Genomic DNA, 114,265 nt, shown 5'->3' on the forward strand with positions numbered 1-114,265 from the left:
ACTGGCGATGTTCATGGGCGAAACGCAACAGCTGCCGCCCATGCACAGTGCCATCAAACATCAGGGCAGGCCGCTGTATGAATATATCCGCAAGGGCGAAACCGTGGAACGCGAGCTGCGCCCGGTGTTTATTCGCGAATTGACGCTGGAACGACTGCAGGGAGACGAACTGGAATTCAGCGTGCTGTGCAGCAAGGGGACATATGTCCGCACGCTGGCGGAAGATATCAGTGAAAAACTGGGTTGCGGTGGACACTTGGTCGCCTTGCGGCGTACCGGAATCGGCGAGTTCAGCCTGAAGGATGCCTATACCCTCGCTCAGCTTGAGGGGATGGATGATGTGCAACGCGATGCCAGCCTGTTGCCGCTGGATAGACTGGTACAGAACCTGCCGAGGCTGGAGCTGGATGAAGTTCAGGCGAATCGGCTTGCACAAGGACAAAGATTGGGGTTGAGCGATATGTACCCTGACGGGAAACGGCGTCTGTACGCCGCCGGACGATTCATCGGCCTGGGCGACCTGGAGGGCGGGCGGCTGTCTCCGAGCCGCCTGCTGTCCAGTGTGGCCAAGATGGCTGCAAAGCGCGAATCAGCTTGAGCGGAGACCCCATTCGGGGGTAGAATGCCGCACTTTTTATTGGAGAGAGAAGTCAATGTCTATTACCGCTGCACAAAAATCGCAGATCGTGGCCGATTATCAACGCGCCAAGGGCGATACCGGCTCCCCGGAAGTACAAGTTGCCCTGATGACGGCACGTATCAATTACCTGACCGATCATTTCAAGGAACACAACAAGGATCACCACTCCCGTCGTGGTCTGCTGCGTCTGGTCAGTCGCCGCCGCAAGCTGCTTGATTACCTGAAGAGCAAGAATGAAGACGGTTACAAAGAGCTGATCAAGCGTCTGGATCTGCGTAAGTAACGAGGTTTGCAAGCGGGTCGCGAATGCGGCCCGCTTCGTTTTGGTTGTCGTTTCAGCATGCGGGCCACTCGGTTCGTGTACACAATGGAGAGCGCTATCTTGAGTCACTATAAAAAAACCCTGAGCTACGGCAAACATCAATTGACGCTGGAGACCGGCGAGATCGCGCGCCAGTCCAGCGGCGCAATCATGGTCAGCCTGGATGACACTGTGGTGCTGGTCACTGTGGTGGGACGCAAGGATGCCAAGCCCGACCAGGATTTCTTTCCGCTGACCGTGGATTACCAGGAACGCACTTATGCCGCAGGCAAGATCCCCGGCGGCTTCTTCAAGCGCGAAGGCCGTCCCAGCGAAAAGGAAATCTTGACCTCGCGCCTGATCGACCGTCCGCTGCGCCCGCTGTTCCCGGAAAGTTTCTACAACGAAGTGCAGATCGTGGCGACCGTGATGTCATCAGATCCGCAGATCGATTCCGACATCCCCGCCATGATCGGCGCTTCAGCAGCGCTGGCGATCTCCGGCATCCCGTTCGATGGCCCCATCGGCGCAGCGCGCGTGGGTTATCTCAATGGCCAATATGTGCTTAACCCGACCAAGGATGAGCTGGTCGAGTCGAAGATGGACCTGGTGGTTGCCGGTACAGCGAAGGCGGTGCTGATGGTGGAATCCGAAGCCCAGGAGCTGTCGGAAGATGTGATGCTGGGCGCTGTGGTGTTCGGCCACGAGCAGATGCAGGCCGTGATCAATGCGATCAACGAAATGGCCGATTCCGTCGGTCAGGACGACTGGGACTGGACGCCGGCTCCGAAGAACGAGGCACTGATCGCCAGGATCAATGCGCTGGCAGAGAACGAGCTGAAAGCCGCATATGCTGTGCGCCAGAAACAGGCGCGTACCCAGCAAGTGGATGCGATCCGTGCCAAGGTATCCGAAGCGCTGGCAACTCCGGAATTCGAGAATGTCTCCAGGAACGAGATCGGCGAACTGTTCAGCGCGCTGGAAGCCAAGATCGTGCGCGGTCAGATCCTCAGCGGCGAACCGCGCATCGACGGTCGCGACACTCGCACCGTGCGCCCGATCACTATCCGTACCGGCGTGCTGCCGCGTACCCATGGTTCCGTATTGTTTACCCGCGGCGAGACACAGGCGCTGGTGGTGGCGACGCTGGGTTCCATGCGCGATTCGCAAACCATCGACGCACTGCAGGGCGAGTATTCCGACCGCTTCATGCTGCATTACAACTTCCCGCCGTACTCCACCGGTGAAACCGGTCGAGTGGGCACGCCGAAGCGCCGCGAGATCGGCCACGGCCGTCTGGCCAAACGCGCCTTGGTGGCCGTGTTGCCGAGCGAGGAAGAATGCGGCTACGCGATCCGCGTGGTGTCCGAGATCACCGAATCCAACGGTTCCAGCTCCATGGCGTCCGTGTGCGGCGGTTGCCTGTCGCTGATGGACGCAGGCGTGCCGGTGAAGACCCATGTGGCGGGTATCGCCATGGGCCTGATCAAGGACGGCGGCCGTTTTGCCGTGCTGACCGACATCCTGGGCGACGAAGATCACCTCGGCGACATGGACTTCAAGGTGGCTGGCTCCGACAAGGGCATCACGGCGCTGCAGATGGACATCAAGATCAACGGCATCACCAAGGAGATCATGCAGGTCGCCTTGAGCCAGGCCAAGGAAGGCCGTCTGCATATCCTCGGCATCATGAAGCAGGCGATGCCGTCCGTGCGTCCTGAAGTCTCCGACTTCGCGCCGCGCATGATCAAGATGAAGATCAATCCGGAAAAGATCCGCGACGTGATCGGCAAGGGCGGTGCGGTGATCCGTGCATTGACCGAAGAGACCGGCACGACCATCGACATCGACGATGAAGGCAATATCACCATCGCCTGCGTGAGCGGCGATGCGGGCGAACTGGCGAAGAAGCGCATCGAGGATATCGTGGCCGAAGTGGAAGTTGGCAAGATCTACGAAGGTCCGGTGGTCAAGCTGCTGGATTTCGGTGCGCTGGTCAACATTTTGCCGGGCAAGGATGGTTTGCTGCATATCTCGCAAATCTCGCACGAGCGTATCGCCAATGTGTCAGACCATCTGAAAGAAGGCCAAGTGGTCAAGGTCAAGGTGCTGGAAGTGGACGACAAGGGCCGCATGCGTCTAAGCATGAAGGCGTTGTTGCCACAACCGGAAGCAGCCGCACCTGCTGCCGAATAATTCGGAGACCGATGTCATTCAAGCCCCGCTTCGAGCGGGGCTTTTTATTGAAATTCATTGTACAAAATTGTATCAATGCACCCAATTCGATGATTTTGTTATAGGGTAGAGACCGTGCATACACAACCTCTGCCCGAATTTGCCTGATAACGTGATTCGATATCGATTTCATCTATTGCTATTGATGTTTCTGGCGACATTGTTGCCATTGGCTGCCTGTGCGGCTGGCGATCCCCTTTCAACCGGCCAATACATGGAGCCGGGAGAATTCCCCCAAACGGCAGATACCGGCAACTGTGACCGGGACAAGATCAGCAAGCCATTGAACCTGGCCGACGTGGTCGATCTGGCCTTGTGCAACAATCCCCAGACGCGTTCCTTGTGGGCAAGCGCACGTGCCGAGGCGGCGAATGTGGGTGTCGCCATGTCGGCCTATTTGCCTACGCTTTCGGCTCAAGGCAGCCTGTCGCGCAATTTCTCCAATTCGGCCGGACAGAAGAACAGTTACAACTCGCGTAACGCCAGCCTGACTGCAAGCTATTTGCTGTTTGATTTCGGCGGCCGTTCCGCGACGCTGGAAAATGCCAAACAACTGTTGGTGGCGGCGAGCGCGACGCGCGATGCGACGCTGCAGGCCAACTTCCTGACTGCCGTGCAATCCTACTATGCATTGCTGTCCGCCCGAGCCAATGTGGATGCATTGCAGATTGCCGAGGCTTCGGCCAAGGAAAGCCTGGCTGCAGCCGACGCCCGCTATATGGCTGGAGTCGCCACGCCGGCAGACAAATTGCAGGCGCAGACAGCGTTGTCCCAGGCCAGGCTCAATCTGATCACGGCACAGGGCAATGAACGCTCCGCTCAGGGCACGTTGGCAAATATCATGGGATTCGACGCCAGTCAGCCGTTTTTACTGGCGACCTTGCCGGAATCGACGCCCGATCCTTTCATTGAGCAGGACATCGGGAAACTGATCGAAGAGGCACGCCGGAAACGCCCCGATCTGCAGGCTGCAGAGGCGCAGATCAAAGCTGCCGAAGCGCAACTCACTGCGACCCGTGCAACGGGCTTGCCAACGGTGAGTCTGGGGGCATCGACCGGAACCCAGAATATTTCCGGAGCGCCCAGTACCAATAGCAGCAGTATCGGCGTAACGCTCAATGTGCCCTTGTTCACTGGCACACGCAACACCTATCAGAACCGTGCCGCCGAGTTTCAGTTGGAGGGCAAGGTGGCAGCGCGCGAACTGCTAGCCAACCAGATCGCGCTGGACGTCTGGAAGTCCTATCAGACCTTGTTGACCAATAGCCAGTCGCTGATCGCTGCCAGCGACCTGGTGGCGTCGGCAGAGCAGTCAGAACGAATGACGCTGGGCCGTTATAAGGCGGGGGTTGCGAACATGTCCATACTGGATGTGCTGAATGCGCAAAGTGCCTTGGCTAGCGCCCGGCAACAGCGCGTGGCAGCGCTGTACAACTTCAAATCGAGCAGACTGGCATTGGCGCAAGCGATCGGTCAGCTTGACTTGACCAGGCTGGATGCAGGTAACTGAAGCAGCAGGGATAGCACGATACTTCACATCGGGAATCGGAGTTCTGTGATGCAAATGAAAATATCAAAAAGCATGATGATCGGCATCTTGGCGCTGCTCATTGGCGGAGCCGTCATCTTCTGGTGGGTCATGCCAAAAAAATCCCCTGTAGCAGGGCGTTATGCGACTGCAACGATCGAGCGCGGATCCATCACGCAAAGTGTTGCTGCTAACGGAACCTTGAATCCGGTGGTATTGGTGAGCGTGGGCAGTCAGGTTTCCGGGATCGTAAAAAAATTGCATGCCGATTTCAACGATCAGGTCAAAGCGGGACAGATATTGCTGGAACTCGATCCGACGCTGAATCGTGCGCAACTACAGCAAAGCGAAGCGAACCTTGCCAGTGCCCAGGCTTCGCTGGATCTGGCCCAAGCCAATGAAACCAGGGCGCGCGGGCTGTTTGCACAGGAATATGTGACACGCCAGGACCTGGATGTCGCCGTGCAGGCGTTCAAAGCGGCCAAGGCCCAGTTTGATGTTGCTCAGGCACAGGTGGTGCGCGACCGCAGGAACCTGGACAACACCGTGATCCGCTCGCCGGTATCCGGTGTCGTAGTGTCGCGGCTGGTCGATGTCGGTCAGACCGTGGCGGCTTCGCTGCAATCGCCGACCTTGTTCCAGATCGCCCAGGATCTCTCGCACATGCAGATCGACACGAGTTATGCCGAGGCGGATGTGGGTAACATCCGCGTGGGCCAGCATGCGACATTCCGCGTCGATGCCTTCCCGAACCGCATATTCCGCGGCGAAGTTCGCCAGGTGCGGCTGAATCCGACCACGCAGCAGAACGTGGTTACCTATGATGTGGTGGTGTCGGTGGACAATCTGGATCAGGCACTGATGCCGGGCATGACGGCGTACGTGAACATCGTCGTCGCGCAGCGCAATGATGCGTTGCTGGTTCCCAATGCCGCATTGCGTTTTCGGCCCGGCGATGCGACGTCCCGGCAGGACAGGATGCGCAGCAACGACAAATCTGCAAGCGAGGGAGCAGGCAAGAACAAGGGAGAAGCGATCCCCATGGGCACGGTGTATCTGCTGGATAACAGCCAGCCCAAAGCGGCGCGCATTTCCGTAGGTATCACGGATAATCGTCAGACCGAGGTACTGGGAGGATCGATCAAGGAAGGCGATGCTGTCATCGTCGAAGACCTGCAACCGCCCTCCAAGAGCGAAGGCGGTCGCGGTATGAGATTGTTCTAGGTGCTGGCGATGAACAGCGATCCCGTCATTCGTATCGAGCGGCTATACAAGGAGTACGTGACCGAAGCGGGCACGGTGCCGGTGCTCAAGGATGTTTCTGTCTCGGTGATGCCGGGGGAATTCGTCGCCATCATGGGGCCGTCGGGTTCGGGTAAATCCACGTTCATGAATATCCTCGGCTGCCTCGATGTGGCGACCAGCGGCAACTATTTTCTCAACGGCCGCGATGTGAACGCGCAGAGCCGCGATGAACTGGCGTTGTTGCGCAATCAGGTGATCGGCTTCGTGTTCCAGGGATTCAATCTGTTGCCACGCGCAAGTCTGGAGGATAACGTCGCATTGCCGTTGATCTATCGCGGTACACCGACCGCGACCCGTTTGGCACGTGCCAGCGAAATGCTGGAGAAGGTCGGGCTCGGGCAATACCGGCGCTCACGTCCCAATCAGATATCGGGCGGGCAGCAGCAGCGCGTTGCCATCGCGCGCGCGCTGGTCAACCATCCCAAGCTGCTGCTGGCAGACGAACCGACCGGCAATCTCGATACGCATACCAGTCAGGAGATCATGGCGCTGTTCACCGAACTGAACCAGCGCGATGGCATCACGATCGTCCTCATCACGCACGAATCGGACATCGCCACTTATGCGCAGCGGCTGGTGCGACTCTCCGATGGCCGCATCGTGTATGACGGGGCGATCGAGCATGCCGCCCCGCACCATCTGGAGGCGACCTCGTGATCAGCGCCATGCTCAGTGAAGCCTGGATGGCGATGGGAGCGAACCGGTTGCGCACCTTCCTGACCATGCTCGGCATGGTCATCGGTGTCGGCGCCGTGATCCTGATGCTGGCTGTGGGGCAGGGGGCGCAGCAGCAAGTGCAGGCATCCATCGCATCCATGGGCAGCAATCTGTTCATCATTCTTTCCGGCTCGACCACATCCGGCGGGGCGCGCATGGGTGGAGGCGCAGCACCGACACTGACCGTGGCAGATGCGCAGGCCATCGAGGAATTGTCGTCGGTCAATGCAGCCGCCCCGGCATCGCCGGGGACTGCCCAATTGATATATGGTCCCAATAACTGGAGCACCGTGATCAATGGCACAACTCCAAGTTACCTGAAGGTGCGCGATTGGCAGTTGGCTGAAGGAGCTTCGTTTTCCGATTCCGATGTCCGCTCGGCGACACAGGTTGCGTTGCTGGGCGAAACCGTGGTGCAAAACCTGTTCGGCGACGAAGATCCGGTAGGCAAGACCATACGCATCAAGAACAGTCCTTATGTGGTTCTCGGGGTGCTCGGGGCCAAAGGTCAAAGCCTGGATGGGCGCGATCAGGATGACACCGTGCTGGTTCCGGTATCCACGGCGCAACGCAAGCTGTTCGGGACCCGCATCGGCGGCACCGTACGATACGTCATGGCGCAGGCCGAGTCGGCCGATGCGATGCCGAGAGTCGAGAAATCGATCAACCAATTGCTGCGCCAGCGCCACCGTATCCGTGAAGGCGCAGACGACGACTTTACCGTGCGCAACCTTACCGCCATGGCGAACACCGCTGCCGAGACTGCCAAGGTCATGTCCATGATGCTGGGCGCCATCGCCTCAATCTCGTTGCTGGTTGGCGGCATCGGGATCATGAATATCATGTTGGTATCGGTTACGGAACGCACACGCGAAATCGGTATCCGCATGGCTATCGGAGCCCGCGCCAAGGACATCCTGCTGCAATTCCTGCTGGAAGCCATCATCATCTCCGTGGTCGGTTGCCTGATCGGTGTGCTGCTTGGCGTCGGCGGGGCAATGGCGGTGAGCAAGCTGACCGGCATGGAAGTGCTGGTGACCGTTACTTCCATCGTCACGGCCTTTTGTGTGGCTGCAGCAGTCGGCATATTCTTCGGCTGGTATCCTGCACGCAAAGCCTCCATGCTCAAGCCTATCGATGCTTTGAGATTCCAATAGAAACAGATAACTATATGAACGTTTTTTCCACCGATTGCCGGTTGTGTCCGCGGCTGGCTTCTTTCCTGGATGAGGTTCGTTTGGCGCAGCCGGACTATTTTGCCAAGCCGGTTCCTTCCTTCGGCGATGCAGGGTCGCCCTTGCTGATCGTTGGGCTGGCACCGGGCATGCATGGTGCAAACCGAACCGGACGACCTTTCACCGGCGATTACGCCGGTGACCTGTTGTATTCGACCTTGCATAAATTCGGTTTGGCTACCGCAGCCGAGCCTCTGGATGCCAATAAACAGGCCAATCCCCGGCTGAAACTGAAGAGTTGCCGCATCACCAATGCAGTACGCTGCTTGCCGCCGCAGAACAAGCCCGAACCGGCCGAGGTCAGGCAATGCAACGGCTACCTCGTACAGGAACTGGCAGCCGTGCCGCAAGGAGCAGCGATACTTGCCCTGGGCACCGTCGCACATGAGGCGGTGTTGCGCGCCTGCGCCCTGAAGGTGAAGGGCTACAAATTCGCCCACTCGGCACGCCACGAATTGCCGAATGGCCTGAAGCTGTATGACAGTTACCATTGCAGCCGCTACAATACCCAGACCAGACGCTTGACTGAAGCGATGTTCCATCAGGTCTTTGAATCTATCCTTGAACGCCACAGCCTTCGACCCTAAAGAGTTCGTCGCCTCGCTGCCATTGCAGCCTGGTGTGTATCGTATGCTGGACGAGGCTGGGCAAGTGCTGTACGTGGGCAAGGCCAACCAGCTCAAGAAGCGCGTCGGCTCCTATTTCCAGCAGAGTAACCTGTCGCCGCGCATCCGCCTGATGGTGTCGCACATCGCGCGCATCGAAGTCACCGTGACGCGTTCCGAGGCCGAGGCTTTGCTGCTGGAGAACAATCTCATCAAGTCACTGAAGCCGCGTTACAACATCCTGTTCCGCGACGACAAATCCTATCCCTACATCGTGCTGACCGGCAGTCCGTCGCCGCGCCTGACTTATTACCGCGGAGCTACCGACAAACGCAATCAGTATTTCGGTCCCTATCCAAACGCGCAGGCGGCGAAGGAAAGCATCAATCTGCTGCAAAAGGTGTTCCGGCTGCGCACGTGCGAGGAAGGAGTCTTCAACAACCGAACCAGACCCTGTCTGCTGCATCAGATCCATCGCTGCAGCGCGCCATGTGTCGGACTCATCAGCGCCGAGGATTACGCTACCGATGTGCGCAATGCCGGACTGTTGCTGCAAGGCAAGTTCGATGAGGTGGAGAAACGTCTGCGGGAGGCGATGGAACAGGCGGCAGAAGCCATGCACTACGAACATGCCGCCGCGCTGCGCGACCAGTTGCAGGCACTGCATACGGTGCAGCAGAAACAGTTCGTGGAGAGCGGGCGCGATACCGATGCCGACATTGTGGCGGTAGTCGAGGCTGAAGGCGCGATATGCCTGAACCTCGCTGTGGTGCGCGGTGGGCGGCATCTGGGCGACAAACCGTTCTTTCCCCAGAACGTGCAGGGCCAGGACAGCGCTGAGGTGCTGGAGGCTTTCTTGGCGCAGCATTATCTGGAGAGTAACGTACCTTCGCTGATCATCACCAGCGCAGAGATCTCCGATGAAACACTGGAAGCGTTGTTGAGCGAGCAGGCGGGGCACAAGGTTCAGATCCGGCACGCGGTGACCGGGGAGCGGCGGCAATGGCTGGAGATGGCGCAAGGCAATGCACTGTTGGCATTGCGCCAGCAAGCCGGCTTGCAAGCCGGACAGGCATTGCGCCTGGAGGCGCTGCGTACGGCATTGTCATTGCCCGATCTGAAACGGATCGAATGCTTCGACATCAGTCATACCATGGGTGAAGCGACTGTGGCATCGTGCGTGGTCTACGATGATTTGGCCATCCGCCCGCAGGAATATCGTCGTTACAACATCGGCGGCATCACGCCCGGTGACGACTATGCCGCGATGCGGCAGGCACTGCAGCGGCGCTACCAGAAATTGCAGGCGGGGGAGGGCAAGCGCCCGGACCTGATCCTGATCGACGGTGGAGCCGGACAGTTGGGCATGGCGGTGGAGGTGATGGCAGAGTTCGGATTGTCCGATATCGCGCTGATTGGAGTGGCCAAGGGAGTGGAACGCAAGCCGGGAAAGGAGCAATTGTTGCGACCCGGTGCGGAAAAGCCGTTACAATTGACCCCAGATAGTCCTGCCCTGCATCTGATCCAGCAAGTGCGTGATGAGGCTCATCGTTTTGCCATCAGCGGCCATCGTGCACGACGCGGAAAAGCGCGCACCACTTCATCATTGGAAGACATCGAGGGAGTGGGAGAAAAACGCCGCCGCAACTTGCTGACCCATTTCGGTGGGTTAAAGGGTGTACAACAAGCCAGCATAGAAGAATTAGCGCGAGTAGAGGGGATCAGCCCATTGCTTGCAGAAAAAATTTACCAGCACCTACATTAACGATGCCACTCAATATACCGAATCTGCTGACCTGGTTCAGGATACTGATGATCCCCGTGTTTTTCTCGGTGTTCTATGTTTCGGATGAAACGCTTAGCCTGCACCAGAAACATCTGTTCAGCACAGCCATCTTCTGGCTTGCAGCCATTACGGATTGGCTCGATGGCTATCTGGCACGCGCTTTGGACCAAGGGTCGGCTTTTGGCGCCTTCCTTGATCCAGTGGCGGACAAACTGATGGTGGCAGCTGCACTGATTGTTTTGGTCAAACTGGGATTGGTCAATGACATCATCGCCTTCATCATCATCGGTCGCGAGATCACGATCTCTGCGTTGCGCGAATGGATGGCACAACTCGGCAATAGCAAGAGCGTGGCCGTTTCCATGCTCGGCAAGTTCAAGACCGCGTTCCAGATGCTGGCTATCCTGTTCTTGCTGTATCAGGAGCCCTTGTTCGGTATCTCGACGTTATGGTGGGGGAATTTGCTGATCTACCTCGCTGCGGTGCTGACTTTGTGGTCGATGGTTTATTACCTGACCCTGGCCATGCCACAAATATTGGAAAAATCTCGCAATCAAAATTGATTTTTGCCGCTCGGTCTGTATAATGCCGCGCTCTCGGGGTGTAGCGTAGCCTGGTAGCGCGCCTGCTTTGGGAGCAGGATGTCGGGAGTTCGAATCTCTCCACCCCGACCAGGTTCAAGTAGCAAGAGTTTGTTGGATGCCGAAAGAATTGTGCCCGTAGCTCAACCGGATAGAGCACCAGCCTTCTAAGCTGGGGGTTACAGGTTCGATTCCTGTCGGGCACGCCAATAGACTTGATGGTTCAACGGTGGCTGTAGCTCAGTTGGTAGAGCCCTGGATTGTGATTCCAGTTGTCGTGGGTTCGAGCCCCATCAGCCACCCCATCTTCCCCTCTTTGCATTACCCCTCTCGCCGGGATTACAGGCCAACGATGGTCGCCACCGGGTCTGTTTTACGCACCATATCCAGAATCTGCATGCCTCGAACTGCATCGGGATCATATTTCACGATCAAGGCATGTGAATGTGAATGACGGTCAAATTCGGCGCAATCAACCCCAACGCGTCCCTCGACCATCCTTGTCAATTCGCTCCTTGCTTGTGGTTCCAGTTCTGGATGAATATAAATCAACATATCGGCTTTGTTCATGATTCTCTCCTGCAGACCAAGATTTTGAACACAGTCAATCTGCGAGGCAGACGACCCTTGTTTTGTTACGCCGCCCAGCCGAATGAAGGATCTCTGGAATATAACGGGGCAGGTATGCCTGCCAAACGTGATCCTTGGCTGACTGGCCCCTTCGGGAACAGCTCATAAAGATAACGACGCCCGCCCTCATTGACGAAATCCTGTTCCAGAATACGCATGACCACGCGCGAATTCGCTGAGCGTCCGTTTTCTCTATAAAGATTCCGCAATGTGTAAATCACATGCCAATGATCTTCGGTCAGCTCTTCCAACCCCTCTTCCTGCGCCATGTGTTTTACCGTCATCGGAGACCAGTGTTCCAGGTTGTACATGTTGCCTTCGGGGTCGGAATACTGAAGGCCTTCATCGTTGATGATATGGTTTATATCAAGCATGATGTACTCCTTATATCAGGGGCGTTGCAGATTGGAAGGCGGGCGCGTTACTGGAGCTGCCTTGGCTGTGGCACGGTTCATCCACTCAACAAGCTCAGGCTCGATAAGTGTTTCGTTGGATAAGGCCTGAGAATATAAGAATGTGCTTGCAGCCTCAAAACGGAAGGCGATGGATCCATTGCTAAACGGGCGGGAAGTGCCAGAGGTTTCCATGCTTACCTCCTCATGCAACTTGAGAGGTTTCACCGTCAATCGTTGACGGTGATGACTGATATGGGATACATGATGTCATAGCCTACTTTTATAGTCAACTATTAACCGTGCTTTGTCTCCTGAATGAATTCAACCAGGATATTTGATGCCCTGGAAATAAAAACGCCCGGCCTTGGAGCCGGGCGTTTCGGAATCGGAAAAATCAATTCTTTTCCATTGGGCAAGTAGTCATGCCGAAGATGGCATAAGCCGGACAGAATTTGAAGATTCCGGTCAGCAGCGGAACCACACCGATCCAGCCCCATACACCGATCATTCCAGCAAGTGTGGCGCCGATGAGTGCCAGGCCGACCACGATGCGCAGGATGCGATCAATACCACCAACGTTGAGTTTCATGTTTGCTCCTTGGAATAGGTTAAGGGAGGCTTCAGGATATGCGCAAACAAGAGGATTGTCTGTGACAAAAATCACAAAACAGCAAGTCAGAGTTCGGCGAATCGTTTAAGTGCTGCCTTATCAGTAACTTCAATCTGTTCCCGTGCAAGTTTAACCCAACCCTGCTCGGCAAAACCTTTCAATAGACGACTGACGATCTCGCGCGCACTGCCGAGCTCATCGGCCAAGGCCTGGTGTGTCATAAAGAGAGGGCTCGCTTTTGCGATAAGCAAGGCGGCCAGACGTTGATCGAGTTTCTGGAATGCGACGGCCGAGACCAGCTGCATCAGGTCGGTGAGGCGGTCGGAGAACAGGTGGAACACATAGTTCCGGAATGCTTCGTGATTTCCAACCAGAATATGGAAGGAGGGCGCTGGCAACAGCACCATTTCCAACGGCTGTTCGGCGATGCCGCGGGCCTGATAGCGGGTATGCCCGAGCAGGCAACTGCTGGTGAGTATGCAGCTTTCCCCCGGACTGACACGATAGAGCTGCAATTCACGACCGTTCGGGGCGGCCTTGATCACACGGATGCTGCCGGAGAGCAACATGGGAAATCCCTGGCAAGGCTGGTTCTCGTCGAACACCACTGCACCATTCGGCAGCGGCACCAACAGCGCATTCGCCAGTAACGCATCCAGCTCCGCTGCGGGCATATCGGCCAGTGCGGGGTAGTACTGCAGCAGGCGAGTGCGGAGTTCCGGATTCAGCATTTATTCCGGTCGCATGTGCGGGAACAGGATGACGTCCCTGATGCTGGCGCTGTCGGTCAGCAGCATGACCAATCGGTCGATACCGATGCCTTCGCCGGCCGTCGGAGGCAACCCGTATTCGAGTGCGCGAACGTAGTCGTTGTCCTTGAACATCGCCTCTTCGTCGCCAGCATCTTTCGCTGCAACCTGAGCATCGAAGCGACGCTCCTGGTCTTCTGCATCGTTCAGTTCGGAGAAACCATTGGCGATCTCGCGGCCGACGATGAACAGCTCGAAGCGTTCAGTGATCTCCGGGCGGGCATCGCTGCTGCGCGCCAGCGGCGAGACTTCGACGGGATAGTCGATGATGAAGGTCGGCTCGAACAGGTGTGCCTCGGCCAGCTCTTCGAACAGCGACAGCTGCAAACCGCCGACCGCGTCTTTCGGATTGTATTTGGCCTTGAGGTCTTTCAATTCGTTGACCAGGAAATCGCGGTCGTTCAGCTGCGCATCGGTGAACTGCGGATGATATTTCTGGATCGCTTGTACCATGGTCAGGCGGTGGAACGGCTTGCCCAGGTCCAGTTCCTTGCCCTGATAGGTGATGACGGTGGTGCCGAGTACCTTGCGCGCCACTTCAGCGAACAGCTTCTCGCTGAAGTCCATCAGGTATTTGTAATCGCGATACGCCTCGTAGAATTCGATCATGGTGAATTCCGGATTGTGGCGTGTCGAGACGCCCTCGTTGCGGAAATTGCGGTTCACCTCGAACACCTTCTCGAAACCGCCCACCACCAGACGCTTCAGGTACAGCTCCGGCGCGATGCGCAGGTACATCTGCAGGTCCAGCGCGTTGTGGTGCGTGACGAACGGCTTGGCCGACGCGCCGCCGGGAATGGGGTGCATCATCGGCGTTTCGACTTCCAGGTAGCCGTGGCGCACGAAGAACTCGCGAATCGCCTGGATGATCTGGGTGCGTGCGATGAACACCTTGCGCGATTGCTCGTTGGTGATCAGGTCGAGGTAACGCTGGCGGTATTTCTGTTCCATGTCGGTCAGACCGTGGAATTTTTCCGGCAACGGACGCAGCGCCTTGGTCAGCAGGCGCACCTGCGTCACGCGCACGGAAAGCTCGCCGCTCTTGGTCTTGAACAGTACGCCGACCGCACCGAGGATATCGCCCATGTCGTAATGCTTGAACTCGCTGTGCGCTGCTTCGCCGGTGATGTCGTTGCTGATGAACAGCTGGATGCGGCCGCTCATGTCCTGCACCGTGGCAAAGCTGGCCTTGCCCATCACGCGCTTCAGCATCATGCGGCCGGCCACGGCGACATGGACCTGCGCGGCTTCCAGTTCGTCATGCGATTTCTCGCCGAACTCGGCATGCAGGTCGGCGGCCATGTGCTCGCGCTTGAAATCGTTGGGGAAGGCGACGCCTTTTTCGCGGATCGCCTTCAGCTTGGCGCGGCGCTCCGCGATGATCTGATTCTCGTCCTGGACTGGGGTAATGGGTTCGGTGCTCATGGTGTTCTGAATGGGTTGAGTTAAATTTTAGCGGCGTGAAATATAGCACAGGGACGGGGTTTTCAGGACTTGCTTGTACACCCGTTGCTGCTGGTCATGACCTTTCCCGCACCAGCACCTTCACGCCCGGCGCCCAGGTGTCCGTCGGTTTCTTCTTGAAAGTCACCAGCGTCAACATGGACGGGTCGTACACGCCGACGTTGTGGGTGACCGGCGTGGTTAGCAGATATTGCGCACGGGTGGCCTTGAGGAACTTTGCCACGCGCTCGATGTTGACGATGTCGAGGTGGGCGAAGGGTTCGTCGATGAAGACGAAGCCGCCGGGACGCGACTCTTCCATCATCAGTGCCACCAGCAGGATCAGCGACTTCATCACCTGCTGTCCGCCGGAAGCATCGCCGTCGTTCATACCCATGAAGCCCTTGTCGTCGAAGTTGAAGCGCACCGCCAGGCCGGCCTGTGCCAGCGACAGGTCGTTATTCTCAAGCGCCACCGGCTCGTGTTCCACCTTGATGCCGGCCAAGTCGCCCAGCACTTTGAGGTTCTTCACGTAGCGGCTGACGGTGTGGCGCAGCACGGCGATGTACTGCTCGCGCGCGGTCTCGGTCTGGCTGCGCGCCATCTCGTTGTCGCGGCGGCGCGAGGAGAGGTCGCTCTCCATGCGCCGGTAGTCGTCCTTGATCTTGTCGCGTAGCGCGACCACGGTATCGTCGGTCTCCCAGGATTCCTCCTTGAAGCGAAGTTCGATCTCTTCGATGCGGCGGTCGATGTTGGTGGTGTCGCGGTATTTGTCGGCGAGTTGCTGGTTGGCGTCGCTGTTGCTCCAGCCAGCCGGGAACTGCTTGCGGTTATGGCGCAGTGTCTGCACGCGGCGCTTCTGCTCCTCGCGCGCGGAGCGGTTCTCTTTGCCGGCGATCTCGCGTTCCAGCCCCTGCAAGGCGAACTCGATCTTTTGCAGACTGCCGAAAGCCGTGCTGACGGCCTTGTCGGCCTCCGCGCGTTCCTGTTGCGCTTGCAGCACGGTATTGTCGCGACGACGCAGCACCAGCGCATCGTATTGCTGGCGCGCTTCGGCGAATTCTTCGGCGCGCTCGGCGAGCCGTGCGGCAGCATCCACCCCGGCCAGTTGCGCCTGCTGCGTGCGGATGCGAGAGGTGAGTTCGTTCAATTGTTCGCGCAAGGGCGCCAGCGCTTTTTCGAGCTGGCCGCGCTGCTCGCGCAGTGCTTCCAGACGCGCCTTGCCGAAACGCGCCTGATCCGGCGCAGCATAGCGGCCGCCGCGTCGTTCACGCAAGTAGCCTTGCCGCGTGATCCAGTCTTCGCCGCGCGGCAGCTTGCTGCCTGCGGCCGCGTCTTCCACGCGGCGGGTGCGTTCCAGTGTGCGCAGCAGCCATTCCGGCACCGGCTTGGCGAAGTGCACCACTTCCAGCAGCGAGCCCTTGGGCGCGAGTCCGGCGCTCACGCAGTCCGGCACGATGAAGTGGCGGTAGCGCAGCTTTTCGCCCAGCGCCATTGCCGCTTCGGTGTCTTTCTCCTTGCCCAGCAGCACCAGATGAGCGAACGGCGCGAGCACGGCTTCCACCGCCGACTGCCAGGTCGGGTCGGCGACCTCCACCACGTCGGCGAGCAGGTCGTGCACGATGCCGGCCTGGCTCAGCGCCTGGCGGAAAGCGCCGACATCGTGCGGATCGGCGCGGCGTCCGGCGGCGAGGTTCTCCAGCATCTCGTCGAGCTGGCGTTGCTTCTGTTCCAGTTCGGCGATGCGCAAGCGCAGGCCATCACGTTCCCCCGCAAGTTTTTCGATCTCGCGTGCATCGGCGAGCTTGTCGCCTTGGGTGCTGTGCACTTGCTGTTCCAGCCGTTTTTGTTGTTCGACGATGGCTTCCCAGCGTCCCAGTTCGCGGTTCAGTTCGTTCAGCGCGCGCTGCTGGTTCTGTTCGTTTTCCTGTGCTGCCTGGCTGCGCAGTTGCGCGTTTTCGTGGGCCTGTCGTTGTGCCTGCAATTCGAGCTGCATGCTTGCGCGTTCGGCGTGCTTGGTGCGCCATTCTTTTCGGATGGCAAGCAGGGTGCGGCGCGCGTTGTCGGCTTCGCGCTGCAACAAGTGATGCTCGAGACGCGGACGGATTTCGGCGGTCAGCGAGACGCGCTCCTGATTCAGGCGATGCCATTCCAGATAGCGGTTCACCTTCTGCTCGTGTTTCTCCAGGCTGTTGCCGAGCGCTTCGAGCTGGTTCTGTCCCGCATCCAGTTCGCGCACGGTATGTTCCTGGTGGTGGCGTGCCTCTTCGTACCGTTCCAGCACTTCCTTGTCGCCGAAGACCTGGAACACCAGGTCGAGCAGATCCTTGTGCGACAGCTCGCACAGCTTGTCGGTCTGCCCCTGTTCCAGCGACAGCACGCGGGCGATGGCGGGCGACAGGCCTGCGCTGTGCAAAATGCGCTGGTAGTCGCGCACGCCGAACTCTTCGCCTTTCTGCTCGATCTCCTGCAGACTGACCTCGCCGTCGGCGATCCAGTATTTGCGCGACCAGTCGCCGCCTTTCTTGTCGATGCGGCAGGCCAGCGTGATCTTGTCCTGCTGGTAGGGCAGGCGGAACGGGCGGTAGCTCGCGCCCGGCGGGCACTGGTTGTCCACCACGCCGCGCAGCCAGCAGAAGTCCTCGCCGTTGCGGCGCACGTAGCGCTTGTAGTCGCGTTTCTTCGAGCACTCCAGCGCCAGCAACGTGCGCATGGCATCGAGCAGCGTGGTCTTGCCCGAGCCGTTGGGGCCGGAGATGGTGATGATGGGTGCGTCCAGCGGCAGCTTGAAGTTGCGCCAGTAGTCCCAGTGTACGGTTTCCAGTTCCATCAACCTGAACATCAGGACTCCTCCTCGTTATGCAACTCCCCAAGCGTCACATCGCGCAGGATGCCGCGCTGTTTCAGCAGGTCGGACAGCGCGCCTTGCAGGATGCGCGGCGCCATTTCGGCGTAGTCGAAGGCGAGGTCGAGCAGCGGGCCTTCGTGGATCACCTTGTTCTTGCGCTCGATGAAGCCGAGGCGCGACAGCTGCGGCAGCGCGAACTGCTGCAGGCGCGCCTTGCCGCCGAGCAGCTTGCCATAGTCTTCCAGCAGTACGTTCTCGGCGATGCCGCGCGAAGCCTCGTGCGCCAGCGGTGTGAGCTTCACGGTCTCGAACATCTCGGTTTGCTCTTCTTTCTGCGCGGATTCGCCGGACTGCTGGCGTTCGCGCTTGGGCAGGATGATCAGCGCCCACAGGATCACCAGCAGCGCGACCGCATCCTTGGGCAGGCCGAGGTTGCTGGATTGCCAGGCGTCGTTCTGTTCGAACACCGCGCTCTCGCATTCGCGCGTGAGCGCGACGCCAACGTAAGCGGAGAAAGGATGTGCCAGCAGGCGCAGGCCGTTGGTGGCCAGACGCTGTTCCACTTCGTCGCGGAATCCGGCGTCCACCAGCAGGCGGCGCACTTCCTTGTCCTCGCGTGGCAGGTAGCGCAGCGCCAAGAGGCGGGCGATCAGGCGGGCGGCATGGTCCTGGTTCATGTGTTTTTCTCCTGTTGCGGTTCGATATGGCCGCCGCTCATCGCGGCAATCTCATCGCGTCCGATGTGTTGCAATTCGAAGTTCTCGTCCCAGCACAGTCGCAACGGCAGATGCGCCAGCGGGGCGAGTTCCGGGTCGACGTTCTGTTCGCCGAGGAAGGACAGCAGCGACAGGCGATACGATGCGTCGCTGAATCCGCCGCCGACGATGCCGTCGGCAAGCGTGAGCGGCTCATCCAGCCCGGACAACAGGCGCACCAGCGCGGCCAGCTGATACGGCGGGTCGAGTGCAATGTCGTCCACGTACTCGACTTCGGACGGCGCGGGCATGGCGGAGACGCGACGATTCGGCAGGTCGCGCGCGACGAACTCTTCGGTGTTGTCCACCATCACGTCGGGCAGGATGAAAGTGGTTTCCGGCGTGAGGGTGAGTTGCCCGGCGGCGAGTTCGACCAGTTCATCCACGGTGCGCTGCTTGAGCCAGGCGGCGAGTTCGGAAGAGCTGAGCCCGCCGTGCGACAGGTGCACCTGCTGGCGCGAGATCTCGGCCAGCTCGCGCTGGAACACGGAAGACATGCGCATCAGTTTGGATTGGCGCTGGCCGATCTGTTGCGACAGTTTCCAGGTCGTGTCATCCAGCCCTTCGGTGGCCAGGTCGCGCATGACCTCGTTGGCCTTGTCCATCCATTTCTGCACCGCCTCCAGCCTGGTTTGCGCTTCGCGCAGCCGGAATTCGGAGCCCGAGGTGACTGCCTGGGAGAACTCCTCTTCCAGTTCGGCCAGGCGGGCCAACAGGTGCGCCAGCGCTTCCGGCGACAGCTTGCCCACGGCCGCACCAGCGGCGATCTGCGCAGCGAGGAACTCGCCGTCCTGCTCGGTGTTGAAGTTGAGCAGGCTGGACAGCGCCGACAACACCATGCGTCCGGCGGAGGAAAGGCGATAGAGATGACGCTCGTTGTCCCACAACAGCAACTCGTGTTCGCGCAGACGGCCGAGCACGGTGTTGAGCTTGGACTGGTTGATGAAGGCAAAGTGGCTTTGCAGTTCCCGCGGTGACCACTCCGGCGCCTCCGCGCGCAGGCCGATCTCGCGCAACACCATCAGGCGCACCATCACCTCATCGTCGCCGCCACGGAACAGCGCGATCATTGCGCCGATCAGTGGCTTGGCCGCGAACAGCGGGAAGAATTGCGGTACGTCGGCGGGCTCGACGCCGGCGACGAAGAACTCGGCGAGGCCGTTGTCTTCCTGCTCGGACATGTTGCTCTTAAACGCCTTGCTTCAGGCTGGCTTCGATGAAGGGATCGAGGTCGCCGTCGAGCACCTTCTGCGTATTGGATATCTCGACGTTGGTGCGCAGATCCTTGATGCGCGACTGGTCGAGCACATAGGAACGGATCTGGTGGCCCCAGCCGACATCGGTCTTGGACGCTTCCAGCTTGTCGGCTTCGGACTGGCGCTTGCGCAGCTCCAGTTCGTACAGGCGCGACTTCAGCATGGACATGGCCTCGGCCTTGTTGCGGTGCTGCGAGCGGTCGTTCTGGCACTGCACCACGATGCCGGTGGGCTGATGGGTGATGCGGATCGCCGAGTCGGTCTTGTTGATGTGCTGGCCGCCCGCACCTGAGGCGCGGAAGGTGTCGATACGCAGATCGGCCGGGTTGATGTCCACTTCGATGGAATCATCCACTTCAGGGGAGACGAACAGACTGGCGAAGGAGGTGTGGCGACCGCCCGAGGAATCGAACGGCGATTTGCGTACCAGGCGGTGCACGCCGGTTTCGGTGCGCAGGTGACCGTAGGCGTATTCGCCTTCGACCTTGAGCGAGGCGCTGCGGATGCCGGCGACATCGCCGTCGGTCTGCTCCAGCACCTCGACCTTGAAGCCCTTGCGCTCGCAGTACTTGAGGTATTGGCGCAGCAGCATCGAGGCCCAGTCGCACGCTTCGGTGCCGCCGGCGCCGGCCTGGATGTCGATGAAGCAGTTGTTCGGGTCGGCCGGGTTGGAAAACATGCGGCGGAATTCAAGCGCGGCGACGCGAGTCTCGATGTCCTGCACATCGGCGGCGATGCTGTTCAGGCTGTCGTCGTCATTCTCGGCTTGCGCCATCTCGAACAGTTCTGCTGCATCGTCGAGGTTCTGGCTGATCCGGATGAGGCCAAGCACCACGTCTTCCAGCGACTTGCGTTCGCGGCCCAATTCCTGCGCGCGCTTCGCATCGTTCCAGATGGCTGGGTCTTCGGCGAGCTGATTGACTTCGGCTAGGCGTTCCTGCTTGCTGTCGAAGTCAAAGAAACCTCCGTAACTCATTGCTGCGATTGCGTAAATCTTGCAGGGAATTGGAGAGGGCGTTGAGTTGTTCGGCTTCCATTTTTTATGTCTTATCGCTGCTTTGAAAGACCGCGATTATACACGTCTTGAGCGTATCGAAGGAGCCGAAGGGCTACAGGAGCAGCAGGCCGAACAGCACGCCGCAGGAGATGGCGCCGAAGCCGATGGCAACTTGTTTTGCCAATGTCCGGCCGCCGATAAAAACGACCATGCCGAACTTGAAGGCAATATTGGACAGGAAAGCGATCGTGATCGCAGTGACGGTCTGATGCTCGCTGAGTTGTCCGAGGTTGAACAGGCGCAAGCTGGACAGCGTGATGGCGTCAACATCGGTCAGGCCGGATACCAGCGCCACCGCATACAGACCCTGGCTGCCTGCCAGGTCGGCCATCCATGCCGAACCCAGCAACACGACCACATACAGCAGGCCGAAACCAACAGCAGAATGCAATTCCGCCGGGTTCGTGGTTTCCGGCATATAGAGCTCAGAAACCTTGCTGGATTTGAGCCAGGTATAGATCGAGACGGCGACCCCGGCGATCAGGCCCCCCGCAAACACCGGCGCCAAGCCCGGCAGGGTGCCGTATGCCACGACCGAGCTGACCACCAGCAGGCGCAGCAAGACCACTACGCTGGCGATCACGATCACTGCGGCGGCAAGACTGGTCATTGCCGGGTTGGTCTTGCCGTGTTTGGCATAGATCATGGTGGTGGCGGTGCTCGATACCAGGCCGCCGAGAAAGCCCAGCAAGGGTGCCCCGTAACGGGTTCCCACCATGTGCAATGCAGCATAACCGGCGAGGCTGATGCCGGAGATGAGCACCACCATCAGCCAGGCCTGGTGGGGATTGAACGCGTTGTAGGGGCCGTAGTCCTGATTGGGAAGAATAGGCAGCACGATGAAGGTGAGCACCGAGAATTGCAGCACGGCGACCAGGTCGCGGCGCGTCAGACGTTGCGTGAATCCTCGCAGTTCTGGTTTGAAATAGAGCAGGGTAGTGATGCCGATGGCCAGCATCACGGCGAGTGTGGAAAGACCGAACCAGATGAGCACTCCCAGTCCGTAACTCAGCAGCAAGGCGACCACGGTGGTGGTGCCCGGGTCGTTCTCTTCTGTGGGAGTGTTGATGTAAGCCGCGACGATCATTCCTGCCACGGCAAGCAAACCTGCGATCACCAGCCAGGGTGAACCGAGCTTGGCAGAAAGCATCGCCATCAAGGTGCCGAGCACGGCGACCAGAGCAAAGGTGCGCAGCCCGGCTTTGGCTGAGGGGTTACGTTCGCGCTCCAGACCGATGAGCAGACCAATGGCCAGGCTGGTCAGGAACTGCGGCAGAGCTTCGATGCCGTTGCTTTGTAATAGAACGGATTCCACGGTCTCAACCTCCTGCCCAGTGACGCACGATGAGTTGCAAACTCTCGCTGCCATTGTATTCATTGACACTCAGGCTGTATACCGCATGGATATGCTCGGGAGCTGGCTCTGCCGAAAAGAAGCGGATGGCATCGAAACTACCGGCTGGCGACGACAGTTTGAGTTTGAGGTGTTTCTCGCCGACCACGCGCTGCGTCTGCACGCGGAAATCCCCCTCGAACAAGGGTTCCGGAAAACCCTGTCCCCAGACCTGACGCTGCAGGTCGCGTGCGATATCCATTGAAAACTCGTGCGTATCAAGCGAGCCATCCGTAGAAATGACTTTAACCAACGCATCGGCATCGAGCAGTTCTTGCGCCACTGTCTCAAAGGCTTGCCGGAAATCGTTCAGGTGTTCCTCATGAATGCTCAAGCCTGCTGCCATGGCATGACCGCCGAATTTCTGGATCAGATGCGGCTGGCGTTTTGAGATCAGATCGAGCGCATCGCGCAGATGCAGTCCTGCGATGCTGCGGCCGGAACCTTTCAGTTCTCCCGTTTGTGCACGCGCGAAGGCGATCACCGGACGATGGAATTTGTCCTTGAGGCGCGAGGCGAGGATGCCGATCACGCCTTGATGCCAATCTTCGTTAAAGAGAGTGAGGGAATATCCGTCTGCCGGATCGAAATTGTCGAGTACGGCCAGGGCACTGTCCTGCATATCCGCTTCGATGCTGCGCCGCTCATGATTCAGCGCATCCAGCCTGGTGGCGATCTCGCCGGCTTCGGCGGTATCGTCGGTCAGCAGGCAACGGATGCCCAGGCTCATATCGTCCAGACGTCCGGCGGCATTCAAACGCGGTCCGACGATGAAGCCCAGTTCGTAGGATGAAGACTGTATTGCCGGTCTGCGGGCTATCCGCAGCAAAGCCTGGATGCCGGCGCAGCTGCGTCCGGCGCGGATGCGCTGCAAGCCTTGCTGCACCAGGATGCGGTTGTTGTCGTCCAGCTTCACCACATCCGCTACCGTGCCGAGTGCGACGAGATCGAGCAGATTGCCGAGATTGGGTTCCGTTTTTCCGGCGAAAACACCGCGTTCACGCATCTCCGCGCGCAGCGCCATCAGCACATAGAACATCACCCCCACGCCCGCCAGGTGCTTACTGGGGAAAGTACAACCGGGCTGGTTGGGGTTCACGATGCACAGAGCGTCGGGCAGGGTATCGCCGGGCAGGTGATGATCGGTCACCAGCACTTGTATCCCCAGCCTGTTGGCTTCGGCCACTCCCTCCACGCTGGCGATGCCGTTGTCCACCGTGAGCAGGATATCCGGCTTGCTTTCTGCTGCCAGCCGAACGATCTCCGGCGTCAGGCCGTAACCGTACTCGAAACGGTTGGGAACGATGAACTCCACCTTTGCGCCAAGTGCAGCCAGACCGCGCATGGCCACGGTGCATGCCGTAGCACCGTCGGCATCGTAATCGGCCACGATCAGGATTCTTTTATGGTCGGCAATGGCATCGGCCAGGATGGACGCCATCCTTTCTGCGTTCTTCAACAAGGAGAAGGGCAGCAATTGCTTGAGGTCGGTGTCCAATTGCGCAGTATCGACAATGCCGCGCGCCGCGTAGATACGCGCCAGCAAAGGCGCAATGCCAGATTCAACAAGTTGTGCGGCGGTGCTTGCCGGGTAGGGGCGTTGGCTGATCTTGTTCATGGGAACGGGTCGCTGGAATTGCCCACAGTGTAGCAGAGGGGTCATCGTCTTTTGACGCCAGTTCAGTTAGAATGCCGCCCACTTAAAAAACGACGCAGGCATATTGTGGCATTGATAGTACAGAAATACGGCGGCACTTCTGTCGGAAGTCCGGAGCGCATCAGGAATGTTGCGCAACGCGTGGCAAAATACAAGGCTCAAGGACATCAGGTCGTGGTGGTGGTCTCCGCGATGAGCGGCGAGACCAACCGCCTGATCGCGCTGGCCAAAGAGATCCAGAAACATCCCGATCCGCGCGAACTCGACGTTGTGATCTCCACCGGTGAACAGGTGACCATCGGCCTGCTGGCGATGGCACTTAAAGATGCCGGACTGCAAGCCAAAAGCTATACCGGCGCGCAGGTCAAGATACTCACCGACAGCGCCTTCACCAAAGCGCGCATCGTCAGCATCGACGAACAGAACATCCGCACCGACTTGGCCAACGGCTATGTGGTTGTGGTCGCAGGCTTTCAGGGCATGGATGAAGACGGCAACATCACCACCCTGGGCCGAGGCGGTTCCGATACCACCGGCGTCGCTATCGCAGCCGCACTGCGTGCCGACGAATGCCAGATCTACACCGACGTGGACGGTGTCTACACCACCGACCCACGCATGGTGCCCGAAGCGCGCCGCCTGAAGAGCATCACCTTTGAGGAGATGCTGGAGATGGCGAGTCTGGGATCCAAGGTTCTGCAGATACGCTCGGTCGAATTCGCCGGCAAATATAAAGTCAAACTGCGTGTACTCTCCAGTTTCGAGGAAGAGGGAGAAGGCACGCTGATCACGTTCGAGGAAGGCAATAAAATGGAACAGGCAATCATCTCAGGCATCGCGTTCAATCGCGACGAGGCCAAGATCACCGTGCGCGGCGTGCCGGACAAACCCGGCATCGCATATCAGATACTTGGCCCGGTGAGCGAAGCACATATCGACGTCGACATGATCATCCAGAACGTCGGCGTGGACGGCTCCACCGATTTCTCTTTCACCGTGCATCGCAACGAATTCACCAAGGCGATGGACATCCTGAAGACCAAGGTGCAGCCGCATATCGGCGCGCGCGATGTCATCGGCGACAACAAGACCGCCAAGGTTTCCGTGGTCGGCGTCGGCATGCGTTCGCACGTGGGGATCGCCAGCAAGATGTTCCGTACCCTGGCGGAAGAAGGCATCAACATCCAGATGATCTCCACCTCGGAGATCAAGATTTCCGTCGTCATCGACGAAAAATATCTGGAACTGGCCGTGCGCGTATTGCACAAGGCATTCAATCTGGACCAGGAAGACGCATAAATCGTTTGACCGCCTAGCCTCTAATCAGTATCATTCGCGGCCTTCGGAGAGGTGGCCGAGAGGTCGAAGGCACGCCCCTGCTAAGGGCGCATACGAGCTTAAACTTGTATCGAGGGTTCGAATCCCTCCCTCTCCGCCACGTGTAACAAGCAGCAAAACGCGCCCGTAGCTCAGCTGGATAGAGTACTTGGCTACGAACCAAGGGGTCAGGAGTTCGAATCTCTTCGGGCGCACCAATTCAGGTTAAAAATGGGCACTTGATTCAAGTTGCCCATTTTTATTTTCTGCATCGTCTCTGCCAACGCCTTGTAGCTTCCCCGGATGGTGGCGGTTCTGTCCTCTACTACGATCTCATCCACCAATATTTTCAGATAGCTTTTAGTCAACGGAGATCCGGAGGCCAACAGTTTTCCCCGTAATGCTTTCCCGAAGCCATCCACCTGACTTGCTTTGAGGTATTCCACTTCCGGCAGGATATTGTCTCTGAATGTGCAGGCAACCGCGAAGCGCGCTTCAGCTTCAAATTCCACTGTCCCAGCGGCAAGTTTGTCGAAGCAGGAATCCGGTCGTTAACATCTAAACGGCTTCGGGACTTTCTGCGCGAGCCGATCGTGCTCGGGGCAAGCGTCTCCCCCGAAAACTACGAGGAAGGTACTGGGAAACTCTGTGCATCAAGGGGTGGGTGTTCGATCCCGCCGCAGTTAACCACATTTCCAAAGATTTCTATGCGGCGAACACAGCCAAAGCATTCGCGGAGGATGACATTCGCGTGGCTTTCTCGAGTGAAGGGACTATCGGCAAGCTGGCGCTCGTCGGGGCGGATGTCGAGGGCATCTGCTTCGATTTCACCAGGAGGATTTCGGGTTGACCAATCGAAGTTGCTACCGTCGTTCGCTCGCTACTGTTTGATGTCCGACTACTTCCAGCACCTCGTTTACGCACACAAGTAAGGCTTAGGCAACAACATCAATATCTTTCCGAACCATATCCAAGACTTCCCGATGCTCCCCCTCATCGGAGAGCAACAAAAGGCTGTGGATCTCACGTAGGCCACCCGAACCGCCCCTAACAGCACTTTCGGGGTGCATCTCAGAATAGGCGATGGGTAAAACGAAGGGTGGGGAACTATTGCAGCCACAGAGCCCTTGGGGGCAAGGAAACCTGGCGGAGAGGGCGGGATTCGAACCCGCGGTGGGGTATTACCCCACACACGCTTTCCAGGCGTGCGACTTAAACCGCTCATCCACCTCTCCGAAAGGGCGCGCAGGATAAACTAGAACATCATTTCCCGCAATCAAAAACGATCACGCCACTCGCGCAGGGCAGTGAATACGGCGAGTTCGCTGGTGTCCGCCAAGCCGCGCGCCTGGAGGGTCCGGACGAGTTCAGGGCTGCTGCATCTGAGGAATGGATTGGTGGCTTTTTCCAGTGCGATGGTGAAGGGGACGGTCGACAGGTTCCTTTCGCGCAGGCTGCGGGTATCGGCGATGCGACGCTGGACGTCAGGGTTGTCCGGTTCACAGGCAAGCGCAAAAGGCAGGTTGTAGGAGGTGTATTCGTGCGCGCAATAGACCTGTGTGTCGTCGGGCAGGGCGGCCAAGCGCTGCAGCGAATGGAGCAGTTGTGCTGGCGTGCCTTCGAAATTCTTCCCGCAGCCTCCTCCGAACATCACATCCCCGCAAAATACCACCCGCGGGGCGATGAAGGCGATGTGATCGTCGAGGTGGCCGGGTACTTCGATGATGGCGAATTCGGCATCCAGCGTTTCCAGCCAGAGCCGGTCGCCTTCGCGTAAGTCGTGGGTAATATGAGGGTTCTTCGGATGGCTTCGCCCATGCACCGGCACGTTATATACTCCGCGCAATTCTTCGATGCCATCGACGTGGTCGTGATGACGGTGGGTGCAGAGGATGGCATCCAGTTGCAGGCTGTTTGCTTGGAGGTAATCCAGTACCAGTGCGGCCTCGCCTGGGTCGACGATGACGGCATGATTGTCGCGCCGGAGCAGCCAGATGTAGTTGTCCTGCAGAGCAGGGATGGGAATGATGTTCAGCATGATAGAAATGGGAACCGGATGCCGAATTGTAGATTAATCCCGCGTAGCCTGAGCGAATGGTCCTCCAGCGAGCAGGGGAACTACGTACTGAAGCGCGAACAGGAATATTTCGACCGTACGGTCAGCGATATCTTCGGTTTCAACGCCCTGCAACTGGGCTTGCCGGAACATGATTTCCTGCACAGCAGCCGCATGCCCTTGCGCTTTACGGCCGGGAACCAGGCCGGCAACAACGTGCGCTTGCGCTGCGACGAACTTCCATTCGACAGCGACAGCCTGGATCTGGTGCTGTTGCCGCATGTGCTCGAATTCGCCGAGAACCCGCACCAGATATTGCGCGAAGTGGAGCGGGTGCTGCGGCCGGAGGGCAACCTGATCATCAGCGGATTCAACCCGTTCAGCCTGTGGGGCCTGCACCGCGCATTGGGCCGGAAGCAAGGCTACCCGTGGCGCGGGCGTTTCATCCGGTTGCCGCGCCTGAAGGACTGGCTGGCGCTGCTCGGTTTCGAGGTGGCCGGAGGCCGTTTTGCGGCCTATGCGCCACCACTGCACCAATCAAGATGGCTGGAGCGTTTTGCCTTCATGGAAAAGGCCGGCGACCGCTGGTGGGCGGTGAGCGGCGGAGTGTATTTCCTGCATGCGATAAAGCGCGTCCCTGGCATGCGCCTGATCAAGCCGAAATGGAACGAAGGGCTGGTGCGCAACCTGATGCCGGCATCGGCCAAGTTGAACAAGGGTGTGACGCAAAAGAATGGACAAAATGAGTGACGTGGTCGAGATTTTTACCGACGGGGCCTGCAAAGGGAATCCTGGCCTCGGCGGTTGGGGCGCATTGCTGCGCGTCAAGGGCAAGGAGCTGGAGTTGTGTGGCGGCGAGGCGCACACCACCAACAATCGCATGGAATTGCTGGCGGCTATTTCCGCGCTGGAGGCGTTGAAACGCCAGTGCCGGGTCCGCCTGCACACGGACTCGAAATATGTGCAGCAGGGTATCAGCGAATGGGTGCACAACTGGAAGCTGCGCGGCTGGAAAACGGCGGACAAGAAACCGGTGAAGAACGAAGACTTGTGGCGCAGGCTGGATACGCTGGCGGAGCAGCATCATGTCGAATGGGTATGGGTAAAAGGACATGCCGGGCATGACGGCAACGAACGCGCCGACGCTCTGGCAAACCGTGGCTGTGCAGACGTGGAAAAACACCTCAAGAAATCGTAGCGAGCAAGACATAGGGCAAGGAGCTGCACAGTGAGTGACGAGACATACCTGAAAGGCAGGCGAGGATTGAACGAGCATGCGACGCAGCAATATGGCTGCGCAGTAGATTTATCGAGGTGTTCATGAGGCAGATCGTACTGGATACCGAGACCACCGGTCTCGATCCCAAACAGGGGCACCGCATCATCGAGGTGGCCGCCATCGAGCTGAATGGGCGCAAAGTCTCCGAGCGCACTTTTCATCGTTATATCAATCCGGAGCGCGAGATCGACGAGGGTGCTGCGGCAGTGCACGGCCTGACGCTGGACCGCTTGCAGGATGAGCCCAAGTTCGCAGAAGTCGCACCGGCATTGCTGGAATTCATCGCCGGTGCCGAACTCATCATCCACAATGCGCCGTTCGACATCGGCTTCCTCAACGCAGAGCTGGCTCTGGCCGGGTTGCCATTGCTGAACAATCCCGTGATCGACACCCTGAAGGTTGCCAAAGAGCTGCATCCCGGAAAGAAGAACAACCTGAATGCGTTGTGCGACCGCTACCAGGTCGACAACTCGCACCGCACTTTGCACGGTGCGCTGCTGGATACCGAGTTGCTGGCCGAGGTATATCTGGGCATGACGCGCGGCCAGGAAAGTCTGCTGGGCGAAGAACGCTCCGAAGAGGATGGCGTGCAATTCACCGCCAGCGGCGAAGCGATCTGCCTGAGCGTGCGTGTGCTGCCCGCCAGCGAGGACGAACTGGCGCTGCACAGGGCGCAATTGGAAGACATCGAAAAAGCCAGCAAGGGGTCATGCCTATGGAAAAGGCTGGAAACACAGGTTTGATCCTGAAGTGGTCCAAACGCATCAGGTGGACGCTGATGCTGGCTGTGCTGGCATATCTGCTGGCGTGTGCCTATATGTGGTCGACGCAACGAAAACATATATTCAAGCCTAATCCAATACAGGAAACCACACCGGATCGTCTGGGTTTGAAATTCGAGGAAGTGCACATTCCCTCAGGCAGCGGCACAGATCGCGGTGTGCTGTCTGCATGGTGGATACCTGCAGACAGCCCTGATGCCCCCACCGTGCTTTACCTGCATGGCAACGACAAGAACATCGGAGGTGCTTCGGACATCGACAGGGTTGCACGGCTACACAGCATGGGCTACAACCTGCTCACGGTCGATTATCGCGGTTATGGCAAAAGTACCGGTGGCGCTCCCACTGAAGCCAAGGTGTATGAAGATGCCGAGGCGAGCTGGGACTATCTGGTCAGGCAAAAGGCCTGCGATCCAAAACGCACGTTCATATTCGGACACTCCTTGGGCAGTGCGATCGCCATAGACCTGGCTGCCCGTCACCCGGAGGCTGCCGGGCTCATTGCCGAAAACGCCTTTACCTCGATGGTCGACATGGGTGAGCTGGAATATCCCTATTTGCCGGCCGAACTCCTGTTGAACCAGCGTTTCGATTCGCTGAGCAAGATAGGCAGCTTGAAGATCCCGTTGCTGCTCATTCACGGCACATGGGACAAGCTCGTACCGTACCAGATGAGCCAACGCCTTTTCGAAAGAGCGCCGCAGCCAAAAAATCTGAAGCTGATCGAAGGGGGCGGGCATAGCAACGACGCGATCATCGCCCCACTGGAATTCCGTGCTGCAGTGACTCAGTTCATCCAACGCTACGCCATGCACTGATGGATGCAAACCGTTTTGACGTACTGATCGTCGGGGCAGGGGCGGCAGGCATGATGTGCGCCTTGACCGCGGCTCAACGCGGACGTTCGGTACTGCTGCTCGACCATTCATCGAAGCTTGCGGAGAAGATACGCATCTCCGGCGGCGGCCGCTGCAACTTCACCAACCTCAATTCCCGGCCGGAAAACTTCCTGTCGCAGAATCCGCATTTTTGCCGTTCCGCGCTGGCGCGTTTCACGCCGCAACATTTCATTGCCATGCTGGAAAGGCATGGCATCGGCTATCACGAGAAGACACTCGGCCAATTGTTCTGCGACGACGGTTCGGAAGCCATCATCGCCATGCTCAAGTCGGAATGCGATGCGGCAGGCGTGCGCTGGTGCATGCCGTGCGGCGTGGAGAAAATCGAGCGGGACGACGAGTTCGTTGTGACAGCCTCGCACGGGAAATATCGCGCGGAGTCACTGGTGATCGCCACCGGTGGGCTATCCATTCCCAAGATCGGTGCGACGCCGTTCGGCTACAAGCTGGCGGAGCAGTTCGGCGTACCCATGACCAGGCTCAAACCGGGACTGGTTCCGCTCACCTTCCATCCTGAAGAATGGGCTGCGTATGCGGAACTGTCCGGTGCTTCGCTGGATGCGGTGGTGAGTTTCGGCAAGCACAGTTTCCGCGAGAATCTGTTGTTCACCCATCGCGGCCTCAGCGGCCCGGCCATCCTGCAAATCTCGTCATACTGGGAGCAGGGCATGCCGCTATCCATCGATCTGCTGCCCGATCTCGATGCGCACGAAATGTTCCTGCAACAACGCGGCAGCAAGATGCTGCTGGGCAACTTCCTTGCGCAGTACCTACCCAAACGCCTGGCCGAGATCATCGCCGTGCAATGGCTGGAAAACAAACCGCTGAACCAGTATGCGGAAAAGGAATTGCGGACATTGGCCGACAAGCTGAAGAAGTGGCAGATCATACCGAGCGGGACGATGGGTTACGGCAAGGCGGAAGTGACCTGCGGCGGCGTGGATACGCGGGCGCTGTCCTCCAAAACGATGGAGTGCAATAATGTTCCCGGCCTGTATTTCGTCGGCGAAGTGATGGATGTGACCGGACAGCTTGGCGGCTACAATTTCCAGTGGGCATGGGCTTCCGGTTATGCTGCAGGGCAGGCGGCATGAATCTGAAAAATGTATCTGCCTGAAAGCAAGCAGGGACGGCCATCTGCAATGTGATATCGTGCAGATCGTTTAATTTGTTCGATCTGCAGGTCGATGCCTTGAAGATCGCCTGTCGGTGCGGAGTTTCGGGCGGGTGCTTGAAAATTCAGGATAATTGCGCCATCTGACGATGCGTGCGTACAACCAAGGAGAATCGAAATGCGTGTGATCTGGGTATTGATGTTGACGATGCTGCTGAGCGGTTGCGGCTACAACGATTTCCAAACGAAAGACGAGCAGATCAAGGCCGACTGGTCGGAAGTGCTGAACCAGTATCAGCGCCGCTTCGATCTGATCCCCAATCTTGTAAATACAGTCAAGGGTTATGCCCAGCAGGAAAAGGATGTGCTGATCGGGGTGACCGAAGCGCGCGCCAAAGTCGGCACCATCCAGGCCACACCGGCACTGATCAACGATCCCAAGGCATTCGCCCAGTTCCAGGCCGCGCAAGGCGAACTCACCACGGCGTTGAGCAAATTGATGATGGTGACGGAAAACTATCCGCAACTGAAGTCGGACGCGCTGTTCCGCGATTTGCAGGCGCAGCTCGAGGGTACCGAGAATCGAATCACGGTCGCACGCAATCGCTATATCAAGTCGGTGCAGGAATATAACGTGCTGGCGCGTTCCTTCCCGACCAACCTGACCGCAATGATGTTCAGCTACAGCATCAAGCCCACGTTCACGGTGGCGGATGAAAAGGCCGTGTCGGTTCCGCCGACGGTGGATTTCTCTGCTCCCAAGGCGGCACCAGCCAAATAAATGAAACGGTTCTGGACGCAGCTTATCCTGCTTGCACTGCTGTTCTGCAGCTCGGCGCAGGCGGAGGTTGCCGTCCCTGCGCTTGAACGGCGCGTCACCGACCTCACCGGCACGCTGGACGGCGGGCAGCAACAGCTGCTGGAAAACAGGCTGGCGGCTTTCGAGTCCGGCAAGGGTTCGCAGATCGCCGTGCTCATGTTGCCGTCCACACAGCCGGAGACCATCGAGCAGTTCGGCATTCGTGTCGCCGATGCATGGAAGCTGGGCCGAAAAGGCGTGGACGATGGCGTGCTGCTGCTCGTCGCCAAGGACGACCACCGGATGCGCATCGAAGTCGGGTACGGGCTGGAGGGCGCGCTGAACGATGCGACGGCCAAGCGCATCGTATCCGATGTCATCTCGCCTTATTTCAAACGCGGCGAGTTCTATGCCGGCATTGATGCCGGGGTGGGCGCGATCATGAAGGTGGTCGAAGGCGAACCGTTGCCGCCGCCTGCGCCGCGGGCTTCTGCGCGATCCGGCGGCGATTCAGGTGGTTTGGGCCAATTGATCGGCGCGGGCTTCATTATCTTCATGATCGGCAACATCCTGTTGCGCCAGTTGCTGGGGAGATTGCCGAGCGGACTCATCGTTGGCGGATTGATCGGCATGCTGGCCTGGGTGCTGTTGCTTTCGCTGGCCTGGGCGATCGCCGCTGCAGTGGCGGCTTTCCTGTTTTCTTTGCTCTTCGGCGTGGGCGGCCCCGGATCATCCTTTCCCGCCGGGTGGGGCGGTGGAAGCAGCGGAGGCGGATGGGGCGGCGGCGGCGGTTTCGGGGGCGGAGATTTTGGCGGTGGAGGTGGCGGCTTTGGCGGCGGCGGAGCATCAGGAGACTGGTAAATGAACATCAAACGCATCGTCAAACACCTTTCGACCGGACATACCGTTGCGCGCCGCGTATTTCCCCGCGCTGCACTGGACAACATCAGGCGCACGATCGCCGAGGTGGAGCAGACGCATGCCGGACAGATCCGTTTTGCCGTCGAATCTGCGCTGGAGCTCAAACCTTTATTGGCCGGGCAGTCCGCGCGCGAAAGGGCCATCGAGGTCTTTTCCAGCTTGCGCGTGTGGGATACCGAACACAATAACGGAGTGCTGATCTATCTGCTGCTGGCGGATCGCGATGTGGAGATCGTGGCGGATCGCGGTGTCCACATCAAATTGGGACCTGCCGTGTGGGAAGCTGTCTGCCGGGAAATGGAAAGCGCATTTCGCCAGGGCGAGTTCGAAGAGGGAGTGATCGCCGGGATACGCCGCGTGGGCGCGCATCTCGCGCAGCATTATCCGCAAAGCGGCGCCAACAAGATCAACGAATTGCCGGACCAACCCTTCCTGATCTGATCCCGTCGTGACCATCGAGACCGAACTCAAGCTGCACATCTCGCCCGGGCACATGCAAAAGCTCAAGCGGCATCCCTGGCTTCGAAACTTGTCCGCGACTCCTGCGCGCGCGCAAAAGCTCTACAGCATCTACTACGACACCGGCGATCTTGAACTGCGTCGGCATGCCATGGCCCTGCGGCTGCGCCGCGTAGGCAGGCAATTCGTGCAGACCCTGAAGGGCGGCGGTCAGGTGAGCGCGGGATTGCACCAGCGCAACGAATGGGAGTCGGCGGTCCCGTCCGAGCAGCTGGATTTCGAGGCACTCGAAGCCTGCGGAGGGGAGTTGCCGCGCGGGGTGCGCAACCGGTTGCAGCCGGTGTTCGTCACCGATTTTTCACGCAATGTACGGACCCTCAGTTATGAAGGAGCAGAGATAGAGCTTTGCATGGATAGCGGCGAGATACGCGCGGGCCAATCGAGTTGCCCGATCTCCGAACTGGAACTCGAACTCAAGTCCGGGGAACCGCAACAGTTGTTCAAACTTGCCCTGGCTTTGCTGAATATCGTGCCGCTGGATGTAGAGCACACCAGCAAGGCCGAATATGGCTATCTGCTGTTTTCGGCCTCGAAACCGTCAGCGAGCAAAGGGCGATTCCCCGTGCTGAAAAGATCGCAACCCATCGCCGGAGCCTTGCGCGACATGATAGCCGCATGCCTGACGCATGTGCAGTCCAACGTGCCGGGCGCACTGCTGAAACTGGATGAAGAGTACCTGCACCAGGTACGTGTCGGGCTGCGGCGCCTGCGGGTGGTACTGGCCATTGCGCTGCGTTTCAACGCCGATGCGGAATTGGCCGCATTGCGCGAGCAAGTTGCTGAACTGTGCGTGGACCTGGGACGCTCGCGCGAGTGGGATGTGTTCGTTACCCAGACATTGGCCCCGATCTGCGCACGTTTGCCCGAGCATGCCGGGTTGCACGAAGTGCTGAGCGCCAGCGAACGGGCGCGCAAGAAGCAACTTGCTGGAATGGAAAGCAGTCTCGCCTCGCAGGATTTCCAGCGCATGCTGCTGCGCTTTGGCGCATGGATGCAGGGGACACCGGCGATCGAACCGGAACTCACGCTGGAGCGATTCGCCAGGCAGACATTGGAGAAACGCAGCAAACAGGTGCTCAGGAACGGCGTGGCACTGGCCGGGGAGGATGCCGCACAACTGCATGCGTTGCGCATCGCCTGCAAGAAACTGCGTTACAGCATCGAGATGTTCGCTTCGCTGTTCAATGACGCCAAGGTCAGGAACTGTGTGGTTGCGCTGGTCGAACTGCAAGACATACTGGGCATCCTCAACGACATCGCCGTGGCAAATCGCCTTCTGGACAAGTTGGATAACGCGGCGAGGCACGATACACTCGCACTCATACGCGGCTGGATGGAACATGATTATGCACAGCGCGTTGCAGAGTTCGGCAAGGCCTGGAACAGGTTTGCGGCACAAAAAGGATTCTGGAACTGAATGTTCGCCACCGGTTGCACAGGCAAGCCAATGATCAAGAAAGGGTAGTACAGAATGACCAAGAAACGTCCGCCGTTGCGTGTGCCTGTCACCCAGGGGCTGAAAGACATCTATGCGATGGACATGTATCTGCCCTATCAGGCGGCGTGCGAAGACCGGTTCAGCGTGACCGCTTTCGGCCGTCTTGCAGTGGCCGTTTGCGTCGTTCGTTCTGCGCTCGCGAAAAAGAACACCCAGATCCCCAATGCCATCGAGATACTGGATGCAGCCATCAACACCCTGACCGTCGTGCGCAAGCGGGGAGATACGACCGATGTCTGGGAGATCACTGAAGCCGAGCGACCTGTCGTGCTTGACGGTATCGAGGTCGCCGAACAGTGCATCGGCGTGCTGGATGTCGCGCTATTGGCGCAAACGGCAGCCACGCTGTTCGATGAGGTGTGATGCCATGCCGCAGTAGCTGACACCTGCTGGCGGCGGGTGTCTTGGCTCATTTGCAGTGCGATGTGACCGTTCGACCCGGGATCGGGAGGAGACCCGACCCGTTTTCACGATCCGAAAGATCGGGGCTGCAACGCCAGCAGGGAGATCGTCAGGCGCAAGCTTACTTCAGCATCGCCTTCAGCCTGGCCAGCTTGTCCATCCCTTCCTCTTTGGTCACTGCAGGTGCGTTGCCCGCCGTCACCACGCCCGTATAAACGATATCTGCCTGCGGCAGCTCGGCGATGAATCGGCTGGGATCGCAGCCCGCGAATTCCTTGCCGCGTTTGCGGCGGGTACAGTAACTGATCTGCAATGAGCGCTGCGCGCGGGTGATGCCGACGTACATCAGGCGGCGTTCTTCCTCGATCTGTTCCGGTGCTTCGCTGCGTTCGTGCGGCAGGATGCCTTCTTCCACGCCGATCAGGAACACATGGCCGAACTCCAGTCCCTTGGCGGCATGCAGGGTGGAGAGGGAGACGGCATCGGTCTCCTGGTCGCGCGATTCGAGCAGGTTGAGCAGCGCGATCAGCTGCGTCATGGCGATCATGGTCTTCTCGTCCGCTTCGGATTTGCGGTTCATCCAGCCGACGAAGTCCTGCACGTTCTTCCATTTGTTCTCGGCCTGGCGCGGCTCGTGGCTGTCGAACAGCCAGGCCTCGTAGTCGATGGCGCTCAGCAGATCGTTCAGCACTTCGTTGCACGGCTCTTTTTCGGCACGCGCCTGCATGCGGTTGATGAACTGGCAAAAAGTGAGCAGGTCTTCGTGCTGGCGCGGTTGCAGTTGGTGCGCCATGGCGCTCTCGAATGCGGCTTCGAACAGGCTGACATTGCGCGAGCCGGCATACGATGCCAGCTTCTCCAGCGTGCTGTTGCCGATGCCGCGCTTGGGCGTGGTGATCGCGCGGATGAAGGCGGGGTCGTCGTCCGGATTGGCGATCAGGCGCAGGTAGGCGGTGAGGTCCTTGATCTCGGCGTGATCGAAGAACGAAGTGCCGCCGCTGACGCTATAGGGCACCTTGTGGGTGCGCAGCTGTTCCTCGAATACGCGCGACAGGTGATTGCTGCGGTAGAGGATGGCGTAGTCGGAGAAGCGCGTGTTGTTTTCGAACTTGTGCGCCAGCAGGCGCAGTACTACCGATTCGGCTTCGTTCTCTTCGTCCTTGGCCGCGAAAACGCGCACCGGATCGCCGGGGCCGTGCTCGCTCCACAGGTTCTTCTCGAACAGTTTGGTGTTGTTCTTGATCAGATGGTTGGCGCTTTGCAGGATGCGCTGCGAAGAACGGTAGTTCTGTTCCAGTTTGATGACGCGCAATTGCGGGTAGTCGTTCTGCAAATTTTGCAGGTTGGCCGTGCTCGCCCCGCGCCAGGCATAGATGGCCTGATCGTCGTCACCCACCACAGTGACCGCGGCACGGGGGCCGGCCAGCAGTTTCATCATCTGGTACTGGCAATCGTTGGTGTCCTGGTATTCGTCGATCAGCAGGTAACGAAAGCGATGTTGCCAGCGCTGATGAGCTTCTTCATGCGTCTTGAACAACTCTACCGGCAGACGGATGAGATCGTCGAAATCCACCGACTGATATGCGCGCAGCGTTTCCTGATAGCGCGCGTAGAGCAGGGCAAGACGCTGTTGTTCTTCATTTTCGGCCAGGCTGCCCGCCTGTTCGGGCGTGAGAAAAGCGGCTTTCCAGTTCGACATCACGCTCTGCGCGGTGCGTATCTCCTGCTTGTCAGGGCTGCCCAGCAACTCGCTGATGATCTTTCCGGTGTCGGCACTATCGAAGATGGAGAACTGTTTCTTGTAGCCCAGCAGCGGCCCATCCTCGCGCAGGATCTGCATGCCCAGCGCATGGAAGGTGCTGATGGTCATGCCTTTGGCATCGCGCCCGTTCATGATCTTGCCGACGCGTTCGCGCATCTCGTTGGCGGCCTTGTTGGTGAATGTGATCGCGGCGATATTGCGCGGGGAATAGCCGCACTCCTCGATCAGGTAGGCCAGTTTATGCGTAATGACGCGCGTCTTGCCGCTTCCTGCGCCTGCAAGTACCAGCAGTGGACCGCCCAGGTACTTGATTGCTTCTCGTTGAGTGGGATTCAGTTTGCTTGACATCGTGTTGGTGCCCGGAACCGGAATCGAACCGGTACAGCTCTTTCGAGCCGACGGATTTTAAGTCCGTTGTGTCTACCAATTTCACCACCCGGGCTTAAGGGCTGTATGGAATGTATCGAAACACAGTTCCGAAATTCATGAGCGGCGCATTATACAGAGGCTGAAGCGACCCGAACAAAACAAAATATCGTCGTTGAATTTCTTGACACGAAGTTCGATATCCATATAATGCGGACTTCGTTTTTTGCGGGAATAGCTCAGTTGGTAGAGCGATACCTTGCCAAGGTATAGGTCGCGAGTTCGAGTCTCGTTTCCCGCTCCAGATAACTTGGGAAAGCTTTCGGGCTTTCCCATAATTTTTGCTACTATGCAAATTGCCTAGCGGCGCGATAGCAAAGCGGTTATGCACCGGATTGCAAATCCGTGTAGGTCGGTTCGACTCCGGCTCGCGCCTCCAAAAAACCTCTCCCAGAACTGCGTTTGCCGATGCGGCCCCGATCAGGGGTAATCCTGTCGGGTTGGCCGCACCAGGATGTCGCTGATATGGACATGAGGCGGCTGGCTAACGATAAAGTGGATCGCGTTCGCCACATCTTCCCCGTGCAGCAAAGGACCGAACCTGTCCTCGAAGTCATGCACCATATCGCCACTATATCCTGCGGCATCCTGAAAGCCGCTGACCACGATGCCTGGCTCAACCAGTGACACGCGTATCCCTTTGGGGCCCACTTCGCGGCGCAGTCCTTCGGCCAGTGAATGAACGGCGAACTTGGTGGCACCATAAACCGCACTGAATGGCGATATATGTCTTCCCACCACCGAGCCGATGATCACTATATCTGCAGCCCGTTTGGGGTAGTCTGCTTGCTGTTTGACTATCATCTTCCGCGCCGCCTTTTGCAGCAAATCCAGAACGCCTGAGACATTGAGCCTGAGTATCTCTTCGAATCTGGACAGATCGGCATCCTTGACTGACCCGCCCAGGCCTCGTCCGGCGTTGGCGACGACGATGTCGGCAGGCTTCCCGAAGTGTTCGATTGCCGAACCGAAGAGTTTTTCAAGCAAAGAACTGTCTGAGGCGTCACCGGCGATCCCGATGAATGCCGTCCCCAGTTCTTGTTCAAGTGCCCGGAGCTTTTCGGCATTGCGGCCGTTGCCCACGACCCCATAGCCACTCGCCACAAATCTTCTTGCTGTGGCTTCGCCTATACCAGAGGTGCTGCCGGTAATGATGGCGATACGCGAATATCGGCTGGATACGATTCTCTCATCGGTCATGGCATTTCTCCTTTGCAAAATGGGTGGATGCAGGGCTAATGCAGTATAGCCAATCCTGCGGCCCATGAAGACCATGCCGAATCAATGGAAAAGATGAGCTTGAAGCGATGGAACTCCCGGTGCATTCACAACCTAATCCAGATGTTGGGGCCACAAGTTCACATACCGCGCTACAGGAGCCTGTTTTCCCATGACAATATTCCAGGAGTAATGAAATGAAAAAAGACGAAACAAGAAGGATTTTGACGGACGACATCGATAATTTTCGGTCGAAGGCGGAATTCTATGAGTCGCTGCACTTGTTCGAGGCCGCTCAATATGCTGACAAGCTTGCCTCGAACATCGAATTGGCGCTTACGACCATGCCGTCCGACGGCGATCAGGCGATTGCCTGATTGAGATGTGGTCGCTGCATGACTATTCCGGGCAGAGAAGGGCAGGAACTCGTCCTGAGCCGGGCGAAAAAAATCCCTGCGTCAAGGCAGGGATTTTCGTTTTAAGTCTGTAGCGCAGTGTTACTTTGCGACTTGGCGCTCTCTGATCTCATCCAGTGTCTTGCAGTCGATGCACAAAGTGGCTGTAGGACGAGCTTCCAGGCGGCTCAGGCCGATCTCCACACCGCATTTGTCGCAATAGCCATAGTCTCCGGCATCTATCCGCCCCAGCATCTTGTCGATGTTCTTGATCAACTTGCGCTCACGGTCACGGTTGCGCAGTTCCAGGCTCATGTCTGATTCCTGGCTGGCGCGATCGTTCGGGTCCGCGAATACGGTCGCTTCGTCCTGCATGGTGTGCACGGTGCGATCGATGTCCTGGCTCAGGCTCAGCTTGATATCATTCAAGACACTGCGGAAGTGCTCGAGCTGGTCCGGGTTCATGTACTCCTCGCCTTTTTTGGCCTTGTACGGTACTGAGGTTTTGCTGGCTTGTACGGGCATTACGTCGGTCTCCAAGGTGGTACTAAATTTTTCAAGCGCGCTTTAATACCAGAAAGAAATTTCAGTCGCAACCGAAAATTTTCGCATTATTGGTCATATAACCCTAACGCCTTGTTTTTCAAGCATACCAACCAGCAAGATTAAAGGCAGGCCTATCAGTGCATTCGGGTCGTCGCCCTTTATGCGACTGATCAGTGCGATGCCCAGACCTTCGGATTTTGCGCTGCCCGCGCAATGATAGGGCTGTTCCTTCCTGAGATAGCGCTCGATCGCGTCGTCGCTCATGTCGCGGAAGCTGACCTCGGTAATGGCGACATCGGTCTGCATCTCGCCGCTGACTGCGTTCAGCAAGGTCAGGGCGGTATAGAAGGTCACTGTCTTGCCGCGCATTGCACTCAATTGAGAAACGGCATTGACGTGGTTGAGCGGTTTACCTATCTGCTGTCCTTCCAGCAAGGCTACCTGGTCCGAGCCGATTATCAGCGCATCCGGGAAGCGTTTGGCTGCAACTTCCGCTTTGGCCCGGGAAAGCCGCCACGAGGTCTGTTCGGCACTTTCCCCTGGTAGCGGAGTTTCATCCACGTTGGGGGCGGTAGTTTGAAAAGGGATCTGAAGTGTGGCGAGCAGTTGACTCCTATATATAGAGGTCGAAGCGAGAACAAGCGGCTGAGAATTCAAGGTGTTCCTTTACAGCGTCTTTGACAGAGGTGGTCGGAATATATATCATGCGCGCCTCATGTTTGCACGGCCTTTCATAGACAGCGTTGATTTTGCCCGAAACGGCAAGGAGATGCGCGGCGAAATTGCGGTGTCCGAGCTGTCCAGACTAGCCGATTTACTGGCCAAACCTGATGGTTTACTGACTTATAAGGTGCTGGGCTTCCGGGAAGAAGGCCGCGACATGCTGGAGGTCTCCCTGCAAGGAGTGTGCACCTTGAGATGTCAGCGTTGCCTGAGTGAACTGGAATATCCGGTGAAGCTGGTTTCGCGGCTATGGTTGCTTCCGGCAAGCAAGCTGGATGAGGCTGAAGAAGATGATGAGGTGGATGCCATCGAAGCCGAACCCCGGCTGGATGTACTGGCATTGATCGAAGAAGAGTTGTTGTTGGGCTTGCCATTCGCTCCAAGGCATCCTGAAGGGGAGTGTGCTCCTGCAGCGAATGATTTAAAACAGAAGGTCAGTCCGTTTGCTGTACTGGCCGGATTAAAGAAGTGATACTGGTTTTTTGAGGAGTAGAAAATGGCTGTTCAGCAGAATAAAAAATCCCCGTCCAAACGTGGGATGCATCGTGCGCATGATTTCTTGACCAACCCGGCACTGGCCATCGAGCCATCCACGGGCGAACCACATCTGCGCCATCACATCAGCCCCAGCGGTTACTATCGCGGCAAGAAAGTCGTCAAGACCAAGGGCGAATAAGCTCATTCGGCACCTTGAGAGGCTCTCCGTTCGCGGGAGCCAAACTCCGTCAATTTCTCGCCCATAAGGATCTCCCGGTGGATATCACGATAGCCATTGATGCCATGGGAGGCGACCACGGGACACGGGTGACCGTTCCTGCGGCTGTCGCTTACCTGAAGAAACATCCTGACGATACCGTGGTGCTGGTCGGCCTGCCCGATGCCATCGAAGCGGAGTTGAGCAAGCTCGGCTTCGCTGACCGCACTCGCCTGCGCATCCATGCTACGACAGAAGTCGTCGGTATGGACGAGTCGCCTCAGTCCGCTTTGCGCGGAAAAAAAGATTCCTCCATGCGTGTCTCCATCAACCTGGTCAAGAACGGTGAGGCTTCGGCTTGCGTGAGCGCCGGCAACACCGGCGCGCTGATGGCGACCGCGCGTTATGTGCTGAAGACCTTGCCCGGCATAGATCGTCCCGCTATTGCCTCCTTTTTGCCAACCGTCAACGGCCAGGTCTGTATGCTGGATCTGGGAGCGAACGTGGACTGCACTGCCGAACACTTGCTTCAGTTCGCGTTGATGGGCAGCACTTTGGTGTCTGCGTTGGAGCACAAGGAACAGCCCACAGTCGGACTGCTGAACATCGGCAGCGAAGACATCAAAGGCAACGAAGTCGTCAAACAGGCAGCGGAACTGTTGCAAGCCAGTGACCTCAACTTCTATGGCAACGTGGAAGGCGACGATATATTCAAGGGCGTCACGGATGTGGTGGTGTGCGACGGATTCGTGGGCAATGTCGCCCTGAAGACCGCCGAAGGCGTGGCCAAGATGATGGGCGGTTTCCTCAAGGAAGGTTTCAGCCAGAACTGGTTCACCAAACTTGGCGCCCTGGTTTCCATGCCTGTACTCAAGGCTTTCAAGCACAGGCTGGATCACCGTCGCTACAATGGGGCCAGTTTCCTCGGCCTGAAAGGTATCGTGGTGAAAAGCCACGGTTCCGCCGACTCATTCGCGTATTTGTGCGCCATTGAACGGGCTGCCGAAGAGGCGCGCGGCGGCATGCTTAACCACATCAGTGAACATGTTGAAAAGTGGCATCACGCACGCCAACAAACTGCAGGAGAGGCGCTTTGACTTATTCCAGGATTATCGGCACCGGCAGCTACCTGCCCGCGAAGGTGCTGACCAACTACGACCTTGAAAAGATCGTCGATACTTCGCATGACTGGATTTTCACCCGTAGCGGCATCGTCGAACGCCACTTTGCTGCAGACGATGAATTGACCAGCGACCTTGCGCTGCAGGCCAGCCGCAAGGCGATCGAAGCGGCAGGTATCCAGGCTGACGAGATCGACCTGATCATCGTGGCGACCACTTCGCCTGACATGGCTTTTCCAAGTACCGCCTGCATCTTGCAGGACAAGCTGGGCATCCGCAACGGCGGAGCGGCCTTTGATATGCAGGCCGTGTGCGGCGGGTTCGTCTATGCATTGAATACGGCAGACCTGTATATCCGCGGCGGGCAGGCGAAGACTGTACTGGTGGTGGGAGCCGAAGTTTTGTCGCGCATGCTGGACTGGAACGACCGCACCACCTGCGTGCTGTTCGGGGACGGAGCCGGTGCCGTGGTATTACGCGCTTCCGACAAGCCCGGCGTCGTGACTGCCAAGCTGCATGCCGATGGCATCCATCGGGGCATGTTGAAAGCCGACCCCAAAGTCTCCATGGATGGCAAGGCGGTATTCAAGTTTGCAGTCAAGGTGTTAAGTGAAGTGGTTGAAGAGGTGCTGGAAGAGCGAAAAATGGCCGGAACGGACATCGACTGGTTGGTGCCGCATCAGGCCAACATCCGCATCATCGAAGCGACAGCCAAGAAACTCGGCCTGGAAATGGACAGCGTGGTACTGACGGTCGACAAACACGGCAACACCTCGGCCGCCTCGATCCCGCTGGCGCTGGACACGGCCGTACGCGATGGGCGCATCAAGCCCGGTCAAAATATTCTGCTTGAAGCCGTAGGTGGCGGATTCACCTGGGGTGCGGTTTTAATCAACTGGTAGGTCAAATATGACTCAATTCGCTTTCGTATTTCCCGGTCAAGGCTCGCAATCGCGCGGCATGATGAACGGCTATGCCGATTTTTCCGCCGTGCGCGACACCTTCACCGAAGCTTCCGATGTGTTGAAACAGGATCTGTGGCAACTGGTTGCCGAAGGTGGTGATGCAGACCTGAATGCCACGGTGAATACGCAGCCCATCATGCTGGCTGCCGGAGTCGCAGTGTATCGGGCCTGGCAATCGCAGAATGGCACAAAACCGGTCATCATGGCCGGGCACAGCCTTGGCGAGTACACCGCACTGGTCGCCGCAGGCGCATTGAGCTTTGCCGACGCCTTGCCGCTGGTGCGCTACCGCGCGCAATGCATGCAACAGGCCGTTCCGGAAGGTGTGGGTGGCATCGCCGCGATCCTCGGGCTCGACGATGAAGTGGTGCGCGCCGTATGTGTGGAAGGTGCGCAAGGCGAGGTGCTGGAAGCGGTGAACTACAATTCGCCCGGACAGGTGGTCATTGCAGGCAACCGTGGCGCCGTCGAACGCGGCATGGAACTGGCCAAGGCCAAAGGTGCAAAACGCGCAATCATGCTGCCCATGAGCGTACCGTCACATTGCAGCTTGTTGAAAGGTGCAGCTGAACAACTGCGTGCATACTTGAATGATGTATCTGTGCAGACCCCGGCCATTCCGGTGCTGCACAATGCCGATGTCGCATCTTATGGCGAGGCCGCGAAGATCAAGGACGCGCTGGTGCGCCAGCTGTACTCACCAGTGCGTTGGGTGGAAACCGTGCAGGCTTTCGGCAAACAAGGCATCACCCATAACGTAGAATGCGCGCCGGGCAAGATACTGGCCGGGTTGAACAAGCGCATCGACACCAACCAACAGGCAATGGCCATCAATGACGGCGAAGCACTGAAAGCAGCACTGGCTGCACTCGCATAAGGGGACGGGACAATGACACTGCAAGGACAAATCGCACTGGTTACGGGCGCTTCGCGTGGTATCGGTCAAGCCATCGCGCTGGAGCTGGGCAGGCAAGGTGCGACCGTGATCGGCACCGCCACCAGCGACAATGGCGCACAAGCCATCGGTGCCTATCTGGATGCTGCCGGCATCAAGGGCAAGGGTTTTGCGTTGAACGTCAATGATGCCGCCCAGACCGAGCAGGTACTGGCGGCGATTCGCGAACAGTTCGGCGAAATCTCGATCCTGGTGAACAACGCGGGTATCACCAAGGACAACCTGCTGGCACGCATGACCGATGAAGAATGGGATGACGTGCTGTCGACCAACCTCAAATCCGTGTTCCGCCTGAGCCGCGCCGTTTTGCGTGCCATGATGAAGGCCCGGGGCGGCCGCATCATCAGCATTTCCTCGGTGGTCGGCAGCATGGGCAATCCTGGTCAGGCCAACTATGCCGCCTCCAAGGCTGGCATGGCCGGCTTCACCAAATCGCTGGCGCAGGAGATCGGCAGCCGTAATATCACCGTGAATTGCGTCGCACCGGGCTTCATCGACACCGATATGACGCACGCCTTGGGCGAAGAACAGCGCGCCAAACTGGTCGAACATGTACCTTTGAAACGTCTCGGCCAGCCTGCCGACATTGCAGCTGCTGTAGCCTTTCTGGCCAGTCCGGGAGCGGCTTACATCACCGGCGTCACGTTGCATGTGAACGGCGGGATGTACATGGAGTAATGTGTCGTTTTGGAAATCGGCGCAAGTTTGGTAGAATACACGCGCTTTTTGAACTTTAATCAGAGTAGGAGAATCAGGGATGTCTAACGAACAACGCGTCAAGAAAATCGTAGCTGAGCAACTGGGTGTGAACGAGTCCGAAGTCAAGAACGAGTCTTCTTTTGTGAACGACTTGGGCGCCGACTCTCTGGATACCGTGGAACTGGTTATGGCCTTGGAAGAAGAATTCGGCGTTGAAATCCCTGACGAAGATGCAGAGAAGATCACCACCGTGCAACAAGCGCTCGACTACGTCAACGCGCATTCCAAATAATAATTTAGTCCTTACCTAATCGTTTCTTTCCGTAGCGGAGTCCAGTTTGGCTAGGCGCAGAGTGGTAGTAACCGGATTGGGCGCGATTACGCCCGTCGGTCTTGGGGTTGCCGAAACATGGCAAAACATCGTGGCAGGCAAATCCGGTATCGGGCGTATCACTCGCTTCGATCCCAGCGCCTTCGCCTGCCAAGTGGCAGGCGAGGTCAATGGTTTTGATGTAACCCAACATCTTCCAGCCAAGGACGCCCGGCGCATGGACCGCTTCGTTCATTTCGGTTTAGTGGCCGGCATGGAAGCGTTCAAGGACTCCGGCCTGGTTGTAACGGAACAGAACGCCGAACGTATCGGCGTGTGTATCAGCTCCGGCATCGGCGGTTTGCCGATGATCGAAGACACTCACAACGACTACCTTGCGGGCGGACCGCGCAAGATTTCGCCGTTCTTCATTCCCGGCACCATCATCAACATGATTTCCGGCAACCTGTCCATCATGTACGGACTGAAGGGGCCGAACTTCTCTGTGGTGACGGCCTGTACCACCGGTACTCACAGCATTGGCGAATCTGCCCGCATCATCGAATACGGCGATGCCGACGTGATGATCGCCGGCGGTGCTGAATCGACCATTTCGCCTTTGGCGCTTGGCGGTTTCTCTTCTGCCAAGGCATTATCCACCCGCAATGATGACCCAGCGACTTCCAGTCGTCCTTGGGACAAGGATCGGGATGGCTTCGTGATGGGCGAAGGAGCTGGCGTACTGGTGCTGGAAGAGTACGAGCACGCCAAGGCTCGCGGCGCCAAGATTTACGCCGAGCTCTCCGGTTACGGCATGAGCGCTGACGCATACCACATTACGGCACCAAGTACGGATGGCCCAAAACGCAGCATGCTCAATGCTCTGCGCAATGCTGGTTTGAATCCGGATCAAGTGCAGTACGTTAACGCGCACGGCACTTCGACCCCGGTGGGCGACAAGAACGAAACCGAAGCACTCAAGCTCGCTTTCGGCGACTACGCCAGGAAACTGGTGGTGAGTTCCACCAAATCTATGACAGGCCACCTGCTGGGCGGGGCGGGCGGGATCGAGTCCCTGTTCTGCGTGCTGGCGATCCATGACCAGGTCGCGCCTCCCACCATCAACATCTTCGAGCAGGATCCCGAGTGCGATCTGGACTATTGCGCCAATACAGCACGCAAGATGAAGATCGATGTGGCAGTGAACAACAATTTCGGCTTCGGCGGAACCAACGGCTCTTTGGTATTCCGCAAGGTCTGATCCCGCGCCGTGATGCTGATCAACGGCGCGCCGGGCAATACGATCAATGCTGAAGATCGAGGGTTGGCGTACGGTGACGGCGTGTTCAGAACCCTGCGCATGCAAGCCGGACTTCCCGTAAACTGGGAACGCCAATATGCCAAACTTCAACAAGATTGCAATGCACTAAGGATTCCCTGTCCTTCCGCGCTGGTGCTTTCCAGCGAATTGCAGCAGCTGGGCAAATCACAGGCCGAGGGCATCGCCAAGATCATCATCACCAGAGGCGTCTCGACCAGAGGATATGCGCCTGCCGCCCAATCCGAAGCGACTCGCATCCTCAACATCACTCCCAAGACGGCTTTCCCGATTGAATATTCAAGGCAGGGAATACGCGCGCATGTCTGTAAAGTGCGACTGGCCCACCAGTCTTTGCTTGCGGGGATAAAACACCTCAATCGACTGGAGAACGTGCTTGCCGCCAGCGAGTTGCAGGGCAGGGATTTCCCGGAAGGCCTGCTGAGCGACATTACCGGTTATGTCATCTCTGGCACTCGCAGCAATCTGTTCGCGCTGCGCGGTAATGTCCTTTATACGCCGAACCTGACGCGCTGCGGGGTGGCGGGAGTGCAGAGAGAGCGGGTCATGGATTGGTGCAAGGGATATGGTGTGACTTGCAAGGTGGCAGATCTCCGCATCGAAGAGTTATTGCAGTCCGATGAGATATTCTTTGTGAACAGCGTCATCGGACTGTGGCCGGTAAGCGAACTTGCCGATTATCGCCGTACGCAGCATCCGATGGCTTGGAAGATACAGGAATGGTTGAATGATGAGCGTCATTAAAGAGTTGTTGTTGTGGTTGCTGTTCTTGTTGATCATCGTGGCAGGATTGTTCACCTACTATGCACGTACGCCGATACCGCTGGAAAAAACTCCTTTCGTATTTTCCCTGAAACAGGGAAGCAGTCTTAAAAGTGCCGCGCACCAGATTCAGCTAGCCGGTGGGCTCAATAACGAATGGCTGTTCGTTTTGCTGGCCAGAACTTTGGGCAAGGCCAAGCAGATCAAGCCGGGGAACTATCAGTTGGAGCATGAAACCACTCCACTGCATTTGCTGAATATGATCAGCAAAGGCCAAGTCGAGCAGAGCTCAATCACCATCATCGAGGGTTCTACATTCAAGGAGTTGCGCGCTTCATTGAATGCCGATTCCACCGTGCGCCACGACAGCGAATCGCTGTCGGATGCCGAGATACTCAAGCGGATCGGAGCGACCGAATCCGTTCCAGAGGGATTGTTCTTTCCAGATACATACAACTATGCCCGTGGCAGCAGCGACCTGATAATATTGAAGCGCGCTTATCAGCTTATGCAACGCAACCTGCAGGAGAACTGGAAGAAACGCGATGAAAACCTGCCGTTCAGTTCACCCTATGAAGCGCTTATCCTGGCATCCATCGTTGAAAAGGAAACCGGCCAGCCAGGCGATCGCACCATGATCGCCTCCGTTTTCATCAACCGGCTGCACAAGAACATGCGCTTGCAGACCGATCCGACCGTCATTTACGGCATGGGTGACAAGTTCGATGGCAACCTGCGCAAAAAGGATCTGTCGCACGATACGCCGTATAACACTTATACGCGAGATGGGCTGACACCTACCCCTATCGCTCTGCCGGGGCTGGCTTCGCTGCAGGCCGTGCTTCATCCGGCTCCGAGCCATGCGCTTTATTTCGTTGCGCGTGGCGATGGGACATCGCAATTTTCCAATTCCTTGGTCGAGCATAACAACGCGGTCAACCGCTACCAGCTTAAACAAAAATGAGTACAGCTAAATTCATCACGTTCGAAGGTGTGGATGGGGCAGGGAAGAGCACCCATCTGGATTGGTTCGCCAATGTGTTGCGCCAGCGCGGCATCGACCTACTGGTGACGCGTGAACCGGGAGGTACACAGCTGGGTGAGCGTCTGCGCGAGATATTGCTGAACCAGCCCATGCATGCCGAGACCGAAGCGCTGCTGATGTTTGCGGCACGCCGCGAGCATGTGGAGCAGGTCATCCGCCCTGCTTTGCAGCGTGGCACATGGGTCATTTCCGACCGTTTCAGTGATGCCAGTTTCGCCTATCAGGGCGGGGGCAGGGGTGTGCCTGTCGCAAAACTGGAGCAACTGGAGCAATGGGTACATGGCGACATACAGCCCGATCTGACCCTGCTTTTTGACATCCCGATCGAGATCGCGCGTCAGCGCCTGTCCAATAATGCAAGCCTGGATCGTTTCGAACAGGAGCAAGGCGAATTTTTCGAGCGCGTGCGCCAAGCCTACCTGTCCAGGGCTGCCAAAACGCCACATCGTTTCGCCGTCATCCATGCGGAAAAGTCCATGGATGAAGTTAAACAGGATTTGGCAAAGATCGTCGCATCTCTCTGAAATGAAACCACTCTATCCATGGCAGTCTGAATCTTGGCAAGCCCTGCAAGGGCTGCGCAACAGATTGCCACATGCCGTGCTGTTGAAGGGTGCGCAAGGCATAGGCAAGCTGGATCTGGCGATGAATTTTGCCCAGTCCCTGCTTTGTGAAAAACCAAATGCAGACGGAACGGCTTGCCATACATGCAATTCCTGCCATTGGTTTGAACAGGAAAATCATCCCGATTTTCGTCTTGTCCAACCCGATGCGCTGAGTTCGGCCGATGAGGGCGACGAAAAGCAGGGCGGCAAAAAACCGTCACGCGAGATATCGGTGGATCAGATACGCAACTTGTCCAACTTCGCCAACCTGTCTGCCCATTGCGGCGGCTACCGCGTAGTGCTGATCCATCCGGCCGAATCCATGAACAACAATGCGGCCAACTCCCTGCTGAAAACGCTGGAAGAACCGACTGATAATTTGCTGTTTCTTCTGATCAGCCATAAGCCGCAGCAGTTGTTGCCGACCATCCTGAGCCGTTGTCTTGGCTTTACAGTAAGTACGCCGACACGCGAGCTCGGCACAGCCTGGCTCGAGCAGCAGGGCGTAAAGAACCCTGCACATGCGCTGGCGCAAAGCGGATTCGCTCCCCTGCAGGCATTAGGCTGGTCTGAATCGGGCGAGGGTGCTGAGGAACGGAGCATCTTGCTGAATGCTATCCGCCAACCTTCCAAGATGGATGCTTTGGCTCTGGCTGACGGCCTGCAGCGTAGCGCGCCGATATATTCCATTCATTGCCTGCAGCAGTGGTGCCACGACCTGACGAGCGCAAAACTTGCAGGCATGGTGCGGTATTTCCCCGAACAGGCTGGCGAGATCACCAAGCTGGCTAACGGTGTCTCATCCGATGCGTTGCTGCGTTTCCAGAAAGAGCTGCTGGAAGCCCGTCGTGCAGCCTACCATCCGCTTAACCCGAAACTGTTTCTGGAATCCCTGTTATTGTCATATCGTCAGCTGTTCGCCATTTGAATTTCCTGCCATGTTCATAGATTCGCATTGCCACTTGAATTTTCCCGGTTTGGTGGAAGACCTCGACGCCATCCTGGCGAACATGCGTGCCAATGATGTCACACATGCCTTGTGTGTTTCGGTAGAGCTCGCTTCTTTTCCGCAGGTGCTGGAACTGGCTGAAACCCATGACAACCTGTACGCATCAGTCGGGGTGCATCCCGACCATGAACTGAAAGTCGAGCCAACCCAAGCCGAATTGATACGACTGGCAAATCACCCCAAAGTAGTCGCCATCGGCGAGACCGGACTGGACTACTACCGCCTTACCGGCGATCTGGAGTGGCAACGCGAAAGATTCAGAACGCATATCCGTGCGGCAAAGGCATGCGGCAAGCCGCTCATCATCCACACCCGTTCCGCCGCAGAAGACACCTTGCGCATCATGGCGGAAGAAGATGCAGGAAAAGCCGGCGGCGTGATGCATTGTTTCACCGAAAATCTGCAGGTTGCCAGGGCGGCGATTGAATTAGGGTTCTATATCTCGTTCTCCGGGATCCTGACCTTCAAGAATGCGGTCAGTATAAAAGAGGTGGCGCAGAACATTCCGCTGGATAGGATTCTGATCGAAACCGATTCGCCTTATCTTGCACCGACACCGCACCGCGGCAAAACCAACCAGCCAGCCTATGTCAGGCATGTGGCAGAGGAAATCGCAAAGCTGCGCAACATCAGCCTGGAAGATGTAGGTTCGGCCAGCAGTCACAATTTCAGGAAGTTATTCCTGAAGCAGCCATAATTCACTGATATAGAAGAGAATTGCTGAATTTACTGGCGGCCATTCTTTTTGCCTCGATTGCTCTTATTTGCGCATAATGTATATTATGTCAAATAATAAAAGAATGGCAGCTTGAGGCATATCCAGTAGCATCTTTCTTAGTATCGCCCCGCTATTGCTTGACAATATCACTAGGTAATGTGAGGATAAATCACGGTCTGCTGAGAACTAAGGCATCACAGTTCAGTTGCCAGGTTTGAACTTTCCGTTTGAACTTGATTGGTATGGCAAGCAAAGAAACACAAGCTAAGAAACAAAGGATGGAAAGATATCCCAATGCGATATCGATCCTGTACTTCTCTATAAGCTAGATTAAAGGAGAATTAACATGTCCCTGCTACTTATGGTCATTGGTTTGATTGTTTTTGCCGCAGTTATCGTGTGGGCTGACGACAACGCAATACATAAAGGAACTCCCCACGACGACCTGCAACACGGACACTGATTGCAACGTTGGAGTGATAAAGGGTTGGCGCAAATGCCAACCCTTTTTGTTTTGGTGGGCGGTACTGGGTTCGAACCAGTGACCCCTGCCGTGTGAAGGCAGTGCTCTACCGCTGAGCTAACCGCCCGATAGAGGGCGCGCATTTAATCATAGCCCCATATATACGGTCAATTTCTTTATAGGCATTAACCTTCTGGCGTAAAATGCGCGCCTTCTTTTAATGCCTCGCAACAGGAAACCTCATGACCGTCCGCACCCGCTTCGCTCCCAGTCCAACCGGCTATCTTCATATCGGCGGTGCGCGTACAGCGCTGTTTTCCTGGGCCTATGCACGCAAACACGGCGGCACGTTCATCCTGCGCATCGAAGACACCGACGTGGAGCGATCCACCCCGGAAGCCGTGCATGCCATCCTGGATGGCATGAGCTGGCTCAAACTGAATTACGACGAAGGCCCCTTCTACCAGATGCAGCGCATGCCGCGTTACAAGGAAGTCATCCAGCAGATGCTGGCAACGGGGCAAGCCTACTATTGCTACACCACCCCGGCCGAACTGGATGCCATGCGCGAGGCGCAAAGGGCGCGCGGTGAAAAGCCACGTTACGATGGAGTCTGGCGTCCCGAACCCGGCAAGACCTTGCCGCCTGTCCCTGCCGATGCAAAGCCCGTAGTGCGTTTCAAGAACCCGACTGAAGGCGTCGTCGCCTGGAAGGACCTAGTCAAAGGCCATATCGAATTCAGCAACAGTGAACTGGACGACCTCATCATCGCCCGTTCCGACGGCACACCCACTTATAACTTCTGCGTGGTGGTGGACGACTGGGACATGGGCATCACCCAGGTGATTCGAGGCGACGACCACGTCAACAACACCCCGCGCCAGATCAACATCCTCAAGGCGCTGGGCGCGAAAGTGCCGCAATACGCCCACCTGTCGATGATCCTCGGCGACGACGGCACCAAATTGTCCAAGCGCCACGGCGCAGTGAGCGTCATGCAATACGACGAAGACGGCTACCTGCCGGAAGCCGTCATCAACTACCTTGCCCGCCTCGGCTGGTCGCATGGTGACGACGAAGTCTTTTCTGTAGAGCAGTTCTGCAGCTGGTTCGACCTCGACCACATCACACCCTCCGCTGCACAGTTCAATACAGAAAAGCTGAACTGGCTCAACAACCACTACTTGAAGCAGACTGATAACGGCAAACTGGCTGACCTGGTACGTCCGCGTCTCGAAGCGCGCGGTATCAAAATCGGCGCCACTCCAGACCTGGCCGCCATCGCTGGCTTGTATAAGGAACGTGTCGCCACGCTGAACGAGTTGGCCGATGCCGCGGAAGTGTTCTACATCGACCTGCACCCGGATGCCGCCCTGCTCGATGCGCAACTCAGTGCTGAGGCTATCCCTGCCCTGCGCGACTTGTCGCAACTTTTCGCCACGGTGGCATGGGAAACCGCCGCCATCAGCGCGACGATCAAGGAGGTCATCGCCAGGCACGGCATGAAGATGCCCAAGCTCGCCATGCCGTTGCGCGTGATGCTCACCGGTCAAACCCAGACGCCATCTGTCGATGCGCTGGTGACGCTGTTCCCGCGCGAGATGGTGCTGGCGCGGATAGAAAAGAACCTTGCGAAAAAAACCGCCTGACTTGCTTTACAAGGTCGGATGCCATCACTATAATGCGCGCTCTTTTCGGGGCACCCGGGGGGTATAGCTCAGCTGGGAGAGCGCTTGCATGGCATGCAAGAGGTCAGCGGTTCGATCCCGCTTACCTCCACCAAAAGAAAAGAAACAACGAAGTCCCCTTCGTCTAGAGGCCTAGGACACCGCCCTTTCACGGCGATAACACGAGTTCGAATCTCGTAGGGGACGCCACCTTTCAGTTGCACGTTGTCGTTTCAAAACGCTGCAAGACAAACAACAAGAACATCATCCAGAACAAGAAAAATCGGCCCTTCGGGGCCTTTATTTTTTGCTGTACGAATTGGTGACGCTCAATCCCTGATGACCGCGGCGGTTTTGGATTTCTCCGTGTCGATACGCACCCCATGCACCCGTGCGGACATGGAGCAAGACGAAAAGATGAGACAAACGAGCAGCATCCAGAATACTGACTTCATCTAAACCACCGGCTACAACCCGCTCAACACCTTGATGTGCGCCATCGCGCTGCGCCCCAGCGCATGCAGCTCGTAGCCGCCTTCCAGGGTCGAGACGATGCGCTTGTGGCAATACTTCTCCGCAAGCAGCTTTAGCTGCTCGGTCACCCAGCCATAATCCGCATCCACCAGCTTGAGCATGGCCATGTCGTCCTCCCTATGCGCATCGAAACCGGCGGAGATCAGCAGCAACTCGGGTTTGAACCGCTCCAGCGCCGGCAGCCATCGCGAGGTCACCGCCTCGCGAAACCCTTCGCTGCCGGTGCCAGCCGGCAACGGCACATTGATGATGTGGTCGTTACCGCTGTCCGCGCCGGCATAGGGATAGAAAGGATGCTGGAAAGTCGAACATAGCATCACGCGCGGATCGTCGTGGAAGATCTGCTCGGTGCCGTTGCCGTGATGCACATCGAAATCCGCGATCGCCACCCTGCCCAGGCCGTGGGCGGCCAGGGCATGCGCAACCCCGATGGCGACATTGTTGAAGATGCAGAACCCCATCGCACGTGCACTTTCGGCATGGTGGCCGGGGGGGCGGACGTTGCAAAAGGCATTCTCCACCCTGCCCGCCATCACCAGATCCACTGCCATCACCGCAGCTCCGGCAGCGCGCAGCGCAGCCGGATAGGTATAGGGATTCATGCTGGTGTCGCCGTCAAGCTCCACTCTGCCATGCTGGGGCGCAGCCGCCGCGATGGCATCGACATAATCGGCATCGTGCACGCGCAGCAATTGTTCGCGGGTCGCTTCTGGCGCCTCGTGATGCTGCAGATAACCGAACAGGCCGGATGCGATCAACTGGTCCTCGATCGCATGGATGCGTGCCGGGCACTCCGGATGATGTGCGCCCATGTCGTGCTTGAGACAGAGCGGATGTGTGATGTAAGCGGTCTGCATGGCAACTTAATGGTAACGCTACGGTGCTATCATATCCAACGAATTCATCTTCCAAGGAAGAATCATGGGCAAGCATTACCTCAATCCCCTCTTCGCCCCCAAATCCGTGGCCGTTTTCGGTGCCAGCGACCGCCCCGATTCCGTCGGACAGATCGTGTTCCAGAACATGCTGCAATGCGGATTCAAGGGCACGCTCTATCCGATCAACTCCAAACACCCCGAAGTGCAAGGCCAGCGCGCCTACGCCTCCATCGCCGAGATACTCCAGCCGGTGGAGCTGGTGGTCATCGCCACGCCGCCGCAGACCGTGCCCGGCATCATCGAAGAATGCGGCATCCACGGCGTCAAGGCGGCAGTCATCATCACTGCCGGTTTCGGCGAAGTGGGCTCGGAAGGTGCCTCGCTGGAGCGCCAGCTGCTGGAAAACGCACAGCGTTACAACATCCGCCTGATCGGGCCAAACTGCCTCGGCATCATGCGCCCTTCCATCGGGCTCAACGCCACCTTCAACAAGGGCGTCGCCAACAACGGCAACATCGCCCTCATCTCGCAGTCCGGCGCATTGTGCACCGCCATCCTGGACTGGGCGAACCGCAACGATGTCGGCTTCTCCAGCGTGGTCTCGATGGGCTCGTCCACCGACGTGGATTTCGGCGAGATCCTCGACTACCTGGTATCCGATCCCAACACACGCAGCATCCTGATGTACATCGAAGGCGTCCGCAATGCGCGCAGCTTCATGAGCGCGCTGCGCGCTGCCGCGCGCATCAAGCCGGTGATCCTGGTCAAGGTCGGCCGCCATCCTGCCGGGTCGAAAGCCGCGATGTCGCATACCGCATCGCTGGTCGGTGCGGACGACGTGTTCGACGCCGCCTTCAGCCGCGTCGGCGTCGTGCGCGTGCAGACCGTCACGCAACTGTTCACCGCGGCCCGCGCCCTGTCGTGCGGATTCCGCCCCAAGGGCAACCGTCTTGCCATCGTCACCAACGGCGGCGGACCCGGCGTGATGGCGGCAGACCGCGCTTCCGACCTGGGCCTGGCCATGGCCACGCTGTCGGATGCTTCCGTCGAATATCTCAACCAGCACTTGCCGGCGAACTGGCCGCACTGCAACCCGGTGGACATCATCGGTGATGCGCAGGCCGATCGTTATTACCACGCCGTCAAAACCTGCCTCGACGACGAGAATGTAGACGGCGTGCTGGCCATCCTCACGCCGCAGGCCATGACCAAACCACTGGAATCGGCACAGGTCATGATCGAGCTGGCCAACACCGACACCGACAACCACAGCAAACCGCTGCTGACCTGCTGGATGGGCGAGACCCAGGTCGCCGAAGCGCGTGATGCCTTCACCAAGGCCCACCTGCCGCACTTCCGCACACCGGAACCGGCGGTGGAAGTGTTCTCGCATCTGTACGAGTACTACCGCAGCCAGAAATTGCTGATGCAGATGCCGGGCCCGCTCTCGCACCATGTCGAACCGGATGTGGAAAGCGCGCGCCTCATCATCGAAGGCGCCATGCAGGAACACCGCAAGGTGCTCACCGAGATGGAATCCAAGGCACTGCTGGCCGCTTTCAACATCCCCGTGGCGCGCACCATGGTCGCGCACTCGCCCGGCGAAGCGCTGCTCATCGCACAACAGCTCGGCTTCCCGGTGGCGATGAAGGTCAATTCGCCCGACATCACGCACAAGAGCGATGCCGGCGGCGTGGTGCTCAACCTCAACAATGCGCATGAAGTGCGCGCCGCGTACCAGCACATCATCGACAACGTGCAGCACAACCGTCCCAATGCCACGATGAACGGCATCTCCATCGAGCCGATGATCGTCAAGCCGAACGGGCGCGAACTGATGATCGGCGTCACCAGCGATCCGGTGTTCGGCCCGGTGATCACCTTCGGTGCGGGCGGCACCAGCGTCGAGATCATGGGCGACCGCGCGGTCGCACTGCCGCCGCTGAACGCCTTCCTGGTGAAAGACATGATCGGACGTACGCACATCTCCAAGATGCTGTGTGCCTTTCGCAACATGGCACCGGCCCGCATCGAAGCGCTGGAAGACGTGCTGCTGCGCGTGTCGGAGATGGTGTGCGAACTGCCGCTGCTCAAGGAGATGGACATCAACCCGCTCATCCTCGACGAGAACGGCGCCCTCGCTGCCGATGCACGCGTGGTGGTGGAATACCGCCAGCCCAGCGCCGACCGTTATGCGCACATGGCCATCTACCCCTACCCCGCCCAGCTCGTCAGCGAATGGCAGATGGCCGACGGCACCGACATCACCATCCGCCCCATCCGTCCAGAAGATGCGGTGCTGGTGAAGAAGTTCGTGCACGACCTGTCGGACGAATCCAAATACTTCCGCTTCATGAACAGCGTGCAGGAATTGACCGAAGACATGCTGGCGCGCCTGACGCAGTTAGATTACAGCCGCGAGATGGCGCTGGTCGCGGTCACCGAAGAGGAAGGCATCGAGGTCGAGCTCGGCGTCGCGCGCTATGCCATCAACCCGGACGGCAACACCTGCGAGTTCGCACTGGTGATCGCGGACAAGGTCGGCGGCAAAGGACTGGGGCAAAAGCTCATGATCTCGCTGATGGAAGCTGCTCGCAACAAGGGGTTGTCCACCATCGAAGGCGAAGTGCTGAACAACAACCACCGCATGCTCAAGCTGATGACCCGGCTCGGCTTCAACATCAAGACCAGCGAAGAGGATCCATCCGTCATGAAGGTCACCAAGCCGCTTTGAATCCGGGTGCCCAATAACGATAAGGCCACGGCATGAACGACATCCCCTCACGGCGACACCAGCGCGGCTACCTGCTGGAGATACCCATCCTGCTCGTGCTGGCAGTACTCATCCTGTCCGCGGTCCTTCCCAATCTGCCGCCGCTGGGACAAAAGATCCTGATCGCACTCTTTGCCATCCCCATCCTGTTCTTTCTGTATTACATGATCGTCGTTCCCGGCTGGACGCCCGGCGACAAAGGCCGGCTGAGTCCGCCCTGGAATATGATCCTGTTCCTGATCGTGGCTGCCGCAGTCATCTTCGTCGTGATCGCGTTCGCCTTTGGAACATGAGCAGGTGTGGATATGACTGAACTGATCAACCGCCTGATCGACCGCATCGACAATGCGGCCACCCTCCCCGAGGACCCTCCTCCCGTTCGTCTGCAAAAGACGCTGCTCATCTTCCTCAATGCAGCCGGATTCCTGCTTGTGCCTTGGGGCGCGTGGTATCTGTTCGACAACGGCATGGCGCTGCCGGCGCAGGTGGTGCTGGGCTACTCCGTACTGTCCGCTGTCGCCTTGGCGCACCTGCTTGCGACCAAGCGCGTCTCCATCGCATCGGCCTTGCAGCTGGTCGGCCTGCTGTTGGTGCCGGTAATCCTCCAGTGGACCATGGGCGGATTCGTCGCTTCCGGCGCCATCGTGCTGTGGTCGCTGCTCGCGCCGTTGTGTGCGCTGGTGTTCCTCGGCACCCGCCTGGCCGTGTGGTGGTTCGCCGTCTTCGCCCTGCTGGTGCTGGTCGCCGCTGCACGCGACATCGCCAATGGCGTCACGCAACAGCAGGTCCTGCTGTATTGCGAGAACGTGCTGCTGGTCTCTGCCATCGCTTTCATCTCGCTGCGTTTCTTCGTAGTCGAACGCGACAAGGCGCAAGCTGCGCTGCAGCGTGAACAGGCGCGCTCGGAAAGCCTGCTGCTCAACATCCTGCCGCCACCTATCGCCGAGCGCCTGAAGGCAGGCAGCCAGACCATAGCCGACGGATATGCCGAGGCCACCATCCTGTTCGCCGACCTCGTCGGCTTCACCAAGATGTCGACCACGGTCAGCCCGGAACGTCTGGTGGTCATGCTGAACAGCCTGTTCTCGCGCTTCGATGAATTGTCGGGCCGCTTCGGCGTGGAAAAGATCAAGACCATCGGCGACGCCTACATGGCCTGTGCCGGTGTTCCGGTGGCAAGGCCGGACCATGCGGAAGCCGTCGTCGACATGGCCCTGGCCATGCGTGAAGCACTGCAGGAACACAACCGCGAATTCGGCAGCAACCTGCAGATACGCATCGGCATCAACACCGGCCCGGTCGTTGCCGGCGTGATCGGCCTGAAGAAATTCATCTATGACCTTTGGGGCGATACGGTGAATCTCGCCAGCCGCATGGAATCGAACGGTGTGCCGAACCGGGTGCAGGTCAGCATGGCAACCTGGGAGAAGCTGCGCGACAAATATGATTTCGAGCCCCGCGGTGTCCTCGATGTCAAAGGCATCGGGCTGGTCGAGGCATACCTGCTCATCGGCAAGAAGACCTGAACGCGCAATGAATCGCCCCCAGCGCTTCGCCATCGTCTACTCCCCCGCCTCGGCAAGATCCGTATCGCGCTATGTCACGCGCGGCTTCTTCAGCCCGCGCGAATTGCCGCAGGCCTTTGCCCGCATGCTGCTGACGGGAGAGTTCGGCCTCTTCGTCGGCATACCTGTCGTCCTGCTGCTCGCAGCAAGATTGCTGTCCAGTCACGAAACCCCATCTTTGCTCCTGACCATGGTCGCCGTCGTCTGGCTCCTCGCCGGCTTGATACGGATCAGCCGCTATGGACCAAGCAGCGGTATCGGTTGCTATGTGATCAACGATGACGGTTCGCAGGGACAACTCGTCGGCGGGCTGCGCATGCGCTTCCAGCGCAGAGCACGCAGACTATGGATAGCCGGCTTGCTGGTGGAGCCATCCTGGCGCGGTGCCGGCATCGGCACTGCGCTCATGCTGGCCGCCTTTCGTGTGGCACAGAAGCGGGTGTCGAATGGCCCGGTGACGATCTCGGTATTTGCCCCCAGCCATCCCGCTTCGAAGGCGATCATCGAAAAGCAGCTCGGTGGAAAACAAACGATAACAGTGACCGAACCGCCCGCGGAGGAACTGAACAGCACGATCGGGCAATTGGAGAAGGCATTGCAAAGATCGCCATCGACATTTGACTGGCTGTTGTCCGATGCGGCTGTAAAGATGTGATCGACATGGAGAACCCATTGCTCAATTACGGTGGTTATTTCGCTGGAAGCTTGCTAGCATCGTGACCAAGCTACGGAAATGAACTTCATCCTCCCTTTCCGTACTTACACCACGAATTCCACCGGGCCTTTGTAAAACCAAAAACAAACGATGACTGACCCTCAAGCCGAGATCCAGCTCCTGCGCAGACAGATGCAATCGCTGATGGACGAGGCTCGCCTGAACGAAAAGAAATGGCGCCGCTTCGAGCAGTTCGAGAAACAGCTCATCGCCACGCGCAGCTTGCCGGAACTCATCCGGGTGATACTCGAAGACTACAAGACCGCCTGCGAGACCGATGCAGTGACGCTGGTGCTGTGCGACCCGGAGCGCGAGATCAGGCGCATCCTCGAAAGATCGCAACAAGGCAGCGCCGAAGTGCCAGGACTGGTGCTGATGGAAAAGCTCGATGCACATCACACCAAGCCGGCGCCTTACCTCGGCCCCTTCGATGCCGAAATGGAGCGCGCCATATTCGACCCGTGGCCGACCGGTTGCCAGTCGATGATATTGCTGCCGCTGATGCGGCAGGACGAATTGATCGGCAGCCTGAACATGGCGAGCAGCACGGCGGAACGTTTCACCGCCGACAGCAGCACCGATTTCATCGAGCGGCTGGCGAACATCTTCTCCATCTGCCTGGAAAATTCGCTCAACCATGAACGCCTCAAACTGGTCGGTCTCACCGACCCGCTCACCGGCATCTACAACCGCCGCTATCTGGAGACACGCTGCCAGGAAGAAGCCGCACACGTGCGGCGCTATCGCAGCCCGCTGAGCTGCATGTTCCTCGACATCGACAAGTTCAAGCGCATCAACGACAGCTTCGGCCACAACATCGGCGACAAGATACTGTGCAGCGTCACCGCACAGATCAAATCGCAATTGCGCAGCAACGATGTGCTGGCCCGCTACGGCGGCGAAGAGTTCGTCGTGCTGTTGCCGCAGACCGGGATCAGAGGCGCATGCGACATCGCCGAACGCATCCGCCGCACGGTCGCCGAACAGGCATTCCAGATCGGCAGGGAGGATGAGCTGAAGGTGACGATCTCCATCGGCGTCGCCCAGGCGCCCGTCGATGCGGATGGCGACGAGCGGACCGTGGCGCACCAGCTGCTTGCGGCGGCGGATGAAGCGCTATACCTGGCAAAGGAAAGCGGCCGCAACAAAGTGGTCAGCGACCACAACCGCCCGGCGTCGCTCGTCGCAAAACGCAGCCTGATCAGCTTCCTCGGTTTCAATTCGGCCTGATCGGTCGCCAGGCCGCTCCCTCGTTGCTAGTGGCTATAACTGCGGAGTTGCAAAGAGAACTCCCGTAGTGCATTGATGCCGCTTTCCTCCGCACGCCGGCACCAGCTCTCCAGCTGCTGCACAAGCAGTTCCCTGGACTCGTGGGACCTGTTCGCCAATGCGGCCAGTTCCTGGCGCATCGTGTAGATGGTCTGGAACACAGTGCTGGATTGCACCGCCTGCATCAACGCCAGGCGCTCCTTTTCGGGCAGATAGTTCTCATCCAGCTTGAGCCAGTGTTTGATCGCGCCGCGCATTCCTCTGGCTTTCTTCGCCTGGATCGCATGCGTGCTCAGCAGTCTGCGCACCTCGTTGATCGCCGTTTCCCGCAACGATCTGGCGAACCTGCCCATCACCTCGTAATGATGATAGACGATGGACTGCAGCGTTTCCGTATCGCACTGGACCTTGGCTGGATCGATGATGAGTCTGGGGGCGATCTTTCTCACTCTGGCCAGGCGCAGTATCGACAGGACGCGGATATACATCCAGCCGATGTCGAACTCCCACCACCGGACAGAAAGCTTGGCCGATGCGCTATAGGCATGGTGGTTGTTGTGCAGCTCTTCTCCTCCGATCAGCACACCCCAGCCGACGATATTGCACGACGTGTCGTTGGTCACGAAGCTGCGATAGCCCCAGTAATGTCCGGCGCCGTTGATGACGCCAGCGGCAAAGAACGGGATCCACAGCATCTGCACCGCCCAAATGGTGATCCCGATCGGACCGAACAGGACCACATCCACCACCAACATGATCGCTATGCCGAAATACTGGTGCTTCGTGTAGACATGGCGTTCGATCCAGTCGTCCGGCGTGCCGTGCCCATAGGTCTCCAGCGTGGCGATGTTCTTCGCCTCTTTGCGGTACAACTCGGAACCGCCGAACAGCACGCCATAAATCCCGTACACATTGGGGCTATGCGGATCGTCCGCTGTTTCGCACATGACGTGATGTTTGCGGTGTATCGCCACCCATTCCCTGGTGACCTGGCCGGTGGTGAGCCATAGCCAGAACCTGAAGAAGTGACTGGTAAGCGGATGCAGTTCGAGGGAGCGGTGCGACTGGTGTCTGTGCAGATAGATCGTCACTGCTGCGATCGTGATGTGGGTGAGCATCAGGGTGACCAGCACGTCGCCCCACCAGGCCAGATGAAGTAGATTGAATTGCATGTCGACGCTGCCTATGAAAGGTTCCGCACGTTGCTGATGACACGGTTTACGGAGGGGCAGCGGCGAATGGATGGATACGAATGATGCACGACCATCGTATGCCTGGCCGATTCGCCTGTCTATCAATATTTGCCAAAGGCCTGACACACGTCAGGGCTTTGCCGGAAAGATCATCTAACTATTCGATTCCTGCACGACAGGATCAGGATTGGCGGATTCATCATCCCAGCCGCCCGTGGTGTTCATCAGCAGATACACGCCGATGACCGTACCGACCGGAAAGCCAAGCAGCATCAGCAAGGCGATGCCTATCGAAGTCTTGCGTGCCCAGTTCTTCGTATGACTTGCGCCTCGGGAAGTGAAGAAATGCAGGGCGAACATGCCGCCGAAGATGATCATGAAATAGATCGATGCCAGCGGCGAGATCTCATGCTCGGACATCACCGTGGCGATGATGAAGAGCAGCGTCAGCAAACCGTAGAACCAGGAAAGTCCCCTGTGGATACGCGCTACGATCAGATGTCTTTCCATGCTGTCAGGTCTCCCACGTCATCTTGCTTCGAAGCCTAACAGCATTCGTTTATCCGAACCATATGCCAATAGGCATAGATATGGATCATCAGCCCTTCAGCTTGGCGAACGCCGCCGCCATCGCACTCACCGGCTCATTCGCCGGTGCGCGGTTCGGCTTGCCGCCTGCAGGTTTGCCCTGCCCTCTGTTATCCCGCTGTTCACGCTGGGCTTCCGGCTTGCCGCCCGCCTGCCCCGCCGCATCCGTCAGGCGCATGGTCAGCGAAACGCGCTTGCGCTTCACGTCCACCTCCAGCACCTTCACCTTAACGATCTGCCCGGCCTTGACCACGCTGTGCGGGTCCTTGACGAACTTGTCGGCCAGCGCCGAGATGTGCACCAGCCCATCCTGATGCACGCCAATATCCACGAACGCGCCGAACGCCGCCACGTTGGTGACCACGCCTTCGAGGATCATGCCCGGCTCCAGGTCCTTCAGCTCTTCCACGCCTTCGCGGAAACTTGCGGTGGTGAACTCGGGTCGCGGGTCGCGGCCCGGTTTCTCCAGCTCTTTCAGAATATCCGTGATGGTCGGCACGCCGAATTGCTCGTTCGCATACTTGGAAGGGTTCAGCGACTTCAGCAAACCGCCGTTACCGATCACGCCCTTGATGTCCTGCTTGATGTCTTCGAGGATCGTTTGCACCAGCGGATACGATTCGGGGTGCACTGCCGAGGCATCGAGCGGGTCGTTGCCGCCCATGATGCGCAGGAAGCCCGCCGCCTGCTCGAAGGTCTTGTCGCCCAGGCGCGGCACTTCGCGCAGTTCGGCGCGGGTACCGAAGCGGCCTTTCAGGTCGCGGTGGTTCACGATGGCTTGCGCCACGCTGCTGGTCAGGCCCGAGACGCGCGCCAGCAAAGGCACCGAGGCCGTGTTTACATCCACGCCCACCGCGTTCACGCAGTCTTCCACCACCGCATCGAGCGAGCGCGCCAGTTGCACCTGGCTCACGTCGTGCTGGTATTGGCCGACACCAATCGACTTGGGATCGATCTTCACCAGCTCAGCCAGCGGGTCTTGCAGGCGGCGCGCGATGGACACCGCGCCGCGCAAGCTCACATCCAGCTCGGGCAGTTCGCGCGAGGCGAATTCGGAAGCGGAATACACCGACGCGCCCGCTTCGGAAACGACGATGCTGGTCATGTTCAATTCGGGGCGCAGCTTGATCAGGTCGCGCGCCAGCTTGTCGGTCTCGCGCGAGGCGGTGCCGTTGCCGATGGAGATGACCGATACGCGGTGCTTCTCGGCCAGCTGCGACAGCGTATGCAGCGACCCATCCCAATCATTGCGCGGCTGGTGCGGATAGATAGTAGCGGTATCCACCACCTTGCCAGTCTCGTCCACCACCGCCACTTTCACGCCGGTGCGGATGCCGGGGTCCAGCCCCATAGTCACGCGCGGCCCGGCCGGTGCGGCCAGCAACAGCGCTTTCAGATTGCGGGCGAACACGTTGATGGCTTCGGTCTCGGCCTTGCTGCGCAACGCGCCCATCAGTTCGGTCTCCAGATGCATGAACATCTTCACGCGCCAGGTCCAGCGCACGCTGTCGTTCAGCCAGCGGTCGGCGGGCCGGTCCATGTTCTTGATGCCGAAGCGGCTGGCGATGCGCATCTCGCACGGGTTGTGCGGCGAAGCCCAAGTCGGTTTCTCTTCTTCGCTATCCAGGCGTAGTTGCACATCCAGCATCTCTTCGCGGCGGCCGCGGAACACCGCCAGCGCGCGGTGCGAGGGAATGGTGTTGATGGATTCGGAATAATCGAAATAGTCGGCATACTTTTCCGCCGCATCGTTCTTGCCTTCGATTACCTTCGATTGCACCACACCGTGCTCCTGCACATATTCGCGCAGCGACTGCAGCAGGCCCGCATCTTCGGCAAAGCGCTCCATCAATATCTGCCGCGCGCCATCCAGTGCCGCCTTGGCATCCGCCACGCCGGGGTTGTTGTCGCCCGCCGCGCTGGTGAATGGTTCGCGCAGATATTTGGCCGCCTCCTCTTCCGGATTCAACAGCGGATTCGCCAGCAGCGCATCTGCCAATGGCTCCAGCCCCGCCTCCAACGCGATCTGCGCCTTGGTGCGGCGCTTCGGCTTGTACGGCAGATACAAGTCTTCCAGATGCGTCTTGTCGGTGGCCAGCGAGACCGCCTTCAACAACTCCGGCGTCATCTTGCCCTGCTCGGTGATCGAGGCAATGATGGCCGCGCGGCGCTCTTCCAGCTCGCGCAGATAACGCAGCCGCTCCTCCAGCAAGCGCAACTGCGTATCATCCAGCCCGCCCGTCGCCTCTTTGCGATAGCGCGAGATGAATGGCACGGTTGCGCCTTCGTCCAGCAGGGCGATGGCGGCAGCGATCTGAGCAGGTTTGGCCGCGATCTCGGCGGCAAGGCGTTGTTCGATGGATGGGAGCATGGGGATTTTCTGGGTTAATACAAAACAGTTTAAAGAATCCGTCATTCCGGCGCAGGCCGGAATCCAGTTGATCTAACAATCCCCGCGTAAGCGCGACAACACCTTTGGTTTTGTCTGCTTCGCAGGATGTTTATTTTTGCTGGATTCCGGCCTGCGCCGGAATGACGATTTAAGGGATCTCATTGATTAAATAGCCCTCCAAAATTCGAGGGCTATGGTTGAAAAATGCGGGTGCGGATTATGCCAAGTTATGCGGCAATTTAGTGAGGAATGAACAGCGCCGGGCTAACACCGAAGAACTTGCCCAATTTACCGGCCAAGGGTGCGCTGATTTTTCTTTTTCCAGCCAGGATCGCGGACAAATTACTCTGCGGCACGATCTCGGATAAGGCGTCCTGCTTCAGGTCGCGCGACTCCATCAGGAAACGCAGCGCATCCTTGGGATCGGCTGGCTCGATTGCGTAACGCTCCTGCTCATATTTGGCGACCATGTCGCTCACCAGATCAAGCAAGCTGGACAGAGGGTGGTCTTCATCATCGCCTGCTACATCCAACAATGAATTCATCAGTGCAGTCATGCGTACGTAGCTCTTCTCGTTATGAATAGGACGAAGCTGCGCCATCGTGTCGAACTTCTGCCAGGAAGATTGAATGGCCTTGATGTCGAATTGAGTTTGTGTCGCGCGCATGATTAACCTTTGCCTTTCCGATAGAGCTTGTTCCAATCGTCGTATTCGCGGTGTGTCATCACCTTGTGCACAAAAACCTTCTTGAACCGATACCTCACAATCACCACAAGGCGGTAATTATTCCCGCCCACATCAAATATCGTATAAGGCGGCACGTAGTCGGCAGAATTGAACATCGTCCGAACATGATTGAAATCACTGAACTCAGCATGTTCAACCACTGAATGCCACTCACGCAATACACCCTCAGCCTCCGGATGCTTCTGCCAGAACTCACGCAGCATTTTGATGGAGATGATGTGCACGGATGAATTATATCAGTTTGATATATTCCGTCAAGCTGAGATAATTCCGGTTATGCACACAGATGTAGGAACAATATCTTTGGGATCGGCTTACTCCAGCCAACTTTGCCCGAGTAATTCGGTTCGAGAAAACAATTCGAACACGACCCCTTTGACTTTCCAGTGCTAGACCTGTTCTCGCGCCAAGTGATCGGCTGGTCGATGCAACAGCGTATCGACCGAGAGCTGGCGATCAATGCCTTGCTGATGGCGGTGTGGCGCAGACAGCCAGCAGGCGAAGTCATCGTGCATTCCGACCAAGGCAGCCAGTTCAGCAGCTACGACTGGCAGGACTTCCTCAAAGCGCATAACTTGGTTGGCAGCATGAGCCGTCGTGGCAACTGCTACGACAACGCTGTTGTCGAGAGCTTCTTTCAGTTACTGAAGCGTGAACGGATCAAGCGCAGGATCTATGTCGACCGCGAAGAAGCCAGGTCGGACGTGTTCGATTACATCGAGATGTTCTACAACCCGAAACGGCGTCATGGATACAATGATCGCCTGTCTCCAGTCGAGTTCGAGAGACGGCATTTTATGAGACTGGAAAGTGTCTAGTGAATCGGGGGCGATTCACCCCTTTAATCTTTCCTTTAATCTTTTGCATCGATCCTGCTCTTGAGATGTAGCCGCCCAAGCTTTCAGTTAGTGCACTACTAGAACATCGTCTTCGTGATTTTTTCTGCCCCTGAAATTAGGTCATCAATCTCAGCATTCCCAGGTTCTTTGCCCTTATTGTGGTCGCATAAATTCCTGAGGTCGCCCAAATGTTGAACAAAACGCCACTGAGGTACATCAATTACCGCGCTATTTTTCAGTTGGTCATTTAAATCACTAATGGTTGGATGTTTCTTTGCAATTGGAATGCTATGGTTTGCGCATATTGCTGTTCAAATTTCGGTAACGCTGCAGATAGAGAAACGACAACGGTCATACCTCTTGTTACCGTAATGCCCTGAAGATAATCCTCGATTGCATAGTTGCTGCTGTCTATCTCTTTTCGGTTTTTTGCCTTTTCATAAAACCGTACAAAATCAGAAAGCCGTTCAGGTATCAATTGCCTTATTACTGCATACGCTTCTGAATACCATAACTGATATGTGCCACGAAAGTCAGGTAACTTTGCGATGGCTTCGCTATATTTGTCTCCATATGCCTTTTTCGCCGCCACCTTATATTCTTCTGGATTTAAGGCATGCGTCATGGATAGACTAAGTTGGTCTCCCTTAGTAATTAGCCCTTCCAATTCAGCTTTATATTTTTCTATGTTTGACTTCATTCGCAATCCAAAATCCTGTGTTTTGGCAGGGGAATTAAAGGGGCAAATTAAAGGGGTCAGGTTGAATTGACCCGGGCCTTTCGGACACTCCAATCAAGCGACACACATGCTTCGCTCGAACTCTACCGGACTGACATAACCTAGCGACTGGTGCATCCGGCTACGGTTATAGAACAGCTCGATGTAATCAAATACAGCCGCCCTGGCTGTATCACAATAATTAAAGGGGTCAGGTTCGAATTATTTTCCCAATAATTAAAGGGGTCAGGTTCGAATTATTTTCCCAGCTAAACCTTTAACCCAGCACTGCTTCCATCTACCGCGTCGAAGATTAGCAGCAATGCACATTCAAGCATATATGCCAAAAGATATAGACCTTCAGCCTCGGTCACTGCCGCGCCATTCAGGTTCAATGATTGATTGCGATATTCACGCTGGCCTGCAGGCCCGTAAAGACGGGCATCTTCAAGGGGTGTAATTTTCGAAACGGTACGTTTGTTACAGTAACTTATGGAATTGAATTTGACGCTTCCTTAACAAATGCAATTCTTTGCAGACTGCTGTTTGCACCGCTGTTCGAGCGGAATGCAGGATCGACGGGGGCGGAATTCATCGATCCATTCAAAACCTATGCTGTTTCCACCGCACGTACTTCAAGTTCAATCAATAAAAGGTGCCGGAGTCGATTTCATTTTCATTATCCCCAAAAACAATTCGACTCCGGTACCTTAGGTTTTCTGTCCCTTTTTACTTTGCTATGTCACTAAGACATGCAGTTCATACTTGGGCAACAATTCATCAATTACATAATCACGGTGGAATTTCGCTGCGGCTAAAAACGCATAACCATCTGTAGATTTAATGGTTTCAAACGAGTGTGATCGAAAAATTTCGATGTCTTCATTAAACTTCTTGGCATAAACCGGAATCGATTCCTTATTGGGATTGGGATAGATATTCCCTGCAGCAACTGCGTTCTGCCATGCTTCGATTCGTGCGTCCATGCTCCCTTCGACAGCGAGCACTTGTGCGACAGCATTTTGAATATCTGAAAAATTGCAGGCACTTATCGAATCACAACTATCTGGATGGGCTTTCGCAAATGTAAAAAACATTTCATGCAGCTTTTGGCAAGCTACCAAGAATGTTTGTTGATTTACTCTTTCTCCAGATGAAATGCCTGAAGTTGTATATTTAAAACTCCATGCAAGATATGGTCTGTCAGGATAGGTGGATACTGATCCATGCCCTAGAGCAACCGCAGTTGCCGCTTTGCCTGATAGATATTTATTACTAAACGCTTCAAACTTTCCCTTAATGTAATCAAGAATTGAGTGATTCTTTACATGAAGGGTAATTGAATCTGGATCAACGCGATTCAAGTCAGAGGAAATTCCAGAAAAGCCATAATGGGAAAAGGTATCTGCATAAACATGGGCGGCAACTCCCATTAGCTCAAGATTAAATCCAAGATCATTTTGGGCGAGATGATGCGCAACCATTTCTTGAGCTAGCTTCCCATCCATGCGACACATAAGCCGTTCCTCAAAGGTTTCCCCCTCATTCCCAGGAAAGAAATGGAATGGTACCCATACTTTACGTTGATCAATCTCTTCAAGATTCTCCACGTTAACCGGGTGATGAGCAGTTGCTAAGGCTTCGAGTAATACCCCATCGTTTAGCGCTAGCGCCACATAGTCTGAATCATCGACGTACTCTGCCGCAGTAGCTATAACCTGAGCAACAGCAGCACTGAGACCTGCTGCGCGAGCCATTACATAGGTGCCGTAGTAATGCATATCTGTTTGCATTTCTTATCCTTTGCTAATAGGAACGTGAACTAAATCGAATCGGGAATTTTTGCGTTACCCATCCGCTGGCTTCGCTTACCATTTACTGAGCTGGAGACTATCAGCAAAGTTTCTCTGAACATATATGCCAAAAGATATAGACCTTTGCTTAGTCCGCAAATATGACATTTTGATTTAATTATATTTATTCAAAGAAGATTAATCAGCCTGCAGGCCAGTAAATACGGGAATCTTCAAGTGGTGTGATTCTCGAAATGGTATGTTTGTTACAGCAACTTATGGAATTGCGTTTAACGCTTCTTTAACAAATGAAATTCTTTGCAGACAGCTATTTGCACCATTATTGTTTCGCACGAAACACCATTGTGGTTTCCATCCATTCGGGTTGAATGTGCATTGGGCCTGTATGAAGACCTGACGGCGCGAAGAATGCCACCTATCAGTAGGTGCTTATGCAGTCGGCAGATGGGTGAGGTTCACCTTGCCGTTGTCGATGATGTAGCGGACAAAGTCCTGATCCTGCGTTTGCATATGTTCCGCATACCAGGTGCTCAGGTAACTGATGGTGCTCATGGTCACTTGCCGGCTCAGGGTGGTCATTTGCAGCTGGTCCAGCTTGCCCAGGAAGTGCTTGTGCTGCTCGGCATGTTCCGCGAGTTTTGAATAGCCGTGCATGCGCATCAGGGACTCTTCAAGCGCGAAGTGGAAACGGGCATGTTCGCGCAGTTGTTCGAGCTTGAAGAAAACATCGGCCCAGCTTCCCCGGCTCTCGATCGCTGCGTCGATCTCGGTAAACAGGTTGATGATGCCCTTATGCTGATCGTCGATCTCGGCGACCCCGACTGAGTATTCGTCTTTCCATTGCATTTATTTATCTTTCCATTGCATTTATTTATCTTTCCACTGCATTGATGCACTCCTTGCTCACAAGGCTGCAATTATTGGGGGCTGGTTCGGAATATTCTTTCGGCCTACCCCGTCGCTCACTTTCCTGCCCCGTTTTCGTCCGCGCAATCTATCAGCAACGGCAACTCTTTGCCACAAGCAAGAATATATAGGCCTCTCAGTTTCAAGCTGGCTATACGCCAAGCATCCGGCGCGACAATAGTGCCTGCATGTCGCGCCGTCCGTCCACGATGATGTAGATGAATACCTGTTTGCCGGTCACCCGATAGATGAGGCGATAGGGTTTGAAATGTACCTGGCGATATTCGCGGATGCCAAGTGCGATGAGTTCTTTTGGGTGGGTGCCGCGCTCGGGGAAGGTGGACAATGTTTCGACGATTTCCAGGAGCTTATCCAGCACGTAGTCTGCATTTTTCTGACTGTCATGCTCGGCGATGTGGTCGTAGATACTCTCCAGATCGCGCTCGGCACCTTGTGTGAGCAAGACTTTGAAGTTCATGCTGCTGCGGTTTTCTTGGCTCTAAGGCGGCGTGCCACTTCGGCCACCGGGGTGACCTTGCCTTCCTCGATCTCCTGATTGCCAAGTGCCAGTATCTTGAGCAGTGCCAGCGTTTCCTGGGTGTTTTCGTAAGAGGCGATGTCTTGCATGACGGCCCTGGCTTCGCCATTCTGCGTGATCAGGTATGGCTCGCGTTTTTCGGTCAGCTCTTGCAACACTTCGGCGGCATTGGCCTTGAGGTAGCTGATGGGTTTGATGTTGGTTGAGCGCATGATTTGATCCCTTGAATTACTCGAACCGAATATAGTCTTTTAATGGTCTGGTGGCAACCCGGAAAATCAAAGGAACCTCCGGCAATACTTTTCCATCCAGTCCCGCAATCCTTCAGCTTCCCGTGGCCTGGCAGCAAAGCCTCTTCCAGGCCATATGCCAAAAGAGATAGACCTCTGCCCTCACTTGCCCTGGACTACCTGGACATGCGCGCTGCCAAGTTTCAGGTATAGACGTATCTTGCGCAGGATGGGCCACCAGTCGTAAAGGAATATCTGCAGCGGCCGCCACATGGCGACCCAGCCGACGATGGTGAGGCTTTCGCGGGCGACGCGATAGCCGGCATTGGGACCGAGGTCGCCGATGTAGTCCGCTGCGATCAGGCAGATGGAGACGAAGATGAGGCCGATCGCCATGCTGATGCGGCCTTGCTTCAACACCTGGCGAAGTTTGCGGCGGGTACGTTCGGCTTGATAGATGAAGTGATTGTGGATCGCTTCGGTCAGCAAGCTGGTCGGGTCGCCATCTTCCGGCCAAAGTTCGAGGTGGATGGTGAGCTGAAGGCGGCTATTGAGCGGATGTGTCGATGCCCAGGATTCGATGTATTCATTGGCCTGGGGGTCGAGGTCCTTGTTCAGGAACGGCGTCGGGTCCATCGAGTTGAACAGCTGGGCGATCTCGTGTACGCGCAATGCGAGTCGATGAACGGGAACTGTGCTGGTTGTTTTTGTCATGCGGACATCATACCAAGCACACCCTGAAAATCCTACGGTGTGATCGGTTTGCGATGATCAATGAGTGCAGCCCCCGTTGGTCCTCCGCCGCAATGGGGGTGTGCGTGCGAGCAGACTGTCCAGCGTGTCGTCGGGTTGCGGCTGGCCGACTCCGATGAGAAGCATCACCGGCGGCATGGCGTCGCCGCTGGGGGAGCCGATCACCATCTGGTCGAGCTCTTCCATCAGGCGGTCTGCTATTGAGCTGGCGTTTTCGCTTCCCGTCTGCGGCAGGAAGATGGCGAACTGGTCGGCTTCGATCTCTGCCGCTATGTCATTCGGGCGCAGGTAGCGCTGCAAGGTTTCAGCCAGGGAACGTTGCGCCTGCTCGCTGCCGAGTCTGCCAAAGCCCGCAGCGAATTGCCCGAAGTTATCCACCTTCAGGAGTATGAGGGCGCACGGCTGCAGGCTCTTGGTGTGGCGGAGGATCAGGCGTCCGATGTTGTCCGCGAGCCAATGGCGGTTGTAGAAGCCGGTGACGGAGTTGACGTAGTTCAGTGCGCCATAGCTTTGCGCATTCGCCTGCCATTCCGCCAGTGTGCGGTTGGTGGCACGAATCCGGTTGGCCAACAGCGCCAGCAGGTTGTGCGATGCTTCCAGCGATCTGTTGAGGACAGACCAGGCTTCTTTGTGTTCGATGGCCAGCAGTTCGCAATCGGTGACGGCGATGACATAGGCGGAAACCTGGTTGTCATCGAACATGGACATCTCGCCCACGCATTCGCCTGCGCCAAACAGGGCGAGCGGATTGGTGTCGTCTGCATTGAGTTGCGCTCGCAGCCTGCCGGAGAGGACGACATAGATGCGGTCGTTATGCTGGCCGGGCGTGAGCAGGATCTGTTCTGCCGCGAGCTTTAGCTGAGTGGTATTCGCCAGCAGGGTGGCGAGCGTGCTGTTCTTCACCTTCTGGAACAGCGGCGACTCTTGCAGCAGGTTGATGATCTGGGTCGAGTTGATGATGCGCCTCCTTTAGTGAACATCGCATACCATCTACACCCCGAAGACTAGCAGCAAAGCCTCTGCCAAGCCATATGCCAAAAGATATAGATCGCTTGTGTGGGTTGTGGCCATACTGCTGCATGGCTGTTATTCGCATATGCCAATTGGCCTGCAGGCCAGTAAATACGGGCATCTTCAATATATCAAACCATCAGCGGAAGACCTTTCCAGAAGAGCTCTGGCGGAAAATTAGCGTCTTCTTGCCTGATGCTGCTCGGCTCAATTTCCGGGAGCTTGATGAAGTGCGAATCGCCGGTTTTGCAATAACCCTTTGCGCGAAGTGCGAAAAGGCCGCTATCAAGAAATGCTAGAATCTGCCGCAATGGACGGCTATTCATTAATAGCGTGCCAACACGTTCGTCCCATAAACCTTCCTTCTGTTTCCGTTGAACACTCCGATCACAAAAATCATTCCGCTCACTCTGTTGTTTCTGGCTTCCCTGCTCTGTGCCGCAGGTGCCGGGGCGGAAGTGCTGCGTTTGTCGGAAGTGCCCTCGCACACGCTTTGTTGCGACGCGGAGTACTTCATCGAGGGAGGTGCGCCGCTGAGTCTGACGGAGGCGATGGAGAGACAGCGCGCGGGCGGATTCAAGCAGGAGTTGAAAGGCGCACCGAATTTCGGCATCGGTTCGAAGCCGGTGTGGCTGCATCTCGCGTTCGACAACGATACCCACGCAGAGGCCGAGAGATACTTTGTGGGCGGAGTCACCTGGCTGGATCGCATGGATGTCTACCTTGTGCGCGCGGACGGCAGCCAGTCTGCGGTGCATACCGGCGATGAGTTGCCCGATGCGCCGGGGCTGACACCGGCGATGGGCTATGCGCTGCTGCTGCAATTCTCTGCGGGACGCAACGATCTCTACCTGCGTGTGGCCTCGACCGACCCGATGGCCATCCCCGTGGAGTTGATGACGAGGCAGCAGTTCGAGCAGCGCCACCTGCAGCTCGGTTATTTCTACGGTTTCTTCTTCGGCTTCCTTGCGGCCTTGAGTGCCTACAATTTCCTGCTGGTGGTGGGAACGAGGGAACGCAGCTATCTTTATTATTCGCTGGCGCTTTCCAGCATCCTGTTCTGCAACTTTGCCTATACCGGCCACGGCGTCGCCTGGCTGTGGCCAGAGCATCCCGGTTTCCAGAAATTCGTGATCCTGGTTTCGATGGTGGTCTATAACGTGCTGGGGTTGATGTTTGCAGCGCGTTTCCTCGCACTGAAAAAACATTCGCCGCGCACCCTGCGTGGGATTCGCTGGATCGGAACACTAGCTGTGGTCATCATGGCGCTGGCCTTGATGGTTGACAGTCAGTTCGTTGCGGCTATGGTGGCTTTCGTCTGCACGACAGCGTTTACCATCGGCATGTTCCTGCTCGGCATCCTGAGTGTGTTGCGCAATCAGACGTCGGGGCGCTATTTCCTGTTCGCGACCTTCTTCGGCATGCTGGGCGTGGGTGTGACGGCGCTTGCGGTATGGGGCAAGATCCCGTTCCGTCCGTACACCTTCCACGCTGCCGAATTCGGGCTGGTGATCGAGGCGACGTTGCTGGCCCTGGGATTGTCCAACTGGATGCGCGAGAACCGCGATGCGCTGTATGAGGCCGAACAGGTGGCACGGCTGGATGCGCTGACGCATCTGAACAACCGGCGCGCGTTCATGGAGCTCGCCCTGCCCTATGCCAGCACCGCCGGACGCCACGAGCGCCCGATGAGCCTGGTCATGATGGATATCGACCACTTCAAGTCCATCAACGACCAGTACGGCCACCAGACCGGCGACCTGGTGCTGACCGCAGTCGCCGATCTGCTGAAGAATTTTTCCCGCACCAGCGATATCGTGGCGCGCTGGGGCGGCGAGGAGTTCATCCTGTTGCTGCCGGAGACCGGCTTGAAGCAGGCCATCAACCATGCGGAAAGGTTGCGCCAGGCCATCGCGGAGTTTCGCATACCGGTGGGCGAGACGAGCATCTCGCTGACCGCGAGTTTCGGCATCGCAGCGCATGTCGCCAATCTATCGTTCGACAAGATGATCGAGCAGGCAGATGTGCAGCTCTATGAGGCGAAACGAAGCGGACGCAACAAGGTCTGTTGCAGTTCCGCAGTTTGAGTCTAGTGCCGGTATTGCCGCATCTCGCCCAGGATATCCAATGCCGCTTCATGGAATTCGGCGGGCTCCATGCCGATGTGGTTCAAGGCATGGGCGTGGGTAGGCAATTGCCCCAGCGCGCTTTCTTTTTCCAGTCCCATGAAGACGCTGGCCATATGCTCTGCCAGGATCAGCACGGCGATGAAGTTGCGCACCGCGGTGGAGATTTGATGCGACAGGTCAGTGAAGATGCTCATGTCGTGATGATTCAGGATGGTCTGGCAGACATGCGCAGGCAATCCCCAATTGCGCGCGAGCATGTTGCCGACGACGGCGTGATTTGTGCCAAGCCTGGATTCTTCCTCACGATGGGTGTTTTCCCAATCGCTTTCATGCAGGGTCTCATCGAATGAGTGTTCCGGAAAGCGCTGCATCAATACCGGGATCCCGCTATCGTGGAACAGGCCGATGGTATAGGCATCCTCGATCGAGATGCCGGGCAGCGTCTTCGCCAGCATCGAGGCTGCCTCGGCGGTGCAGCTGGATTTGTCCCAGAACTTTTCCAGAAAAGCCTTGGCAGCCGGATCTTTCATACTGACACTATTGCGCAGGAACAGCGTGTTCACCGCCAGCATGACTTTCTTCAAACCGAGCACAGAGACGGCCTGAGGGATGGAGCTGATGTTGCTGTTGCGCCGGAAGGCCGGGGAATTGGCCAGCTTCAGCACGGCTGCAGAGAGTCCCGCGTCGTTGCCAACCAGTCTGGATATGTGATTGAAATCCGGTTCTTCTTTGCGCGCTTCCGACATGATGTCCAGCATGATCGCCGGACAGGCCGGTAGCTGGATGCTACCGAGTATCTTTTCAGCGTTCACTGCGTTTCCGTGCATTTGTCAGTCCCGTTCTATAAAAGCGCAGCACTTTATCAGATATTTATGACGTAAATAAAACGCCCTGACCAACAGGGCGTCTCATCGATATCGCAATCAAATGCAGCAGAAGATTTTGCGGCAGACACTAGGAAAATAAAAACGGAGAAGGCATTCGCCCTCCCCGTTCTGTTAAATAGTCAAAGGAACCTGGTGCGGAATATCTTCCTGCCGGTTTCCCTTATCTTGCATCAGCAAGCTTGCCGATCTTTGCAGCTGAATTATTTTTGTGCCTGTTTGATGCTGTTTGAATCAGCAGGCTCTTTTTCTTTGCCGTCATTTTCCCACCACGACTGTGCCCTGTTTCTATCGAATGGCGGTAGCAATTCTGTTTGAATATCTGCGGCTTCTAGTGAAGCGAATGTCGACTTGAATTCGGGAACGTCTTCTTTTGATGCATCGACTACTGTTATGTCGAATGTGCTGCCAGACACGCCAGCTGCTGCCTGATCTATTAATGGAATCACCGAGCCGGCCCTGAACTCGTTGCCGACTCGCGGTCGCATCAGCGCATTCACTCTCCCCACATAAGCAATGGTCTTGGGTGGAACATTTATTTCCATCAGGAGAGGTACTTGGAAGAAGCCATTAAATGGGAAAGCATTAGCATTGCCGAAAACTGTCTTCATTTCATACTTTCCCGGTTCCAGCGCAAACCTTAACAGGAATTTGTTATGAACCTTTGAAGAAATTGTGCCTGAATCACCGTCCACCTGGAAAACTTGTCTTTCCAACTTGCCTTGCCCATCTTTCCTGGTGAAGTCGACCCATAAAGGATGCGGGACGTATCGACTGGGAGTTGGTCTTGCAAGGTCGAGGGTCATCAAGATGACCGATTTAGAACTCACATCTACATTTTTTGTCTGCTTGTTGACCGCCATCGGTGCCATGTTGGCACATCCGACCAAAAATAAGACCGCTATCCATGCAAATCTCCGCATCGTGTTTTCCCTTTTGTAGAATTATTTAACTTATAGTCACCTTGATCGAATGCACGATCAGTTGGATTTGAATCGCAGCCTTTTTTCAAACTGCGCAGGTCTTACGATCCAGTACGACGAAGAGTAGCAGCTATGTCCCTACCGACATATATGCCAAAAGATATAGACCTTCGCATAGTACGCGAGGCGAAAATAGTGGCTGAAACGGCTTGGCGATTTGAAGTTGGCTGCTTGTATTGAGGATGTTTCAGGAAAACTCGTTGCTTAGTTGCACAAGGCAGGCTGTGCAACTTCAGTGCAGTGCTGGTATCCCTCTTCCCTGATTCCACCAGTGGCATTCCGGTATGGGGCGAAGCATTCCTGGCTTTCCCGGTATTTCTTCATTTCTTGCTCGCACTTGCTTAGTTTACTTGTATCGTCCTGCTCGTTTTTTTGGGGAGGCGATGATTCGACAGGCTTGTCGTCCTGTTTTCTCAGCTCCCTGTTCCTGCCGTCGGCTTCTTCGGGTTTCCCGGGCGGTACCATCGAGTTGTCGATCAGCTTCACGCTTTCGGCCTGCTTTCTTTTTGCCTCGGCTGCCGAGTTGCCGTAATGGGTTTGGCCGTTCTCATCTTTCCATTTATACATATCGCCGCCATATGCAGCGGCAGAGCCGAAGAAAATGGAGAGCATCACAATGGCTTTGTTCAACATGGAATTCATGGGTAGCCTCCGGAATATTTTCATTCGTCTGAGTGTGATCATTGATCCACGGTGCTGGTGATCTTGTTGAGCTCTATCGTCGATAGTTGTTCGATGTTCAGGTACTGGTCGGTTACGTCCGTCTCTGCAGCGATCGCATTCTCGTTGCACCAGCGGCGCCATGCGTCCTTGCCGAGACGCGAGTTGCCCGGCAAGCCGATCAGACGATAATTGCTGCCGCTGCGTGTGATGGCAGTCATGGATTCACGGTCGAAGTCCTTGATCGGGCTGGACGCGCGGCCTAAACCGTTCTTTGCGTCATGCCCCCAGACATGGCGGCTGCGAGTGCCATCCGGCAGTTCGATCTCCATCACTCGCCACCGGCGCAGTGCGATCTCCCGGGAATCGTTCGGAACTTGCTTGTTCGGCATCGCTCTCCCCACTCCATGAATCCATGAGGGCAGGTTCGTAAGACACTTTCCCCTGCTCTCCCTGTCCCGCATCGCGTACTTCTGCGGTGCGAAGATTAGCAGCAAAGACCCTTCCAGACTATATGCCAAAAAAGATGCGCCTTTTGTTTCTGTGTAGCCCTGATTTGGCTGACGCCTTCGAAATTAGTATCGGCCTGCAAGCCAGTAAATACGGCGATCTTCAGGCAGCGACCATGTCGTAGGAAAGCTTGAGTATCAGCATGGCCAGCAACCACAGGAACAATAGCCGCACGAACCCGGCACCCCGTTTCATGGCGACCCAGGTGCCGGTGTACGCGCCCAGCATATTGAAGATGGCGATGGGGATGGCGATCTTGTACAGCACGTTGCCGGAGGGAATGAAGAACAGCAGCGCTGCCAGGTTGGTGGTGATGTTGACGAATTTGGCCGATACCGAGGCTTGCAGGAAGTCGAAGGAAAAGTAGCGCACGAACAGGAAAATGAGGAAGCTGCCGGTGCCCGGGCCGAACAGGCCGTCATAGAAACCGATGCCGCCGCCGATCAGCACGGACAGGATGCGTTCGCGCGTGCCGAAATGCAGGACATGCCGGATGGTGCCGAAGTCTTTTTTGTGGAAGATGTAGAAGGCCATGGCAACGACCAGCACCAGCACGATGGGGCGCAACCAGTGTTGCGGCACGAACGATACTGCGGCCGCACCGAAGAACGACATAACGAAGGCGCTGATGGCGGCAGGCAGCACCAGGCGCCAGGGGACGGTCATCTGCCCGAAATAAGAACGCGCGGCGACACTGGTGCCGCAGATCGAGGCGAGCTTGTTGGTGCCGAATATGGTTGCAGGCGGCGAGTTGGGAAAGGCATTGATCAGCGCCGGAATCTGGATGAGGCCGCCACCGCCGACGACTGCATCGACCATGCCGGCGCTATACGCAAACAGACATAGTATCGCGATATCCAGCATGGTCATGGCACCAGTTGCCGCTGTGCTTTAAGCCGGGCTGACTTCCTCGTCCGGGAAAGGCCAGACCGGCTCGGGGGGAGCGAGCGCGGCTTTTCTGGCTTCTGCCTCGGCTTTTTTCAGCGCAGCCGCGGCCTTGCGTGCTGCGGCTTCTTCCTGCTTGATGCGTTTTGCCTCGGCAGCAGCTGACTTGCGTGCTTCGGTTTCTGCTTTCTTCGCGGCGGCCAGTTCCTGTGCGGCTAGCCTGGCTTGTTCCGCGGCCAGTTTTCTTGCGACTGCAGCCTCTTGTGCGGCGATCCTTTTGGCTTCGGCTTCTGCCTTCTTGATCAGTGCTGCCTCCAGCGCGGCCTGTTTCCTGGCTTCCGCTTCAGCTTTTTTCTCGGCAGCTGCCTGCTGCGCGGCGAGCTTGCGCGTTTCGGCTTCGGCTTTCTTGAGTGCTGCCGCTTCCTGGGCTGCTTGCTTCATAGCCTCCGCTTCGGCCTTTTTCGCAGCGGCAGCCTGTTGCGCAGCCAGTTTGCGAGCTTCGGCCTCTGCCTTCCTGGCCTCTGCCTCTGCTTTTTTAAACGCCGCGGCTTCTGCGGCTGCCTGCTGCGCGGCCAGTTTCCTGGCTTCGGCTTCAGCTTTCTTTGTGGCGGCAGCTTCCGCTGCTGCTGTTTTCTTTGCTTCGGCTTCTGCTTTTTTTGCTGCCGCAGCTTGTTGCGCAACGAGTTTGCGCGCTTCGGCCTCTGCCTTCTTGGCTTTTGCTTGTGCCTTTTTCAACGCGGCAGCTTCTGCGGCTGCCTGCTTCCTGGCTTCAGCCGCAGCCTTTTTGGCCGCTGCTGCCTGCTGTGCGGCAAGTTTTTTGGCTTCTGCTTCGGCTTTCTTCAGGGCGGCAGCTTCTTCGGCAGCTCTTTTCTTTGCTTCGGCTGCAGCTTGTTTCAAGGCGGCCGCTTCTTCTGCGGCTTTTTTCTTGGCTTCTGCTTGGGCGATTTTGGCTGCAGCCGCTTCCTGTGCACGCTGTCTTGCCTGTTCCTTTGCCAACTCTTTGGCAGCGGCAGCTTCCTGTGCTGCGAGGATCTTGGCGACCCTGGCTGCTTCAGCATCTGCGCGTGCTTGTTCGCCAGCATCCTTGGCAGCGCGCATTTCCTGTTCGGCTATAGCCTGGTTTGCAACAGCTTCCTCATATGCGGCGCGTGCCTGACTGGCTGATTCTTCCTTTTGGGTGGCGATGAGCTGTTTGGCTTCCAGTATCTGTCTGGCTTCTGCCGCTGCCAGATTGGCTGCAAGCATGGATTTGTTGGCGAAGTTCAGAGTCTTTTCTGCCGCCGCCGAGTTCCTGGCTGTGCGAATCTCATCGGGCGTCAATTTAATTTTCTTCACCTCTGACATCTGAAATCTCCCTCGATCAAGTGGTATGAACTACATCCCGGCAAAGATACAGAACGAACGTTCTGGTGTCAATTTGGATTTCGATTTTTGCCGCCAGATGCTAGAACGCGGTGAGAACATGCCGAGAGAAGCTGGTATCAAAAGAAAGCGGGGAAGACTTTCGCCTTCCCCGCCCTGCAGTTTGCAAAGACTGTGCAGCCTTTCAGTTCAGGTCAGGCCGTCTTCCATAGTTCCCACCATTTTTTGGAGTTCGACATGAGCGCGAACTCGGCGGTGGCTTCGCGCTCCCATGCGGCGACAGAGAAACCGGATTGCTGCAAGGCTGCGCTGTATTTTGTGTCCACGCCCTGGATATGCTCCTTGAGCCAGGTCTTGAGGAAACTGAGCATCTCGAAATAGATCGGTTTGTCTTCGAGCATGTGTTTCCTGGCTAGGTCGTCGAGCTGGGCCAGCAGCTTTTTGTGTTCTGCCATGTGGGGTTCGAGGTCTTTGTATTTCGCCTGGCGCATCAGGCGCTCTTCCAGTGCGAAGTGTGTCTGCGTGTAGCTGACCAGCGCGTCCAGTATGCCGGCGATGGCTTTTTCTCCTTCGCGTTTGGATACGGCGACGAACAGCCGGTTGAGGATGTTGACCAGTTCCAGATGTTGATCGTCGATGGTTTTGATGTTGACGCTGTACTCCGGAGACCACTTAAAGAAGACTTCTTCGTTCGACATAAACACCCCTTGTTGATTGATATCCATTCTTCCAAGCAATACGCCATCCTGGCGGCATGCATGGAGATCCATGCTTCAGCGGTTGAAAGGGAAATATGCAAAGGGAGAGGGATGCCGGATGGAGATCCGATATCGCAGTCCCGCTGCCATAGCTTCCCTTAGGCCGGAGACTTTGCGTCCATACTTTTCAGCATGTTTGCCAAGTTGAAGAAATATTACAGCCATACCCATACAGGGTCAATTGCAATTGAACTGTAGGGCATTGGATCGATCGGCAGGGATTCGGATATGCGTGCAGGCTGCAAAGTCAATGATTACGGGCATCTTGGGTGTGTTTGGCATGCCCGGATCGATCGCTGCATCCGTGCGCTGGCGTACAGAGGATCAATCCGTTTCAAGTTGGATCACTTCTCCCGCTCGCCGCCAGCTTGTTCTGCTGCGCTGAAAAGATAGGGTTCTACCTTGGATGCTTCATTGCGTCGTTGCGCCGCAGCAAGAATTTTTTGCGCTTGAGCAACCGCCTGCGCGTCCTCTTTTTTGGTTGCGGATATGACCCACTGACCCAGGAAATATCCGCCGACTGCGCCGCCTACCGCACCAAAAAGACCAAATCCCCATTGCCCGACGACCATCGGGCCCACGTAGGCCGCGATCGCCAAAGGCCACGGTTGCTGTTTTGATTTATCGGTTGCCCTGGCTAGTTCTTCGGTTGCCGAGGCGACTGCGAGTTCGCATTGCTGCAGGTAAAGCTGGTCCAGTTCGCCAGTGGTGGTGATCAGTCGTTTCCTGAGTTCGAGATCGTCCACAGAGTAATAGGCATCCCTGAATTTATCCGGCGAACCACTTGTTCGCGCATGCTTCACTTCTTCAGTGATGTTCGCTTTTTTTTCGAGCACCCCGATCAACGCGCTCAGCTCCTTGATCTTCCGTTTTACCTCTTCTTCTCCCTCTCCCATTTGAAGCTCCTTTTAATTCTGTGACTGGATGCAGTGGCGTGCTTGTTCATCGGCACCGTTCGTGCATGCAATCTTACAGCAATGGGTATGGGTTTGCCTCGGACGATGCGTGATATCCGGTTATGTCATGGTCGATCGGGTTTGTACCCTGCATTCCATCTGCGCAGGGCTTCAAGTGTGCTTGCGACATGCTTGCCCGGTTGCAAATCTGTATAGGTATAGATGATCTTGCTGTCCGGTGCGATCACGTATGATATCCGGTTGGCATATTCAGGCTTTGCGGCAAGTATCGCATCGTAGGATTTCATGATGCTCTGGTCTGCGTCTGCAGCTACCGGGAATTTGCTGCGGCATTCGCTGACCGAGAATTTGTTCAATTTCTCGATATCGTCATGAGATACGCCGATCACAGTCGCGCCCAGGGCCTTGTATCGTTCTATGGCATCGGCGAAATCGTGTGCTTCGATGATGCAGCCCGGCGTAAAGGCGGCAGGATAAAAATACAGGACTACCGGGCCCTTCTTCAGCTCATCCGCAAGCGAATATGTGAATACTTTGCCGCCCAATGAGGCCTGAGTGACAAAGTTGGGCGCAGCTGCACCGACATTCAATGCCGGATATGCAGGCATTGAAACAGCCAAAACCAGGACCACGACTGCGAAATATCTTCCCATCACAGACTTCCTTCATGCCTTCTTGTAGTGTAAGGCAGAATCCGCGCCATTCATTGCCGCTTTCAGCGACTCATACTTTTCCCGTATTTCGTGCATCTTCGGGGATGTCGGAGGCTGGTTTACCTCCGACCTTACTCTGCTGAGCGGGGTGTTATCCGCAACACGCCGGTATATGTGAGGTGCAACGTATGCAGTGGGACTGATCGACATGATGCCTCCATAGCTATTGCTTTGATGCAACTGCATGACTCTAGGTTTGCAGTTTAGATCTTGATTGTTCCATCAACGACTCCACCAATTCGTCGAAACCATCCAAATGACTCGGAAAACTTAGCTTCTTCCTGTCATCAAAAGTTATGACGGCGACCCGCTCACCCTTGGCAGGCCAAACATTGATTGCCGCTATTTCGGAAACAAGGTATTGGTCATGCTTGTTCAAATCCACAACAGTGATGCGATCGCCATCGATGGTTAATGAATACCGGTAAGTGTGAACAGCTCTGGCTACGATATAGAGAAACAAAGGTGCGAACAGCAGCCACCCCCACCACTTTGGCTCTGTGCCGACGTACAAGGCAACCAGCATGGCCAAAGCTGCGGCAATTTCCAGATATGCCAATCGTTTTGAATATCGATATCTCATACGATGTTTTAAAACCAGTCATATACGAATATCCGCGATTGAAGCCGATCCATTCCGATCGTCGGAATGGCAACGTTGTGGTCTGTGATTACATCAAGTACCGAGGAATCTTCTCTGAGTGGGAACTATGAAAGTTCGCCAAGCGCAACGGGAATCATTCCAGTTATCGAGAATAATACGCTTACCAAAGTATCATGGTCAACTTTAATGGCAGCATGGAATATGCCCGAATTTCCACCTTGGCATGCACTTTGGAAGTCTGCTGCATCAAGCTGTTTTATTTGAAGTTATAGTCTATTCCAAATGAGATTTTGAGGAGATTTTCTGACGTCGTGGTTGCCGGACTGATCGGGTCTGAGACTTTTACCCGAATGAATCCGTCCATACCAACTACCCAAAAAAATTGCCTGGCGAACTCATATTTGTATCCCACGCCAAGCAGCAGACCTGTGCCGGATGTCCGGCTTGAATAAGTGCCGCCGCCAATCACATAAGTACCCTCGGTCTTCGTGGAGGATCTGAAGAGGCCGATTTTGCTGAACGCCCTGTGCTTTCCGCTGATCCCTTCCAGTATCGCCGCCGCATGAACTGCAGTGGCAGTATGCTTCCAGTTTCCGGTGGAGGTCGTGAAGCCTGCAGTGGCTGTCGTACTGCCATTGATGTAGCCGAGATTGTCATAGCCGGCTTCCCAGCCAACCACGCCGCCATAACCGCTCCATAACCATTGCCCGCCGTGTATCCCGAAGCCAAAGGCATTGCTGTCCTGCTGCGACCGGTATGAACTGCAGTTAAAGAAGCAATCCTCGGATTTTGCTTTCCAATAAACGATGGGAGCGATGTCGCTTCCCACGAAGAAACCTTCAGCTCTGACATTCAACGCCAGACTTGCCGACAACATGACGAGCATCAAGACCGATTTTTTCATTTCCCTCTCCATTGGAGCCGTTAAACAATAAATCAAATCCTGCTCTCAAGCTTTCATTCGGCGGAGCATCCCCCTATTTCTGCGTTTTGACGATGCTCATCGCGGTCGCCACCATTGATCCCATATCTGCCAGATTGCCTGGCAGGATGAGAGTGTTGCCTTCCTTGGCAACGTTTCCGAATGCTTCGACATATTTTTCCGCGACCTTGAGGTTGACTGCATCCATGCCGCCGGGCGACTGGATGGCCTGGGCGACTTGCTGGATCGCTTGCGCTGTGGCGGTTGCGACAGCGATGATCGCCGCAGCCTCACCTTGTGCGGTGTTGATCGCAGCTTGCTTTTCGCCTTCCGAGCGCTGGATGAAAGCCTCGCGTTCGCCGGTGGCGATGTTGATCTGTTCCTGCTTGCGTCCCTCCGAAGCGGCGATCAGGGCGCGCTTCTCGCGCTCAGCGGTAATCTGTGCCTGCATGGCATGGAGGATCTCTTTGGGCGGCGTCAGGTCCTTGATCTCGTAGCGCAGCACTTTGACGCCCCAGCTGGTCGCCGCTTCGTCCAGCGCCGCCACCACCGCGCGATTGATGTCGTCGCGTTCTTCGAAGGTCTTGTCCAGTTCCATCTTGCCGATGACCGAACGCAAGGTGGTCTGGGCGAGCTGGGTGATCGCCATGATGTAGTTGCTGGTGCCGTAGGACGCCAGTTTGGGATCGGTCACCTGGAAATACAGGATGCCGTCTACCTGTAGCTGGGTGTTGTCCTTGGTGATGCAGATCTGGCTGGGAACGTCGAGCGGGACTTCCTTGAGCATGTGTTTGTAGGCGACATTGTCGATGAACGGAATGACGACGTTCAGGCCGGGCGACAATGTGGCGTGAAAGCGCCCCAGACGCTCCACCACCCACGCGTTTTGCTGCGGTACGACCTTGAGCGCCTTGACGATGAAGATGATGGCGGCGAGCAATATGAACAGTGCGATTTCCATTTATTTCTCCTTAGGGTTGCTGCGATTTGCGGTTCGTCAGTATCAGACCGGATCCGCGTACTGCTGCGATATAGAGCGTCTCGCTTTGCAGTATGCCGGCAGTTTCAAGTTCCGCATCCCATTCCGCGCCGCGATAGAAGACTCGTGCCGAGCCATTATCGTTCCACTTTATGACACGCACCGGCTGGCCGATATCAAGATTTGTGCTGGACGCCTCGCTGGTCTGGGTGCTTTTCCACCGTCGCAAAAAGATCGTGCCCGCCATCACCATCAAGGCGCTCAGCGTCAACTGCCATGCCATGCTTGCTCCCAGCAATGCCGCCAACCCGCCCGCTGCCATGGCCACCGCTACCATCAGCAGGTAGAACGTACCCGTGGCCATTTCCAGACCGATCAGCACCAACGCCAGCAAGAACCAATAAATGTAGATTTCCATGAATCCCTTTCTGTTTTTTTACTGTCGACAATGTACAGCAATCATCGCAAACGGCACCAGACGCTAATAATTCATCGACCTGCAATCTAACAGTAATCCTGTTTCTGAACCATAGCTGAAGATGCGGGCCAGCACCTCCTGCCATTTTGACGCAAGCGCAGAGTTGTTATTATGCGAAGCAAGCAAAAGTTATTATTATTCGCATGGCAGGCTGGAAGACGGGACCAGTGCCCCCGCCCAAACCTTCAGCACGACCTGCCTTACTAGTTGGAAGTCTGTATGAGAGGAGTGTCTGTCATGATGAAAATCATTGCATATTCCACCTTGGCAGTTGGATTCGCGCTTGTTTTGACCGGCTGCACGACTACGCCTGTCGGTCCCCATGTCGAGGTGTTGCCAGCGCAGGGCAAGCCATTCGAGACATTTATGGAAGATGAACAGACCTGCCGAAGCTATGCGCAAAATTCCATCGTCCGTTCACGCTACGAACCAGCCTCTCATAGTTTCGCTGGAGCAACTGCAGGAGCCTTGAGTGGCGGACAAGCCAGCACCGCTAGCGGCGGCTCAGCCGGGCTTGCCGCCGGCAGCATGTTGGGAGTGGAAACAAGTCCGAATTCATCGGAGGATGCCCAGCAGCGTTATGACATCGCTTATGCAAAGTGCATGTACGCCAAAGGCAACCAGATACCAGGATCATCACAGCCATTGCAGTGATCTGCCCGCAGATGAAATTAGAATCGCAGAAAAAAGACGGGCACTTGAATCAAGTGCCCGTCTCTATGATCTGATGAATTGCATATTTACTGCCGAATCATCTATCAAATGAGGATGATGGTCCTAACAGCGATACACAGCCCAACAATCAGTCATGTGATGAAGCACTTACGGTATAGGTGCCTACCCCACCCCTGCCTGTTCCAAATCCTGTAATCCTGGTTCCAGCCGGAATTCCTTTTCCGGAAAGGTGAGTGCCTATCTTAAGCTTCGCGGGTGAAACTGCCGTAACAGTCAGAATATTGCCTGAAAGGCTGGCAACCAGCGATAAGCGCTCATCATGCTCTTTCTTGGCATGGTGACGATTTCCATCACGATCTTCCTCTTCGTTATCATGATCGTCAGCCAAACCGGTTGTGGGTGAAGTAGCGACAGGCGTCGGTGTTATTGGTGCGGGCGCGACTGTGGATGGTGTCGGTATGATTGGTGCGGGTGCAACCGTGGATGGTGTCGGCATGATTGGTGCTGGTGCGACCGTGGATGGTGTCGGTATGATTGGTGCGGGTGTTGCCGCAAAAACCACCGCAGAGTTGGATAACAACGCCATTAAAACAACGGTTACCGAATGCTTAGGCAAGTTCATGATCGCTCCTGTTCAATAATTAAATGCATGTGAAATGCATGCGTTCGCACAATGTGTTATTGCGTGATTTATTGCAATATCTCCAAGTCGGATAATGACCTGAAGCCGACCAGCGGAATTGGAATGTCCGACCAGCGGTCGAGATTTGAAACGCATGGATGGGTCTCTTGCATATTTCGTATAGCCTAGAAGGGTTTTTGCTGATAATCTCTGATATGGTATTTATGCAACAAAATAAAGGACATATGTCCGATTGCTACAGACCATATATTCGGAGACAGAATAATGTTGAAACGCATCAAAACTTGTGTGCTGGCATTGGCTTGTTGTTTGGTTGCCTCACCGGCGATCGCACAAACGGGATTTTTGACGTCATCGCTCATTCTTAGCGGTGGATATGCAAAAGCAAAAAATGCTTGTGTTTCGCCATGGGTCACTTCTGCAATGACTCCGGGAAGCTCTTGTTCTGAAAACCATACAGCCTTGCGTATCGCCTACAACTATCAATTCACTCCGCACTGGGGATTTGAAGTTGGCTACGGCGATTTGGGGAATGCAACGGCGGCAGGATTTTCAACTACTTACGGAACACCAGCCACATGGTCGATGAAAGCGATCGGATGGTCAGTTGCAGGGACAGCTACTCTCCCTCTTGGAGGTGGTTTTTCCTTATTGGGGAAACTGGGTGGAGTCCGGGCTGAGTTCAATGAAGAGATCCACACGACTTCAAATGCCGGCGCCGTAATGTATGGCGTCACATTCAATGGTGTGCCTATCACCCGCCTTGCCAAAAATTCGCTGACATACGGAATCGGCTTTCAATATGAATTGAGCCGAAAATTCGCTATCCGAACTCAATATGAGAGTTTTGGTAAATACGATATATATGGCGCTTATGGCATGTCTGTGCCACGCATTGCACTGTCAGCTGCGACTATCGGGATAGTACTGAGGTTCTGATCCCCACCCCGGCGATGGAATATAAGACGGGCACTTGGATCAAGTGCCCGCGTATATTTTGGAACTTGCAATTAAATCAGGACTTATTTAGCCGCCAATTTTGCAGGCGCGATCTTCGCCACATAGTGCACGCAAATCGTCACTTCACTATCCGATTTCAGCGACTCATCGGCTAGGCGTTCGCGTTCGCTGGCCAGGTTAAATGTGATCCTGTTGCCTTCAGCGTCCTTGAGAAGGGAAAAATCCATCACCTCAATGCTGGTCATGTGTCCCGGGTTGATCAGGCTCATCCAGGACATTTTTAGCTTGCATTTGTCCTTGGATGCCGGCTCAGCCGGCATCTGGATCGAATAGATGTTCGAGACTTTCTTGACTTGGCCATATGGAACCATTTTCTCCACCTTTTCCCAGGTGTGAGAGTTGATCGGCGTTTTGGCTGCCTCAGTGATGACAACGTCTTTGGAGCAATAGATGGCGTGCGGCTCATCTTCAGCGATGCTGCGAATATAGACTTCTTCCTTGCGGAACTCGTCATGCAGTACTTTGGGGATCACACCCAGCAGGAAGGCGCCATCGACAACGACGCCGCCCGGTTTGGCCAGATCGTTCAGGCGTGAGGCAAGGTTCAATATCTGCCCGGAGTAATCGATGACCTCGTCGCCGGCAAACAGGCAAAACGCGGTGCCGCGTGCAACGCCGAATCCTATCCTCTCGGGCAGCGGATAATTGATCATCAGATCATCGGCAAACATGGTGGGATAATCCTTGATGGCTTTCTGGCATTGCTTCAGCACCGATTCGGCGACAACGAGCAGATCAGCCTGGTCGTATTTGTAACGGAAAGCCATCAGCAAACCATCACCTGTCGGCTTGGCAAATACGGCATCGGTGAAATATACGCTGAGCAGCTTCTCGTAGAACTTTCTGATGAACATCGCGATTTCCGGTGCCTGACGGCCCACGCTGAAACCGGAAAAGTTGCGTATGTCGCATACGACTGCGATGACAAACTCAGAGCGCCCTTCCGCGTCCCTGAATTTCCTGACCATTTCTTCTAACATCTCGATTCCCTCATGGTAACCATCCCCTTGGCTGGCTACGGTGCTTTGTGTCCCAGGCAGAAATCTATCGCCGCAACATCCGGCTCGTCAACCCAGATAAGCCGCGATGACTCGTTCGTTCTTGGCAAGTTCTTCAGGCGTGCCCTCGACGGCGATGCGTCCATGTTCCAGCACGTAAGCATAGTCGGCCACTTCCAATGCACTCTTGGCGAACTGCTCGACCAGCAACAAGGTGATGCCAGTCTCCTTGAGCTTTTTGATGGTAGCAAAGACTTCTTGCACAATGACCGGAGCCAGGCCCATGGAAGGTTCATCCAGCAGGATGATCTTGGGATTCGCCATCAGTGCGCGCCCGATCGCCAGCATCTGCTGCTCGCCTCCTGAAAGCGTACCAGCTGCTTGCCTTCTTCTTTCTTTCAGGCGCGGGAAAAGCTTATAGATTCTTTCCAGATCGCTGTTGGCTTTCATTGCAAAGCCGAAGATCTTTGGCAGACGCGTATAAGCCCCCAAGAGCAGGTTATCCTCCACCGACAGCGGCGCGAATATCTTGCGTCCTTCCGGAGAATGAGCCAAACCAAGGCGCGCGATCTTTGAGGCATCCAGGTGCTGCACTTCCTTGCCATCCAGCAGCACTTTTCCCTTTGTGGGTTTAAGTATACCGGATAACACACGCATGGCAGTCGTTTTGCCGGCACCATTGGCTCCGATAAGCGCTACCACCGAACCCGTTCTCACTTCGAAACTGGCACCGGCCAGTACTTCGCTTGCGCCATATCCCGCATGCAGATTATCGACTCGCAGCGTGGCTGTTTCACCGAGTTTTCTCGATGAAGTCGATGCTTCCTTGCTGTCGCCCAGATAGGCTTCGATCACGCGGGGATTGCGTTTGACTTCATCGGGCAATCCCTGTGCGATGATCTTGCCTTCGTCGAGGACAGTAACGAAGTTGCATACCTCGTTCACCACATGCATGTGGTGCTCGATCAGGATGGTAGTGATTCCCTGTTCGTTGATCTTGCGGATGATCTGCACCAGGTTCAACACATCGGGATGCGCCAGACCAGCTGCGGGTTCGTCAAGGATCAGCAGCTTGGGCTTGCGCGCCAATGCACGCGCGATCTCCAGGAATCGCTGCGCACCATATGGCAGGTCTTTGGCCTTGGTCCGAGCATCGTCTGCCAGTCCAACCAGGTCTAACAGAGCGAGCGCGTCAGCTTGGGCCTGTTTCTCTTCGGCATTAGCCAAGCCAAGCAACACCAGCGGCAACGATTTTGTATAGGCTCCCTCGCTGGCGACCATGACGTTTTCGAGGGAGCTCAGTTCGGCAAACAATTGAAGGTTCTGGAATGTTCTGGCGATCCCGGATTTGGAAACCCTGAACAGACTGCCCTTGGGCAACTCTTTTCCTTGTAAACGCAATTGTCCGGCGCTTGGTGCATACAAGCCGGAGATGACATTCACCAAGGTACTTTTGCCCGATCCGTTGGGGCCGATCAGCCCATGCACATGTCCCGCCTGAACTTGCATCGAAACGCCATCCACCGCCTTGATGCCACCGAAATGGCGTTTGACATCGACAAGTTCCAGCAAGAGCCCGGTACTCCCCTTTTTAGGCAACACCGCATCGAGCCTGGAAGCATCGGGCAAAGGACGCGCAGGAACTTTGAACAGCCGAGCCAGTTGTTTTCCGGCATACCCCATCAGACCTTCCGGCAAACCCACCACCACTGAGAACAGCATCAGCGCGAAGATCGCCTTGCGCCAATCCTCGGTGTTCTGCACAAACAGGCTGCCCGCGACCAGCAAACCCATGCTGACGATGGGCGCTGTAAGCTGGAAGGAAATCCGGTGTTGTCTGCGGAAGCTGATGATCCCTGCCAGCAGCGCCATGAAGAGTCCGATAAAGGAGAATGCCTGGAACAGCGTGCGATTGGAAAGCAGGTTGGGTAACAGCACGATCAGACATGCGCCGATGAAAGCACCCCACAAACTCTTGCGTCCGCCCAGCACAACGCCCAGCAGCAGGATCACCATCAGTTCATAGACGAAGCTGTTGGGTTGCAGGAACTGGAAATTGAAAGCATACAGGCCGCCCGCCAATCCACCCAACCCGGAACCCAGCGCGAAGGCGGCTACCTTGTGGCGGAATACGCCGACCCCCATCGCATCCGTGGCGATGGGACTATCGCGTAGTGCTTCGAATGCCCTGCCCCAATGTGAGGAAAGCAGGTTCTTCATGGCCACCCAGGTAAGCGCCAATAGCACCAGACACATCCAGAAGAATGCTTGCGGCCCCAGATGAAACCCGAGCAGCAACGGCCTGTCTACCTGCAGACCTTGCGCTCCCTGGGTGATGCTCTCCATCTCGTTCAGGGTAGTGACAGTCAAAGCCGAAAAACTGAGTGTTGCCAGAGCGAACTGGGGGCCTTCCAGACGCAAGGCCGGGAAGGCAAGCAGCCCACCGAATACAAGGCCGACTAATAGACTGGCCAGCAGGGCAGGCAGCATGCTGAAACCAAAGTCCATCACACAGAGCGCACCGGCATAAGCCCCCAATCCCAGGAAGGCGGCATGACCGAGATTGACCTGCCCCAGGTAACCGACACTGATATCCAGCCCGATGAGCAAGATGCCGTAGATGGCGAGCAGCGTCAGCAGACCAAGCACATAGGAGTTGCTGACCGCCAATGGAATACAGGCAAGAAGAATAAAGGCGAGAAGTTCTGCGCCGTTGACGAGCAAGATTCTTTTCAACTTATACTTTCCTTATGCTGGCCTTGCCAAACACCCCATTTGGTTTCATGGCCAATGCCAAAATGAGCAAGATCAATCCGGGCGCTTCGCGCCAGCCGCTGCCGATGTAGAAGCTCGCCAGGCTTTCCAGTGCGCCAAGGAAAAGTCCGACCAGCACGACACCGAATCCGGAATCGAGACCGGCCACCACGGCCACCGCGAACGCCTTGAGTATGAGCGCAGAGGCCATCGTTGGGCCGACGGTCGTTATGGGCGAAACCAGAATGCCGGCCATCGCAGCAACCAGACCGGATAAACCATAGGACAGCATGATGGTTCTTCTTGCCGAAATACCCATCAGTTCGGCCGCATCGCGATCGGCCGAGACTGCTTCAAAGGCCTTGCCCCACAAGGTCTTGCGCTTGAACAACTCGATCAGCCCCATCACCGAAAGCACCCCGATGGCTACCGACAACTCGACGGGGGTGACGCTGATACCGAAGAAATGGATAGGCTCAGAGGAAATGGGCGTGGGAAACGGCTTGTCGTCCCTGCCCCAGATATTTTCGGCTGCAGAAAAAGCAAACAGTCCGAAGATGATGGTCATCAATATCCAGCCTTCGCTTTTTTGTTCCAGCGCAAGACGCACGGCTACGCGCTCTACCACTAGGCCAAGCAAGACACCGCACAACAATCCGGCAGGTACCATCAGCCAGTAAGGCACTCCAAGGTTCTGTATGGACAGACTGATGAAAGCTGAAAGCATGACCAGCTCGCCCTGCCCGAAATTGATGCTCTTGCTGGTTGCGAACGTGAGTTGAAAACCGTAAGCGATCAAAGCGTAAACGAGGCCCATCAGGGCCCCGCTTACCCCCAGTTGGAGGATTACTTCCATGGATTACTTTTCTTGCTTGATGAGACGTTGCTTGTCCGCTTCATTCGCGAAAATCACTCGACCGTTCATGATCATGCCCATGACGACATTTTCACGACGGAACGCTTCGTGTGTTTGTTCATCTGCAGGATTCCACTTCGAGTATGGATGCTTCCAGGTGGCGATCACGCCCTTGACCGGATCCTTCAAGTCTTCCAGTGCCAGCTTGATCTTTTTGGTGTCGGTGCTCTGCGCCTGTTTCACTGCTGCAGCGAAGACCAGCATGGCGTCATAACCCTCGGCAGCCGACATCGGGGAAGGAATGCTGTCCACGTGATAGGCTTTGTGATAACCGTCGATGAAGCGCTTGGCCCTGGCGGTGATGGGCTCTTCGATGAAGGTCTGCGGTGTCAACGTGCCATTGGCGTTCTTGCCTGCATTGTCGATGTAGTTCGACATTGACAGCGTCCAACCGCCGATCAGCGGAACCTTCAGGCCGATCTTGTCCATGTTGTTGGCGACCGCGGCAAGCTCAGGGCCGATACCCCAAATCAGTACTGCCTGTGCGCCCGCTGTTTTGGCCCTCAGCAACTGTGCGGTCATGTCCTTGTCACCGATGTTGAATTTTTCAGTGGCGACCACGTTCAGTTTGTTGCCTTGCAGCTTGATCTGGTTCAGCAGGTCGTCGCGTCCGGAAACACCGTAGTTGGTTGCATCATGAATGATGGCAACGTTGGTGAATTTACGGTTGATCGCTTCCTCGACCACCATCGCGGCCTGGATACCGTCACTCGCGGCGAAACGGAAGATCGACAAATCCTTTACTCCCGGCTTGTCGGCTTTGTCAGCCCATTGCGTCATCGAGGCAGAACCGGCAGCAGGGCAAACGATCTTGGTGATGCCTTTTTCCTGCAGGTGTTTGTCACCGGCAAGGACTACCCCGGTGTTGACCGAGCCGATCACGCCGGAGAGGCCGTCCATCGAAGCAAGTTCCTGCGCGATCAGCGCACCGCGATCGTTCTTCGCTTCATCGTCGCGTTCGATGACTTCGAACTTTAATTTCTTTTTTCCTACGAGAATGCCCCCCGCCGCATTGATCTCATCGATGGCGAGCTTGGCGCCATCGCGCATCGATACTCCCATTGGCGCTGAACCGCCAGAGAAAGGACCTGTGATAGCAATTTTGATCGAGTCGGCAGCGAACAGCTGGGTAGAGAATCCAAGCAACAACGTAGCAAGCAGAGTCTTTTTCATGTTTTTCTCCCGAAGTTGAAACGATGTTTGAACTACAAGCCCATTCTAACTTGAATCCTGACTATTTTACGAGTGCATGCCAAAATGAACAAAGCGTCCTATTTTCGTCCATTTTTAAAGAGCTGATGCGAGGTAATTCAAGAAATATGTTTAACAGTTAAACGGCTCACGTTGCGGGCGGCCTTTAACATAAACAATCCTGCTTCAGCATGACTTCCAGTTGTTCAATCGGCACCGGCTTGCCAAACAGATAACCCTGATAATGGATGCAGCCTTTGTTTAGCAGAATCTGCTTTTGTTCGTCTGTCTCAACCCCTTCTGCGATGACATCCAGATTTAGACTGTGGGCCATGGCAATGATGGTACTGACGATTGCTTCATCACTGCTATCAACAGCGATATCCCGCACGAATGACCGATCGATCTTGAGTTGATTGAGTGGCAATCGCTTGAGGTATTGCAAAGACGAATAGCCAGTACCAAAGTCGTCCAATGAGAATCGGACACCAACTGCTTTTAGTGCGTTCATGGTACTAATTGTATCTTCGATCTTGTCCAGCAACATGCTCTCGGTAAGTTCCAGCTTCAGCAGACTTGGATTGACGTCATGACGATGGATTGCTTCCAGCACCTTAACCACAAAATCGGACTGGTAGAACTGCTTGGCACTGACATTCACCGACATGATCAGGTCCTGGGTAAGTTCATGGCGCTCCCATAGCTTGAGTTGCTTGCATGCTGTCTCAAGCACCCATTCGCCGATAGGGCAGATCAGTCCCGTTTCTTCGGCAAGGGAGATGAACTCGAACGGAGGCACCAGCCCCCGTTCAGGATGCAGCCAGCGAATCAATGCCTCGACCCCGAATGGCAAGCCTGAACTGTCCACCTGGATCTGGTAATGAAGCCTGAATTGCTGGCTGTCTAACGCTTTTCGAAGTTCCCGTTCAAGAGCCACACGTGTATTGATGCTTCCTTGCATCTTTGGATCAAAGAAACGCAAGGTGTTGCGACCTGATTTCTTCGCCTGATACATGGCGATATCCGCTTGCTTGAACAGATCTTCATATCCATTGCGGTTATCGTCAAACAACGTTATGCCGATGCTTGGTGTGTTATACAGTTCTTGACCGCCCAGATAGTAGGGTTGATTGAGTTCTGCAATTATCTTCTCGCCTATCGTTTCTGCCTGTGCAGCTGCCTCAAGAACCTCATTACTCAGATATTCCAGCATCACCACGAACTCATCACCGCCAATTCTTGAGACAGTGTCGTCTTCTCTCACGCAAGATGTCAGGCGTTGCGCTACTTGCTGGAGCAGATTGTCACCTGCAGTATGTCCCAGGGTATCGTTGATGGATTTGAAATTATCGAGATCAAGGAACAACAGCGCTCCCCCTTTTCTATTGCGTTCCGTGGACGACATTGCGTGTTGCAATCTATCCTGCAACAAGCGCCGGTTGGGCAATTGAGTCAGCGGGTCGTAGAAAGCCAGGTTCCTGATCTCTTCTTCAGCAGTCTTGCGCTCCGAAATGTCGGTATGAGTGCCAACGTAGTTGGTGACATTTCCGTCCGCGTCCTTGATTGCCGTGATGCTCAACCATTTTGGGTAGATCTCGCCATTCTTGCGTCGATCCCATACCTCGCCTTGCCAGGATCCGGAGCGAGTGATGCTTTCCCACATCGCGGCATAGAATGCGGAATCGTGGCGATTGGACTTGAGCAAGCGTGGCGTTTGGCCGATGATCTCGTCAACCGAATATCCTGTAGATTCGGTGAATGCCTTGTTCACGCGCAGGATCCGTCCTTTGGAATCCGTAATCATGATTCCCTCTTGCGATTCAAAAGCAACAGATGCGATGCGCAGCCACGCTGCTGACTCCTCGGCAGTCTTGAGTTCACTTGCATATTTCTGGCGATAGCGATGCATGGCTTCCACAGCAAAGGACACAATGAGTCCATCCATGAAAAAGACGGTATTCGACCATAGACTGGCCTGGAACGACTCGATCGAGAAAGAGTAATAAGGTGGGGTGAATATGTAAGTGGCGCAAGTGGCTCCAATGATTACGGCGACCAATCCTGCCCGGTAGCCACCAAGGATGCATGAAAGCGCAACTGCGGGGAAAAAGGTCAGATATTGTAATCCGGCCTGGACAGGAGCGATGGTCAAACGAACCCACAAGGCTAATGTCATCAGCACGACAGGCAACAGATAGTGATGAACACCATTGCGCTCGTCTGTGCCGAGACATTCTCCACACTCGACCATACAGTGTCGGACTCGATTGGTTAATGAGTTCAGTATTTGCTGCATGATTGCCCCCGCACCATAGGCCTTATTTTTATAAGGTCAATTATTCCATAAACGGAAGCAGCGATTTCGGGATCGTTATGGAAATCTGTCATGCGGGCTTCCTTTGCCACAGAGTGCCGGGGTGGATTGCATGAGCAATTTCATCCAGCGGGAGGATGCGATCCACGGCATCGAGTCTTACCGCCTCCTTTGGCATTCCATAAACGACGCAAGTGGATTCATCCTGAGCGACGGTTTTGGCACCTGCTTCGCGCATCTCTTTCAGCCCTCGCGCACCATCGTCCCCCATTCCGGTCATGATGATGCCAAGAGCATTAGAGCCTGCGCATTTTGCAGTGGAACGGAACAGCACATCCACCGAAGGTCGATGACGATTGACCAAAGGTCCCTCGATAACATCGACGTGGTACTGCGCCCCACTGCGCTTCAGCATCATGTGTCTTCCGCCTGGGGCGATCAGCGCAAGCCCGGGAACCACTCGATCGCCATTCCTGGCTTCGCGCACCTCGATCTGGCAGATCCCGTTCAGGCGATTGGCAAATGCTTCGGTGAACTTCTCGGGCATGTGTTGCACGATGACGATTCCGGGAGAAAGCCGTGGAAGCGCGGTCAGTACGGCTTCCAATGCCTGCGTACCGCCTGTCGAAGTGCCGATCGCCACCACGGTCTCAGTAGTCTGCGCCATCGCATGATGTGCAGCGACGGACAATATCGCATCTGCGGACAATTTCGGTGCGACCGATCCAGCTGCCGGTTGCAAACGCCGGACATTGGATCGAGCGGCCGCCTTGACGGTGCTAACCAGATTGTCCGCGGCATCCTGCAGATAATTCTTTAGCCCGATCTTCGGTTTTGTAATAACGCTCACTGCGCCGGCAGCCAATGCCTGCATGCTCGTTTCAGCGCCTTTTTCAGTGAGCGTGGAGCAGATCACCACCGGCGTGGGATGTTCAGCCATGATCTTCTTCAGGAAGGTGATGCCATCCATGCGCGGCATCTCGACATCCAGCACGATGACATCGGGCCAGGACTTGCCCATCTTCTCAATGGCAAAGACCGGGTCGGAAGCGACACCGCTCACCTCGATCTCGGAATCTTCTTCCAGCGTCGCCGCCAGCACCTGTCTTACGACGGCAGAATCGTCCACGATCATCACACGTATCTTGCTCATTTTCAGGCGACTTCTTTGAGGGGCATAAGCGGTGTTGAAGAGGACACATGCCGCATCCATGCGTCCCCACTCCAGATGTCGAACAGCAACTGGCGATGTCCCTTACCACCAAGATGTTCGGCCTGAAGCATGAATCCATGTTTTTGCACCAGGTGATACGCAGTTTCCCGATTGCGACAAGGCACCTTGGGACACTTTCCAGATTCCTTTTGATAGGCGCTTGCCGGCGTGCAGCGTTGGCATTCGCCATTACCTCCCAGGGGAAACATATTCCCCGCCCCGAAGATCTTCACCTGATATTCAGATGGTTTGGTATTCGCGGCCCGAATCTCGCGCAAAAACATCTCCATCGCTTCGTCGGCATATTTTCCGTCCAGCTCTTCGCCTCGACGCTCGCCGCGGCTAGGCAACATGTAATGGCACATCCCCCCGATCCGTTTGATAGGGTGCCAGCAGATGATCGAGACACAAGACCCCAGCAAGGTGCGGATGCGCGTGTCCTTGTCACCGAAGTAGAAGTCACCCGGTTGCAGGAATATCTCGATCACGTGGTCGGGTTTATGCATTGGGTTTGCGATATACCGAAGGAGTGACGACCTTGAGTACATCGGTGATACCGTTCAGGCTTTCGGAGTGGCTGACGATGAAATAGCCGCCTGGCCGCAGCAAGGGCAACATGCGCTCCACCACACTCCGCTTGGTTTCCATATCGAAATAGATCATCACGTTGCGAAGGAAGATCACATCGAACTCGCCCAGCTTCGGCAAAGTCTCGTTCAAGTTGACTTGCATGAACGTGACCCGATTCCGCACATGGCGATCGATCAGAAAAGTCCCTTCCTGCTGCCCTACCCCCTTTAAACAAAAACGGCTGAGATAATGTCGCGGGATACCCTCGATCCGTTTCATCGGATAATGTCCGCTGCGTGCCTTTTCCAGCACGCGGGTGCTGATGTCCGACCCGATCACCTCCCATGCCGAGTCGCCCAGTACATCTGCCAGGCTCATGGCGATGGTGTAGGGCTCTTCACCGGATGAGCTGGCGGCACTCCAGACTCGGAAAGGCCTGTCTGGCCGACTCAGGCTGGGAGCTTGTTGGCGCAGGAAATCGAAATGTCTGGGCTCGCGGAAAAAGAAAGTCTCGTTGGTGGTCAACAGATCGATCGCGATCTGCAACTCATCGCGCCGGTCCTTTTGCATCAGGATACGGAAGTAATCGCCGTAGCTTTTCAGCCCATGTTGTTTGAGGCGTTTCACCAGACGCCCGCTCACCAGAGGTTTCTTGGCGTCCGACATGCTGATTCCGGCGATCTCATAGATCATCGTCTGGAACTGGCGAAACTCCTGGTCGCTCAGACTGGGTTGTGATGTAACAGTCATATGCGTCAGCCTATCGAGTGTTCCTGTTTCCATGCTTTCCATTCCGTTCGCACCCGATCGACATAAGATCTTCGGGTGCGATTATTTGCCACAACAATCAAAACCGCTGAAAACTGCTTTCGTCGATATCCGCTGCAACGGCCATGGGCTTCGCCGGCTTCCGGAGCGGCATGATGACCGCGCTGCGCTTGCCGCCTTGTTGAGCGACTTGCTTGACTTCAGTGACGCCGTCCACCTTGAAGAAACCGACCAGTTGCTGGAGATTCTCGGCCTGCCCGCTCATTTCCTCAGCAGTCGCTGCAAGCTCTTCAGAGGAACTCGCATTCTGCTGGGTGATCTGGTTGAGCTGGCTCATCGCGGTATTGATCTGTCCCACCCCCGACGATTGTTCATTCGAGGCAGCCGCGATCTCCTGCACCAGATCGGATGTCTTGGTGATCGCAGGAACGATCTCGTCCAGCAACTTCCCGGCTTTTTCTGCCAGAGCGACGCTGCCTTTGGCGACCTCGCCGATCTCCTGCGCGGCTACCTGGCTGCGCTCCGCCAGTTTGCGCACTTCAGCCGCGACCACCGCGAAGCCTTTGCCGTGCTCTCCCGCACGTGCGGCTTCGATGGCGGCATTCAGCGCCAACAAATTGGTCTGGTAGGCGATATCATCGATGATGCCGATCTTGTCGGCGATGCTCTTCATCGCAGCGACCGTCTCCTTCACCGCCTGGCCGCCCTCATTGGCCTGGATCGACGTGTTTTCAGCCATGCCGTTGGTCACCTTTGCATTTTCTGCATTCTGCTGGATCGATGCGCTCATCTGCTCAACCGATGCACTGGTTTCCTCGACGCTGGCGGCCTGTTCCGACGTTGCCTGGCTCATGCTTTGGGCGGTCGCACTGACCTCCTCAGAAGCACTCGATAATGCATCGGCCGAGCTGCGTACCTCACCGATCACCTGGGACAGCTTTTCGGTCATCGTTTGCATGGCCGCCAGCAACTCACCTGTCTCGTCCTTGGATGTCACTTCGATCTTGACGGTCATGTCGCCTTCCGCCAGCTTGTTCGCCACATCTACAGCTTCATTCAACGGACGCGTGATGCTGCGAGTCACCCACCAGGCAAAGAAGACCGCAATACTTATCGCGATCAAACCCAGCACCAGGATCAACGTCCGGGTCTGCGATGCAGCCTGGCTGGCGGCCTCCCCGCTGTTGGTCATCAGTTGCGATTGAAAGTCGATCAAGTCGTTCACTGCGCTGATGTATTGGCCTTGGGACTGACGCATCACTGTAACCATTAATTCGATCGCCTCATCGCGTTTGCCGGCTTTCTGCAATTCGATGAATCGATCCTGATACGCAACGAAAGCCTTGCGTGCATCCATCGCCTTGGCAAGTGCCTTTTTGCCATCTTCCGTTTTGATGGTTTTTTCCAGCTTGTCGAAGCCATCAATGATCTTTGCACGCGAATCAGCGACACGATCAAGCTCCTTTTTCATTTCATCCTTGCTGGATACAAGAGCTGCATTGCGCAATGCTCGCGCGATCACGTTGACCTGACTGACAATCCCGTTCGCAATCACTGTTTTGGGGAACTTGTCGCCCACCATGTCCTCGATCTCATTACTGACTTGGCCTACGCGTATGAAAGAAACCGCCGAAATAACCACCAGCAGGATCAACACCAAAGCGAAGCCTATCCCCAACCGCATACCTATCTTCATATCCTTAAGCATTTCACACCTCTCTCGAAACTCGTTTATTGAATGACTCGATCACTTTCCTCAACACTGCATTACCCGGCTGCCGCTAATGCGCCCTGTGTTGAAACCGCGGCCAACGATGCGATCTCATCCACTGACAGAACTTTTCCAACATCAAGCAGAATCACGAATCTGCCATCTACCTTGCCCATACCCTGAATGAAGTCGGTGCGTATCTTTGCGCCAAATGCAGGTGGAGGCTCGATCTCGCTGGCGGGTATCTCCAGCACTTCGCTCACCGCATCCACAAGCACGCCGATATCGTGTTTTTCATCACCCGTGGGCACTTCGATGATGACGATGCAAGTGCGGCGCGTGACCTGTGTCGCACCACGTCCAAACCGCACACTCAGATCCAGTACCGGCACGACTGCCCCGCGCAGATTGATCACACCACGGATAAAGCCGGGCATCATCGGCACTTCGGTCAGCTGTCCATACTCGATGATCTCTTTCACGCTCAACGTGCCTACTGCAAACATCTCACTGCCCAGCGTGAACGTCAGGAATTGCTGAACTGCCGCCACTTGCTCCATCTTTGCTGCGTTATCTGTCTTTACCAATGCGCCCATCACAGTCTCCTAATGTTCACGTATTCTTCAAATTCCAAACTTTTCACACGACTTCTGTACCGGTCTTTTCCGTCTGTACTGACACCTGTTGAACAAGGCGGGGCACATCCAGGATCAATGCCACTTCGCCGCTTCCGAGTATGGTCGACCCGCCAATACCGTTCAGGTGGTTGAAGATACGTCCCAGCGGCTTGATCACGGTCTGGAACTCTCCCTGCAAGGTATCCACCACCAGTCCGGCACGCGATTCGCCGTATTGCACCACCACGACGTTCTCGCGCCGGACCGGAGCGCCGGTCACATCGAACAAGTCGCGCAGGCGCAGGTAAGGCAGCACCTGCCCGCGCAGGGAAAGATAGTTGCGTTCTTTTGCCGCCCGCTTGTCTGCCTCGGAAAGCTCGATGCACTCGACCACAAGGTCGAGAGGTATGACGAAGGATGATTTACCCACTCCGACCAGGAACCCATCGATGATCGCCAGCGTGAGCGGGAGCCGGATGCGTATCGTCGTCCCTTTTCCCTCTTCGCTGGAAAGATCGATGCTGCCGCGCAAGGCTGTGATATTGCGTCGGACCACATCCATGCCGACACCGCGGCCGGAAAGGTTGCTCACCACATCGGCAGTGGAGAACCCGGCTTCGAAGATCAGGTTGAATATCTCCTTGTCGCTGAGATTTGCATCCGGCTGCACCAGTCCGCGTTCGATGGCCTTGCCCAGTATCTTGTCTTTCTTCAGGCCACCGCCGTCATCCGAAACTTCGATGACGATACTGCCGGAATCATGATAGGCATTCAGGCGCAGCGTCCCTTTGGCCGGTTTGCCGGCAGCGATGCGCACCTCGGCGGACTCGATGCCGTGATCCATGGAGTTGCGCACCAGATGCGTGAGCGGGTCGCCGATCTTTTCCACCACGGTCTTGTCCAGTTCGGTCTCCGCACCGCTGATGATGAGCTCGATTTCCTTGCCCAGTTCTTTGCTGACATCACGTACCACGCGCTGAAAACGGTTGAAGGTGGCACCGATCTGGACCATGCGCAGTGTGAGCGCGGAGTCCCGAACTTCCTCTACCAAACGGGACATGGTCGAGGCAGCTTCCTGCAATTCGGAGATCCCTGCCCGCTGTGCAACCAGTACTGTCCCGGCGCTGGCTATCGTAAGTTCTCCGATGAGATTGATCAGGTGATCCAGCTTGTCTGCATCGACACGGATCAGGTTGCTTTCAGCCGTTTTCTGTTCTTTGACCTGTTTCTGTTTCTCCAGTGCTGCGGATACGACTGCAGGACGCACGACCTTCTCCTCCAGCAGGGTCTCGCCAAGAGGACGTTTATGATCATCAGCACATTGCGCCTGGTTGCGCAGAGTCTGCTCCAGTTCACTCTCCGTCAGCGTACCGCACTGGACAAGGATCTCGCCCAGGCGCATCTCCTTTTCCGGCAGATCGCGGATCAGATTTATATATTCGATCATCTTGCTGTGCGGCGGCATGATGCGTATCTGGCAATCGTCGCGGACAAACTCGAACGCACCTTCGATGGCCGTCTTGTCTGCATCGGTCTGGTAACTGATCTCGAACCCAAGGTGGCATGACTCCGGATCCAGCTGCGAGATCGGCGGGATAGACTCTACGATGGTCACCACATTGATGACCTTGCCGAAGGTATTGAGATAGCGGATGAATGACAATGGATCCATTCCATTCCTGAGTACATTCACACCGAAGCGGAGAGAGATATGCCAATTATCAGTCTCGACCCCGTCCCCGATTGCGCGCTCGATCTGCGGGGACTGCGCTGCCGGCACAGCGTTCTTCAGGGTGGCCTCCTCCGCCTTATGGCCGAGATACAGATTGAGCTGTTTGACCAGTTCGGCACTGTGTCGATGGCTGTCTTCGTCAGGCTCCTGCCCTTGCGCCGCATGATCGACCAGTGCACCGATGTGGTCGCGTGCGGATAGAAGTAGTGCAACCAGATCGGCCTCGATCGTCAATTCACCACTGCGTACCTTGTCCAGAACGCTTTCCGCCACATGGGTGAATGCGACGATGTATTCCAGTCCGAACAGACCCGCAGAGCCCTTGATCGTGTGTGCCGCCCGGAAGATCGCATTGATGATCTCCGGATCATGTTCTGCCTGTTCGATACGCAATAGCGCATCTTCCATCTGTTCCAGCAGTTCGCGGCTTTCGATGATGAACGTCTTGAGCGCTTCGTCGAGATTCATTGCTTATTCCTTAATGCGAAGGGTGGGAGAAGATCACGATCTGATCGCCGAAGAAACCGCCGAGATCGCACAGATCGAGCATCTCCTGCACCGGCTTGCTATGTCCGACCAGATGCAATTGCTTGTCGCGGATCATGGCTTCCAGTTTTGCCGAAACGAGGAGTTGCAGCCCTGCGGAATCGATCTCGCTCACGCGCGACAGATCGATTTCGATCACATCGGCATGGTTGATGTGTGGATAGATGACATCCTTCAGCTCAGCGGCACGGTAGATCGTCAACTCGCCTTCGATAGCGAACCCGGCCTTCCCACTTGATGAATTCTCGCGTTGTGACATGGACACTCCAGTTTGTATTTCGGGCAGTGTTAAGGCAGGACCAGTTTGGATACTGCGGTCAGCATCTGTGCCGGCTGGAATGGCTTGACCACCCATGCCTTGGCACCAGCGGCCTGGCCTGCTTGTTTCTTGTCTTCACCAGCTTCAGTCGTCAGCATGATGACGGGCGTGAATTTGTATTCGGCTTTCTGCTTGGCTTCCTTGACGAAAGTGATGCCATCCATGTTGGGCATGTTCACATCGCTGATGATCAGATGGATCTTCTGCCCGGTCAGTTTGGACAGCGCATCCTTGCCGTCGCAGGCCTCGATCACATCGTAACCGGCCCCTTTCAGGGCGATGCTCACTACTTGACGCAGGGATGCCGAATCGTCCACCACCAGAATTGTCTTTGCCATTTATATGCTCCTAGAAAAAAGTGATATCGGAAGAATTGTTTGCCGGAATATGCTGTTTGCCGTCATGCACCGCATGCTGTTCGGGCATGGTGTAGGTCTGCGCCAGTTCGTTCAACCATGCTCGTGCATCCATGGAATTCGCAGTGTTTCCGGCAGCACGATCATGCTCGCATTCGTGCAGGTGATCCTCCAGCTTGCCGAGGTCATTGCGCACATGCATCAGCATCTGGCTGACACGGTCCTGGAATTGCAGCGCGACCAGAACCTCGGAAATCTCATTGCCTATGATCTGGCTTTCGTTGCGCAGTATCTCTGCCGAGTCGGCCAACCCGGAAGTTGCCGTGCCAAACTTGGCCATGACGTGTTCGATGACCAGTTCCGAATTCGCGACCATCTCGGTGTCCTGCTTGGCGTATTGTTCGGAGACACGCAGCGTGGAAGCAATGGCCTGGTTCACCGTTTCCACGGTGGCACTGATCTTTTTGCCCGTATCGCCGGACAGGTTCGAGAGTTTCCGCACCTCATCGGCGACCACGGCAAAACCGCGGCCTACTTCACCAGCGCGGGCAGCCTCGATGGCCGCATTCAATGCGAGCAGATTGGTCTGCCCGGCGATGTCAGCCACATCCTGCGCCATCTTCTTCAGGTCACCGGTGAATTGTGACAACGCGTAGATCTCATTCAGCATCGAGCGTTTGACTTCCAACGCTGAACGCAACGAGGTGACGATGGAATTAAGTTCTGTCTGGCTTTCTTTCAACAGCGTGACCAGATCTGATTGCTCGCCATTGCCAGAGGACATCGCGGAAGTGGCTAGCGCCGAAGACAATCTTTGTGAAAGATTGCCAAAGCGCATGGACAGATCGGTGATGGAAGATTCGGTATGCACACGCGCCATTTCGATCTGGTTGGACCAGACCGGCAGTACGTCGACGCACAAGCCATCCAGACCGTCGATGTGTCGTGCCCTTTCCTGTCCGAGCTCGTGCTCGAACTGGAGTTGCATCCCGGCTGCAGATTCATTCAATATCCGCTTGTGACTTGAAACCGAGAGCATGACGGCAGCGATGGACAGCAATCCCAAGACGCCCGTGATAGCCAACGCAAGCGCCCCCGTTCCGCCGATCACGAGTACGCTGACGATACCCGACAGGCCGAGTACGACTTGGGGAACGGCTATCCGCTGATAACTGCCATCTGGTTGCAACTTGCTATTCATCTCGTCTCCCGAACTCCGACTTTCCCCTCTTAATTGTGCAACTGGAGCCTGTTGATTGCGTGGCTGCAATTACGATTGAGGGTTTTAGTATGGTGACGGCGGATGAGGTGAAAAAATATCAGGCAATCTTGATTCTTGAGTAGGTTATATGGAAATATTTTATAGGGATATTCCTACAGGGCCTCGAACATCACAGGCTGAGTCGCATCAACCAGGGGAAAGCAGACTTCCACCACAGTACCTTTGCCCGGTTCGCTAAGAAAAACGATCTCACCGCTCAACATGTTGCTGAGTTCTTCCATGGCGACCATCCCCAGGGAGTTTCTTCTCGAACGATCCAGATCGAATCCCTTGCCGTCATCCCGCACTTCCAGGCGATATCCTTTATTGCGCTCCTCGAATGTGATGGCAACGGCATTTGCCTCGGCATGCAGCAGGACGTTGGAAAGTGCGATCTGGACTATCTTGAATACGATGCCGGTGAAGCCTTCGCTGATTCCTGTGATACCCTCATCGACATGGACTTCATAATGCATCCCGGTACCCGCCAGGCAATCGTCTGCCAGCCACTCCAGCGCTGATGAGATCCCAGTGTTAAGCACCGATGGATACATGGACGACACGATATCGCGCATGTGCGATATCGTGCCATCCAGCAAAACGAGCGCATCGTCTATCTGCACTTTCAAGATCGCAGAATCCTTCCCATAGCGCATGGATAGCATGGCAAGTTTCATGCGCAATGCACTCAGCAACTGTCCGTATTCCTCATGCATCTTGCGCGCCATTTCCTTGCGTACCAGACCTTCTTCAATCTCCCGGCGCGCAGTCAGATCCCGCAGAAGCGCACGGGAGTCGCGCAAATGGCGTTCAGTTTCCTTCAGTGTGCTGATATCGCGCCCGATGCTCAACACACCGATAACTTCTCCGGTTGCGCCATGCTCCGGGATTAAACGAATATGGCTGGTTACCGTCTCACCTGTCGCGGTCAACCAGGTGCATTCCATCTCATCATCCATTCCACTATCCAGCACCCCCAATATCCTTTGCAGATGGTTCATCCCATAATAGTCATGCACGGGTAGAAAGGGTTGCGTCTGGCTCGATGCAGCGGCAAGCTTGTTGAAGGCACGATTGGCATAGATGCAATGGCCTTTCAGGTCATAACGTGCGATGGTGTCAGGGGATTGTTCCGCCAGCGCTATGAAGTCGTTTGCCCGGGCTGTAAGCAGATCTCTGGTTTCCTCGATTTCACCGGCATTCTGCAGAAATCCCATGATCTTCCTGTCGTTGCCGATCTTCGCCGAGGGGATCAATCGCACTTTTAAGGGAATCGAGCGGTTTTCTGTCATATGCCAACAAGCAGTTCCATATTCGAGATCGCAGTCGTTCGTTACGACCGAGTTCAAGGCGTCGATCAGACGCACAAAAAAAGTGCTCTTTTCATTGGGCAGGTTTTGTACGAGCTCTGATATCAATCTTCCCTGACAAGCCGTTGAAATGAATCCTGTTGCAGCCTCATTCATCTCTTCGATCGTGAATTGAGCGAAGGCATCCGCATTGATGACGAAAATACCGGCCACACTGTTATGGAATAGATCCTGATAATGCTGGCTGGCCCTGACAGGTGCCGGTCTGAAGAACCCAAATGACGACACCAAAACAAGGTATGCACCAGCAAAGAGAGCCAGCGCGGCGATGACAACAACCACAGTCGGCATGATTATTTGTTACCTGGATTTGACAGGCGAGCAGGATGCTATGGATGGTTCGGCTCAGCCATCAGGCAATATTGAATTTGCTGTAGGAAATGAGAACAATAACAGGTAAGGATTTCCTGACGCGAGAGTGATTCCAGTCAAACCAAACCGTGTTCGACACCGTAACGGATCAATTCTGCGTTGTTTTGAAGGTTCAGTTTTTGCATCAACCGTGCTTTGTGGGTACTGACGGTCTTGTTGCTGATAACCAGCTCCGCGGCGACCTCATTGACACTTTTGCCCTGTACCAACAGGTGCAAGATCGTGTATTCCCGCTCAGAAAGGACCTCTCTTGGAAGGTACTGCGCGTGCTGTCCCGTGTCGAAAGCCATCTTTTCAGCCAGGCTGGGGGCGATGAATCGTCCGCCTGATGCCACTTTACGGATAGCTTCGATCAGAACTTCCGGATCGCTATCTTTTGTACAGTAACCGGCAGCGCCGGCAATCAGGGCACGTCTCGCGATCTGCGGCTCATTGTGCATGCTTAGAACGAGTATCGGCAATTGTGGATCCTGCGCCCGGATGCGCTCGATCAGCTCAACCCCGCTGATCCCGGGCATCGTCATGTCCAGCAACAACAAGTCTACCTGAACTTTGCGTAATGACTCCAAGAGTTGCGCACCATTCGTCGCCTCTCCTGCCATCGAGATACCGGACAGTGTGAATAGCTGCTTGAGTCCTTCACGCACGATGGCGTGATCATCTGCAATAAATACCCTTATCATCTCTTTTGCCTTTTCATAACCGGGATATATACAGTCACATGCGTCCCTTTTCCAGGTGAAGACCGGATATCCACGGTGCCTTCCAACATCATCGATCGTTCGCGAACCCCCATCAGCCCAAAGGTTCTGCCACTCAACATTTCGGTATCGAATCCCCTCCCATCATCGATGATCTCAAGGATATAGTTATCTTGCAGTCTGGACAACGAGACGCATACATTTGCTGCCGCGGCATGCCTGGTCACGTTGGTGAGCGATTCTTGTACGATACGAAAGATAGCCGTCGCCCGTTCATCATCCAGATCGATGTTCGATTCATCGATTTTCAGATCGAAATGGATATCGCTGCGCTTTGCAAACTCGGCCACTTGCCACTCCAGTGCCGCAACGATACCAGCCTCCAAAGCGCCTGGCCTGAGTTTTGACGCCACATCACGCACGACCTGGATGGTTGAATCCACGCGCGACAGGATGTTTTTGATCTGATCGAGAAGCGCGGGATTGCTTGCTCCGAACTGCATTCTCATAACGGAAAGATCCATGCGTAACACCGTCAGGATCTGGCCCAATTCGTCGTGCAGATCCCTCGCAATACGCTTGCGCTCGTCTTCTCTCGCTTCTTCGCGGCGGATGGTCAAGTCGCGCAGTTGTTGATTCGACTGCTCGAGACTCAGCTCGCTCTTTTGCAAAAACGTTAAGGCGGACTGATGTTCGTTTCTTGTGCGCAGCGTCTGTATCCCGTAAGAAAGGTTGTCCGCTAAATCTTCCAGCAGCACCACCTCCCCCTTGCTGAAAGTAAAGGGGTCGGCTGAATTTATCGTTAGAGCGCCTATCGCTTTGCCATTGATGACAAGCGGGATGCCAATACTCGATTGATAACCACGCTTGATCGCAGCTTCACGCCATGGAGCCATATCCGAATTGAACTGGCAATCCTGATTCACGACTGTCTGCATGGTTCGAATCGCTTTTCCTGTAGGCCCCTGCCCACGTTCGGTATCAGCCCACGTCACATTGACGCTTTCCAGATACCCTTCTTCGTAACCGGTTTGGGCAACTGGACGAACTGTCTTGTTTGCATCATGCTCGGCGAAACCTATCCAAGCCATCAGGAAACCACCTGATTCAACTGTCAGGCGGCAGATGTCTGATAGCAAGGATTGTTCATTGTCAGCATGAATTACCAGAGCATTACATTCACTTACCAGAACAAGCGCTCGATTAAGCTTTTGCCGTGTCTGTTCGGCATGTTTTCGCTCGGTGATGTCCTGATTGACTCCAAGTAGCCGGGTGGTGACTCCGTTGTTATCCTGTTCTATCTTGAACCGTACTAGCACCCAGCGAGTTTTTCCATCGCCACAGATTATTCTAGCTTCAGCCTGCAAATGTAGTTCTGGGGCTTTCACGCTCAAGCTTCTCTGAATATATTCGTCAATCAGATGAGCATCGCCCGGATGGACAAGTCGTTGACTGAACTCAGCGGAACGCATACGGTAGCCGCCCATTTTTTCAGCGCTAGTATGATGCAGCGAATAATATTGATCATTTAAAACAAATTCATCGGTGATCAATTCATATTCCCAGTGCCCCATCCGGGCTATCTTCAGTGCTTCGGAAAGGTTGATCTCACTTTCTCGCAAAGCTGCTTCAGTGTGCCAGCGGATTTTGAGCATCTCATTGAATTCTTGTGCCACCTCTCTTATTTCTGGAGGTCCTACCAGCTCAGCCCTGGCAACTCTGCTGCCTTGACTGATTGCCCTAGTGACTGCGGTAAGCTGGCTAATTGGATTGGATATCCGGCGCGCTATCAACCAGGCGACACCAAAAACAAATGACAGCATCGCCAGGCTAAACAGGATATTTCTGACTAGCATTTTGCGAAGTTGGGAGTAAAAAGGACTGGTTGGTATACCCACATACACGTACCAATCGGCCCAGGCTATGGGGGAGACATAATAAAATCTGGGAATGGAGTCGAAACCTTTACCCTCTATTGCGCCTTGTTTTACTGCGAGTATCTTTTCGAATTCCTTGTTGTTGCTCAGATCCTTACCGATCCATTTGTCGGCATCTATGTTCCGCCATACTACTGCCCCCCCTGCTGTAATGACGCCTATGGATGTACCAGGGACCAGTTGGGCATCAGAAAGATCGGGTTCATACAATGCCAGATCGAGCGGAAGGCCAAGAAAACCGATCTTGTTGCCGGCATCATCGTGGATTGGATAGGTCAACACCGTCACCCACCTGCCCGTGATCGGGCCGACGAATGGCTCACTCACTACCAAGCCATCAGTCGCAAGGGATTTTTTGAACCATGCTGCATTTGCAACCGAAACCTGCTTGCCTTTTGTCTGTGGCACTACTGAACAGATCGCCGTACCCTGTATGTCGATCAAGGTCATGTTCGCTGATTTAGGGAACAAGTCGTGAAGATCCGACAACACCTGATCGCAATGTTTGCCGTCCATTTTGCGGATGAGAGATCGTTTTGCGATCTGCCTCAGCAGATCGCGGTTGGTGATCAACACATGATCAACGTCTGATGCAGATGCCACCACGAGAGTGCGCGCAATTGTCTGAGCCTCTACGATCTGTTGTTTGGCATTGTCATAGATCGTGTAGGCAAGGATCCCAACCATAGGCAACGCAACAGCAGCCACCAATGCCATCAGTTGCGCTCGAATTGTGTAGGGCGATTTCATCATCGCTCGTAATTTTGGGCTCAATTTTAGGAGGGAATATCTCGAAAATCCCATATTCTGATAACAACATACACCAAGTAATGCTGGAGCGATCCGTTCCAATAACCGACTGGGCACAAATTATGAGTGAGTTTCTTCCGCTTTCATCAATGCCTTACATCTCGCCAGTTTCCACTGGCGGAAGTTTCGGTTCTACTTCTCCGCAGGAAATGAAAAAGGCTTCCATTGCTGGAAGCCTGAATGTGGTACGCCCAAAAGAGCAAATCCGGGCACTTGCAGGTAGCGATTTCGCCGGCAGATCAGAGCAGATTGATTTCAGAAGCCAGGGATGCTGTCGTGATTTCCAGATTGCCCATGATTTGTTGCCAATCTTTTCCATGATGCGTTCCGATATATTCGAGGAACGAGGCATCCGGATCATTCAGGAGAATGCCGATAGCGTAACCATCGACATTGTCTGTGATCTTCATCAACGCATCATATTTGGTACCGCTCGCCAGTGCATCATCGATCACGACGGGGGCAGGATCGAAGAACACCCTGGGAATCTCCATGCGCAAGGCTTGCGTGAAATCGGTATGAATGGCTGATTTGGCTTCGTCGAAGCTGCGAAAGTCCGAGAAATGTCCGAAAGGCTTTACCTCGAAATACTGCCGCACAGGAGGCGGAACCTCCTGCTCATGCGCCGCTTCGAATACAGAGTCGATTTCCGGCCTGTCGCCCGCTTTCACGCGTATCCGGATAATGAGCGCTTCGGTTATCCCGGCGAATCCATTGGCCTGGAAATATCGAACAATGCGCTCTGCCGCTTCATTCCCCTGCAGAGGGTGAGTATTTTTCATTGGAACTTGCCCTAAAACTCAAAGAGGAGCGCAGTTTACCTAAAGCGGACAAGGAGCGCACTTTTCCCGAAAACGGTAAACGCGATTTCTCCTCAGGCAAGGTAAAATCCGGGCGGCTATTCAACCCTCAAGTCACACGTGAACAACGCAATCCACAATATCCAGGGCTATTTTGCCAACCCGCTAATGCTGCTTGCCCTGTTTGTGGTGGCAAGTTTTGTGATGATCTGGCGCCTGCACGCCATGGAGGGCAAAGGCTTTGAAGGTACCGTGCTCGGCACGCTGATCATGCCTTACTGCTCGGGATTCGCGAATCTGATCTTCGCCTATGTCATGAGCAGCTCTGCCGCCAATGGGGGCTTGGTCATCGAGAACTGTCTGGTCAACAATGCCACCAACCTCACGCTGATCCTCGGGCTGGCCGCGATCTTCGGTTCGGCCGCCGTCATGCAAAAGGGCGGTGGCTCAAAGCAAAAAGTAACGAAACAATCTGAATTCCATCGCATCAACAAGCTGAATCTGCTGTTCACCCTGATCGCATTGTTCCTGTTCACCGGCACGCTCTGGGCCTTGGCAAAGGATGGAGTGCTGGATTTTTATGATGGCTTGGTGCTGGTCGGCCTGTTCCTGTTCTGGCAGATACTGCACGTATTCGAAGTGCTCAAGGACAATATCAGGAAAAACAAGGCGTTCCACTGGACGATCGTGATCGACCTGGCGCTGCTTGGGGTCAGCGCCTATTGCATCTATTACTCGGTCGATCATCTCGTGACCTGGGTCTCGACAACGAACAACCCGTATTTCAGTTTTGCCAAGCTGGGCTGGTTCAGCGGTCTGCTGATGGTCGTGCCCAATGCATTCCTTGCGCTGTATTACACCCGCACCGGCAGGCAGGACATCGTGCTGACCTCACAGGTCGGGGACGGACATATCTGCATTCCGATGTGTATCGGCCTGTTTGCGCTGTTCAATCCCATCCAGGTACCCGCCTTCTTTCAAATGGGAACCTACATCATTCTAGGAGCGGGCGCGGTCCACTTCCTGTCCATCGCCCTCCTCGGGCGCGTCCCGCGTTTTGTGGGCTTCGGCCTGATTGGCGTCTACGCCTTGTTTTTGTATAAAGGACTGATTCAGTAAGGAAGCAGTTTCGACTGGCAAATCCGGAGTGCATTGCTATTACTGCCCCAGCAAGCCATTGATCACCTGCACATCCGATTCGGACAACACGCCAGCTGCCGCCTTCAGCTTCAATCCGGCGAACAGGGTGTCGTAACGCGCCTTGGCCAAGTCGCGTTTCGAGGCAAACAGTTGCTGCTGGGCATTGAGCACGTCGCTGTTGATGCGCAGGCCGAGCCTATAGCCTGCCTGATTCCCCTTTACCGAACTTTCTCCCGACTCCACTGCAGATTGCAGCGCTTCGGTCTGTGCCACGCCATTGACGATACCCATATATGCCTGCTTGGCCTCGGCTCCGGCCTTGCGCCGTGCCTCTTCCAGTTGCGCACTCAGCTTGCCCTGGTTGGCGACTGCCTCGCGCATATGAGAGCTGTTGAGCCCGCCAGCAAAGATCGGCATGGTGAACTGGATGCCCGCTACGCTGGACTTGACCCTTGTTTCATACGGGGTGGGTATCGTGAGATTCCCCGAGGAGTAGTTGGCACCATAAGAGCCGACGAAATCCAGCGTCCAGAAGTTCTCGGCCTTGGCTTTGGTGACGGTATATCCGGCGGCACGCAACGATGCGAACTGTGCACGAACTGTCGGGTTGTTGTCCTTCGCTTGCTCGACCCACTGGCTGACATCGGCAGGTTCCGGTTTGGGCGCCACCACCGTCGGCTTCAAACCGGACAGCATTGCGACAGGCTTGCCTGTCAGCTTCTCGATCTCGGCGAGCTTGGTTTCGAGATCGTTCTGGGCAGCGATGAGCTGCGCACGCGCCTGTTCAGCCTTTGATCTGGCTTCGTCGGAATCGGTAATGCTGACTGTCCCCAGTTCAAAGCCCCGCTTGGCCACTGCTTCCTGTGCCTGCATGGCTTGCAACTGGGCCTCTGCCGTGGCAACTGTTTCCTGCGCGACTAGTGCATCGAAGTATGCCTGAGCCACGCGCAGGATCATGTCTTGTTCGGCTTGGGAGAATTCGGCCTGGGCCGCATCGACCTGTGCTTCGGATTCATAGTAGGCCAAGATGTTTTGCGGACGCATGATGGGCTGGGTCAATTGCAATTGCCATGTCCACGCATAGACGCCTTGCTTGTTCGGTGTCGAACCGTTGAAACTTGCCCGCGCATCGGTAAAGTTGCGATTGCCCGTCAGGGTGACTGTAGGCAGATTGCCGGCGCGTGCCTGGGGAAACTTCTCTTGCGCTGCTTCGTATCCATGTAGCGAGGCCTCGAAGGTTGGATCGTTGGCCTGTGCCAGGTGATAGATTTCGAGCAGGTCGACAGCATCGGCCTGCATGTTGATGCCGGACATGAGCACGACCACTATGACATGCTGCACGAAATGCAGACATCGCGATGAACCCGATTCAATTCTCACCGCTCGTGTCCACTTTCGTCGAAGGTCTTGGTGACAGGAGACAGCAGGTATTGCATGACGGTGCGCCTGCCCTGGTTGATCTCGGCCACGACCTGCATGCCGGCAACAAGTTTGTGCTGCTTGCCATCGGCATCCAGTGTCTGTTGATCCAGGGCGACGATGGCTTTGTAGATGGAGGGTTGCTGCTGTTTGTTGGTATTGCTGTCTTTGCCTTGCGCATCGGGCGTCGAGGCATCCGGGCCGATGTGGATGACTTCTCCGTCCAGCATGCCGTATTCTTCAAAGGGATAGGCCGCCAGTTTCACCTTGACCTTTTGTTTGGGGTAGACGAAGCCGACGTCGTCGTTCTTGACGCTGATCTCCGCGATCAATGGTTCGTTCTCCGGCACGATGGATAGCAGGACGGTGCCGGGCGAGACTACAGTACCTGCAGTGTGGGTGGCCAAGTCGTTGACGATGCCGGCCTGCGGTGCCCTGAGTTCCAGCAGTCCGTTCTTGTGCTCCTGCTTGACCCAGTCCTGTCCCAGCTTGCGGTACTGCCCTTCCGCATCCATACGTTCGTTACGCAGGTCGCTGCGGTATTTGGAGGTGATCATGTCGATCTGCTTTTTGGCTTGGTTGATGGCAGCCTCCAGGCTGGCGACGGTCGATTCCTGTGCACGCAGGTCCCTGGCTTTTTCCAGATACTCGCGTTGCTTGTCGCGCACCGTCACCTGCGGTGCGTAGCCTTCTTTGCCCATGTCCGCATAGGCCTCTGCCTGTTGCTTGAGGATCGGGGTGGTTTCTTCCAGCTTGGCCAGAACATCCTTCGCGGAATCGTATTCGCGCTGCGCCTTGCTCAGGGCAGCCTGCGCCTGTTCCAATGCATCCAGATAGGATTGGCGATGGTCGCGGTATTGCGCATCGACTTGCCGGAACAGGTCCGCTGGATCGTCTGCCTTCCTGAGTAAAGGAGTGCCGTTAAGCTCGGCATCGATGCGGCGTAGTTGCAAGGAGCGTATGGACAGGTCGTTGCCGATGGTCTTGGCATCGGCTTCGGCCAACTTGGTATCCATGCGCATCAATACCTGTCCCGCTTCTACCTTTTGCCCTTCCTTGACCAGGATCT

General features: G+C 56.0%; 110 protein-coding genes, 12 tRNA genes, 2 pseudogenes and 1 riboswitch (2 of these 125 only partly in view). Of the genes and pseudogenes, 57 read left to right on the plus strand and 67 right to left on the minus strand.

Annotation, left to right across the window (positions count from 1 at the left end; all coding sequences use genetic code 11):
• From truB to SLIT_RS07430, 13 genes are all read left to right on the plus strand, one after another.
• Positions 1 to 598, plus strand: the 3' portion of a protein-coding gene (truB, locus tag SLIT_RS07370) for a tRNA pseudouridine(55) synthase TruB (protein WP_013029619.1). Its footprint begins 344 nt before the window's first position; 598 of the gene's 942 nt are visible here — the last part of the coding sequence; its start codon lies beyond the left edge, outside the window; the stop codon is at positions 596 to 598.
• Between the two features lie 55 nt (positions 599 to 653).
• Positions 654 to 923, plus strand: coding sequence for a 30S ribosomal protein S15 (rpsO, locus tag SLIT_RS07375; protein ID WP_013029620.1), 270 nt, complete (start codon positions 654 to 656; stop codon positions 921 to 923).
• Positions 924 to 1,022: 99 nt separating this feature from the next.
• Positions 1,023 to 3,137, plus strand: a complete 2,115-nt coding sequence (pnp, locus tag SLIT_RS07380; RefSeq protein ID WP_150102967.1) for a polyribonucleotide nucleotidyltransferase — start codon at positions 1,023 to 1,025, stop codon at positions 3,135 to 3,137.
• 184 nt (positions 3,138 to 3,321) lie between these two features.
• A complete protein-coding gene (locus SLIT_RS07385) occupies positions 3,322 to 4,686 on the plus strand; it encodes a TolC family protein (protein WP_013029622.1) in 1,365 nt (454 codons plus the stop codon).
• Between the two features lie 54 nt (positions 4,687 to 4,740).
• Positions 4,741 to 5,928 carry an efflux RND transporter periplasmic adaptor subunit gene (locus tag SLIT_RS07390; protein WP_083775059.1) on the plus strand — a complete coding sequence of 396 codons (1,188 nt, stop codon included), beginning with the start codon at positions 4,741 to 4,743 and terminating at the stop codon, positions 5,926 to 5,928.
• A gap of 9 nt (positions 5,929 to 5,937) precedes the next feature.
• Positions 5,938 to 6,666 carry an ABC transporter ATP-binding protein gene (locus SLIT_RS07395; RefSeq protein ID WP_013029624.1) on the plus strand — a complete coding sequence of 243 codons (729 nt, stop codon included), beginning with the start codon at positions 5,938 to 5,940 and terminating at the stop codon, positions 6,664 to 6,666.
• Positions 6,663 to 7,883, plus strand: a complete 1,221-nt coding sequence (locus SLIT_RS07400) for an ABC transporter permease (protein WP_013029625.1) — start codon at positions 6,663 to 6,665, stop codon at positions 7,881 to 7,883. The genes SLIT_RS07395 and SLIT_RS07400 overlap by 4 nt, the downstream gene beginning before the upstream one ends.
• 14 nt (positions 7,884 to 7,897) lie before the next feature.
• Positions 7,898 to 8,548 (plus strand): uracil-DNA glycosylase, encoded by a 651-nt coding sequence (locus SLIT_RS07405; protein WP_013029626.1) that lies wholly within the window; start codon positions 7,898 to 7,900, stop codon positions 8,546 to 8,548.
• On the plus strand, positions 8,523 to 10,331 hold the full coding sequence (uvrC, locus tag SLIT_RS07410) for an excinuclease ABC subunit UvrC (protein ID WP_013029627.1): 1,809 nt from the start codon (positions 8,523 to 8,525) through the stop codon (positions 10,329 to 10,331). Before SLIT_RS07405 ends, uvrC begins: the two co-directional genes overlap by 26 nt.
• A gap of 2 nt (positions 10,332 to 10,333) precedes the next feature.
• A complete protein-coding gene (pgsA, locus tag SLIT_RS07415) occupies positions 10,334 to 10,915 on the plus strand; it encodes a CDP-diacylglycerol--glycerol-3-phosphate 3-phosphatidyltransferase (RefSeq protein ID WP_013029628.1) in 582 nt (193 codons plus the stop codon).
• A 34-nt stretch (positions 10,916 to 10,949) separates the two neighbouring features.
• A tRNA-Pro gene (locus tag SLIT_RS07420) sits at positions 10,950 to 11,026 on the plus strand.
• Positions 11,027 to 11,065: 39 nt separating this feature from the next.
• A tRNA-Arg gene (locus SLIT_RS07425) sits at positions 11,066 to 11,142 on the plus strand.
• A 20-nt stretch (positions 11,143 to 11,162) separates the two neighbouring features.
• Positions 11,163 to 11,238, plus strand: a tRNA-His gene (locus SLIT_RS07430).
• A 34-nt stretch (positions 11,239 to 11,272) separates the two neighbouring features.
• Here SLIT_RS07430 and SLIT_RS07435 read toward each other — a convergent pair.
• From SLIT_RS07435 to recJ, 11 genes are all read right to left on the minus strand, one after another.
• Positions 11,273 to 11,503 carry a hypothetical protein gene (locus SLIT_RS07435; RefSeq protein ID WP_013029629.1) on the minus strand — a complete coding sequence of 77 codons (231 nt, stop codon included), beginning with the start codon at positions 11,501 to 11,503 and terminating at the stop codon, positions 11,273 to 11,275.
• 65 nt (positions 11,504 to 11,568) lie between these two features.
• Entirely contained in the window at positions 11,569 to 11,937 is a 369-nt protein-coding gene (locus SLIT_RS07440) for a TusE/DsrC/DsvC family sulfur relay protein (protein ID WP_013029630.1), read from the minus strand.
• Between the two features lie 415 nt (positions 11,938 to 12,352).
• Positions 12,353 to 12,547 (minus strand): YgaP family membrane protein, encoded by a 195-nt coding sequence (locus SLIT_RS07445; protein ID WP_013029632.1) that lies wholly within the window; start codon positions 12,545 to 12,547, stop codon positions 12,353 to 12,355.
• 86 nt (positions 12,548 to 12,633) lie between these two features.
• Positions 12,634 to 13,299 carry a Crp/Fnr family transcriptional regulator gene (locus tag SLIT_RS07450; protein WP_013029633.1) on the minus strand — a complete coding sequence of 222 codons (666 nt, stop codon included), beginning with the start codon at positions 13,297 to 13,299 and terminating at the stop codon, positions 12,634 to 12,636.
• A complete protein-coding gene (lysS, locus tag SLIT_RS07455; protein WP_013029634.1) occupies positions 13,300 to 14,802 on the minus strand; it encodes a lysine--tRNA ligase in 1,503 nt (500 codons plus the stop codon).
• Positions 14,803 to 14,896: 94 nt separating this feature from the next.
• Positions 14,897 to 17,662 carry an AAA family ATPase gene (locus SLIT_RS07460; RefSeq protein ID WP_013029635.1) on the minus strand — a complete coding sequence of 922 codons (2,766 nt, stop codon included), beginning with the start codon at positions 17,660 to 17,662 and terminating at the stop codon, positions 14,897 to 14,899.
• Positions 17,662 to 18,345 (minus strand): hypothetical protein, encoded by a 684-nt coding sequence (locus SLIT_RS07465; RefSeq protein ID WP_013029636.1) that lies wholly within the window; start codon positions 18,343 to 18,345, stop codon positions 17,662 to 17,664. The genes SLIT_RS07460 and SLIT_RS07465 overlap by 1 nt, the downstream gene beginning before the upstream one ends.
• On the minus strand, positions 18,342 to 19,604 hold the full coding sequence (locus SLIT_RS07470; protein WP_013029637.1) for a hypothetical protein: 1,263 nt from the start codon (positions 19,602 to 19,604) through the stop codon (positions 18,342 to 18,344). The genes SLIT_RS07465 and SLIT_RS07470 overlap by 4 nt, the downstream gene beginning before the upstream one ends.
• 7 nt (positions 19,605 to 19,611) lie before the next feature.
• A protein-coding gene (gene prfB, locus SLIT_RS07475; RefSeq protein ID WP_013029638.1) for a peptide chain release factor 2 occupies positions 19,612 to 20,716 on the minus strand; the annotation gives its coding sequence in 2 pieces (ribosomal slippage) (positions 19,612 to 20,634 and positions 20,636 to 20,716; 1,104 coding nt in all).
• 72 nt (positions 20,717 to 20,788) lie between these two features.
• Positions 20,789 to 22,051 carry an MgtC/SapB family protein gene (locus SLIT_RS07480; protein WP_013029639.1) on the minus strand — a complete coding sequence of 421 codons (1,263 nt, stop codon included), beginning with the start codon at positions 22,049 to 22,051 and terminating at the stop codon, positions 20,789 to 20,791.
• Positions 22,052 to 22,055: 4 nt separating this feature from the next.
• Positions 22,056 to 23,747 carry a single-stranded-DNA-specific exonuclease RecJ gene (recJ, locus tag SLIT_RS07485; protein ID WP_013029640.1) on the minus strand — a complete coding sequence of 564 codons (1,692 nt, stop codon included), beginning with the start codon at positions 23,745 to 23,747 and terminating at the stop codon, positions 22,056 to 22,058.
• Between the two features lie 105 nt (positions 23,748 to 23,852).
• Here recJ and SLIT_RS07490 point away from each other — a divergent pair, with 105 nt between their 5' ends.
• The 3 genes from SLIT_RS07490 to SLIT_RS07500 all read left to right on the plus strand — a co-directional run bounded on the left by SLIT_RS07490 (position 23,853) and on the right by SLIT_RS07500 (position 25,321).
• Positions 23,853 to 25,085 (plus strand): aspartate kinase, encoded by a 1,233-nt coding sequence (locus tag SLIT_RS07490; protein WP_013029641.1) that lies wholly within the window; start codon positions 23,853 to 23,855, stop codon positions 25,083 to 25,085.
• A gap of 45 nt (positions 25,086 to 25,130) precedes the next feature.
• Positions 25,131 to 25,224: transfer RNA gene (locus SLIT_RS07495), tRNA-Ser, on the plus strand.
• A gap of 20 nt (positions 25,225 to 25,244) precedes the next feature.
• Positions 25,245 to 25,321 (plus strand) — tRNA-Arg (locus SLIT_RS07500).
• On the opposite strand, the gene SLIT_RS15570 is transcribed toward SLIT_RS07500, so the two are convergent.
• Entirely contained in the window at positions 25,292 to 25,615 is a 324-nt protein-coding gene (locus tag SLIT_RS15570; RefSeq protein WP_083775019.1) for a hypothetical protein, read from the minus strand. The genes SLIT_RS07500 and SLIT_RS15570 overlap by 30 nt on opposite strands.
• A 152-nt stretch (positions 25,616 to 25,767) precedes the next feature.
• Here SLIT_RS15570 and SLIT_RS07505 point away from each other — a divergent pair, with 152 nt between their 5' ends.
• Positions 25,768 to 25,953 (plus strand): hypothetical protein, encoded by a 186-nt coding sequence (locus SLIT_RS07505; protein WP_013029642.1) that lies wholly within the window; start codon positions 25,768 to 25,770, stop codon positions 25,951 to 25,953.
• A 294-nt stretch (positions 25,954 to 26,247) separates the two neighbouring features.
• On the opposite strand, the gene SLIT_RS07510 is transcribed toward SLIT_RS07505, so the two are convergent.
• Together SLIT_RS07510 and gloB are read right to left on the minus strand one after the other, a co-directional pair.
• Positions 26,248 to 26,338, minus strand: a tRNA-Ser gene (locus SLIT_RS07510).
• Between the two features lie 41 nt (positions 26,339 to 26,379).
• Positions 26,380 to 27,141 carry a hydroxyacylglutathione hydrolase gene (gloB, locus tag SLIT_RS07515; RefSeq protein ID WP_013029643.1) on the minus strand — a complete coding sequence of 254 codons (762 nt, stop codon included), beginning with the start codon at positions 27,139 to 27,141 and terminating at the stop codon, positions 26,380 to 26,382.
• An 18-nt stretch (positions 27,142 to 27,159) separates the two neighbouring features.
• Between gloB and SLIT_RS07520 the strand changes: the two genes are divergently transcribed.
• The 10 genes from SLIT_RS07520 (at position 27,160) to SLIT_RS07565 (ending at position 35,333) form a co-directional block, all read left to right on the plus strand.
• Positions 27,160 to 27,909 carry a class I SAM-dependent methyltransferase gene (locus SLIT_RS07520; protein WP_013029644.1) on the plus strand — a complete coding sequence of 250 codons (750 nt, stop codon included), beginning with the start codon at positions 27,160 to 27,162 and terminating at the stop codon, positions 27,907 to 27,909.
• Positions 27,893 to 28,357 carry a ribonuclease HI gene (gene rnhA, locus SLIT_RS07525; protein WP_013029645.1) on the plus strand — a complete coding sequence of 155 codons (465 nt, stop codon included), beginning with the start codon at positions 27,893 to 27,895 and terminating at the stop codon, positions 28,355 to 28,357. Before SLIT_RS07520 ends, rnhA begins: the two co-directional genes overlap by 17 nt.
• A 122-nt stretch (positions 28,358 to 28,479) precedes the next feature.
• Positions 28,480 to 29,181, plus strand: coding sequence for a DNA polymerase III subunit epsilon (dnaQ, locus tag SLIT_RS07530; protein WP_013029646.1), 702 nt, complete (start codon positions 28,480 to 28,482; stop codon positions 29,179 to 29,181).
• Positions 29,154 to 30,038: an alpha/beta hydrolase gene (locus SLIT_RS07535; RefSeq protein ID WP_013029647.1), complete on the plus strand. Its 885-nt coding sequence runs from the start codon at positions 29,154 to 29,156 to the stop codon at positions 30,036 to 30,038. The genes dnaQ and SLIT_RS07535 overlap by 28 nt, the downstream gene beginning before the upstream one ends.
• Positions 30,038 to 31,213, plus strand: a complete 1,176-nt coding sequence (locus SLIT_RS07540; protein WP_013029648.1) for a BaiN/RdsA family NAD(P)/FAD-dependent oxidoreductase — start codon at positions 30,038 to 30,040, stop codon at positions 31,211 to 31,213. Before SLIT_RS07535 ends, SLIT_RS07540 begins: the two co-directional genes overlap by 1 nt.
• Positions 31,214 to 31,411: 198 nt before the next feature.
• A complete protein-coding gene (locus SLIT_RS07545) occupies positions 31,412 to 32,014 on the plus strand; it encodes a LemA family protein (protein ID WP_013029649.1) in 603 nt (200 codons plus the stop codon).
• Positions 32,015 to 32,893 (plus strand): TPM domain-containing protein, encoded by an 879-nt coding sequence (locus SLIT_RS07550; RefSeq protein ID WP_013029650.1) that lies wholly within the window; start codon positions 32,015 to 32,017, stop codon positions 32,891 to 32,893. It abuts the gene before it with no gap.
• Positions 32,894 to 33,394 carry a TPM domain-containing protein gene (locus SLIT_RS07555; RefSeq protein ID WP_013029651.1) on the plus strand — a complete coding sequence of 167 codons (501 nt, stop codon included), beginning with the start codon at positions 32,894 to 32,896 and terminating at the stop codon, positions 33,392 to 33,394.
• Between the two features lie 7 nt (positions 33,395 to 33,401).
• A complete protein-coding gene (locus tag SLIT_RS07560; protein WP_013029652.1) occupies positions 33,402 to 34,889 on the plus strand; it encodes a CYTH and CHAD domain-containing protein in 1,488 nt (495 codons plus the stop codon).
• Between the two features lie 54 nt (positions 34,890 to 34,943).
• On the plus strand, positions 34,944 to 35,333 hold the full coding sequence (locus SLIT_RS07565) for a hypothetical protein (protein ID WP_013029653.1): 390 nt from the start codon (positions 34,944 to 34,946) through the stop codon (positions 35,331 to 35,333).
• Between the two features lie 160 nt (positions 35,334 to 35,493).
• Here the strand turns inward: SLIT_RS07565 and SLIT_RS07570 are convergent, their stop codons facing one another.
• Both SLIT_RS07570 and SLIT_RS07575 read right to left on the minus strand, forming a co-directional pair.
• Entirely contained in the window at positions 35,494 to 37,482 is a 1,989-nt protein-coding gene (locus tag SLIT_RS07570) for a UvrD-helicase domain-containing protein (RefSeq protein ID WP_013029654.1), read from the minus strand.
• A 5-nt stretch (positions 37,483 to 37,487) separates the two neighbouring features.
• Positions 37,488 to 37,576, minus strand: a tRNA-Leu gene (locus SLIT_RS07575).
• A 152-nt stretch (positions 37,577 to 37,728) separates the two neighbouring features.
• On the opposite strand from SLIT_RS07575, the gene SLIT_RS07580 reads away from it, so the two are divergent.
• Positions 37,729 to 37,804, plus strand: a tRNA-Gly gene (locus SLIT_RS07580).
• Positions 37,805 to 37,865: 61 nt separating this feature from the next.
• Positions 37,866 to 37,939, plus strand: a tRNA-Cys gene (locus SLIT_RS07585).
• 41 nt (positions 37,940 to 37,980) lie between these two features.
• Here the strand turns inward: SLIT_RS07585 and SLIT_RS07590 are convergent.
• The gene (locus SLIT_RS07590) at positions 37,981 to 38,760 is read right to left on the minus strand and encodes an SDR family oxidoreductase (protein ID WP_013029655.1); all 780 of its coding nucleotides are present in this window, start codon (positions 38,758 to 38,760) and stop codon (positions 37,981 to 37,983) included.
• A 215-nt stretch (positions 38,761 to 38,975) separates the two neighbouring features.
• Between SLIT_RS07590 and SLIT_RS07595 the strand changes: the two genes are divergently transcribed.
• On the plus strand, positions 38,976 to 39,155 hold the full coding sequence (locus SLIT_RS07595) for a hypothetical protein (RefSeq protein ID WP_013029656.1): 180 nt from the start codon (positions 38,976 to 38,978) through the stop codon (positions 39,153 to 39,155).
• 120 nt (positions 39,156 to 39,275) lie between these two features.
• Here SLIT_RS07595 and dksA read toward each other — a convergent pair whose 3' ends face one another.
• Together dksA and SLIT_RS07605 are read right to left on the minus strand one after the other, a co-directional pair.
• Positions 39,276 to 39,698: an RNA polymerase-binding protein DksA gene (dksA, locus tag SLIT_RS07600; protein ID WP_013029657.1), complete on the minus strand. Its 423-nt coding sequence runs from the start codon at positions 39,696 to 39,698 to the stop codon at positions 39,276 to 39,278.
• 93 nt (positions 39,699 to 39,791) lie between these two features.
• Positions 39,792 to 40,376: a Maf family protein gene (locus SLIT_RS07605; protein ID WP_013029658.1), complete on the minus strand. Its 585-nt coding sequence runs from the start codon at positions 40,374 to 40,376 to the stop codon at positions 39,792 to 39,794.
• A 1-nt stretch (position 40,377) separates the two neighbouring features.
• On the opposite strand from SLIT_RS07605, the gene SLIT_RS07610 reads away from it, so the two are divergent.
• From SLIT_RS07610 to SLIT_RS07670, 13 genes are all read left to right on the plus strand, one after another.
• A complete protein-coding gene (locus SLIT_RS07610; RefSeq protein ID WP_150102970.1) occupies positions 40,378 to 40,914 on the plus strand; it encodes a YceD family protein in 537 nt (178 codons plus the stop codon).
• Positions 40,915 to 40,938: 24 nt separating this feature from the next.
• On the plus strand, positions 40,939 to 41,118 hold the full coding sequence (gene rpmF, locus SLIT_RS07615; RefSeq protein WP_013029660.1) for a 50S ribosomal protein L32: 180 nt from the start codon (positions 40,939 to 40,941) through the stop codon (positions 41,116 to 41,118).
• Between the two features lie 77 nt (positions 41,119 to 41,195).
• Positions 41,196 to 42,233, plus strand: coding sequence for a phosphate acyltransferase PlsX (gene plsX / locus SLIT_RS07620; RefSeq protein ID WP_013029661.1), 1,038 nt, complete (start codon positions 41,196 to 41,198; stop codon positions 42,231 to 42,233).
• On the plus strand, positions 42,230 to 43,159 hold the full coding sequence (locus SLIT_RS07625) for a beta-ketoacyl-ACP synthase III (protein WP_013029662.1): 930 nt from the start codon (positions 42,230 to 42,232) through the stop codon (positions 43,157 to 43,159). Before plsX ends, SLIT_RS07625 begins: the two co-directional genes overlap by 4 nt.
• Before the next feature lie 7 nt (positions 43,160 to 43,166).
• A complete protein-coding gene (gene fabD, locus SLIT_RS07630) occupies positions 43,167 to 44,099 on the plus strand; it encodes an ACP S-malonyltransferase (protein ID WP_013029663.1) in 933 nt (310 codons plus the stop codon).
• Positions 44,100 to 44,111: 12 nt separating this feature from the next.
• Positions 44,112 to 44,855, plus strand: coding sequence for a 3-oxoacyl-ACP reductase FabG (gene fabG / locus SLIT_RS07635; protein WP_013029664.1), 744 nt, complete (start codon positions 44,112 to 44,114; stop codon positions 44,853 to 44,855).
• A gap of 79 nt (positions 44,856 to 44,934) precedes the next feature.
• Positions 44,935 to 45,168 carry an acyl carrier protein gene (gene acpP, locus SLIT_RS07640; RefSeq protein ID WP_013029665.1) on the plus strand — a complete coding sequence of 78 codons (234 nt, stop codon included), beginning with the start codon at positions 44,935 to 44,937 and terminating at the stop codon, positions 45,166 to 45,168.
• Positions 45,169 to 45,214: 46 nt separating this feature from the next.
• A complete protein-coding gene (gene fabF, locus SLIT_RS07645) occupies positions 45,215 to 46,447 on the plus strand; it encodes a beta-ketoacyl-ACP synthase II (protein WP_013029666.1) in 1,233 nt (410 codons plus the stop codon).
• A gap of 12 nt (positions 46,448 to 46,459) precedes the next feature.
• Positions 46,460 to 47,269 carry an aminodeoxychorismate lyase gene (gene pabC / locus SLIT_RS07650; RefSeq protein ID WP_013029667.1) on the plus strand — a complete coding sequence of 270 codons (810 nt, stop codon included), beginning with the start codon at positions 46,460 to 46,462 and terminating at the stop codon, positions 47,267 to 47,269.
• The gene (mltG, locus tag SLIT_RS07655) at positions 47,253 to 48,251 is read left to right on the plus strand and encodes an endolytic transglycosylase MltG (protein WP_013029668.1); all 999 of its coding nucleotides are present in this window, start codon (positions 47,253 to 47,255) and stop codon (positions 48,249 to 48,251) included. Before pabC ends, mltG begins: the two co-directional genes overlap by 17 nt.
• The gene (gene tmk, locus SLIT_RS07660; RefSeq protein ID WP_013029669.1) at positions 48,248 to 48,856 is read left to right on the plus strand and encodes a dTMP kinase; all 609 of its coding nucleotides are present in this window, start codon (positions 48,248 to 48,250) and stop codon (positions 48,854 to 48,856) included. The genes mltG and tmk overlap by 4 nt, the downstream gene beginning before the upstream one ends.
• Before the next feature lies 1 nt (position 48,857).
• Positions 48,858 to 49,865 (plus strand): DNA polymerase III subunit delta', encoded by a 1,008-nt coding sequence (gene holB, locus SLIT_RS07665; protein ID WP_013029670.1) that lies wholly within the window; start codon positions 48,858 to 48,860, stop codon positions 49,863 to 49,865.
• Positions 49,866 to 49,875: 10 nt separating this feature from the next.
• Entirely contained in the window at positions 49,876 to 50,643 is a 768-nt protein-coding gene (locus tag SLIT_RS07670) for a TatD family hydrolase (RefSeq protein ID WP_013029671.1), read from the plus strand.
• Positions 50,644 to 51,179: 536 nt separating this feature from the next.
• Here SLIT_RS07670 and SLIT_RS07675 read toward each other — a convergent pair.
• Positions 51,180 to 51,254: transfer RNA gene (locus SLIT_RS07675), tRNA-Val, on the minus strand.
• 115 nt (positions 51,255 to 51,369) lie between these two features.
• On the opposite strand from SLIT_RS07675, the gene gltX reads away from it, so the two are divergent.
• The 3 genes from gltX to SLIT_RS07690 all read left to right on the plus strand — a co-directional run bounded on the left by gltX (position 51,370) and on the right by SLIT_RS07690 (position 53,004).
• The gene (gltX, locus tag SLIT_RS07680; protein ID WP_013029673.1) at positions 51,370 to 52,776 is read left to right on the plus strand and encodes a glutamate--tRNA ligase; all 1,407 of its coding nucleotides are present in this window, start codon (positions 51,370 to 51,372) and stop codon (positions 52,774 to 52,776) included.
• 57 nt (positions 52,777 to 52,833) lie between these two features.
• Positions 52,834 to 52,909: transfer RNA gene (locus tag SLIT_RS07685), tRNA-Ala, on the plus strand.
• A gap of 19 nt (positions 52,910 to 52,928) precedes the next feature.
• Positions 52,929 to 53,004, plus strand: a tRNA-Glu gene (locus SLIT_RS07690).
• Between the two features lie 257 nt (positions 53,005 to 53,261).
• On the opposite strand, the gene SLIT_RS07695 is transcribed toward SLIT_RS07690, so the two are convergent.
• A complete protein-coding gene (locus tag SLIT_RS07695) occupies positions 53,262 to 54,185 on the minus strand; it encodes a histone deacetylase family protein (RefSeq protein WP_013029674.1) in 924 nt (307 codons plus the stop codon).
• 64 nt (positions 54,186 to 54,249) lie between these two features.
• Here SLIT_RS07695 and SLIT_RS07700 point away from each other — a divergent pair, with 64 nt between their 5' ends.
• The 5 genes from SLIT_RS07700 (at position 54,250) to SLIT_RS07720 (ending at position 60,489) form a co-directional block, all read left to right on the plus strand.
• Positions 54,250 to 56,940, plus strand: a complete 2,691-nt coding sequence (locus SLIT_RS07700) for a bifunctional acetate--CoA ligase family protein/GNAT family N-acetyltransferase (protein ID WP_013029675.1) — start codon at positions 54,250 to 54,252, stop codon at positions 56,938 to 56,940.
• 32 nt (positions 56,941 to 56,972) lie between these two features.
• Positions 56,973 to 57,272 carry a hypothetical protein gene (locus SLIT_RS07705; protein WP_013029676.1) on the plus strand — a complete coding sequence of 100 codons (300 nt, stop codon included), beginning with the start codon at positions 56,973 to 56,975 and terminating at the stop codon, positions 57,270 to 57,272.
• A gap of 12 nt (positions 57,273 to 57,284) precedes the next feature.
• Entirely contained in the window at positions 57,285 to 58,505 is a 1,221-nt protein-coding gene (locus SLIT_RS07710) for an adenylate/guanylate cyclase domain-containing protein (RefSeq protein ID WP_013029677.1), read from the plus strand.
• A gap of 7 nt (positions 58,506 to 58,512) precedes the next feature.
• Complete coding sequence (locus tag SLIT_RS07715; RefSeq protein ID WP_013029678.1) at positions 58,513 to 59,199, plus strand: GNAT family N-acetyltransferase; 687 nt, start codon at positions 58,513 to 58,515, stop codon at positions 59,197 to 59,199.
• Positions 59,200 to 59,349: 150 nt separating this feature from the next.
• Complete coding sequence (locus SLIT_RS07720; protein WP_013029679.1) at positions 59,350 to 60,489, plus strand: DUF484 family protein; 1,140 nt, start codon at positions 59,350 to 59,352, stop codon at positions 60,487 to 60,489.
• 26 nt (positions 60,490 to 60,515) lie between these two features.
• Here the strand turns inward: SLIT_RS07720 and SLIT_RS07725 are convergent, their stop codons facing one another.
• From SLIT_RS07725 to SLIT_RS07745, 5 genes are all read right to left on the minus strand, one after another.
• On the minus strand, positions 60,516 to 61,700 hold the full coding sequence (locus SLIT_RS07725; protein WP_013029680.1) for a DesA family fatty acid desaturase: 1,185 nt from the start codon (positions 61,698 to 61,700) through the stop codon (positions 60,516 to 60,518).
• 174 nt (positions 61,701 to 61,874) lie between these two features.
• Positions 61,875 to 62,231: a hypothetical protein gene (locus tag SLIT_RS07730; protein WP_013029681.1), complete on the minus strand. Its 357-nt coding sequence runs from the start codon at positions 62,229 to 62,231 to the stop codon at positions 61,875 to 61,877.
• An 88-nt stretch (positions 62,232 to 62,319) separates the two neighbouring features.
• Positions 62,320 to 64,680 (minus strand): Tex family protein, encoded by a 2,361-nt coding sequence (locus tag SLIT_RS07735; protein WP_013029682.1) that lies wholly within the window; start codon positions 64,678 to 64,680, stop codon positions 62,320 to 62,322.
• Positions 64,681 to 64,940: 260 nt separating this feature from the next.
• Entirely contained in the window at positions 64,941 to 65,369 is a 429-nt protein-coding gene (locus tag SLIT_RS07740) for a helix-turn-helix domain-containing protein (RefSeq protein ID WP_013029683.1), read from the minus strand.
• 2 nt (positions 65,370 to 65,371) lie between these two features.
• Positions 65,372 to 65,674: a type II toxin-antitoxin system HigB family toxin gene (locus tag SLIT_RS07745; RefSeq protein WP_013029684.1), complete on the minus strand. Its 303-nt coding sequence runs from the start codon at positions 65,672 to 65,674 to the stop codon at positions 65,372 to 65,374.
• A gap of 162 nt (positions 65,675 to 65,836) precedes the next feature.
• Here SLIT_RS07745 and SLIT_RS07750 point away from each other — a divergent pair.
• Positions 65,837 to 66,268, plus strand: a pseudogene (locus SLIT_RS07750) (IS3 family transposase); the annotation flags it as partial.
• Positions 66,269 to 66,536: 268 nt separating this feature from the next.
• Here SLIT_RS07750 and SLIT_RS07755 read toward each other — a convergent pair.
• The 8 genes and pseudogenes from SLIT_RS07755 to SLIT_RS07785 form a co-directional block, all read right to left on the minus strand.
• Positions 66,537 to 66,989: a hypothetical protein gene (locus SLIT_RS07755; RefSeq protein ID WP_041420808.1), complete on the minus strand. Its 453-nt coding sequence runs from the start codon at positions 66,987 to 66,989 to the stop codon at positions 66,537 to 66,539.
• A 93-nt stretch (positions 66,990 to 67,082) separates the two neighbouring features.
• Positions 67,083 to 67,205: pseudogene (locus tag SLIT_RS15575) on the minus strand (IS3 family transposase); the annotation flags it as partial.
• Positions 67,206 to 67,744: 539 nt separating this feature from the next.
• Positions 67,745 to 68,800 carry a DUF6765 family protein gene (locus SLIT_RS07760; RefSeq protein ID WP_013029685.1) on the minus strand — a complete coding sequence of 352 codons (1,056 nt, stop codon included), beginning with the start codon at positions 68,798 to 68,800 and terminating at the stop codon, positions 67,745 to 67,747.
• A gap of 450 nt (positions 68,801 to 69,250) precedes the next feature.
• On the minus strand, positions 69,251 to 69,667 hold the full coding sequence (locus SLIT_RS15195) for a bacteriohemerythrin (protein ID WP_013029686.1): 417 nt from the start codon (positions 69,665 to 69,667) through the stop codon (positions 69,251 to 69,253).
• 211 nt (positions 69,668 to 69,878) lie between these two features.
• The gene (locus SLIT_RS07770) at positions 69,879 to 70,205 is read right to left on the minus strand and encodes a type II toxin-antitoxin system RelE/ParE family toxin (protein WP_013029687.1); all 327 of its coding nucleotides are present in this window, start codon (positions 70,203 to 70,205) and stop codon (positions 69,879 to 69,881) included.
• The gene (locus tag SLIT_RS07775; protein WP_013029688.1) at positions 70,202 to 70,477 is read right to left on the minus strand and encodes a type II toxin-antitoxin system Phd/YefM family antitoxin; all 276 of its coding nucleotides are present in this window, start codon (positions 70,475 to 70,477) and stop codon (positions 70,202 to 70,204) included. Before SLIT_RS07775 ends, SLIT_RS07770 begins: the two co-directional genes overlap by 4 nt.
• Before the next feature lie 180 nt (positions 70,478 to 70,657).
• On the minus strand, positions 70,658 to 71,209 hold the full coding sequence (locus SLIT_RS07780; RefSeq protein ID WP_013029689.1) for a hypothetical protein: 552 nt from the start codon (positions 71,207 to 71,209) through the stop codon (positions 70,658 to 70,660).
• Positions 71,210 to 71,266: 57 nt separating this feature from the next.
• Positions 71,267 to 72,151 (minus strand): GGDEF domain-containing protein, encoded by an 885-nt coding sequence (locus tag SLIT_RS07785; RefSeq protein WP_013029690.1) that lies wholly within the window; start codon positions 72,149 to 72,151, stop codon positions 71,267 to 71,269.
• A gap of 482 nt (positions 72,152 to 72,633) precedes the next feature.
• Here SLIT_RS07785 and SLIT_RS07795 point away from each other — a divergent pair, with 482 nt between their 5' ends.
• Entirely contained in the window at positions 72,634 to 74,346 is a 1,713-nt protein-coding gene (locus SLIT_RS07795; RefSeq protein ID WP_013029691.1) for a diguanylate cyclase, read from the plus strand.
• Between the two features lie 2 nt (positions 74,347 to 74,348).
• Here SLIT_RS07795 and SLIT_RS07800 read toward each other — a convergent pair whose 3' ends face one another.
• The 13 genes from SLIT_RS07800 to SLIT_RS07865 all read right to left on the minus strand — a co-directional run bounded on the left by SLIT_RS07800 (position 74,349) and on the right by SLIT_RS07865 (position 84,983).
• Entirely contained in the window at positions 74,349 to 75,215 is an 867-nt protein-coding gene (locus tag SLIT_RS07800) for an HDOD domain-containing protein (RefSeq protein WP_013029692.1), read from the minus strand.
• A 260-nt stretch (positions 75,216 to 75,475) separates the two neighbouring features.
• Positions 75,476 to 76,144, minus strand: a complete 669-nt coding sequence (locus SLIT_RS07805; protein WP_150102971.1) for a hypothetical protein — start codon at positions 76,142 to 76,144, stop codon at positions 75,476 to 75,478.
• A gap of 315 nt (positions 76,145 to 76,459) precedes the next feature.
• Positions 76,460 to 76,897: a DUF4124 domain-containing protein gene (locus SLIT_RS07810; RefSeq protein ID WP_013029694.1), complete on the minus strand. Its 438-nt coding sequence runs from the start codon at positions 76,895 to 76,897 to the stop codon at positions 76,460 to 76,462.
• A gap of 38 nt (positions 76,898 to 76,935) precedes the next feature.
• Positions 76,936 to 77,307, minus strand: coding sequence for a hypothetical protein (locus SLIT_RS07815; protein ID WP_013029695.1), 372 nt, complete (start codon positions 77,305 to 77,307; stop codon positions 76,936 to 76,938).
• A 220-nt stretch (positions 77,308 to 77,527) separates the two neighbouring features.
• Positions 77,528 to 78,295, minus strand: a complete 768-nt coding sequence (locus SLIT_RS07820) for a sulfite exporter TauE/SafE family protein (RefSeq protein ID WP_013029696.1) — start codon at positions 78,293 to 78,295, stop codon at positions 77,528 to 77,530.
• Between the two features lie 21 nt (positions 78,296 to 78,316).
• A complete protein-coding gene (locus SLIT_RS15200) occupies positions 78,317 to 79,654 on the minus strand; it encodes a hypothetical protein (RefSeq protein WP_013029697.1) in 1,338 nt (445 codons plus the stop codon).
• 212 nt (positions 79,655 to 79,866) lie between these two features.
• Complete coding sequence (locus SLIT_RS07830; protein ID WP_013029698.1) at positions 79,867 to 80,370, minus strand: bacteriohemerythrin; 504 nt, start codon at positions 80,368 to 80,370, stop codon at positions 79,867 to 79,869.
• A gap of 130 nt (positions 80,371 to 80,500) precedes the next feature.
• Positions 80,501 to 80,581: riboswitch (cyclic di-GMP riboswitch) on the minus strand.
• Positions 80,582 to 80,774: 193 nt separating this feature from the next.
• Positions 80,775 to 81,326, minus strand: a complete 552-nt coding sequence (locus tag SLIT_RS07835) for a hypothetical protein (protein ID WP_013029699.1) — start codon at positions 81,324 to 81,326, stop codon at positions 80,775 to 80,777.
• A gap of 125 nt (positions 81,327 to 81,451) precedes the next feature.
• Complete coding sequence (locus tag SLIT_RS07840; protein ID WP_013029700.1) at positions 81,452 to 82,000, minus strand: peroxiredoxin; 549 nt, start codon at positions 81,998 to 82,000, stop codon at positions 81,452 to 81,454.
• A gap of 250 nt (positions 82,001 to 82,250) precedes the next feature.
• Positions 82,251 to 82,619, minus strand: coding sequence for a hypothetical protein (locus SLIT_RS07850; RefSeq protein ID WP_150102973.1), 369 nt, complete (start codon positions 82,617 to 82,619; stop codon positions 82,251 to 82,253).
• A gap of 301 nt (positions 82,620 to 82,920) precedes the next feature.
• Positions 82,921 to 83,568 (minus strand): hypothetical protein, encoded by a 648-nt coding sequence (locus tag SLIT_RS07855; RefSeq protein ID WP_013029703.1) that lies wholly within the window; start codon positions 83,566 to 83,568, stop codon positions 82,921 to 82,923.
• A gap of 73 nt (positions 83,569 to 83,641) precedes the next feature.
• A complete protein-coding gene (locus SLIT_RS07860; RefSeq protein ID WP_013029704.1) occupies positions 83,642 to 84,547 on the minus strand; it encodes an SPFH domain-containing protein in 906 nt (301 codons plus the stop codon).
• 10 nt (positions 84,548 to 84,557) lie between these two features.
• Positions 84,558 to 84,983 (minus strand): NfeD family protein, encoded by a 426-nt coding sequence (locus tag SLIT_RS07865; RefSeq protein WP_013029705.1) that lies wholly within the window; start codon positions 84,981 to 84,983, stop codon positions 84,558 to 84,560.
• Positions 84,984 to 85,280: 297 nt separating this feature from the next.
• Here SLIT_RS07865 and SLIT_RS07870 point away from each other — a divergent pair, with 297 nt between their 5' ends.
• The 3 genes from SLIT_RS07870 to SLIT_RS15580 all read left to right on the plus strand — a co-directional run bounded on the left by SLIT_RS07870 (position 85,281) and on the right by SLIT_RS15580 (position 87,300).
• Positions 85,281 to 85,697 carry a glycine zipper family protein gene (locus tag SLIT_RS07870; protein WP_013029706.1) on the plus strand — a complete coding sequence of 139 codons (417 nt, stop codon included), beginning with the start codon at positions 85,281 to 85,283 and terminating at the stop codon, positions 85,695 to 85,697.
• Between the two features lie 416 nt (positions 85,698 to 86,113).
• Positions 86,114 to 86,359 (plus strand): hypothetical protein, encoded by a 246-nt coding sequence (locus tag SLIT_RS07875; protein WP_041420812.1) that lies wholly within the window; start codon positions 86,114 to 86,116, stop codon positions 86,357 to 86,359.
• A gap of 266 nt (positions 86,360 to 86,625) precedes the next feature.
• Complete coding sequence (locus SLIT_RS15580) at positions 86,626 to 87,300, plus strand: outer membrane beta-barrel protein (protein ID WP_013029708.1); 675 nt, start codon at positions 86,626 to 86,628, stop codon at positions 87,298 to 87,300.
• An 83-nt stretch (positions 87,301 to 87,383) separates the two neighbouring features.
• Here SLIT_RS15580 and SLIT_RS07885 read toward each other — a convergent pair whose 3' ends face one another.
• The 18 genes from SLIT_RS07885 to SLIT_RS07970 form a co-directional block, all read right to left on the minus strand.
• A complete protein-coding gene (locus tag SLIT_RS07885) occupies positions 87,384 to 88,361 on the minus strand; it encodes an adenylate/guanylate cyclase (RefSeq protein WP_013029709.1) in 978 nt (325 codons plus the stop codon).
• Positions 88,362 to 88,448: 87 nt separating this feature from the next.
• The gene (locus SLIT_RS16335; RefSeq protein ID WP_013029710.1) at positions 88,449 to 91,115 is read right to left on the minus strand and encodes a branched-chain amino acid ABC transporter ATP-binding protein/permease; all 2,667 of its coding nucleotides are present in this window, start codon (positions 91,113 to 91,115) and stop codon (positions 88,449 to 88,451) included.
• A gap of 1 nt (position 91,116) precedes the next feature.
• Complete coding sequence (locus tag SLIT_RS07895; RefSeq protein ID WP_013029711.1) at positions 91,117 to 91,989, minus strand: branched-chain amino acid ABC transporter permease; 873 nt, start codon at positions 91,987 to 91,989, stop codon at positions 91,117 to 91,119.
• Between the two features lie 3 nt (positions 91,990 to 91,992).
• Complete coding sequence (locus tag SLIT_RS07900) at positions 91,993 to 93,222, minus strand: ABC transporter substrate-binding protein (protein WP_013029712.1); 1,230 nt, start codon at positions 93,220 to 93,222, stop codon at positions 91,993 to 91,995.
• 184 nt (positions 93,223 to 93,406) lie between these two features.
• Entirely contained in the window at positions 93,407 to 95,536 is a 2,130-nt protein-coding gene (locus SLIT_RS07905) for a putative bifunctional diguanylate cyclase/phosphodiesterase (RefSeq protein ID WP_150102975.1), read from the minus strand.
• An 88-nt stretch (positions 95,537 to 95,624) separates the two neighbouring features.
• Positions 95,625 to 96,707 (minus strand): protein-glutamate methylesterase/protein-glutamine glutaminase, encoded by a 1,083-nt coding sequence (locus SLIT_RS07910; protein ID WP_013029714.1) that lies wholly within the window; start codon positions 96,705 to 96,707, stop codon positions 95,625 to 95,627.
• 2 nt (positions 96,708 to 96,709) lie between these two features.
• Positions 96,710 to 97,273 carry a chemotaxis protein CheD gene (locus SLIT_RS07915; protein WP_013029715.1) on the minus strand — a complete coding sequence of 188 codons (564 nt, stop codon included), beginning with the start codon at positions 97,271 to 97,273 and terminating at the stop codon, positions 96,710 to 96,712.
• Positions 97,266 to 98,120, minus strand: a complete 855-nt coding sequence (locus SLIT_RS07920) for a CheR family methyltransferase (protein WP_223293778.1) — start codon at positions 98,118 to 98,120, stop codon at positions 97,266 to 97,268. Before SLIT_RS07920 ends, SLIT_RS07915 begins: the two co-directional genes overlap by 8 nt.
• 64 nt (positions 98,121 to 98,184) lie before the next feature.
• The gene (locus SLIT_RS07925; RefSeq protein WP_263053154.1) at positions 98,185 to 99,801 is read right to left on the minus strand and encodes a methyl-accepting chemotaxis protein; all 1,617 of its coding nucleotides are present in this window, start codon (positions 99,799 to 99,801) and stop codon (positions 98,185 to 98,187) included.
• Positions 99,802 to 99,872: 71 nt separating this feature from the next.
• A complete protein-coding gene (locus SLIT_RS07930; RefSeq protein ID WP_013029718.1) occupies positions 99,873 to 100,412 on the minus strand; it encodes a chemotaxis protein CheW in 540 nt (179 codons plus the stop codon).
• Positions 100,413 to 100,455: 43 nt separating this feature from the next.
• Positions 100,456 to 102,633 carry a chemotaxis protein CheA gene (locus tag SLIT_RS07935; protein ID WP_013029719.1) on the minus strand — a complete coding sequence of 726 codons (2,178 nt, stop codon included), beginning with the start codon at positions 102,631 to 102,633 and terminating at the stop codon, positions 100,456 to 100,458.
• Between the two features lie 10 nt (positions 102,634 to 102,643).
• Positions 102,644 to 102,970, minus strand: coding sequence for an STAS domain-containing protein (locus tag SLIT_RS07940; protein WP_013029720.1), 327 nt, complete (start codon positions 102,968 to 102,970; stop codon positions 102,644 to 102,646).
• Between the two features lie 29 nt (positions 102,971 to 102,999).
• Positions 103,000 to 103,368, minus strand: coding sequence for a response regulator (locus tag SLIT_RS07945; protein WP_013029721.1), 369 nt, complete (start codon positions 103,366 to 103,368; stop codon positions 103,000 to 103,002).
• Between the two features lie 10 nt (positions 103,369 to 103,378).
• Entirely contained in the window at positions 103,379 to 104,587 is a 1,209-nt protein-coding gene (locus SLIT_RS16200) for a methyl-accepting chemotaxis protein (protein WP_013029722.1), read from the minus strand.
• A gap of 173 nt (positions 104,588 to 104,760) precedes the next feature.
• Complete coding sequence (locus tag SLIT_RS07955) at positions 104,761 to 106,308, minus strand: PAS domain-containing sensor histidine kinase (protein ID WP_013029723.1); 1,548 nt, start codon at positions 106,306 to 106,308, stop codon at positions 104,761 to 104,763.
• Between the two features lie 137 nt (positions 106,309 to 106,445).
• On the minus strand, positions 106,446 to 107,072 hold the full coding sequence (locus SLIT_RS07960) for a response regulator (RefSeq protein ID WP_013029724.1): 627 nt from the start codon (positions 107,070 to 107,072) through the stop codon (positions 106,446 to 106,448).
• Positions 107,069 to 109,780: a histidine kinase gene (locus tag SLIT_RS07965; RefSeq protein WP_190272122.1), complete on the minus strand. Its 2,712-nt coding sequence runs from the start codon at positions 109,778 to 109,780 to the stop codon at positions 107,069 to 107,071. The genes SLIT_RS07960 and SLIT_RS07965 overlap by 4 nt, the downstream gene beginning before the upstream one ends.
• Positions 109,781 to 110,076: 296 nt before the next feature.
• Positions 110,077 to 110,508, minus strand: a complete 432-nt coding sequence (locus tag SLIT_RS07970; RefSeq protein ID WP_223293779.1) for a hypothetical protein — start codon at positions 110,506 to 110,508, stop codon at positions 110,077 to 110,079.
• A 249-nt stretch (positions 110,509 to 110,757) separates the two neighbouring features.
• Between SLIT_RS07970 and SLIT_RS07975 the strand changes: the two genes are divergently transcribed.
• Positions 110,758 to 111,756, plus strand: coding sequence for a calcium:cation antiporter family protein (locus SLIT_RS07975; RefSeq protein ID WP_013029727.1), 999 nt, complete (start codon positions 110,758 to 110,760; stop codon positions 111,754 to 111,756).
• 39 nt (positions 111,757 to 111,795) lie between these two features.
• Here SLIT_RS07975 and SLIT_RS07980 read toward each other — a convergent pair whose 3' ends face one another.
• On the minus strand, positions 111,796 to 113,091 hold the full coding sequence (locus SLIT_RS07980) for a TolC family outer membrane protein (RefSeq protein ID WP_190272123.1): 1,296 nt from the start codon (positions 113,089 to 113,091) through the stop codon (positions 111,796 to 111,798).
• 62 nt (positions 113,092 to 113,153) lie between these two features.
• Positions 113,154 to 114,265, minus strand: partial view of an HlyD family type I secretion periplasmic adaptor subunit gene (locus SLIT_RS07985; protein WP_013029729.1) — the 3' portion only. Its footprint extends 247 nt past the window's final position; the window shows 1,112 of its 1,359 coding nt (coding positions 248-1,359); its start codon lies off the right edge, out of view — the gene reads right to left on this strand; the stop codon is at positions 113,154 to 113,156.

It is taken from the genome of Sideroxydans lithotrophicus ES-1, from assembly GCF_000025705.1.
GTDB lineage: Bacteria > Pseudomonadota > Gammaproteobacteria > Burkholderiales > Gallionellaceae > Sideroxyarcus > Sideroxyarcus lithotrophicus.

Excerpts from the sequence above, each read along its gene's own strand:
- rpsO (WP_013029620.1), top strand. The coding sequence starts at position 654 with ATGTCTATTACCGCTGCACAAAAATCGCAGATCGTGGCCGATTATCAA.
- SLIT_RS07385 (WP_013029622.1), top strand. The coding sequence starts at position 3,322 with ATGTTTCTGGCGACATTGTTGCCATTGGCTGCCTGTGCGGCTGGCGAT.
- SLIT_RS07390 (WP_083775059.1), top strand. The coding sequence starts at position 4,741 with ATGAAAATATCAAAAAGCATGATGATCGGCATCTTGGCGCTGCTCATT.
- SLIT_RS07395 (WP_013029624.1), top strand. The coding sequence starts at position 5,938 with ATGAACAGCGATCCCGTCATTCGTATCGAGCGGCTATACAAGGAGTAC.
- SLIT_RS07405 (WP_013029626.1), top strand. The coding sequence starts at position 7,898 with ATGAACGTTTTTTCCACCGATTGCCGGTTGTGTCCGCGGCTGGCTTCT.
- pgsA (WP_013029628.1), top strand. The coding sequence starts at position 10,334 with ATGCCACTCAATATACCGAATCTGCTGACCTGGTTCAGGATACTGATG.
- SLIT_RS07435 (WP_013029629.1), bottom strand. The coding sequence starts at position 11,503 with ATGAACAAAGCCGATATGTTGATTTATATTCATCCAGAACTGGAACCA.
- SLIT_RS07440 (WP_013029630.1), bottom strand. The coding sequence starts at position 11,937 with ATGCTTGATATAAACCATATCATCAACGATGAAGGCCTTCAGTATTCC.
- SLIT_RS07445 (WP_013029632.1), bottom strand. The coding sequence starts at position 12,547 with ATGAAACTCAACGTTGGTGGTATTGATCGCATCCTGCGCATCGTGGTC.
- SLIT_RS07450 (WP_013029633.1), bottom strand. The coding sequence starts at position 13,299 with ATGCTGAATCCGGAACTCCGCACTCGCCTGCTGCAGTACTACCCCGCA.
- lysS (WP_013029634.1), bottom strand. The coding sequence starts at position 14,802 with ATGAGCACCGAACCCATTACCCCAGTCCAGGACGAGAATCAGATCATC.
- SLIT_RS07460 (WP_013029635.1), bottom strand. The coding sequence starts at position 17,662 with ATGTTCAGGTTGATGGAACTGGAAACCGTACACTGGGACTACTGGCGC.
- SLIT_RS07465 (WP_013029636.1), bottom strand. The coding sequence starts at position 18,345 with ATGAACCAGGACCATGCCGCCCGCCTGATCGCCCGCCTCTTGGCGCTG.
- SLIT_RS07470 (WP_013029637.1), bottom strand. The coding sequence starts at position 19,604 with ATGTCCGAGCAGGAAGACAACGGCCTCGCCGAGTTCTTCGTCGCCGGC.
- recJ (WP_013029640.1), bottom strand. The coding sequence starts at position 23,747 with ATGAACAAGATCAGCCAACGCCCCTACCCGGCAAGCACCGCCGCACAA.
- gloB (WP_013029643.1), bottom strand. The coding sequence starts at position 27,141 with ATGCTGAACATCATTCCCATCCCTGCTCTGCAGGACAACTACATCTGG.
- SLIT_RS07520 (WP_013029644.1), top strand. The coding sequence starts at position 27,160 with ATGCCGAATTGTAGATTAATCCCGCGTAGCCTGAGCGAATGGTCCTCC.
- rnhA (WP_013029645.1), top strand. The coding sequence starts at position 27,893 with ATGGACAAAATGAGTGACGTGGTCGAGATTTTTACCGACGGGGCCTGC.
- dnaQ (WP_013029646.1), top strand. The coding sequence starts at position 28,480 with ATGAGGCAGATCGTACTGGATACCGAGACCACCGGTCTCGATCCCAAA.
- SLIT_RS07535 (WP_013029647.1), top strand. The coding sequence starts at position 29,154 with ATGGAAAAGGCTGGAAACACAGGTTTGATCCTGAAGTGGTCCAAACGC.
- SLIT_RS07540 (WP_013029648.1), top strand. The coding sequence starts at position 30,038 with ATGGATGCAAACCGTTTTGACGTACTGATCGTCGGGGCAGGGGCGGCA.
- SLIT_RS07545 (WP_013029649.1), top strand. The coding sequence starts at position 31,412 with ATGCGTGTGATCTGGGTATTGATGTTGACGATGCTGCTGAGCGGTTGC.
- SLIT_RS07550 (WP_013029650.1), top strand. The coding sequence starts at position 32,015 with ATGAAACGGTTCTGGACGCAGCTTATCCTGCTTGCACTGCTGTTCTGC.
- SLIT_RS07555 (WP_013029651.1), top strand. The coding sequence starts at position 32,894 with ATGAACATCAAACGCATCGTCAAACACCTTTCGACCGGACATACCGTT.
- SLIT_RS07565 (WP_013029653.1), top strand. The coding sequence starts at position 34,944 with ATGACCAAGAAACGTCCGCCGTTGCGTGTGCCTGTCACCCAGGGGCTG.
- SLIT_RS07570 (WP_013029654.1), bottom strand. The coding sequence starts at position 37,482 with ATGTCAAGCAAACTGAATCCCACTCAACGAGAAGCAATCAAGTACCTG.
- SLIT_RS07590 (WP_013029655.1), bottom strand. The coding sequence starts at position 38,760 with ATGACCGATGAGAGAATCGTATCCAGCCGATATTCGCGTATCGCCATC.
- SLIT_RS07595 (WP_013029656.1), top strand. The coding sequence starts at position 38,976 with ATGAAAAAAGACGAAACAAGAAGGATTTTGACGGACGACATCGATAAT.
- dksA (WP_013029657.1), bottom strand. The coding sequence starts at position 39,698 with ATGCCCGTACAAGCCAGCAAAACCTCAGTACCGTACAAGGCCAAAAAA.
- rpmF (WP_013029660.1), top strand. The coding sequence starts at position 40,939 with ATGGCTGTTCAGCAGAATAAAAAATCCCCGTCCAAACGTGGGATGCAT.
- fabD (WP_013029663.1), top strand. The coding sequence starts at position 43,167 with ATGACTCAATTCGCTTTCGTATTTCCCGGTCAAGGCTCGCAATCGCGC.
- fabG (WP_013029664.1), top strand. The coding sequence starts at position 44,112 with ATGACACTGCAAGGACAAATCGCACTGGTTACGGGCGCTTCGCGTGGT.
- acpP (WP_013029665.1), top strand. The coding sequence starts at position 44,935 with ATGTCTAACGAACAACGCGTCAAGAAAATCGTAGCTGAGCAACTGGGT.
- pabC (WP_013029667.1), top strand. The coding sequence starts at position 46,460 with ATGCTGATCAACGGCGCGCCGGGCAATACGATCAATGCTGAAGATCGA.
- mltG (WP_013029668.1), top strand. The coding sequence starts at position 47,253 with ATGATGAGCGTCATTAAAGAGTTGTTGTTGTGGTTGCTGTTCTTGTTG.
- tmk (WP_013029669.1), top strand. The coding sequence starts at position 48,248 with ATGAGTACAGCTAAATTCATCACGTTCGAAGGTGTGGATGGGGCAGGG.
- holB (WP_013029670.1), top strand. The coding sequence starts at position 48,858 with ATGAAACCACTCTATCCATGGCAGTCTGAATCTTGGCAAGCCCTGCAA.
- SLIT_RS07670 (WP_013029671.1), top strand. The coding sequence starts at position 49,876 with ATGTTCATAGATTCGCATTGCCACTTGAATTTTCCCGGTTTGGTGGAA.
- gltX (WP_013029673.1), top strand. The coding sequence starts at position 51,370 with ATGACCGTCCGCACCCGCTTCGCTCCCAGTCCAACCGGCTATCTTCAT.
- SLIT_RS07695 (WP_013029674.1), bottom strand. The coding sequence starts at position 54,185 with ATGCAGACCGCTTACATCACACATCCGCTCTGTCTCAAGCACGACATG.
- SLIT_RS07700 (WP_013029675.1), top strand. The coding sequence starts at position 54,250 with ATGGGCAAGCATTACCTCAATCCCCTCTTCGCCCCCAAATCCGTGGCC.
- SLIT_RS07705 (WP_013029676.1), top strand. The coding sequence starts at position 56,973 with ATGAACGACATCCCCTCACGGCGACACCAGCGCGGCTACCTGCTGGAG.
- SLIT_RS07710 (WP_013029677.1), top strand. The coding sequence starts at position 57,285 with ATGACTGAACTGATCAACCGCCTGATCGACCGCATCGACAATGCGGCC.
- SLIT_RS07715 (WP_013029678.1), top strand. The coding sequence starts at position 58,513 with ATGAATCGCCCCCAGCGCTTCGCCATCGTCTACTCCCCCGCCTCGGCA.
- SLIT_RS07720 (WP_013029679.1), top strand. The coding sequence starts at position 59,350 with ATGACTGACCCTCAAGCCGAGATCCAGCTCCTGCGCAGACAGATGCAA.
- SLIT_RS07725 (WP_013029680.1), bottom strand. The coding sequence starts at position 61,700 with ATGCAATTCAATCTACTTCATCTGGCCTGGTGGGGCGACGTGCTGGTC.
- SLIT_RS07730 (WP_013029681.1), bottom strand. The coding sequence starts at position 62,231 with ATGGAAAGACATCTGATCGTAGCGCGTATCCACAGGGGACTTTCCTGG.
- SLIT_RS07735 (WP_013029682.1), bottom strand. The coding sequence starts at position 64,680 with ATGCTCCCATCCATCGAACAACGCCTTGCCGCCGAGATCGCGGCCAAA.
- SLIT_RS07740 (WP_013029683.1), bottom strand. The coding sequence starts at position 65,369 with ATGCGCGCGACACAAACTCAATTCGACATCAAGGCCATTCAATCTTCC.
- SLIT_RS07755 (WP_041420808.1), bottom strand. The coding sequence starts at position 66,989 with ATGAAGTCAAACATAGAAAAATATAAAGCTGAATTGGAAGGGCTAATT.
- SLIT_RS07760 (WP_013029685.1), bottom strand. The coding sequence starts at position 68,800 with ATGCAAACAGATATGCATTACTACGGCACCTATGTAATGGCTCGCGCA.
- SLIT_RS15195 (WP_013029686.1), bottom strand. The coding sequence starts at position 69,667 with ATGCAATGGAAAGACGAATACTCAGTCGGGGTCGCCGAGATCGACGAT.
- SLIT_RS07770 (WP_013029687.1), bottom strand. The coding sequence starts at position 70,205 with ATGAACTTCAAAGTCTTGCTCACACAAGGTGCCGAGCGCGATCTGGAG.
- SLIT_RS07775 (WP_013029688.1), bottom strand. The coding sequence starts at position 70,477 with ATGCGCTCAACCAACATCAAACCCATCAGCTACCTCAAGGCCAATGCC.
- SLIT_RS07780 (WP_013029689.1), bottom strand. The coding sequence starts at position 71,209 with ATGACAAAAACAACCAGCACAGTTCCCGTTCATCGACTCGCATTGCGC.
- SLIT_RS07800 (WP_013029692.1), bottom strand. The coding sequence starts at position 75,215 with ATGCACGGAAACGCAGTGAACGCTGAAAAGATACTCGGTAGCATCCAG.
- SLIT_RS07805 (WP_150102971.1), bottom strand. The coding sequence starts at position 76,144 with ATGGCACCGATGGCGGTCAACAAGCAGACAAAAAATGTAGATGTGAGT.
- SLIT_RS07810 (WP_013029694.1), bottom strand. The coding sequence starts at position 76,897 with ATGAATTCCATGTTGAACAAAGCCATTGTGATGCTCTCCATTTTCTTC.
- SLIT_RS07815 (WP_013029695.1), bottom strand. The coding sequence starts at position 77,307 with ATGCCGAACAAGCAAGTTCCGAACGATTCCCGGGAGATCGCACTGCGC.
- SLIT_RS07820 (WP_013029696.1), bottom strand. The coding sequence starts at position 78,295 with ATGACCATGCTGGATATCGCGATACTATGTCTGTTTGCGTATAGCGCC.
- SLIT_RS15200 (WP_013029697.1), bottom strand. The coding sequence starts at position 79,654 with ATGTCAGAGGTGAAGAAAATTAAATTGACGCCCGATGAGATTCGCACA.
- SLIT_RS07830 (WP_013029698.1), bottom strand. The coding sequence starts at position 80,370 with ATGTCGAACGAAGAAGTCTTCTTTAAGTGGTCTCCGGAGTACAGCGTC.
- SLIT_RS07835 (WP_013029699.1), bottom strand. The coding sequence starts at position 81,326 with ATGGGAGAGGGAGAAGAAGAGGTAAAACGGAAGATCAAGGAGCTGAGC.
- SLIT_RS07840 (WP_013029700.1), bottom strand. The coding sequence starts at position 82,000 with ATGGGAAGATATTTCGCAGTCGTGGTCCTGGTTTTGGCTGTTTCAATG.
- SLIT_RS07855 (WP_013029703.1), bottom strand. The coding sequence starts at position 83,568 with ATGAAAAAATCGGTCTTGATGCTCGTCATGTTGTCGGCAAGTCTGGCG.
- SLIT_RS07860 (WP_013029704.1), bottom strand. The coding sequence starts at position 84,547 with ATGGAAATCGCACTGTTCATATTGCTCGCCGCCATCATCTTCATCGTC.
- SLIT_RS07865 (WP_013029705.1), bottom strand. The coding sequence starts at position 84,983 with ATGGAAATCTACATTTATTGGTTCTTGCTGGCGTTGGTGCTGATCGGT.
- SLIT_RS07870 (WP_013029706.1), top strand. The coding sequence starts at position 85,281 with ATGATGAAAATCATTGCATATTCCACCTTGGCAGTTGGATTCGCGCTT.
- SLIT_RS15580 (WP_013029708.1), top strand. The coding sequence starts at position 86,626 with ATGTTGAAACGCATCAAAACTTGTGTGCTGGCATTGGCTTGTTGTTTG.
- SLIT_RS07885 (WP_013029709.1), bottom strand. The coding sequence starts at position 88,361 with ATGTTAGAAGAAATGGTCAGGAAATTCAGGGACGCGGAAGGGCGCTCT.
- SLIT_RS07895 (WP_013029711.1), bottom strand. The coding sequence starts at position 91,989 with ATGGAAGTAATCCTCCAACTGGGGGTAAGCGGGGCCCTGATGGGCCTC.
- SLIT_RS07900 (WP_013029712.1), bottom strand. The coding sequence starts at position 93,222 with ATGAAAAAGACTCTGCTTGCTACGTTGTTGCTTGGATTCTCTACCCAG.
- SLIT_RS07905 (WP_150102975.1), bottom strand. The coding sequence starts at position 95,536 with ATGCAGCAAATACTGAACTCATTAACCAATCGAGTCCGACACTGTATG.
- SLIT_RS07910 (WP_013029714.1), bottom strand. The coding sequence starts at position 96,707 with ATGAGCAAGATACGTGTGATGATCGTGGACGATTCTGCCGTCGTAAGA.
- SLIT_RS07915 (WP_013029715.1), bottom strand. The coding sequence starts at position 97,273 with ATGCATAAACCCGACCACGTGATCGAGATATTCCTGCAACCGGGTGAC.
- SLIT_RS07920 (WP_223293778.1), bottom strand. The coding sequence starts at position 98,120 with ATGGAAACAGGAACACTCGATAGGCTGACGCATATGACTGTTACATCA.
- SLIT_RS07925 (WP_263053154.1), bottom strand. The coding sequence starts at position 99,801 with ATGAAGATAGGTATGCGGTTGGGGATAGGCTTCGCTTTGGTGTTGATC.
- SLIT_RS07930 (WP_013029718.1), bottom strand. The coding sequence starts at position 100,412 with ATGGGCGCATTGGTAAAGACAGATAACGCAGCAAAGATGGAGCAAGTG.
- SLIT_RS07935 (WP_013029719.1), bottom strand. The coding sequence starts at position 102,633 with ATGAATCTCGACGAAGCGCTCAAGACGTTCATCATCGAAAGCCGCGAA.
- SLIT_RS07940 (WP_013029720.1), bottom strand. The coding sequence starts at position 102,970 with ATGTCACAACGCGAGAATTCATCAAGTGGGAAGGCCGGGTTCGCTATC.
- SLIT_RS07945 (WP_013029721.1), bottom strand. The coding sequence starts at position 103,368 with ATGGCAAAGACAATTCTGGTGGTGGACGATTCGGCATCCCTGCGTCAA.
- SLIT_RS16200 (WP_013029722.1), bottom strand. The coding sequence starts at position 104,587 with ATGAATAGCAAGTTGCAACCAGATGGCAGTTATCAGCGGATAGCCGTT.
- SLIT_RS07955 (WP_013029723.1), bottom strand. The coding sequence starts at position 106,308 with ATGCCGACTGTGGTTGTTGTCATCGCCGCGCTGGCTCTCTTTGCTGGT.
- SLIT_RS07960 (WP_013029724.1), bottom strand. The coding sequence starts at position 107,072 with ATGATAAGGGTATTTATTGCAGATGATCACGCCATCGTGCGTGAAGGA.
- SLIT_RS07965 (WP_190272122.1), bottom strand. The coding sequence starts at position 109,780 with ATGATGAAATCGCCCTACACAATTCGAGCGCAACTGATGGCATTGGTG.
- SLIT_RS07980 (WP_190272123.1), bottom strand. The coding sequence starts at position 113,091 with ATGTCCGGCATCAACATGCAGGCCGATGCTGTCGACCTGCTCGAAATC.